Here is an 89153-nt window from a genome sequence, read left to right as displayed (position 1 = left end):
CTCTTGTGTTGGCGCGAGGCCTCAGCGAACAGGTCGAACTTCAGGGCGCTACGGGGAGTGATCATGGCAAAGGATGGAGCACGCGTTCTCGATCAACAAGGGACCGGATGGGTTTTGAGAGGTTCCCTAATAAGAGAGAAGAATGCGCTCAATGATGATGTAAAAGTTCGATGGTCATTTATGAATGACAACATCAAGGCAATTTCAGCGGACGGTATCGATCTAGATGGATTTTTGTACCATTACTGGATTTCGCACGGCAACTTCACACAGAAAAAAGATATTTTCAAAACCATCAAAGAAAATATCAAAAATAAAGTTGCCGCAAAAAAATTACTTGACGAGCTTCAAACATACTCAGAAGTCTATAAAGACCTGCACGAACCGAGCTTAAGGAAGTGGCGAAACGATGAGATGGAGATAAAAATTGCTCTTGAAGCAATTAATCGTTTTAGAGTTAAGCACCCGATCCCCCTCATGATGATCGCATTGAAAAAATATGATACCAAAACATTATCAAAATCAGAACTTCTCAATATATTTCAAACAATTGAAACATTTACCTTCATCAATACAAATCTTATGAATGCTCGCTCTTCGGGGGGCGTGGCGCAGATGTATGCATTCCATGCAAAAGCGTTAGCGAGCGCGACAGAAACAACTAGAAAAAGAAAAGCGATAGAAGAATTCGTTAAAAAACTTTCTTTGAAAATACCTTCCCAAGAAATTTTTCAAGAAAAATTCAGAGCGTTACGCTATTCAGATAAATTTCCTTTACAAAAAAAGGAAATACAATATGTAGTGACACGGCTTTTTTCAGCAATGTTTCCAGCCGTGGCCATAAACACAAATGAAATGTCTATAGAGCATATTGAACCACAAAGCTCGAAAAAACTGGAAGAAGCGACTTTAGCCTCAATAGGAAATCTTTGGTTTTTGAAAACAGAATTTAATAATGCACTTGGAAATATAGAAGCTGCCGTCAAACTTCAAAAATACAGGGATGGTCAATTACCATGCGACAAAATTTTAGCGGGAGCAAACACTTGGACCAAAAAAGAAGTTGATGCGAGGACAGAAGAATTAGGATTGAATTTTTGGGGCATGGTACAAAGACGATTTCAAATCCCTTCTTAATTCACGAAAAGCAGAATTTGTTTATTTTTAACATTTTTGAATGGTCTTTTCTATTATTAGCAGGTTGAATTTCGTAGGCATCCTGGCGCTGGCAGCCTGGCTGAGCGGCTGCTCTGCCGTCGGCACGCTCAACACAGTCACCTCCACGGGCAGCCACACCGTGCACAACGGCGTGGCCTACGGCAACCTGCCACGCCAGCGGTTGGACGTGTACCAGCCCAAGGCTGCAGCGCCCGCGGCCGGTTGGCCGGTGGCGGTGTTTTTCTACGGGGGCTCGTGGAACAGCGGCGAGCGCGCAGACTACCTGTTCGTCGGCGAGGCCCTTGCGGCGCGGGGTGTGCTCACTTTGGTGGCGGACTACCGGCTCTACCCCGACGTACGCTACCCCGAGTTCCTGAACGACAGCGCGCTCGCCGTCGCCTATGCGCTCGACCACGCGGCGCAGTGGGGAGGCAACCCGAAGCGGATATTCGCCATGGGCCACAGCGCGGGCGGCTACAACGCGGCCATGATTGCACTCGACTCGCGATGGTTAGAGCCAACGGGCCACGCGCCGAGCGAACTGGCCGGCTGGATCGGGCTGGCGGGCCCCTATGACTTCTTCCCGACCGACAACCCGGATGCGCAGCCGGTGTTCTTCCATCCCAACTACCCGCCCAAAGCAGAACCCATCGAGTTCGCACACGCCGCCGCGCCGCGCACCTTTCTCGCCGCGCCGGTCAACGACAAGCTGGTCAGCCCCGAACGCAGTACGCAGCAGCTCGCGCACAAACTGCAAGCCGCTGGCGTGCCGGTTAAGTTGAAGTCATATCCGCGGGCCAGCCACACCACGCTGATCGGTGCTTTCGCGTGGCCGCTGCGTTGGATTGCGCCGGTGCTGGACGATGTGACAGCGTTCATTCAGGCGGAATCGCCGGCCCAATAGGCTCACCTCTCCGGCTTACACCGCTCTCTTCAGCGGGACGGTTCCGCGCTCAAGGAATGATCGCTGCCCCGCTTTGCACCAGCAGCCTAGAGCGCTGCCAGAACGGTGTTTTGCGCTTGACGGGGTATTTGTGCCTCAGCCACCGAGGCGACTTCAGAACCGTCACCGACCAGCGCTTTCCATCGTCGAAGAAAGAAAAGACGATGCCCTCTTCTGTCAAAGCGGCTGTCGGGTTTTTGAAGATGCCCGGCGTATAGTCGGCGGAGATTTCCAGCCCATCCTCGACATGCAAGGCCCGGTCCAGCCAATGGATGAAGAGCGCCTCTTCCTGTGGATGGCCTTCCGTCGTGAAAATCAGATATCCGCGTTCGCCTTCGAATTGCGCTTCGAGAACGCCGCCGGGCAACTCGACCGTGCGTGCGCTCTGCGCATGTTTCAACACGAGGCGCGGCGTTTCTTGCTCATCCGACATCTGGCGATCGACCTGGAAGGCCTGGGACGTTCGAAGTGCCATCAGAAAATCCATCCGAACGAAAGATCGGCCCCCAGCGCGCCCAAGGCGCCGCCAACGAACACGCCCACCGTAACGCAGACGGGCGCACCGGGGCCGCACGCCAGCCCAGCGAGCGCACCGCCAGCGGCCCCGCCAGCAAATCCGCCGCCGATCACCACCCCTTCGCGCGCAACGGCCGTGCCTTTGTCTTCGGCCGAGGCGATGTTGTAGATGGCGGCACCGACCGAGACGAACACCAGAGCCCGCCCCAATGCGGTGTAACGCATGGCCGCAGCATTGACGGAAGGCCGTTGGCGTCCGGCGCTATCGATGATTTCCAGGTACACGAGGTTTTGTTGGTTGGGCGCCAGCGAGGTGAATGGCTTTCCGAACTTGTCTTTGGCGTACTTTTCGGTCAGGTCGGCCAGGCTCAAGCCGACCTTCTTCAAATTGATCGCTTTGGCGCGGCCGATGTCGGTAGAGCGCAACCTCTGGGCTTCCAGAATGTCGTTGCGAATCGACTGAACCTGCCGCGCCGCATCGTCAGCGGAGAGTGCGCCCGAAGCGACCCGAGCCCGGTATTCCTGCGCCAACTGGCGGGTTTTCTCGATGTAACTTTGCCGCACTTTCCCGTCTTGAATGAATCGCTGGGCAAAATTCGCCGTAGCGGATTCCAGCTGGGAAAGCGATCCCTCCAGAGCGGTTCGGTCATACACATCGTTCATCGCACACCTCCTTGATCACTTGCTTTATTGTCACGCAGTGTACTCATGTCCAAGGCGAGGTGGCATGCACCGGCGGTCCTCAGCCGTTGCACCGCAGCCTACAACTGCGTCTGTAACAGGCTCGCCGCCTTCTCCGCCAGCTTCTCCCTCATCGGCCGATCCAGCCAGTCCTGATAGGTCACCCGCCGCGACCGCTTCAGATCATCTTCGAACACCACCGTCTGCCGCTGTGCAAAAGGGGCGTCGTACACGTTCAGGTTGGCCTCGTCGTTCAGCCGGAACGAGCGGTTGTCGAAGTTGGTGGAGCCCACCGACACCATGAGCTGGTCCACGATCATGACCTTGCAGTGGTACATGGTGGGCTCGTACTCGTAGATCTCGGCGCCGGCCTGCAGCAGTTCGCCCCAGGTGGCGCGGGATGCGGCCTTGACGGTTTCGGTGTCGGTGTGCTCGCCGGGCGTGATGAGCCGGATGCGCACGCCGCGCGCCAGGGCGTCCAGCATGAGTTGCCGGGTCAGGTCGTCGGGCACGAAGTACGCCACCGACAGGTCCAGGCTGCGCTCGGACGAGGTGATGGCCAGGTGGTACATGAGCTGCATGCTCTCGCTGCCGCTGGAGGGCGAGCTGGAGAACATCTGCGCCTTCTGCGTGCCGCTCTGGGCGATGGCGGGAAAATACGCCTCGCCGTGCATCACCTTGCCCGTGACCTTGAGCCAGTTGTCCAGGAAGGTGGCCTGCATCTGCGCGACCGCCGGGCCCTTGACCTGGTAGTGCGAATCGCGCCAGTGGTCGGGGTCCTGCGCGTTGCCGGTCCATGCGGGCGCGATGCCCACGCCGCCGGTGAAGCCCACCAGTCCGTCGGTGACGAGCAGCTTGCGGTGCGTGCGGTTGTTCAGGCGGGCCAGGTTGTACCAGTGGGGTTTGTGGAATTTCTCGACCTCCACGCCGGCCGCCTTCATCTCGGTGAAGTAGCTCTCGTCCATCTTGGAGCTGCCCACCCAGTCCAGCAGCACATGCACCTTCACGCCGGCACGGGCGCGCTCACTCAGGGCATCGGCGAACTGCTTGCCGATGTCGCCGGACCAGTAGATGTAGGTTTCGAAGGTGACGCTTTTCTGCGCGGCCCGGATGGCGGCCAGCATGGGCGGAAAGATCTGGTCGCCGTTGAGCAGTTCCACCACCTCGTTGCCGCTGGTGATGCCCGGGCCCAGCAGGCTGCCCATGGCGCGTTCGTACTGCGGGTGGGCGGTGGTGTACAGGCGCGGGATCTGGTGCTGCACTTTCTTCTCGCCGGCGGTGAAGTTCAGCGCGAACAGCACGATGGCGGTGGTGGCCACGAAGGTGAGTGCTACGGTGAGCAGGGTGCGGCCTGTTTTTTTCATGTGCGCGATTGTGGGTGGGCGCCGGGTGCGCGCTTGTAAGCCCACGCCTCCAACTCGGCCAGCGCACGGGGGCCGTGGCAGCGCACTGCGCGGGGGCGTGCGTGCCGCCGGCCTGCGGCGGTCAGCCGGCTTCGAAGCGGTTGCGGCCGTTGTGCTTGGCGCGGTAGAGCGCCTTGTCGGCCCGCTCCACGGTGGCGGCGTGGGGCTCGCCAGGCACGCGCTCGGCCACGCCGGCGGAGAACGTCACCACCAGGCCCGGCGCCAGCGCCTCGAAGCCGCCGCGCTCCATCTGGCCGCGCAGCCGCTCCAGCACGCGCATCGCACCGCTTTGGCCGGTGCCGGGCATGAGCAGCAGGAACTCTTCCCCGCCCCAGCGCGAGAGCACGTCGCGCCCGCGCACGCCGGCCTGGGCGATCTCGGCGAAGCGCTGCAGCACGGCGTCGCCCACCGCATGCCCGTGCGTGTCGTTCACGTGCTTGAAGTGGTCGATATCCATCATGGCCATGGCCATCGGCGCCGTGGCGGGCTCGCCCGGCCGCCCGTCCTGCGGCTGCACCGCGGCGCCCACCGTCCAGTGCAGGGTGAGCAGGTCGCCCATGGCACGCCGGTTCAGCAGGCCGGTCAGCGCATCGTGCTCGGCGAGTTTGCGGCTCAGTTCCAGCGCCTCGGTGAGGGTGGCCTTCTGCCGGGCCAGGCGGCTGCGCAGGCGGCCGATGCGGATGGCCAGCGCGGCCACCGCCGTCACCACGATGAGCGAGAAGGCCCAGTGGATGACCTCCACCCGTGGGTCGTAGCGCGGCGAATCGCCCGACGTGCGCCACAGCATGACCCCGGTCACGAGCACCAGCCAGTACGCCATGAGCACACGCGTCTGCCCGGCCCGCAGCTGGAACATGCCGCCCAACAGGAACAGCGGTGCCAGCAGGCCCAGCAGCGCACCGCGCGCCGGCCCGGTGATGGCATAGGCCCAGCCGAGCGCTGTGGCCGCCAGCACCGACTGCAGCATGGAGAGCGACGGATCGTGCGGCGACAGCCGCCGGCCCTGGCCGCTGCGCACGAGCACGCAGCAGACGAAGCTGGTGCCCAGCGCGAAGGCAGTCAGCGGATAGGCCTGCCTGGCGTCCACCAGCCCCAGCATCACCTCGGCCTGCTGCACCAGGGCGATCAGGCACAGCAGGCCGAACGCCAGCAGGCACTGCGACATGCGGATGCGCACCTGCTTGCTCTGGCCGAACAGCGCCCGGTCGATCCGGCCCCGCAGGCCCGGGGGTGGCGGCAGGACGCCATCGGCCGCGCGGCGCGCTGGCGATCCGCCGGGCGGTGGGGAATGGGGGCGGGCGGCAGGCGGCATGGCGCAGCAATTCAGGAGCTGAAGGGGCGAAGGCCGGAGGGCAGCGCCTGCGCCGGTGACGGCGGTGCCAGCGGACCCGGCCAAGGGCCCGCGGCAACCGAATGGCAGGGCGGAAGCGGGCATGCGCGGCGCATGCAGGGCATCGTACCGGGGCCGGCGCCGCCCGGCGGCCCTGGCGTGGCCAAGGCAGGGTATCTCCCGAGCCGTCCGCACATGCCAGGGCTTCGGGCGCGCGCGGGCGCAGGCGCCGTCGCTAAACTGCCGGCATCCCCTCTTCCCTTCCTTCGCCCGCGCCATGGCAGACCACCGCACTCCCCCCTCCCTTTCTCTGCAGGCCAGCCGGCGCACCGCCCTCGTGGCCACGCTGGGCCTGCTGGCCTGGCAGGGCCCCGTCCAAGCGGCCAAGCCCCGGGCCAGCGCGCCTTCGCCAGCGCCCTCCCCATCCGTCTGGCCCCGCGCATCGCAATTGCCCGGCGGCGTGGCGCGCCTGTCGCTGGGGCCGGCGGCCACACGGCCGGTGGCGCACGTGGACGAAGGCGCGGGCGACGTGCCGGTGCTCGTGCTGGGCGATGCCATCGAGTGGACGGCCATCGTCGGCATTCCCCTGGCGGCCCAGGCGGGGGCCGCCGGGATCGTGGTGCGGGGTTCGGCCACCGAGGGCGATGCAGCGCGCAAGGTGCCCTACACCATCGCGCCCAAGAAGTACCGCGAGCAGCGCCTGAACGTCGCGCCGCGCACCGTGGACCTCTCCGCCGAGGGCAACGCCCGCTTCGAGCGCGAGCGCGAACACCAGCGGCAGGTGACGGCGGCGTTTTCCACACCGCTGCCCAAGCCGGCCGACCTGCGCATGCACGTCCCGGTGCCGGGCCCCCGGTCCAGCTCGTTCGGGCTGCGGCGGGTGTTCAACGGGCAATCGCGCAATCCGCACAGCGGCATGGACATCGCTGCAGCCAAGGGCACGGCCATCGTCGCGCCGCTGCCGGGCCGGGTGATCGACACAGGCGAATATTTCTTCAGCGGCGGCACCGTGTGGCTGGACCATGGTGGCGGACTGCTCACCGTCTATGCCCACCTGAGCGCCATCGACGCCAAGGTGGGCGACCAGTTGCAGACCGGCGACCGCCTGGGCGCGGTGGGCGCCACCGGCCGCGTGACCGGGCCGCATCTGCACTGGGGCGTGATGCTCAACCGCACGATGGTGGACCCGGCGCTGTTCCTGCCCGTCTGAGCCGGACGGGCGTTGCGCAGGGCCGACACGGGCAGGTAAAGAAGGGGCCGCTTCGCGGAGCGGGCAGCGACAATTTCCGCCTTCGATCCCCTGGCCTTTTTGGGTGGTTTCCATGCGATCTTTTCTGGGTGCCGCGCTCGCGGCGATGGCGGTGCTGTGCAGCGGCTGCGCTGTGGTGGCCGTGGGCGATGCCGCGGTGACGGTGGTGGCGACCACGGTGAAGGTCGGCGCCACCGTGGTGGGCACGGCGGTGGACGTGGGCGCGGCCGGGGTGCGCGCCGTGGCAGGCGGCAGCGACTGAAAGCCTGCGCGAGCGGCACGCCGCGCCGGTCGCCACGGCGTGGGACGCCCACCGCGCTATGCTTGCCGCCCCATGCCGACCCCGCCCCGTTCCCCGCGCGCTCCTGGCCCCTTGCGCCCATCCCGCCCGCTCCGGCCACTCCGGCCGCCGGCCGCACGCCCTTCCGCCCGATCCCCTGCCGCCGCTGCGGCAGCCACCGCCGCCCCCGGCACGCCCCGCCTCATCCGCTTTCACAAGCCCTACGGCGTGCTGAGCCAGTTCACGCCCGAGGGGCGCTGGCGCGGGCTGCAGGATTTCATCGACCTGCCCGGCGTGTACGTGGCGGGCCGGCTGGACGCCGACAGCGAAGGGCTGCTGCTGCTCACCAGCGACGGCGCGCTGCAGGCGCGCATCACCGATCCGCGCTTCAAGATGGAAAAGACGTACTGGGTGCAGGTGGAGGGCACACCCGACGAAGCCGCCCTGGCCGCGCTGCGCGACGGCGTGCAGCTGAACGACGGCCCCACCCGCCCGGCCCGGGCGCGCCGCATGGAGCCGCCGCCCGCCGTGTGGGAGCGCGATCCGCCCATCCGCGTGCGCCAGCGCATCCCCACCGCTTGGATCGAACTGGTCATCCGGGAAGGCCGCAACCGCCAGGTGCGGCGCATGACCGCGGCAGTCGGCCTGCCCACCTTGCGGCTGATCCGCGCCGCCATCGGGCCTTATTCGCTGGACGGGCTGGCGCCGGGGACCTGGCAGGCGGCGGCAGCGGTGCCCGCAGAGCCTGGGGGATAGCGCATGAATTGCTATTTAATTGATAGCAAAATGCCCTAGATTTCATTGTGCTGGCGGCCTTTTTGCCGAATATTCGAGCCGCTGGCGCTTCGGGCCGGGCAGGCGCAGCACAATCGCTCCCCAAAAGGAATGGAACCTTGAACGCCGCTGATCTTTCGCTCGAACCCGTCGAGACGCCCGAGGCCGCCCGCGCCGCTGCCGTGCGCGTGTGCCCGCGCTGCAGCCACACCCGGCAGGCCACCGATACCGCACCGGCCTGGCAATGCCCGCGGTGCGAGGTGGCCTACGACAAGGTGCTTCCCACCAGCGTGGCGGCGCGGCAAAAGCCCGAGGGCGCCCGCGCCCGGCCGGCCGCCGCCCCCGGCGACAAGCCCTGGACCCTGATCGTCCTGGCGGGCGGCGTGGTGGTGCTGATGGCGCTGATGGGCTGGAAGTGGAACCACGACAAGGCCCAGGCCGCCGAACGCATCGCCCGCGCCGAAAGCGATGCGCGCGCCCTGCAGATCGCAACGCAGCGGGAAGGCATGGAACAACTGGCCCGGCTCGGTGCGGCCGAGACCCAGTGGCGCCGCGGCCAGGGCCTGGACGTTCTGCCCACCGTGCGGGCCATGGCCCAGCAAGGGCACCTGCGGGCCATGGTGCTGCTGTCGGCCATGCTGGACGAGGGCAACGGCATCCCCAGGGACCATGCCGAGTCCATGCAGTGGCTGACCCGGGCCGCCCACCAGGGCTCCAGCCTGGCGGCGGTGCGGCTGGGCGCCATCTACCAGGAGGGCCGTGGCGGAGAACCCCGCCAGATGTCGCTGACCGAGAACTGGTACCTGCGCGCGGCGCGCCAGGGCGATGCGGCCGGGCTGTACCGGCTGGGCGATCTCTATGCCAACGGCGCGGCCACCGTGGCCCAGCGGCCCGTTGCCGCCTACATGCTGCTGGAACTGGCCGACCGCCTGGGCCGCGGCAACCCGGAAGACCCGCTCACCCTGCCCCGCTACGGGGCTGTGCACCTTCAGTTGCTGGCCCGCAGGATGGTCCCGGTCGATATCGCCGAAGCACGGCGGCGCGCCGATGCGTGGAAGCCCGGGCAGCCGCTGGACCTGTGACTGGACGCGCGCGGGACCCAAGGCCCGGCGCCGCCGCCCCACCGTCGCTGCCCCGCCGCCCGCTCAACGGCGGCGCCACCACAGCATCAGGCCCAGAAACACGGCCCCGGTGAGAAGGGGCATCCACGGCATGAGCCGTTCCACCGGGTTGGACGAGCGCATGCCCGACCACACCTCCAGCCGCACCCGGTCCATGCGCAGGTTGCTCACCCCTGCGAACTCCAGCACCGGCGGGACCGTGCGGTCTTCCTTGAAGCTCAAGGGCGCCGCGGCGCCGGCCATCTCCACGACCTGGCCGGCGCGCACGCCCCGCGCGGCGACCTGGGGCACGGCACCCACGCGCGATGCGCCATGGATGGACCAGCCCGCCATCCAGCGCGCGCCGACATCCCCGTCGGCCAGCGCCACGCCCGAGACCCGCACCACCAGCGTGTAGGGGTTGCCGCTGCGGGGCAACGCCATCTCTTCGCCCGTCCAGGCCTGGGTCTGGGGCGGTGCGGCTGCGGAGCGGGCCGAATCGGCGGTGTCTTTCCGGTCCTGGAACAACGCGAACTTCGCCAGCGCTTCGGCCGGCAGTTCCTGGGTTTCCACCAGGCGCTGGCCCCAGGGCTGCGGTCCGCTGCTGGCCTGGGCGGGCAGCGACGCCCCACCCAGCACGCCCAGGCCCGCCAGCGCGATGCCGGCCGCCAGGACCCTTCCACGGCGGCACGCCGCCCGCGCGAAATCGAATGTGGATGTGGATGTGTCGTGCATCGTTGCCATGCCCTCGTGTCCTTGGTGTCGTGTGCTGTCGGCCTTGCGCCGCCAGGTCCGGCGGCGCATGCGGACGGCAGTGTATCCAGTGGTTTCAGGCCGGCCGGCAAAACGCTACTTTTTTGATAGCGCAATGCCCTAGTACTGATTGTCCTGGGAGCATTTTTCGCCTTGAGCGCCTGCGTTGCGAGCGCCCCTCCACCGCATGCCGAAGTTATGCCCGCCCTCTGTGGGCCGTTCTGTGGACAACCCCAGGGACAACTCGCCGGATCGGCGCAGGCAGTGGCTTGCAGCCCGGTGCCTGCATTTTGGGCAGTGGCGGCCGGGCGCGGCCGGCGCCTTTCCGGGGTGCGGCTATAGTGCGCGGCCGGCGCGGCCCCTGCGCCCGCCTTCATTGCATCCCCTCCCCCGCTCCGATCCCCCGTGCCCATCGCCACCCTGCTCTGCCTGGTCGTCGCCGTCAGCGACGGCGACACCCTCACCGCCCGCTGCGGCGACCGCCGCCCGATCCAGGTGCGCCTGGCCGCCATCGATGCGCCCGAGCGCCGCCAGGCGTTCGGCCCGCCGTCCCGCCAGAACCTCGCGCGCCTGTGCCTGCGGCAGAAAGCCACGCTGCAGACCGTGGCCCGCGACGCCTACGGCCGCACCGTGGCGCACGTGCGCTGCGGCCAGGGCGATGCGGCCACGGCCCAGGTGCGCGCCGGGCTCGCCTGGGTGTACACGCCGCGCGCGGCCGCCTACCCGCAGCTGGCGGCGCTGCAGCGCCAGGCCCAGGCCAGCCACACCGGGCTGTGGTCGCAAAAGCGGCCGCGCGCGCCCTGGGACTACCGGCGACAGCACCCGCGCGGATAAACCGGTAGCATGCGGCGCTGACTTCCCACCGTTGGAGCCGCCCGCCGCGTCCGCCCGTTCGCTGGCCGGGCAGGCTCCGGCCAGCCACCCTCCAGCCTCCCCAGCGCCGTGCCCGACCTTCCCACCGCCTCCCCCGCTCCCCCCGTTCCTGCCACCGAAAGCGTCTACCGGCACCGCGGCTTCCTCGCCTTCCTGATCGCCCGCCTGGTGGCCGTGTTCGCCACCCAGGTGCAAGCCGTGGTCGTGGCCTGGCAGGTGTACGACCTCACGCGCGAGCCCATCGCCCTGGCCTACGTGGGCCTGGCGCAATTCCTGCCCATGCTGTGCCTGTTGTTGCCGGCCGGCGACCTGATCGACCGCGCCAGCCGCCGGCACATCCTGGCCGTGAGCTGGTCGGTGGGCGCGGTGTGCAGCGCGCTGCTGTGGTGGCTGTCGGGGCACGGCACGGCGGGCGTGGCGGGCATCTATGCGGCGCTGGTGCTGTTCGGCTGCTCGCGTGCGTTCTCGGGGCCGGCGCTGCAAAGCCTGCTGCCGCAGATCGTGCCGCGCGCCCAGCTGGCGCAGGCCATGGCCACCAACAGCATGCTGATGCGCCTGGCCAGCATCACGGGGCCGCTGATTGGCGGGGTGCTGTATGCCACCGGCGGCGCCTCGCTCACCTATCCCGTGTGCTGCGCGGGCTTCGCGCTGGGCGCGCTGCTGCTGTCGCGCGTGACGGTGGCATACGCCGCGCCGCCCTCGCCGACGCAGGGCCGCATGTGGGACCGCTTCGGCGCGGGCATCCACTTCATCCGCACGCGCCCCATTATCCTGGGCACGATCTCGCTGGACCTGTTCGCCGTGCTGCTGGGGGGCGTGGTGGCGCTGCTGCCCATCTACGCGCACGAGGTGCTGCACGTGGGACCGCAGGGCCTGGGCGCGCTGCGCAGCGCCATCGCCATCGGCGAGGTGGGCGCGGGGCTGTTCCTGACGCTACGGCCCTTCAACCGCCACGTGGGGCGGCGCATGTTCATCGCGGTGGCCATCTTCGGCACGGCCAACCTCGTGTTCTCGCTGTCGCACTGGTTCCTGCTGTCGTTCCTGGCGCTGATGGTGGCCGGCGCGGCCGACATGGTGAGCGTGTACATCCGCGGGGCGCTGGTGCAGTTTTCCACGCCCGATGCCATGCGCGGGCGGGTGAACGCGGTCAACATGCTGTTCATCGGCTCGTCCAACGAACTGGGCGAGTTCCGCGCCGGCACCAGCGCCGCGTGGCTGGGCGCCGTGCCGGCCGCTGTGGCGGGCGGGCTGTGCACCCTGGCGGTGGTGGGCGCCTGGACGCTCCTGTTCAAGCCCCTGCGCGATGTGGACCGCTTCGAGGAAGCGAGCGAGGAACGCCAGCGCCGCTGACGCTGAACGGCCGGCGGTTGACAGCGGTTACCAAAAAGTCCGCAGCCCGCCCATTTGCTCATATTTTAATAGCAATATGCCCTAGTGGATATTGTGCTGCGGGCGATTTTGGCTTGAAGCTTTTTTGGCCGCCGCAGATACATCTGTATCCCGGGCGTAAAACCCCTGCGGCCCCCCTTGCCGCGCCCCGCGCCGCGCTGCACCATGGGCACCGTTTTCCCCATGGAGCCCTGCCATGAACCCCTCGCCCTCCGCTTCGACCGCCCTGCCCCTCACCCGCAGGCACTGGCTGGGATGGACCGCCGTGTCGCTCGCCGCCGCCGGCGGCAGTGCCTGGGCCGCCGGCAGTCCGGGGGGCACGCCACCCGGGCTGGACGATGCTGGCAGCGTGCGCCTGCTGGACCGCCTTTCGTGGGGCGCCACGGCGGCCTCGCAGCAGGCGCTGGCCGAGTCCGGCACGGCGGGCTACCTGGCCGCCCAGCTGCGCTCCGGCCCCGCGGCCCTGCCGCCCGAGGCCCAGGCCCAGATCGACGCCATGGCCATCACCCGCACCCCCATGGAGGTGCTGGCCATCGACATGCAGGGCCGCCAGCAGGCCATCAAGGACATGCCCGACGAGGATGCGCGCAAGGCCGCGCAGGAGACCTACCAGCGCGATATGCGGGCCCTGCAGCGCGAGGCCGAGCGCCGCTTCGTGCTGCGGGCCGTGTACTCGCCCGCGCAGCTGCAGGAGAAGATGACCTGGTTCTGGATGAACCACTTCAGCGTCTTCGCCGGCAAGGCCGACATCCGCGCCATGGTGGGCGACTACGAGGACCGCGCCATCCGCCCTCACGCGCTGGGGCGCTTTCGGGACCTGCTCGGCGCCACCGTGCGCCACCCGGCCATGCTGCGCTACCTGGACAACGCGCAGAACGCCGCCAACCGCATCAACGAAAACTACGCGCGCGAGCTGATGGAGCTGCACACCCTGGGCGTGGATGGCGGCTATAGCCAGCGCGACGTGCAGGAGATGGCGCGCGTGCTCACCGGCCACGGCGTGTCGCTGCGCCCGCTGGGCGAGCCGCCGCCGAAGCTCAAAGCCGAGTGGACGCGCCAGTACGTGCGCCACGGCCTGTACGAATTCCACCCCCAGCGCCACGACTGGGGGCCCAAGGAGCTGCTGGGCCAGCCGCTGCAGGGCCAGGGCATGGCCGAGCTGGACGAGGCGCTCGACCGCCTGGCCCGCGCCCCGGCCACGGCGCGCTTCGTGTCGCGCAAGCTCGCCACCTACCTCGTGGGCGATGCGCCGCCGCCAGCGCTGCTGGAGGCCATGGCCGAGTCGTTCACCCGCAGCGACGGCCACATCGCCGCCGTGCTGCAGACGCTGTTCGCCAGCGCGCCGTTCCAGGCCTCGCTGGGCAAGCGGCTGCGCGACCCGGTGCAGTACGTGATGGCCGGCTTGCGCATGGGCTATGCCGACCGCGTGCTGGTCAACCCCGATCCGGCCCTGTCGTGGCTGCAGCGCCTGGCCGAGCCCTTGTATGGCCGCGCCACGCCCGACGGCTACCCGCTCGATTCGGCCGCGTGGACCAGTTCGGGCCAGATGGCCGTGCGCTTCGAGGTGGCGCGGGCGCTGGCCGGCGCGGGCGCCGCCGCGCTCTACCGCCCCGACGGCGCACCGCCGCCGCGCGTGGCGCCCCCGGCGCTGGCCCAGAGCGCCTACTACCGCGCGCTGGAGCCGCAGTTGGCCCCGGCCACCCGCGTGGCGCTGGCGCGCGCGGCCTCGCCGCTGGAATGGAACACCTTCCTGCTCAGCGCGCCGGAGTTCATGTACGCCTGAGCGGCCCGGCCGCACGGCGCTCTCCGCCACCCGCAGCCCATCGTCCGCCTCGCCCCCCACCCCGTTTCGCTGTTCCGCTGAAAGGCTTCGCCATGACGCACTTCTTCGCCCCCGCCGCTCCGGCCCTTCCGGGGCCGGCCCCACTCCCACCCGCCGCCAGTGCCTGCAGGCGCTGGCCGCGCTCGCCGCGCCGGGCGTGCTGCAGGCCAGCCTCGCGGCCACCCCGCAGGCGGTGGATGCACGCTTTTTGCTGGTCTTCCTGCGCGGCGGGTACGACTGCGCCAGCCTGCTCGTGCCCACCTCCAGCAGCTACTACTACGAGACGCGGCCCAACATCGCCATCGCCAAGCCAGGCGACGCCGGGGGCGCGCTGCCGCTCACCGCCGACTGGGGCCTGCACCCGGCGCTGGCGGGCTCGCTGATGCCGCTGTACGAGAAGAAGCAGGTGGCGTTCGTGCCGTTCTCGGGCACCGAAGACCTCACGCGCAGCCACTTCGACACGCAGGACAGCATCGAGCTGGGCCAGCCCGTGGGCGGGCGGCGCGACTACCGATCGGGCTTTCTCAACCGCCTGGCCACCGAACTGGGCGTGCAGCCGCGCTGGCACGACCACCTGTCGCCCATGGCCTTCACCGACACGCTGCCGCTGGTGCTGCGCGGCGGCTACGACGTGCCCAACACCGCCCTAGGCGCCGCGGGCGCGGCCAAGCCCGGCATCGACGACCGGCAGGCCGGGTTGATCGCCTCGATGTACGGGGGCACGCCGCTGGCCGCCGCCGTGGCCGAGGGATTTCAGACGCGCGACGAGGTGGCGCGCACCATGCAGGGCGAGATGGATGCCGCCAGCCGCAACGCGCTGAGCACCAAGGGCTTCGAGGGCACCGCGCGCCGCATGGCCCGGCTGATGCAGTCGCGCTACAACCTGGGGTTCGTGGACGTGGGCGGGTGGGACACGCACGTGGGCCAGGGCAACGCCACGGGCGCGCTGGCCAACCGCTTCGAGGAGCTGGGCCGGGGCCTCGCGGCCTTCGCCGACGAGATGGGGCCGGCGTGGAACCGCACCACGGTCGTCGCCATCAGCGAGTTCGGCCGCACCTTCCGCGAGAACGGCAACCGCGGCACCGACCACGGCCACGGCAGCGTGATGTGGGTGCTGGGCGGGGGCATCGCGGGCGGGCGCATCGCGGGCGAGCAGCAGGCGCTGACGGCCACCACCCTGTTCCAAAACCGCGACTACCCGGTGCTGAACGACTACCGTGCCGTGCTGGGCGGCCTGTTCGCCCGCACCTACGGGCTGTCGCCCGCGGCCCTGGCCCGCGTGTTCCCGCAGACCCGGCCGAAGGATTTGAAGCTGGTGTGAGCGCAGGCGGAAGCTGATGGTTGGGACCGGCTTCGCATTTCCAGCCCTTGCATCGCAAGGCGCATGTGCGCCGGCTCGGACAGTTCCTAGAATTTTCCATCGGCCATCCAGTGCCGCTGGCCTGCATGGCTGCGGCATGGCTCCACTTCAATGGAAAAACATGGGACTTTGTGGATCTTCATTGCGAAGCAACGCTTCGCCTCGACACAGCTACGTATCCAGCGCGCAGGCATCCCCAGCCGCAACGCCGGCGGCCTCCGACGTGGAGTCGCCGGCAATCTCGCCCCGATCCAGGGCGTCATCACCGGGCGGTGGGCTGGCGCCTCGTGCATCCCTGGCGAACCAGGCGGCCACTCCTTCCATGTTGCGCGAAGAAGCATTGCGGCTGCAACGCTCCGGCTACTGCGCTACCCCGTCCAGCGCTGCAGCCTTTCTTGACTCAATGCCCAAAGGCTCTGCCTACCAGGACCTTCAGGGGCCTGCATTGGGCCGCTACATGGGTGCGCTTGCCGAAGATGTGGACGCGCTGGCCTCCCACAGCCGGCTCGGCATGCCGATGGCCAGGGCTTGCGCCAGCGATGCCATGATGTCGGCGGTCGCTTACGGCTCCATCGGAACGCAACTCAGCCTGTCCGACCGGTCTACGCTTTTGCATACGCTTTATGGCATGCGCGAGGCGGCGCGCGCGCAAGAAGAACTCAAGCCCTGCCTGCAGGGCGTGCCTGCGTTCAGAGGCATGGCGGCCCAGGAGGCATGGCGCATGGTTCTGGACCATGCCGCCTGGACCGAAGGGCCTGCAGCTGGCCTGCGCTACGAGAACGAGCCCGGCTACATGGGCGGCATGCTGGACGGTTTGCGCAAAATGCTGGTGCACCAGCGGCAGGGCCGGGAACTCGATACCGAAATGCTGGTAGATCTGCATGATGCGTGCACGGCGGGTGTATTCCGCCGGGGTGCGCTGGACCAGAACGTCCATGACGTGGATGACATTCCTTCATTCAAACCGCTGGCAGCTTCTCCCACCCGTGTGGAAGGACAACTGCCGTCCGGACTCCGCCACTGCGAGGATGTCGAATTCCATCTGGACGCAGACGTCGGCAACGTCAGCTCGGAGGGATTGAAGGAGCTACTGAAGAACGAACGTGCCATGCCGGCAGACCAGCGCAATGGCCTGTGGCTCGTCGACAGGAATGATCGCAGTGAGCGACACCGCCTCACGGCCGCGCATCAATGGCACCCGGGCACCTATCTGGTGCGCTTGGCGACCCCTGCCCTGGACCGTAGCGACAATGCCGAGAAGGCATCGCTGATCCTGCGCGAATACCGCACGGACGTCGCCAAGGCATCTTCCGAAAAGGAAAAGTTGCGGGCCATCGCACGCTGCGCGCAGCGACTGGAGCAGGCCCACCTCTTCATGGACGGCAACGCACGGACTACGGGCTTCCTGGTCGTCAACAAGCTCCTGCTGGAAAACGGACTCGCACCCACGCTGATCGCTGATCCCAACCACTTCGACGGTCTTTCGGCCAACGAACTCGCAAAGGACATCCAGCGGGGACAAACCTTGTTCAAGCGCTACTGTGTCGCGGCTTCATGAGCGCATTGCGGCCAAGCGAGACGGCCGCATACCCTGCATTGCAAGAAGTGCCAGTGCCCGCTCGCCGCGCCACGGGGTTCCTTGAGCATGGGTTCATCCGCCTGCCGAGCCAAACATCCCTGACAGCAACTCGGGCAGGCGCTCCGCCCCCATGCGGAACCCGCAGGCCTGCGCATGGCCGCCGCCGCCCATGCTCTCGGCCAGCACCGAGCAGTCGAAGTTGCGCTGCGAGCGCAGGCCCACCTTCACCTTGCCCTCCTTGCTGACGATCCACATCAGCGCGAACGTGCCGCACTGCTTGGACAGCATCTCGCCGATCAGGCTGTGGAAGGCGCCCGGGGCATTCACCATGAGGCCCTGCTTGCCGTTGAACGTGATCGGCTGCGCGCCGCCCGCCACGTCAGCGGCGAGGTGGCGAAACTTCTCGTCCATGGCATTGCCGCGTGCCACGAAGGCGGCGGACTGCTCGGGCGTGAACGCGGCGATGGCCTCCCAGCGCGCGAAGTCGAAGGGCTCCATGTCCAGCGCGGCCAGGTAGCCGGCGCTCTCGGGGTAGGCCCAGGCCCAGATGTCGCGGTCTTCCACGTAGCGCACCAGGTCGGGCAGCGGGGTGTCGGGGTAGAAAAACTCCCACGCCAGCCGCGCGCCCGACTTGTCCATGTCGAAGTGCACCACGCCGCAGCGGCAGGCAAAGCCGGTGAGCTTTTCGGCAGCGCTCTTGTGGTGGTCCAGCATGACCAGCTTGGCGGCGCGTTCGTCGATGGCGCCCAGGATGTCCGGCGTGAAAGAGAAGTCGAGGATGTACACCGCCCGGCCTTCGAGCGCGGGCAGGTCGTCCACCGACTGCACCTGCCCGTGCGACAGGCCCACGCACTCGGCCTGGCCGCCGTAGTAGCGCCAGGCGGCCAGCGCGGCACCGAAGCCGTCGGCGCAGCGGCCGTGGTACAGGACCAGGGGGTTGGGATCGTTCTTGTCCGGGTGCACCAGCAGTTGCAGGGGCAGGAGGGTTTTCTTCGTGGGGATCGTCATGGGGCGCATTGTCGGGCACTGGGCCTGGGCACTGGCACGGAGCACTCGGGGCGGGGGCTTGGCAGCGGGAGCGTTTTGGCTGTCCAATGCCCCTGGGCCGGCGCCTGGTGCCATGCAGGCCTGCTGCCGGGTGTACGACCGATCCGCAAGGAGTTTTCGATGCGCAAGCTGTCCCTCTGCGTCCTGGCCCTGTTCCTGGCCGGCTGCGCCACGCGCGGCGCGGACAGCCTATCGCTCGGCGCGCCCGGCAGCGCGGGTCATCCCGCCGATCCCGCGCGCCAGGCGGCCGACCTGGCCGACTGCCAGCGCTACGCCAGCCAGATCGGGGTGGCCAGCGAGACCGTGGACGGCCTGGTCGCCGGCGCCGTGCTGGCCGCCACCGTGGTCTGGGCGCTGGGCGGCAGCCGCAACGCGGTGCAGGATTCGGCGCTGATCGGCGGGGCGCTCGGCGCCACGCAGGGCGTCCAGGCACTGGAGCGGCGCCAGGGCATCGTCGCCAACTGCATGGCCGGGCGCGGTTACGCCGGCAGCACCTACCCGGCCGTGGCCGCCGTGCCGGAGCCCAACCAGCCCGCCCGTTCGGCACACGCCGACTACACGCCCCTGCCCGCGCGCGCCATCGGCACCGACACGTTCAACGCCGAGCGCCTCGCACGCGACCGGTCCTGCACCGCCACGCCCATGGCCTGGCTGGCCGCCAAGGGGCCGGGTTTCGAGACCTACACCGTGCCCTGCAGCAACGGCGACGCCCTGGCGATCCGCTGCGAATTCGGCCAGTGCCGCGTGCTGCGCTGAGGCGCGTCCGGCAGCCAAGGGCCCGCTGCATGTCAGGGAAGCGCGGCGTTTCCGGCGTCCAGCGCCGGAGGGCGCAGCAGGTCTTCGTTGACGCCCATGGTCTGGCTGGCGCGCTCCACCGCCTGCCACAACGGCGCGGGCATCTGCAGGATGTCCTCCGGTGAGCGGGAGCGCGCGATCCATGCACTGATCTGGAAATGCTGCTCGTGGGTCAGCAGGTCAAGGTTCAGCATCTCGTCGATGGTCTTCATTGCAATTCGATTCCTGGGCAGGGGCCATGCCGGCACCCCCGGGGCGAAATGCCCGGGGTGGTCTTGACCACATGGTGCCATGAGCGCCCAGGTCAAGCGGCCGAGGGCGCTCGCGGCCACGCCGCGCGTCAGGGGGCGGACAGCGGGCGCATCCTCCCGGCCAGGTCGCCCTGGCCGCGCGACTGCAGCGCGTCGGCGGCGCCGGCGATGTCGCGCGCCTCGCGGTTCTGGCTGAGCTTGGACTTGCCCACCAGCGCGGTGAGCGCGATCTCGATGCCCACGATGTGCTGCAGCAGGCCGTTGATGAATTCGGGCGCCGAATCGCCCATCTTCCAGGGCCGGGGCTCGGCGGCCTCGTGCTGGCGCGTCAGCCGCGCCACGATGCGGCGCACGAAGCGTTCGTCGTCGTGCACGGTCAGCACGCCGTGCGCGTGCACCACCTCGTAGTTCCAGGTCGGCACCAGGCGGTGCGACTCGTGCTTGCTCGGGTACCAGTTGGGCGAGATATAGGACTGGGGGCCGTGGAACACCACCATGACCGGCGTGCCCGTGGGGCAGCGCTGCCACAGCGGATTGGCGCGGGCCACATGGGCCGACAGCCGGCCGAACGGGCCCACCTCCGGGTCGAACTCGAACGGCAGGTGGTCGGCGTCCAGGCCCCCTTCGCCGTGGGTGACCAGCGTGCCCAGGGGGTGCTCGCGCAGGAGGCGCTGCAGGGCTTCGGGCCGGTTTTCGGCGAAATGCGGTGGGATGTACATGGGTGGGGCTCGGTCGGAATGCGGTGCACGAGACTGTCATGCAGAACCGGCACAATCCGAAGAGCCAGTTTTTCACCATTTCAATGGACCAGTTCCACCCCCCTGCCCCGCCCTGCACCGGCCGCCGCATCTACGACCTGCTGCGCGCGCAGATCGCCGACGGCACGCTGGCCGCCGGCGCGCGGGCCCCGTCCACCCGGGCCCTGGCCACGGACCTGGGGGTGTCGCGCACCACGGTCACCGCGGCCTACGAGCAACTGGCGGCGGAGGGCTTTCTGGTCACCGCCCCGGGGCGGGCGGCCCGCGTCGCCCTGGCGCCCGCCGCCGTCGCCCGGCCCCGGGCCGCCGACCCGGGCGGCGGGGGCCCGCCCGCCCCCGCGCTGTCCGCCTTCGGACAGCGCCTGGCCGGCATGGACCTGCCCGCGCTGCCCGCTGCGGAGCCCGCGCGCATCGATTTCCTGTACGGCGCGGTGGCCTCGCGCGACTTCCCGGCGCTGGCCTGGCGCCGCGCCTACCAGGCCGAGCTGCTGCGCCACCAGCACAGCCTGTGCTACATCCCGCCCGAAGGCGATGCCGCCCTGCGCCGCGCCATCCAGGGCTATCTGCGGCGCGCGCGCGGGCTGGCCTGCGACACCGGGCAGATCCTGGTGGTGCACGGCTCCCAGCAGGGCATCGACCTGTGCGCGCGCCTGCTGCTGGACGCGGGCGACACCTTCGCCTTCGAAGAGCCCGGCTACCTCATGGCGCGCCGGTGCTTCGAGGCCACGGGCGCGGGCCTGCGGGCCGTGCCCGTGGATGCGCACGGCCTGGACACCGTGCAGCTGCCCGAGGACGGCCGCGTGCGCTTGGCCTATGTGACCCCATCGCACCAGTTCCCCCTGGGCGGCGTGCTGCCCATCGGCCGGCGCATGGCGCTGCTGCAATGGGCGCAGCGCCACCGCGCGTGGATCGTCGAGGACGACTACGACGGCGAATTCCGCTACGGCCAGCGCCCCATCGACGCGCTGCAGTCCATCGACCCCGATGGCCGTGTGATCTACATGGGCACCTTCTCCAAGGCGCTGTCGCCGCAGCTGCGCCTGGGCTACCTCGTGCTGCCGACGGCCCTGGTGGCGGTGTTCCGCCAGGCCAAGCGCATGGCCGACCGGCATGCGCCGGTGCTGGAGCAGCGCACGCTGGCCGCGCTGATCGAAACCGGCGCGTACGAGCGCCACGTGCGGCGCACCCGGCGCGAGCACGAACGCCGCCGCGCCGCGCTGGCCGATGCCGTCGCCCGCCACCTGCCGCCCACTGCGGAGCTGGCGGGCACGGCCGCGGGACTGCACGGCGTGCTGTGGCTGCCGTTCCTCCGGCCGCAGGACGAGCCCGCCCTGGCCGAGGCCGCCCGCGCGCAGGGCGTGGGCATCTACCCCGTGTCGCCGCTGTTCGCCGACGCGCAGCGCGGCGGGCCGGCGCGGCCCGGCGGGTGGGTGCTGGGGTATGCGAGCCTCACGGTGGAGCAGATCGAGCAGGGCATCCGGATCCTGGGGCGCATCGTGGCCGCCTGGGGCGCGGGGGCGCCCGCCCCGGTGCCACCGCGTTGAGGGCCGGGCCGAGAAGCGGAGGGTGCGGTTATCCTGCCCGCCGACCCCGCCCCGGCCCCATTCCCTTTTTCCGCACTGCATGTCCACCCTGCACATTCTCTGGCGCGACGAGCACCTCGTCGCCGTGTACAAGCCCGCCGGCTGGCTGGTGCACCGCACGGGGCTGGACGCGGGCGAGACCCGCTTCGTCATGCAGGCGCTGCGCGACCAGATCGGGCAGCACGTGTACCCGGTGCACCGGCTGGACAAGGGCACCTGCGGCGTGCTGGTGATGGCGCTGCACCCGGCCGCGGCGCGCGCGCTGTCGCAGGCCTTCGAGCACCACGCGGTGCGCAAGCGCTACCTCGCCCTGGTGCGCGGCTGGATGCCCGATGCGGCCGAGGTGGACCACGCCCTGCGCCCCGACGACGCCCCGCCCGACGCCCCCGTGCAGGACGCCCACACCACGCTGCGCTGCCTGGCCCGGCTGGAACTGCCCGAGGCCGCCGACCCGCGCTTTCCCGGCACGCGCGCCTCGCTGGTGGAGGCCCGGCCCACCACCGGGCGGCGCCACCAGATCCGCCGCCACCTCAAGCACCTGGCGCACCCCATCCTGGGCGATGCCACGCACGGCAAGGGCCCGCTCAACCGCTGGTGGGCCGAACGCCTGGGCCGCCAGCGGCTGTGGCTTCACGCCTGGCACCTGGGCATGGCGCACCCCGTCACGGGCGAATGGCTGGCCCTGGACAGCGGGTTGCCCGACCCGTGGGCGGCCAGCCCCCAGACCGCCGCCACGGGTGCGCACCCCGCGGACGATGCGCTCGACTGGCAGCAGCGCGTGCTCGCCCTGCCCTGGCGATCTGCTGGATGAGTGCCCTTTGCCAACGGCCGCGTCCTACCTGCGGTATCGCCCGTGGCTGCTGGCAGGGGGCCGGCGCGGCGCCGACATTGGTCGGCGGTAAAGCGCCCCGCACCCCTTCCCTTCATTTTTCATGAGGTATTTCCGGATGACCCAGACCCGCCCCCGTTCCACTCTGCCATGCGGAGCCCGTCGATGATGGGCTGGTGGGACCAGATCGCCACCACCGTGGCCGCCGAATTTTCCGACCTCACCGACCTGGGCCAGGCCACGCGCATCGTGGTGCGCCTGGGCATCGCGGGACTGCTGGGCGGCCTGCTGGGCTGGGAGCGCGAGAACAAGGGCAAGGCCGCCGGCGTGCGGACCCACATGCTGGTGTCGATGGGTGCAGCGATGTTCGTGCTGGTGGCGCAGCAGGCCGGCATCAGCGCGGGGGACAACAGCCGCGTGCTGCAGGGCATCGTGGCCGGCGTGGGCTTCCTGGGCGCAGGCACCATCCTCAAGGGCGACGGCGAGAGCCAGGTCAAGGGCCTGACGACGGCCGCCGGCATCTGGCTCACCGCCGCCATCGGCGTGGCGGCCGGCCTGGGCCTGGAGGCCACGGCAGTGCTCAGCACGCTGCTGGCGCTGGCAATCTTCAGCGCCGTGCCGCTGCTGCAGCGCCTGACGGAACGCGACAGCCACCCGGACACCAAGTAGCGGCCTTCGGCGTGTACCATCGCGCCACGGTCCCATCCGGCGACCCGCAACGGAGCACTCCATGGCCAAAGGCGAACAGCGCAGCAACAAGATGGTGAAGAAGCCCAAGAAGGACACTTCGCCCCCCAAGGAAGGAAGCGGCTCCGACCGCCCCATGGCACCCATCACCGCGGTGATGCCGCGCGGCAAACTGAAGAACAAGTAACGGCAACGGCCCACGGGCCCACCGGCGCCGGGCCCTGCCGCCCGGCCCACCCACAGCGGCCTGCCCTGTTTTCACGGCGCAGGCCGCTGTTTTTTCTTCTTGGGCGCGGGCCAGATCCACTGCGGCATGGCGGGTGCCCCGGGTGCGGCGGCCGCCGCAACGGCAGCCGCAGGGGCCGCGGCCGCCTCGAAGTGCGGCCCCGGGCCGGCCTGGGCCAGCAGGTCCTGCGCATTGCGCAGCGGGCAGTCCTTGAGCGAAAGGCACCCGCAGCCGATGCAGCCATCGAGCTGGTCCCGCAGCTGCGTCAGCATGCGGATGCGGTCTTCCAGATCGCTCTTCCACGCCGCGGACATGCGCCGCCAGTCCGCCGCCGTTGGCGTGCGCCCCTGCGGCAATGCCTGCAAGGCTTCGGCGATGCCCGACAGCGGCACGCCCATGCGCTGGGCCACCTTGATGACCGCCACGCGCCGCAGCACCGATCGCGGATACCGCCGCTGGTTGCCCGTGCTGCGCACGCTGGCGATGAGCCCCTTCGATTCGTAGAAATGCAGCGCCGACACCGCCAGCCCGCTGCGCGCGGCGACTTCGCCGACGGTCAGTTCGGGGGTGGGGCCGGGGCTGGCCGGGGATACCGGTGGGGGCGTGGCTCGGGGCGGACGGGCGGATTGGGAAGGGGGCATGGCAAGCGTCGCAAGCGAAGCGGCGACGGCGACCGTCGCACAGGGTTGACCTCAAGTCTAGTTGAGGTTCGATACTGCCCACTTTCCACTCCATTCCCACCGGTCCATGTCCATCGCCACCGCGCCTGTCCCATCCGCTCCATCCGCCGCCACCCCATCCGCCGCCACCCCATCCGCTCCATCCGCCGCCACCCCATCCGCACCCGCGCCGCAGCCCCACGGCCCGGCCGCGGCCGCGTACGTTCCGCCGCCCGGCGGCCAGCGCGCCGCGCCGCTCGCCCTGTCCTTCCTCAACCCGGACGGGCTGTACGACCCGCGCCCCAATGGCTATTCGCACCTGGCCGTGGTGCAAGGCGCAACGCGCACGGTGCACGTGGCCGGCCAGGGCGGTGAAGATGCGCAGGGCCGGCTGGCCGACGGTTTCGCGCCGCAGGTCGCCCAGGCCCTGGCCAACCTCGGCACCGCGCTCGCGGCCGCCGGCGCGCGGCCCCGGGACGTGGCCAGGCTCACGGTGCTCATCGTGGACCACAGCGAGCAGCGGCTGCACACCTTCGGCCAGGCCCTGATGGCGATGTGGGCCGGCGCCCCGGCACCCGCCTGCACCCTGATCCCCGTGCCGCGCCTGGCGCTCGACGGCATGCTGTTCGAGATCGAAGCCCTCGCCTACGTGCCTGCCGGCTGACCGGCCGCCGCTTCCACACACTCCATCCCTCCACCGTCGCGCCCGACACCGAGAATCCCGCACCGCATGCCACACCGCACCCTGCCCGCCGCCCCATCCTCCTCCCGCCCCGACACGTCGGCGGGCCTGTCCACCCCCGTGCTGCTGCTGATGGCGGTGGCCTGCGGCCTGTGCGCGGGCGCCAACTATTTCAACCAGCCCCTGCTGCACTCCATCGCCGTGCACCTGCAGGTGTCCGAAGGCACGGCCGCGCTGACCGTCACCTTCGCGCAGGTGGCCTACGCGGTCGGCTTGCTGCTGCTGGTGCCGCTGGGCGACAAGCTGGAACGGCGGCGGCTGATCGCCACGCTCATGGTGCTGGCGGCGGCGGGGCTGTTCCTGAGCGGGTTCGCCGACCGCTTCGCACTGCTGGCGCTGGGCACGCTCATGACCGGGCTGTTCTCGGTGGCGGCGCAGGTGCTGGTACCCATGGCGGCCGCGCTGGCGGCGCCCGGGCGCAGCGGGCAGGCCGTGGGCCTGGTGATGAGCGGGCTGCTCACCGGCATCCTGGCCGCGCGCAGCGTGGCCGGCCTGCTGTCGGGCCTGGGCGGCTGGAACCTGGTCTACCGCGTGGGCGGCGTGGCCCTGCTGGTGGTGGCCGCTGCGCTGTGGTTCGCCCTGCCCACGCTGCGCAACCCGCACCCGCCGAGCTATGGGCAGGTGCTGCGCTCGCTGGGCACGCTCGCGCGGCGGCACCCGCGGCTGCGCAGCCGGGCGCTGCTGGGCGGGCTGTCGTTCGCCTCGGTGAGCGTGCTGTTCTCCACCATGGCCCTGATGCTGGCAGGCCCCGCCCACCGCATGGGCGATGCGCACATCGGGCTGGTCGGCCTGGCGGGCGTGGCCGGCGCGCTGATGGCCAACGTGGCCGGCCGACTGGCGGACCAGGGGCGCGAGCAGCTCACCACCCGGGTGTCGGTGCTGCTGGTGCTGGCCAGTTGGGCAGCGCTGTGGCTGGGGGGCACGTCCATCGCGTGGTTCCTGGTGGGCATGCTGGCGATCGACCTGGCGCTGCAGGGCGTGCACATCAGCAACCAGAACGTGATCTACCAGCTGGCCCCCGAGGCCCGTTCGCGCCTGAACGCGGTCTACATGACCACCTACTTCACCGGGGCCGCGCTGGGCTCGGCGCTCGGCTCCGCCGCCTGGCAGCGCGGCGGGTGGAGCGCCGCATGTCTGGCCGGTGCGGGGGTGGCGGGGCTCAACGCCCTGGCGATGGTGCACGACGCCCGGCTGGCGCGGGGAGCGCGGGCTCCGGCCGCGCCGGCGGCCTGACGCGCTCGGGTGGCGATTCTTGCACCGCAGCAATTCGGGAACGGGTCCGACACGGCGGCGCTGGCGACTGCCATGTAATGGGTTTCAGCTGCGCGGGTTCCGTGCAGCCCCCGCAACCCCGAGGAGGACCATCCCATGAAGCAACACGCCACCATCCGCGGAGAAGTCACGTACCGCGAAGGCGACGGCATGCCGATCGCCATTCCCGAGGGCCCGGTCGAACTCGCCCACGCCCCCGACAGCGTGACACTGAGCTGGACGGCGGACAACGACGCCGCCGGCCTGGCCGCCATGCCGCGCGACCAGTACGAGCTCTACGTGCAGGACGGCAAGATCCTGCCCAAGGGCGGCCAGGCGGAGCAGGAAGGCCACGTGGCCCCGGCGAGCGCCTGATCTCCCCCGTCATCTCCTGACCCAACCACTGCAGCGTCGGCTGCCCCCGCCGCCGCTGCACGCCATTGCCAACTTCAGGCTCAGGGCACCGGGCGGGTGAGGTACACCGCCTCGCGGCCCACGATGGGGGCACGCGTGGGCATCATCACCGTGCAGCCGTCGCACAGCGCGCGGATCTCCTGCGCACCGTCGGTGGCGATCAGCTCGCCCTCGGCAAACACCTCGAATCCCACCAGCGGCCGCGTGAAGCGGAACTCCGGCGTCGTCACCATGCAGGTTTGGAGCAGCTCATAGCGGCGCTGCGGACCGGGCGCAGGGCGCTCGCGTTCGATGAGCCCGAAATACCCCAGAAAATCCAGCGCCGCCGTGGTGGCCACCTCGCCCGCCGAGCGCAAAAAGTGCTGCCCGCACTCCACCACCAGCCCCGTGCCCGCACCGCCCGCCTCGCCCAGGCGGCCATGCTGGATCAGCGGCGTGCCCGACCCCAGCCCGCTGGGCATGAGCAGGTGCACGCCCGGCAGGCCGATGGCGCAGGCCACTTCGGTATTGCGCGAATAGGCGGGGTACACCCAGAACGGCTCCACGTCCTGGCTGGTGGAGTGGATGTCCAGCACGTGGTCGGCCGCGGCCACCACGGGGCGCAGCTCGCGCGCGCGGCGCATCTCGATGCTGTCCAGGCTGCCGTCCAGCTCGGCGGCCGACCACACGCGGTTGAGGTTATGGTCGATCTGGCGGCTGTCGAACGGCCGGCTTTCGTCGAACGATTCGTAGGCCTGCACGTTGGCGAAGCTGATGGTGAGCGTGCCCTTCAACGGGCGCACGCCGCTGTCCAGCAGGTGCGTGGCGGCCACCATGCCGCAGATCTCGTTGCCATGCGTGAGCGCATTGATGAGCACGTGCGGCCCGGGCTGGCCCGAGGCGAAACGGTGTACGTAGGGGACGCCGGTGTTGCCCTCGCGGTAGGCGGACAGGTCGCGGGGCAGGACTTCGAACAGGGGCGGGGTGAGGGTCATCGCGGTGCGGCGGAGGGCGCCATCGGCTGCGGCGGCCCGTCCGGGTGAAGGTGGTGGGGAAGCCGGTCATCGTAGCCGCACCGCGCGGCCTATGCAGCGCCCGGCGCAGTCCCCGTCACGCCATGCCGGACACCGGAATGGGGCTCTTGTACGATCGCCGGCACCGGCCCCGCCCTGGGGGCCGCCCGCGCAACCCATACCCTGTCCATGACCCCGCCCTCCATCACGTGGCTCTCGCTCGCGCAAGCGCATGCGCGCTGGCCCGGCGGCTGGCGCGAGGCATTGGCCAAGGCGCACGGCGCAGCCCCGCCGCTCGCGGCCGCCAGCCTGGTGTGCTGCGTGGAAGGCCCTCTTTCGCTGCCCGAACTGGCCTGGGACGGGACAGCGCCCTGGCCGCCCGGCACGTTGGCGGATGCCTTTGCCCTGCCTGCCGGCGCCCCCGCACCCGCACCCGCACTGCTGCTGGTGCAGGGCGGCCTGCACGTGGCGGGTGCCGTTACCGCCCCCGCACCGGGCAGGTTCGCTCCGGCCCTGGTGGTGTGCGGTGACGCGCACTGGGGGCATGGGGTGCTGGAGGGCATGCCGGTGGTCATCACCGGCGACCTGCAAGTGGACGGGCTGCTGTGGGGCGGCGGTACCGATCCGGCCGAGGCGGGTGCGACCGGGCCCAGCCTGGAGGTCGGCGGCTCGCTCGGCGCGCAGGTGGCGCTGTTCACCGGCGGCTACGGCCTGCGCACGGGCCGCGAGGACCGGGTGGCCTACCCCTTCGGCGCCCCGTTCGGCGGCCAGGACCTGGCGGCATTCTCTGCGGAGCCGCTGGCCGCCGTCTTCAATCCCGCGTGCCTGCACGGCCTGGCCGTGGGCGAGGACGGCCGCCTGGGCGCCCTGCCCGACCGCGCCGCCGTGCGGGCCGCGCTGCAAGCCGGCCGGCCCGTGCTGCGCAGCCCCGACGCCACCGCCGCCGACCTGGCGAGCGACACCGCGCTGTGCCCGGGCGGCGCCATGCACGCCAGCCACCTGCGCCAGCTGCTGCGCTCCCGCCTGCTCGATGCCGCCCACAAGAAAGCCACCGGCTGGTTCGGCCAGACCGACTTCCTGCTGTGCCGCCAGCATGTGGACGACGAGGGCGACACCTATGGCGACGGCCTGTTCATGACCGTATGGAAGACCTGGGACTTTCACCTGTCCATCGACGACGGGCTCGCACGCCAGGGCTGGTGGCAGCGGCTGACCGCCCGCCTGCGCGCGCCGCCTCCACCGCCTCGCAGCGACGGCCTGGCCGTCATGCACCGGCGTTATGCCGCAGGCGTGCCCGGCCCCTGGGAACCGCTGGCCGAGGATGGGGACCCCGCCGCGCTGCAGGCCTGCCTGCGCGCATGGCACGGCGTGCTCGACCACGCCCGCCGGGCCGCGGCCCAGTCACGCGCCGGCCACCTCGTGTGGCGGCGGCTGGAGGCGGCGTTGTCCCCCGAGCGCATCGAGGCACTGGCGCGGTTGCCGGTGTTCACCGAGCAATACAACGACTGGTGGGGCACCGAGCGCAACGGCTGGTGGGAGGGCGACGTGTGGGTCGGCGTGCGCCAGCCCTGCATGTACCAGGGCGAGCCCTGGGGCCTGGCCCTCAAGCTGAGCTGGCGCAACGGCACCGAGGCGCCGGGCGACGCACCCGACGACGCGCACGCCGCCTACCAGCTGGAGATCGAGGCCGCCGCCCCCGGCGCGCCGCCGGTGGTGCGCATCACCTGCGCCCAGCGGCAGTCCGATCCGCGCCACCCGCTGCCGCGCCACGCCGTGGACCATGCGGCGCGCCTGCTGCGCTGGTTCACAGTGCTGGAGCAGCGCCTGCATGCGGCGGACGGGGGTACGGCGCAGAGCCGTGATACCGCCTGATTTGCTATCCATTTAATAGCAATACAGGCAATCGATACTAAGGCATGGGCCCGTTTTGACTCAAAACCGGCAGGCCCGGGCTTCAATCCCCGCCGCCGTCCCCGCCCCCATCGCCATCGCTCTCCGGCGCCTGCGAATCGTCCGGGCCATTGCCATCGTCGCCACCCCGGCTGCCGCGTTTGTTGCGGCTCCGGGCTTCCTTCTTGGCGGCGCGCAGAGCCTCCTGCCGGGCGCCCTCGGCCTGCCAGACCTCGAACTCCTCGGGCGTCTCCAGCGTGATGCGGCCCAGGATGGCGGTGCGGAAGTCCGTCATCACCAGCTCGGCCGCCTTTTGCAGGTTGACGCGCCCGCCCGCCATGATGGCGCCGCGCTTGCGGGCCACGGCCTCCAGGATCTCTTCGTCCTGCAGGTTGCCCACCGCGCCCGCCGGCAGGCCCAGCTTGTAGCGCGCCTCCATCAGCGGCACGTAGTGCTGCTTGAGGTAGCCGATCAACTCCAGCGCCACTTCTTCCTCGTCGTAGGCATTGCGGCCGATGGCGCCGCTGGCGGCCAGCTTGAAGCCGCTTTCGGGCACGGTGATGCGCGGCCACAGCATGCCGGGCGTGTCCCACAGGTAGAAGTCGTCGGCCAGCGTGATGCGCTGCTCCAGCTTGGTGATGCCGGCCTCGTCGCCCGTCTTGGCCTGGCTTTTCTTGCTGAGCGTGTTGATGAGCGTGGACTTGCCCACGTTGGGAATGCCGCAGATCAGCACCCGCATCGGCTTGGCCATGCCGCCGCGCTGCGGCGCCAGCTGGTGGCAGGCGTCGATGAGGCGCCGCGCCGGCGCGGGCTCGGAGGCATCGAGCGCGATGGCGCGCGTCTCCGACCGGGCGTTGTACCAGTCGAGCCACAGCGGCGTGCGCGCGGGGTCGGCCACGTCCTGCTTGTTGAGCACCTTGACCGCCGGCTTGTGCCCGGTCAGCTCGGCCAGCAACGGGTTGCTGCTGGAGCCGGGCAGGCGCGCATCCAGCAGTTCGATCACCACGTCGATGTCCTTGATGCGCTCCCCGATCGCCTTGCGCGTGAGGTGCATGTGACCGGGAAACCACTGGATGGCCATGGAGAGTCTTTCGCTTTTTTGAGGGGGTTCGAGGGCGACAAGGATAATCGGCCCTGTCTTCACCTTCCGCACTGGCCTACATGCCCCTTCCCCCACCCCCCGTTCACCGCCCCGATCAGAAGCACGACAAGGAGTTGCTGTTCAAGGGCGTGACCTGCGCGCTCATCGGCCTCATCGTGCTGCTGGCACCCTACGTGGCGCGGTCGTCCAGCGTGGCGGACATGATGCGGCAGGCCTACCTGGTGGGCTGGTTCGCCCTGGTGCTGGGCGGCGCGTTCCTCGTGCGCTACGCCATGCGCCGCTATGGGGGCCGCCGCCGCTACTGAGGGCGCGGGACGATGCGATGACCGAAGTCGCCACCGACCTGGACCGCGCACGCGCCGGGTTCGCCGCGCTGCAGGCCCGCGCGCAGGCCCATGCGGTGGCGCTGCGCCCGCCCCCGGCAGAGCCCACCACCTGCTGCGGCCGCGGCTGCAACGGCTGTGTCTGGGAGGGCTTCTACGCCGCGGCCGAATGGTGGCGGCAGGATGCGCTGGAGGCGCTGCAAGCCGCGGCCACCGAAGCCGCCCCACCGGGCTGACGGCACCCCGACCGCCTTCGACCTCAGCGCTCGATCGTCTTGTTCCAGCGCGCGTTCCATGCGGGGCAGCTGGCGTTCACGCTGTCCCAGTCCAGGGTCACCGCGTTCTTCATCCACTGGTTGATCTTGGCCACCTGCCCGGCACTCTCGCCCACGGCGGGGGCCTTGGGGTTGGTGGGGATCTGCGCGCCGAACTGCAATACGTTGGCCTGCGCCAGCGGGCTCAACAAAAACTCGGCGAGCTTCTGTGCCAGTTCGGGCTCGCTGTTCCTGGCGATCACGCACTGGGCGGTGAGCAGCACGACCGAGCCCTCCTTGGGCTGGGCGTATTCCACCGGAATGCCCTTGGTCTTGAGAGCCTCCACCGCGGTGGGCGTGAGCGGGAAGATCGCGGCCTCGCCCGTCTGCACCATCTCGGAAATCTTGGCCGAGCTGGGGATGTACTCCAGCACGTTCGGCCCGATGGTCTTGGCCCAGTTGCTGAAGCCCGGCTCCACGTTCTTGTCGTTGCCGCCCTGGATGCGGTTGAACATCAAAAAGCCGTGCAACCCGAACGACGACGACGGCATCGACTGGAACACCACCTTGCCCTTGTATTTGGGGTCGGCGAAGTCCATCCACGACGTGGGCGCCGCCCAGCCCTTCTCGGCGAACATCTTGGTGTTGTAGGCGATGCCGGTCATGCCCACGCTCACGCCGCTGGCCAGATCGTCCTTGAAGCGCGCCGCAGGGTACAGATCGGCCAGGTTGGGGTTGGGCCTTTGCTTTTCGCACAGGCCCATGCCCATGGCACGCACCATGATGCCGTCGTCCAGGAACATCACGTGCATCTGTGGCCTGTCCTTGTTGGCCTGCGCCTTGGCCAGGATGTCGGAGGACGTGCCCGGCACCACCACGACTTTCACGCCATGCAGCTTCTCGAAGGCCGGGAAGACGTATTGCGTATAGGCCTTCTCCATGGTGCCGCCGTTCATGCCGATGTAGAGCGTCTTGGTCTGCGCGGCGGCGCCGGTGGCAAGGAGTGCCAGCACGGCGGCTGCCCCCAGTGGGCGGCGCAGCGGGCGCAGGAAGCGGGTGGCGAAGGTCATGGGTCTTTCCTTTCAGTGGGGAACGGAGGGGGCGGGGGTCGGTTCAGTCGGCGCGGGGCTCCGCGGCGGGCGGTCCGATTCGGGCGCCGCTTGCATGCCGAAACGGTCGATGGCGAAGGCTTCGATGGGTGTGGTGCTGCGTCCGTCGCGCGCCAGTTCGGCCAGCACCTCGCCCACGGCCGGGCCGATCTGGAAACCCGCGCCGGCAAAGCCGAAGCCGTGAATCAACCCCGGCGTGGTGCGACTCGCCGACAGCACCGGCTGGCGATCGGGCAGGTAGCCCTCGGTGCCGCTCCAGGTGCGAATGAAGTGCGCGTTCTTCAGGGCCGGCAGCAGTTCCACCGCCTGCACGCCCAGCGCTGCGATGGCGCTGCGCTCCGAACGGGCGCGATCGGCATCCACCGCAAAGCCCGATCCACCGCCCAGCACCAGATTGCCCCGCGCCACCTGGCGGCAGTAGATGCCGCCGCCCTCCACGCCCAGGCTCCAGTGCATGAAGAACGGCAGTGGCTCGGTCACCGCCATGGCCGGGTGGCCGGAATGCAGAGGCACCGCCTCGCCGAACTGCGCGGCCAGCGGCCCGGCCCAGGCGCCCGCGCAGTTGAGCAGCACCGGCGCGCGCACCTGCAGCGCGGTGCCCGAGCGCAGCGTGAACCGCTGCCCGTCGTGCACCACTTCGGTCAGCGGGGTGCGCTCGAAAATCTGCGCGCCCGCGCGACGGGCGGCCAGCGCGAACGCTGGCGACACGAGGCGCGGATTGGCCTGCCCATCGTCGGGGCAGAGCGACCCGCCCACGGCGCGACCGCCCAGCCAGGGGCAGCGCTCGCGCAGCATGGCGCCCGACACCAGTTGAATGCCGAGGCCGAAATCGCGGCTCAGGTCGGCGTATTGCTCCAGCGCAGCCATGTCGGCCTCGCTTCGCCCGATCTTGAAATGCCCGCTGCGCAGGTACTCGCCGTCGGTGCCGACCAGCTCGGGCAGGCGTGCCCAGATCCCGTGCGCGCGCTGGGCCAGCGGCAGTTGGCTCAAGGGCCGGCCCTGCCGTCGCACGCCGCCGTAGTTGACGCCGCTGGAGCGCGAGCCGCACAGGTCGCGCTCCAGCAGCACCACGGCCACGCCCCGGCGGCGCAGCGCCAGCGCAGCCGAAGCGCCGACAATGCCGCCGCCCACGATGGCGACGTCGGTGTCCACGGTGCGGATCGCTGTCGTATGGGCGGCGGTCATGCAGCGGGCTCCACGGCGCCGCCCTGCTCTGCAGCGCGGGCTTGCAGGTGAATCGGAATGGGCTTGATCGGCGCCTGCCCGCGCAGGCGGCCCACCAGCTCCACCGGCCGGCCCGTGGCATGCGCCAGTATTTCAGCGGCGGCCACGCCGCACATGCGGCCCTGGCAACGGCCCATGCCCACGCGGGTCAGCGCCTTCAAGCGGTTCATCTCGTCGGCCCCGGCATCGCGGGCACAGGCCCGCAACTCGCCCGCGGTGACGTGCTCGCAGCGGCACACCACCACGTCGTCGGGCGCCTGCGCCGCCCAGTGGACAGGGAAAGGAAACGCCCGCTCCAGCCCTCGCCGGAACCTCACCAGGCCCGCCAGCTGGCGCTCCAGGGTGGCAGCGCGGGCCGGGTCCACCGCCATGCCCAGGTCGGCCAGCAACGCCAGCGCGGCGCGCTCGCCCGCCCACTCGGCGGCGTCCGCGCCTTGGATACCGGCGCCATCGCCCGCCAGGTAAACGCCCGGCACGCTGGAGCGGCCTGCGCTGTCGCGCTCGGGCAAGTGGGCGCGCTGCAGGGGGGCCCAGGCGAAGCGGCAGCCCAGCAGGTCGGCCAGTTGCGTTTCGGACCGCAGGGCGTAGCCGAAGCCGACCGCGTCGCAGGGCACGGTGTGTTCCTGCTGGCCGTCGCTCCACCCGTGTCCTCGCCAGTGATCAGGGCCATGCCGGCCACGACGAAGGTGGAGCAGGCGCGCAGCCGTTCGCCGCCGGCCGTCTGCACCCAGCAGTCCTGGCAGGCGCCCATGAGGCAGAACCCCGCGCGCGGCTCGTGGCTGAACTCGTTGCGGCGCAGCCGGGCGCGGTGGGTCAGGATGGCGGTCAGCACCGTGTCGCCTTGCAAGGCCGTGGCAGGCTCGCCGTCCAGAGTGAAGGACAAGGGCGCGCGGTGCGTTTCGGCCACGCGGTGCAGCAATGCGGTGGAGGTTGCAGCCATGGCGTTACTTGCGCCCCACCAGCACGCGGTCCAGGCCATAGACCCGGTCCAGCAGCACCATGGCGCAGGCGGTGAGGGCCACCATCAGCGCCGACACCGCGGCCATCAGCGGGTCGATCGATTCGGTGGCGTACATGTACATGCGCACCGGCAGCGTCACCGTGCTGGGCGAGGTCACGAAGATCGACATGGTCACCTCGTCGAAACTGTTGATGAACGCCAGCAACCAGCCCCCCGTCACGCCCGGCAGGATCATGGGCAGCGTGATGCGCGTGAACACCGTCGCCTGGCTGGCGCCCAGCGACAGCGCCGCGTGCTCGGCGCTGCGGTCGAACCCCACCAGCGCCGCCACCACCAGCCGCAGCGTGTAGGGCGTGACGATGAGCGCATGCGCCGCCACCAGCCAGCCGAAGCTGCCCGTGCCGCCCGTCAGCGCGAACAGGCGCAGCAGCGCCACGCCGAGCACCAGGTGCGGAATGATCAGCGGCGACAGAAACAGTCCGTTCAAGAACCCGCGCCCCGCGAACTCGTAGCGGGTGATGGCGATGCCCGCAGGCACCGCCAGCACGGTCGCCAGCGTGGCCGAGGCCAGCGCCAGCCACAGGCTGTTCCAGAACGACTGCATGAAGTCCGGGTGCTCGAACACCGCCCTGAACCAGCGCAGCGAGAACTCGGTGGTGGGCAGCGTGAGCGTGTTGTGCGGTGTGAACGCCACGATGCACACCACCACCAGCGGGGCGAGCATGAAGGTGATGACCAGGGCGTTGAACGCCAAGGCGATGGGGCCGTTCTTGTTCATGGTCGCCATGTTCAACCCAGCGCTTTCTTGTAGCGGCCCTCGACCAGGCGGTTGTAGCTCAGCATCACCACCAGATTGGCCACCAGCAGCGTGAGCGCGATCGCCGCGCCCAGCGGCCAGTTCAGTTCGTGCAGGTACTCGTCGTACACCACCGTGGCGACCATCTTGAGCCGCCGCCCGCCCAGCAGGCCGGGAATGGCGAACGAGCTGGCCGCCAGCCCGAACACGATCAGGCTGCCCGACAAAATGCCCGGCATCACCTGCGGCAGCACGATGCGCCGCAGCGTGGTGAACGGCGTGGCCTGCAGCGACAGCGCGGCATTCGCCACGCCCGGGTCCAGCTTTTGCAGCGATGTCCACACCGGGATCACCATGAACGGCAGCATCACATGCACCAGCGCCACCACCACGGCGACCTCGGTGTAGAGCATCTTGAGCGGGCCGATGCCGAAGAGCTGCAGCGCACCGTTCACCAGCCCCTCGGGGCCCAGCAGCATGCTCCAGCCGAAGGCCCGCACCACCACCGACACCAGCAGTGGCGCCAGCACCACCAGCAGCAAAATCGAACGCCAGGGGTTGCCCATGCGGCTCAGGATGTAGGCCTCGGGCGCGCCGATGGCCACGCAAATCAGCGTGACCACGCCCGCGATCCAGAACGTGCGCCAGAAGATCGCGTGGTAGTACGAGTCGGTGAACACGTGCGCGTAGTGCTCCAGCGTGAACTCGCTCGCCTTCACGCCGGTTGCCGGGTCGAACGCGTTGAACGACAGCACCGCCGTGAGCGCCAGCGGCACCAGCAGCAGCACGGTGAACATCACCAGCGCCGGGCCCGACAGCCACCAGGGCGCGGCCTTCCTTTGCAGCGACGTGGCAGCCACGCTCATGGCGCCACCTCGGCCGCGGCGGCCTCGGTCTCCAGCTCGGCCAGGGCCGCCTCGTCGGCGGGCAGCAGGCGCATGCAGTGGTCGGGCCAATCCACACCCGTGCGCTCGCCCTCGGCCAGCGCGGCGCGGCCGTCGTTGGGCGCGAGCACCATCAGGTCGCCCACCGGCGTGCCGACGCGGTAGAGCCACTGGCTGCCCAGAAAGAACCGCTCGCACACCTCGCCATCGAGCCGGCCCTGCACGGCGGGCACCAGCTGGGCTTTTTCAGGGCGCACGCTCAGCAGCACGGCGGCGCCGGGACGAAAGCGCGGGCCATCCACCTCCACCGCCAGCGGGCCCACCGATACATGCGTGTGCGTGCCGTTGGCATGCGTCACCTTGCCGGGCAGCAGATTGGCCTTGCCCACGAAGGTGGAGATGAAGCGCGTGCGCGGGTGCTCGTACACGCGGTGGGGGTGGTCGATCTGCGTGGCGCGGCCGGCCTCCATCACCACCACGCGGTCGCTGATCGACATCGCCTCGCTCTGGTCGTGCGTGACCATGATCGTGGTGGTGCCCACCTTGCGCTGGATCTGCCGCAACTCGAACTGCATCTCCTCGCGCAACTTGGCGTCGAGGTTGGACAAAGGCTCGTCCAGCAGCAGCACCGGCGGCTCGATCACCAAAGCACGCGCCAGGGCCACGCGCTGGCGCTGCCCGCCCGACAGCTCGCGCGGGTAGCGCGTGGCGTGCTGCTCCAGATGCACCAGCGCCAGGGCGTGGGCCACGCGCTCCGCGCGTTCGGCCTTCGGAATCTTGCGCATCTCCAGGCCGAAGGCCACGTTGGCCGCCACCGTCATGTGCGGAAACAGCGCATAGCTTTGGAACACGATGCCCAGCCCGCGCGTGTTGGCCTTGGCATGGGTGATGTCTCGGCCGTCCAGCTCGATGCGCCCGCTGGTCACCGCCTCGAACCCCGCCACCATCTGCAACGTGGTCGTCTTGCCGCAGCCCGAGGGGCCCAGCAACGAGACGAACTCCCCCTTTTGCACCGTGAGGTTCATGGCCGACACCGCACAGGTGCTGCCATAGAACTTGGTGACATCCGCGAGCTTGAGAAACGACATGGAAGAAGCCTTTCCGGGAGCTGCATCGCGCGGGCCGCCGGGCCCTGCCGATGCTTGCAAACCTGCTGTAGAGCGGCACCGGCCACCGCCTTCCTGCCCTGGTGCACCCGGGTGGTGCGCCAGCCGCGCAAAGTTGAAGCAGCCGCTGATTTCAATTCACTCTATTGCAATAAACAAACCAAGGCACTTCTGGTATTCCATTAATCAGAACTTTTCTTGAATTTATTCCATTCAATGAAATATCATGCCGATCCATTGAACCCAAAATTCCACAGGAGCGATGCATGCAAGCACCAGCCACCGCCACGGGCGGCGTCCCCCGCGTGTTCGCGGTCATCCGGGCCTTGTCGGCCGTGCAGGCCGAGGGCGGCCGGGTCACCCAATTGGCGCGCGCGGTCGGCCTCACGCAGGGCACCACGCACCGTTTGCTGCAATCGCTGGTGGCCGAAGGCATGGCCGAGCAGGACGAGCGCACCAAGCTGTACCGCCTGAGCATGGATTTCTTCGCCCTGGCCGCCAAAGCCGGCAACCCCGGCGACCTGCGCAGCCTGTGCCGGCCCGTGCTGCTGCGCCTGTGCGCCAGCCTGGGCGACAGCATCTTTCTGCTGGTGCGCAGCGGCTTCGACGCCGTGTGCCTGGACCGCAGCGAAGGCCCCTTCCCCATCCGCTCCTTCACCGGCGACATCGGCGGCCGCGTGGCCCTGGGCGTGGGCCAGGGCGCGCTGGCCATCCTGGCCTTTCTGCCCGAGGCCGAGCGGGAAGAAGTGATCCGCTTCAACCTCTCGCGCGTGCGGGAGTACGGCGTTTTCGACGAGGTGTACCTGCGCACCGAAATCGAGCGCGTGCGCCAGCTGGGCTATGCCGGACGCAACACGGGCCTGCTGGAAGGCATGGCCGGCGTGGCCGTGCCCATCTGCGACCGGGAAGGCCGGGCCGTGGCCGCCCTGAGCGTGGGCACCATCGCCGACCGGCTCAATACCGACCGCATGCCGACCGTGGTCGAGTTGCTCAAGCGCGAGGCGGCGGCCATCGGGCCGAAGATCAACCCGTTCGATGCCACGCTGCGGCGACCTGCGCAGAGTCTGGCGAGTTCGCCGGCTGAGCAGCAGTTCTTGCCCGGCGCGGACCGGTCGGCCGGCGTGGGCGCATCCGACTGACCGGCTCAGGCCCGTCGAAACGGATCAACAAGCATCGCATTCCCAAAAAAATGCGCGGTGCAGAGCGCCTGGCCCCACCTGCCCGCCTCAGGCGGCGAAATGATCGCAAAGGAAATCCACGAAGGCGGTGACCTTGGGGCTCACGAGCCGGCGTGATGCGTGCAGCACCCAGCCTTCAGGTTCCGCCCCCTGCACCACGCCCCACTCGACGATGCGCCCGGCGGCCAGGTCCGGCGCCACGGCGGTGCGTGGCACCAGGGCCGGGCCTGCGCCCGCGAGCACCGCGTTTCGAATGAGCAGCGGGGTCGAGTAGCGCAACAGGGGCTTGGGCAGGTACGTGCGCACGTTGCCGGCCTGGTCGACCACCGTCCAGGGCCTCGCCACGGTGCGACCCGTGCGCATGACCGCCGGGAGTTCGATGCCGCCGCCGGGCGCTGCGGCATTCGCTGGCGGCATTGGCCAATCCGGCGGCGCGACCAGCAGCAACTGATCGCGCAAAAAACAGCGGCCGACCAGCGTATCGTCCGGCCGCGGATTGAAGCGCACGACGATGTCATACCCGTCGCCCACCAGATCGACGAGGCGGTCTTCCGCCGTGACCTCCAGCCGCACCTCGGGGTGCGCGCGCAAAAATTCCGCGCCCAGTTGTCCCATCGCCACGTGCGCGAACAGCACCGGAGTGCTGACGCGCAGCACGCCGCGCGGCTGGCCGATGCCGGACTTCAGCTCATCGACCACCTGCGTGATCTCGCCGAAAGGATCGGCCGTGCGCGAATGCAAGATGGCGCCCTCCGGCGTCAACTGCAATTTGCGGGTGCCCCGCTCGACGAGGCGCACGCCCAGGGCATCCTCCAGCGCCCGCACGCGGCGGGACAGCGTGGCCTTCGGCACGCCGCTGGCGCGGCTGGCGCTGCCGAACCCGCCGTGGGTCGCCACCCGGTTGAAGTCCGCCAATGCCGTGATGTCCATGCTTTGTTCCATTGATGAGACGCCATGTCCATATTTCTTGGACTATGCACCATTCCTGAGCCACTGAACAATCACGGCGTGGGCTAGCACTGGCCGCCAAACGGCCCCCTTCACTGCCCGCTCCCTTCACCCCATCAGCAAGGAATGCCCCCATGAAAGCAGTACGGTTTCACCAATACGGTGGCCCAGAGGTTCTGGCCATCGAAGACATCGCGAAGCCCGCGCCCGGCCCCGGCCAGGTGCGCATCGCGGTCAAGGCGGCAGGCGTCAACCCGATCGACTGGAAACTGCGAGCCGGCTACATGCACGCGATGATGCCCATCGCCATGCCCGCCGGCAGCGGGTTCGACGCGGCAGGCATCGTCGATGCCGTGGGCGAAGGCGTGTCCGGCGTGGCCGTGGGCGACGCCGTCTTCGGCAAGGGCATCGACACGATGGCCGAATACGCCGTCCTGCAGGAATGGGCTGCGAAGCCCCAGGGGCTGTCTTTCGAAGAAGCCGCAGGCTACGCGGTCGCAGTCGAAACGGCCACGCGCATCATTGCCGAAGTGGGCGTGAAGCCGGGCGAGACGCTCCTGGTCAGCGGCGCCGCCGGGGGCGTGGGGTCGGCCGTGATCCAGCTGGCCAAAGCCGCCGGCATCCGCACCATCGGCACCGCCAGCGCTGCCAAGCACGACTACCTGCGCTCGCTGGGCGCCACCCCGACGACCTACGGGCCCGGGCTGGCCGATCGCGTGGCCGCCCTGGCGCCGCAAGGCGTGCAAGCCGCACTCGACATTGCCGGCTCCGGCGTCATTCCGGAACTGGTGGCGATCACCGGCGACGCATCGAAAGTGCTGTCGATCTCCGACCTGTCGGCCCCGCAACACGGCGCCAAAACCTCGTTCGAACCCATGGACGCGGCCCTGGCCAGCAAGGCGCTGGCGGGTGCGGCATCGCTGTTCACCGCCGGCGCGTTCACCTTGCCGGTCGAGCAGACCTTTCCGCTCAACCGCATCGCCGCCGCGCATGAACTCAGCGCGCAAGGCCATGTGACCGGACGGCTCGTCATCACCATGCACTGACGGATCGCAGGCCGGGCCCTCACGGCCTGGCCTCTTTCAACCCCATCGATTTCCCAAGCGGCGCCTGGACGGCTGCGTGCGGAATCCAACGACCGTCAACCTCCACCTTCAACCGTCAGGCAACAAGGCCACACCATGGACATCAGCAACAACACCGTCCTGATCACCGGCGGTTCGTCCGGCATCGGGCTGGAACTGGCGAAGCAGCTTCTGCACCTCGGCAACACCGTGATCGTCACCGGCCGCAACCCCACCAAGCTGGCGGCCGTGAGCCGCTCGCTACCCGGCATCCACACCCGGGTTTGCGACGTGGCCGACCCCGCGTCCATCCGCGCGATGCACCAGACGCTGCCCCAGGAGTTTCCGGCACTGAACGTCGTCATCCACTGCGCCGGCATCATGCGAAAGATCAATCTCCAGAGCCCTACGGACGATCTGCAAGCCCTGACCCAGGAAGTCGAAACGAATCTGAAAGGCACCCTCTGGGTCAACCAGATGTTCCTGCCCCATCTGAAAAAGCAGCCGCGCGCGGCGATCGTCAACGTGTCTTCGGGGTTGGCTTTCGTGCCCATGGCCATCGCGCCCATCTACTGCGCGACCAAGGCGGGCCTGCATGCCTATACACGGTCGCTGCGACTGCAGCTCAAACGCACCCGCGTGCAGGTCTTCGAACTGGCGCCACCGGGCACGGATACCTCGCTGTTCTCGGGCGATTTCACGAAGGAAGATGTGGGCGGCGTCACCCCGATGCCGGTCGAAACCCTGGTGAAACATGCCTTGGCCGGGCTGCGGACAGACAAGCTCGAGATTCGGCCGGGGTTGAGCAACGTCTTGAAGATCGCATCGCGCATCGCACCGAATTTCATGTTCGCGCAGTTGGGCAAGTCGGTGGATTTGATGCGGGACCACTGAGCCGGGCGAGCGATCTTTGCCGCCAATGTGTGCAACGGCGCGGCCAGGGGCCTTTCCCGTCCACCTGTCAGACAGCGTTCGACTTCGGTGATGGACCGCCGCCCCTCTCACGCCAATCTGGCTGCGGCCCAGGCCGCGTGTAGCCCCACACCCGAATGACTCCCGCTTCCACGGAATAGGGAATGCCGTGGCGCTTGAGGACCTCTTGCAGCCACTGTACCGAGGCCGCTTGAAGTTCGATCCACTCCCACTCCGCGACCGGATGAAGATGGTAATAGAACTCGCCGTCCCATGCAGTGCAGAACCCCGGTGGCGCGAAAACGCTGCGACCCCGGAACTGGGGATGCTGCTCGCCCGGTGCCGCGAGCATCTCGGCACGCAGCTCCGCCCATTTGGTGTGATTGAGCGCCGGATACAGCTCCCCGCGCTGGACCATGGCTGACAAGCGCTTCATGTCTTCATCGGTTGGGCGAGGCATTGCCTTGCTATCCCATTTGCACAGACGGGTCACATGGCCCTCCAAAATTTCCATCGTTCAGTCCAGTCGCAGGCAACGATGCACGCCACGATAACGACGCCTGCAGCAGGTCCGGGTTTCTATCGCTGCGCGCCAACTCAAAGGCTGCCTCACACGCTCACCGAGCCCCTGAACCCTCGGGCAGCGTAGTAAGACTCGGCCCCGTTGTGGTACACGAAGACCCTGCCATAACGCCTGTCGCAAAACAGCGCACCGCCGAGTTGTCTGATTTCCGGCGGCGTGGCAACCCAGCTGGACGTCTTGCGGTCGAACTCCCCGAACTGCTGAAGCGTCCGGTATTGGTCCTCCGTCAACAGCGAAATCCCCATGGCAGCGGCCACGTCCTCCGCGTTGCTCTCTGGCTTGTTCTGCTTGCGGGCATTCCATGCCGCTGCGTCATAGCAGAGGCTCCTGCGACCCTGGGGGCTTTCAGCGGCGCAGTCGCAGAAAACGCAGGCGCCAGTGGCATCCGCTGTTCCGATGACATCGGGTTCGCCTCCTGTGGCCTCCATGGCGTGGAGCGCCTTCAGCTTTTCGGGGTTGCTTTGCAAACGCGCATGGACGTGGGCCCAATCGACACCCGGGTGCCTGTGAGTGTTCTGCTGGAACCGCTGCTGCAATGCTTCGAGGATGAGGTCGCCCTGGTCGGTTTTCACGTCGCTCCACTCCTGTTTGAACATCATTTTTGCCAGCGGATGCGTGCATGAGGTCTGAGCGTCCGCTGACCTCGTGTTGATTCTGCTTGACCTCACAACGGCTCAGTGCACCCGCAGCACCTCAAACTGCTGCCGGCTCGGAGCGACCTGTATCGACACTTCATCCCCCTCGCATTTACCCAGCATGGCCCTGCCCAAAGGGGCTTCGCAGCTGATGACCTGAACGAGCTGACCGCCGCTGACCAACTTCATGCTGCCCCCATCCGGGCCTAGAAAGATCTGCTGCTCCTTGTCGTCGGAATCGACCAGGCAGACCAGCGCGCCGAGCTGTATGCCTTTGCTGGCGTCGTAGGGGCGCGGGCGAAATTGGCGCCAATGGGCCAGCGCCTGGCGGATGGCCTCGGCGCGCCGAGCCTGGCCGGTCGCCAGATAGGCGGCTTCAAGCCCCAAGGTGTCGTATTTGTTCTCGGCGATGTTTTCTTCGTGGGTCGCCGTTTCATGGGCCGCCCGCATTGCCTGCTCGGTTTGCAGCAGGTCTTCTGCGAGCCGTTCCAACACCTGCTGCTGCAGCAAAAATTTATCCATGATCAAAGTGAGGCATGTCGAACGAGCGGTGGGCAGGTCTTGATTGTGAAGGGCTCCGACAGACTTCGAACGCTTCCGTTGGCCACAGGCCAACTTCAGCGATGGGAGCGATGCCGCAGCTCAAGCGGCTAAGCCATTGGCAGAACTGACCAATCACCCGACACTTGGCATTGGCCTCACTCAGGCGACTCCATCAACAAAAGACGCTCGGATAGAGTGACAGATATGCGCCCTGATCCCCTTGCCTGGTGGCATTCTGAGTTCGGTGAGATTGCGCCTCGCGGGCATCTTCTGCGTCGCGCTCTCAGCGCGCAATGGGTGCGGTTTCATTCACTCCCTGAATCGAAGCGGTACGCTGAGTCGCTGGACGAATACGCCGAAATTGAACATCGACATTGTCTCGTCGCATCGGCGCTCTTCAGCGACAACGAGCCCTTGTACGTCTTTCGCGCGCTTGGCGAGGAAGCCAGGCTGCGTGGAAAGGCCAAGCATCAGCTTGCCGGGCGCCAATTCAGAGAGGCCGTTGCTGTGATGCAGCCCGAAAGTCTTGGGCAGGACGAAGAGGATCGAATGTATGTCCGGGCTTTGGTTTCCCACTGGAAACCCGATTTTTTCGAAGCTGCGATTCGCCTACTCGCAGACTGGAAAGTGGTGGGCATCACGTTTGTTTCTCCGGCGACAAAAAACATTTTCTGTCCCTACGACGGTGGGATGGACGTCTTCACGCGCTCCATCGCACCCGAAGAGCTTCGTGCCCGCTTTACGGACTGGCTATCGCCCCGTCCGGACGGTCTATGAAAGACGGCTTGTGGCCAAAGCGAACATCCGTCTCAACCGAAATTGGCCATACGTGACAGACCTTGAAACCACTAATCAGTATGCGGCGACCAGGATAGAACCCCGCGAACAGGTCGACATTTCCCCAATAACTGTCCAGCGCAGGTCCACTGGCGGCGCCACGTTGCCATGGCGGGAAGAACTGAGGCGATCCGACAAGCTGCGAAAAATAACTGTGGCTCGATCGAGAACCACGACGACTCAAGCATGCTGCAGACATTCCAAGTGCTAAGGGATTTCGGGTTGGCGAGTACGTGGGGAACGACGGTCATAGAGCCTCGTCGGCGGTCGTATGAGCCCATGCTGCAAGAAACCCGGCGATTCGTTCCTCGATACCACTCTCGATGGTGCGCAGGCGCAGGATGGGAAGGTGACTTTTCGCCAAGATGTGATTCTTCAATGCGTCCCGCGCTGCCTGCTCCGGTTTGTCATGGCGGCCACCATCGACTTCAATCACCCCCAAAGGGGTCTTGCCTACCTTGAAATAAATCACGAAATCGCAACTTGCACGCGACATGAAGGCGCGCTCGCGTTCTGTCATGTTCGGGTCGCTGGGCGATGCAACCTGATTCAGCTTTACTTGGCCGTGGTACATCAAGGCTTGACACGCCTGGACGGACAGGGCCTCGCGCAGCACCTGCGCCACGATCTGCTCGGACTTGTAACGCGAATCCTCAGGCCGCAATCGGGCGTTCAAGCGTGCCAGAGACTGGTCGTATTCACGGTAAAGCAGGTCGAAGGCCGACACCACAGGGGCACGCACGATCTGCTCGTCTTGCGCGTAATAGGTGACGTAGCGCATCAGGGCAGCGATGTGGCCGTTATTGCCGGTGAATACCTCGTCGCCTGTCACCAGAGTGAAACGGTGCTTGGCCCGCGACACCGCCACGTTGACCATACGCGGGTCGTCGATGAAATCCAGTCGTGGACGTGCCTGGTTGTAGCGTTTCTTGTCCAACACGGTGGAGAAAACGATCTCGTCGCATTCTCGACCCTGGAACTTATGCACGGTGTCCTTGACGAAATCCGCCGGCAAACGCGTGCTGGACAAGTTGACCTGTGCCCGGAACGGGGCGATGAACCCACGCCCGTCGCCGTCCAGTCCGATGGGCTCTTCTTCTTCGCTGAGCAGCTTGACCAGCGAGTCCAGCTCTCGCAGGTTGGTATTCTGACGAGCGTGGTTACCCTTGGCAGTCACCACCAAACGCAGGGGCTCCTCGCCGTCGTCCTTGGTCATCGGCACTAGCGCGTTGTCGTAGAACTGCTGGTTGCAGAACTGGATGATCTTGGGATGGCAGCGGTAATGCTCTTTCAGCAGCGTCCTCGGCAGCGCCCCCTTGAACACGCCGATGCAAGAGTCGAGCAGGCTGTAGCGCTCGCAATCGTAGGCCTCGGCAGGCGCCCGCAGGCCGAGCACCACGGGGATATGTGCCAACTGACGGCTGTCGCCAACGACGATCAGGTTCTTTGCGCAACCCAGCGGCAGGATGCCCGGCACGAGGTCCTGCAGCGAGGCTTCGTCGATGATCACGTAGTCGAGGATCGCCCCCGGCGCGATCGAATTGACGATGGAGTGCGTGCCGCTACCCAGGATCGGGAAGCGCTTCACGAAGGCATCGAACTGTCGCCGGTACGTCTTCGCATCAAAGCAGTCCAGCGGACGTTTCTGACGTTGCAGGTGCTGCTTCAGGTGGCGCATCGACGCTGTCTTCAAGGCCTCCAGCGAGACATCGAAATTGCCGCGAGCGAGTGACTCTCGGCACGCCTGAAGCTCCGCTTCCTTGTCCTGCAACGCCTTGTCGTAATAGTGCATTTGTAGGGCGTGAAACACAGCCAGACGTGCATCACCCTCGGCGAAAGGCTTGGCGCGAAAAATCCTGAAATTGAACAGCAGCTCAATGCGGTCCTTGAGGCGGATGCGCTGCTCGCCAAGATGCGACAGGTAGGCCATCAGGTCTGCAGTCTTGCGCGGGTTCAGCCCGTACTTATTCACTGAGGCGGTGGACTGCACGCCACTCTCTTCAAGCCACCGCGACAGATAACGCCGCTCAACGCGCAGCTCATCGATGTCGACCTGCAGTTGCGCCGCCCGATTGTGGTCATGCAAATGCTGTTTTACGCGAGCCAGCAACTCCTGAATCTCTTCCAAAGCCGGCGCACACTCAGGCTCATCCGAGGGCCATGCAGGCAGGTCCGCAAAGAAGTCGCTGCGATTGACCTGATTGCCAAGTTTGGCGATCAAGTGGCCCAGGCCAACTTTCTCCAGTTTTTCGTAGACGTTTTGTACCGCTGCATTGTTGTTGGACAGCACCGCCACCGTTTGCCCACGCAGCAAGATATTGGCAAGGACGTTCAAGATGGTTTGAGTCTTTCCGGTTCCTGGCGGGCCTTCTATCACGCTCACTTGTGAGCGAAAGGCTTGCTCCACAGCCGTAAGCTGACTCTCGTTCAGCCCGAACGGATAAATCAATCCCTGGCCCGGCCTCAGCGCACCGTTGCGCCCAGTGCAATAGGCTTGCAAGGCGGTGTCGGCACTGGCAGGCAGTTGCCCCAGTTGGCGCACAACATTGGCCGCAATCTCATAGTCGGTCTTCGAAGCAGCGCGCTTCATCCGGGAGTTCGCTACAGCCGCAAAATACTGAAAGACCGGAGCATCCTTTATGGTCGTCGGCGCGTCCAGGCCGATGCTGTCCATTTTGTAGATATATGGCTTGTTGGCATCGGGATACTGAACGACGGCATACCGCTCGCCATAGATCGTCGCCCTAGCGATGGGTTTGACGATCTTGCTGCCAAGCTTGGTCAACATCATCTCGCCCAGCTCACGGATAGGAGCAACGCGACACTCGCAAAGCGGGTACGTGTATTTTTTCTTGGATGTGTAGGAACAGGTCAGTTGCAAGGCTTCGTACTTGTCGCTCCAGAAAATCGCCCAGTCGCTGATCTCCGCGGTCTTCTCTTCGTCTCCCACATGAATCGAAACCATACATCCCTTAATGCAGTTGTTAAGAGAAGTATGGCTCGCGTTAAAAGAACGGGCGACCAATTTGTGCTTTGCAACTTTATGAAAGTCGCTCCGGGTCGATATGAGCCTGTCGCTGCGGGCATAAGCGCCCGGTTCAGGGTGAAGCGATCGTCCAATACCGATGGTCTTCAATGGCTGCGTTGGGAATCGCCGCCGCGGGGACTTTTTAATGGGCCTGGGCTGCGTCCCGTAAGACGAAGCCTCCCGGCTGGCCCGTTAGATCACCAACCTTCGATTTCTGTGGCGCTGATTCTTCAAAATCTTAGTTCTGGGACTGATAGTTTCTTCAGGCCAACCTAACTTCTCACATTAACTCCCCCACTCTCCCCCACCACCCAATCCCTGAACGCCTTCACCAACGGCGCCTCCGCCCGCGCCTCCGGATACACCAGGTAATACGCATCGCCGCTGGTCAGCACGGTATCCGACAGCTCCACCAGGCTCCCCGCCGCCAGCTCCGGCTCGATCAAGAACCGCGGCAGCAGCGCCGCCCCCAGCCCCGACACCGCCGCCTGCGCAATCATGGCGAACTGCTCGTGCCGTGGCCCGCGCAGCGCCAGGCTGGTCGGCTCGCCCACCAATTCGAACCATTCCGACCACTGCGTGGGCCGCGTGCTCTGCTGCAGCAGCACCACGCGCGCCAGGTCTTGCGGGGTGTGGATGCCGTGCTGGCTTTGGTAGCCAGGGCTGCACACCGGCACCACTTCTTCGTGCATGAGGTATTCGCACACCGCCCCGGCCCAGTGGGGCGTGCCGAAGTGGATGGCGGCGTCGAACGGGGTGCCGGCAAAGTCGAACGGCTCGGAACGCGCCGCAAAATTGACCGTCACCTCCGGGTGCAGCGCCATGAAGCCGCCCAGGCGCGGGATGAGCCAGCGGGTGCCCAGGGTGGGCAGCACGGCCAGGTTGAGCAGGCCGTCGGTGCTGCTGAAGGCCATGGCTTTTTGCGTGATGGCCGACAGCTGCTGCAGCACGCCCTGCAGGTCGGCGGCATAGACGCGGCCGGCGTCGGTGAGCACCACGCGCTGGCGCACGCGGTGGAACAGGGCGGTGCCCAGTTGCGCCTCCAGCTGGCGAATCTGGCGCGAGACGGCACTCTGGGTCAGGTGCAGTTCTTCGGCCGCGCGCGACACGCTGTGGTGGCGGGCGGCGGCTTCGAAGGCCAGCAGGTCGGCCATGGAGGGGAGAAAGGCGCGGCGCAGCAAGGTCATGCTCCAAGGGAATGACTCTGCGCAGGGCATTGCCAGCCAGCGCAGATTCGACTAGGGCAAGGGTTTTTACCAACCCAAGACTTGATTCCATTTTTACATCAAGTCGTTCCGTTATTTTGCTATGCAGACGGGCGCGATTGGGGGATATTGGCGCACGCTTTCTTGCTTCTTTTCTTCGTCGCGTTTTACCGTTCTTGTTTTTTGACTGCGAGCACTACCGCCATGTCTGCCAACGCCACCAACCCTTCCGCACCCGCCACGCCCGCCCCCGCCGTCTCGGCGGAGGTCGATCAATTGCTGCAACGCCTGGGCGTGCCGCGCACGGCCTACACGGGCGGCAGCTTGCCCGTGCGCTCGCCGATCACAGGCGAGACGATCGGCGCGGTGCCGCAGCACAGCGCGGCCGAAGCCACGGCGGCCATCGGGCGGGCGCACGCGGCCTTTCAATCATGGCGCAATGTGCCGGCGCCACGGCGGGGCGAGCTGGTGCGCTTACTGGGCGAAGAGCTGCGCGCGGCCAAGGCCGACCTGGGCCTGCTGGTGACCATCGAGGCGGGCAAGGTGCCGTCCGAGGGGCTGGGCGAGGTGCAGGAGATGATCGACATCTGCGACTTCGCCGTGGGCCTGTCGCGCCAGTTGTACGGCCTGACGATCGCCACCGAGCGCCCCGGCCACCGCATGATGGAAACCTGGCACCCGCTGGGCGTGTGCGGCGTGATCTCGGCGTTCAATTTTCCCGTGGCGGTGTGGTCGTGGAATGCGGCGCTGGCGCTGGTGTGCGGCGATCCGGTGGTGTGGAAGCCGTCGGAAAAAACCCCGCTCACCGCGCTGGCCACGCACGCGATCGCGCAGCGCGCCATCGCCCGCTTCGGCGCCGATGCACCCGCGGGCCTGCTGGAGCTGATCATCGGCCAGCGCGACCTGGGCGAGGTGCTGGTGGATGACGCGCGCGTGCCGGTGCTGTCGGCCACGGGCTCCACCGCCATGGGCCGGGCCGTGGGCCCGCGCCTGGCGGCCCGCTTTGCGCGCGGCATCCTGGAGCTGGGCGGCAACAACGCGGCCATCGTGGCGCCCACCGCCGACCTGGGCCTGGCGCTGCGCGGCATCGCCTTCGCGGCCATGGGCACGGCGGGCCAGCGCTGCACCACGCTGCGCCGGCTGTTCGTGCACGAGAGCATCTACGACCAGCTGGTGCCCCAGCTCGCCAAGGTGTATGCCAGCGTGCAGGTGGGAGACCCGCGCACACCCGGCACGCTGGTGGGCCCGCTGATCGACCGGCCGGCCTTCGAGGGCATGCAGAAGGCGCTGGCGCAAAGCCGCGCGCTGGGCGCCACGGTGCACGGTGGCGACCGGGTGGAGGACATCGCGGGCAGCGAGGCGTATTACGTGCGCCCGGCGCTGGTGGAGCTGCCAAAGCACGAAGGCCCGGCGCTGCACGAAACCTTCGCGCCCATTCTGTACGTGGTGCGCTACGGCACGCTGGAGGAGGCGATCGCCATGAATAACGCAGTGGGCGCGGGCCTGTCGTCGTCGATCTTCACGCTGAACGTGCGCGAGGCCGAGCAGTTCATGTCGGCCGCGGGGTCGGACTGCGGCATTGCCAACGTGAACATCGGCCCGAGCGGCGCCGAGATCGGCGGGGCCTTCGGCGGCGAGAAGGAGACCGGCGGCGGCCGCGAGGCGGGGTCGGACAGCTGGAAGGCCTACATGCGCCGCGCGACCAACACCATCAACTACTCCACCGCTCTGCCTCTGGCGCAGGGCGTGACCTTCGACATCGCCGACTGAGCGATCGGCCGCGGCGCACCGGATCCCCCGCCGCCACGGCCCCCCGGCCTGGGCCCCCACGGGCCCAGCCCATCCCCACAGGAGACAAGCACCCATGGCATTCCACCTCAAGGCCCTGGCTGGCGCGGCCACGGCCGCTGCGGCCTTTTTCTGGTGCGGCGCAGCCGCCGCGCAGGCGTCCGCACCGCCCGCCAACCCATCGGCGCAGCAGCCCACGCTGGAGAAGATCAAGGCCGCCGGCAAGGTGGTGCTGGGGGTGCGCGAGGCCTCGCCGCCCATGGCCTACGCCCTGGGCGCGAACGAGAAGTTCGTGGGCTACCACGTGGAGCTGTGCGAGCGCGTGATGAAGGAGATCGCACCGCAGGCCCGGCTCGAATACATGGCGGTGACCGCGCAGAACACGCTGGCGCTGGTGCAGAACGGCACCATCGACATCGGCTGCGGGCCCACCACCGACAACACGGCGCGCCAGCAGCAGGTGGCCTTTGCCGTGACCACCTACGTGAGCGAGGTGCGCATGGCGGTGCGCGCAGATTCGGATTTGAACTCGGTCAGCCAACTGGGCGGACGCACCGTGGCCGCGTCGGCCGGCACCACCGCCGTGCAGATGCTGCGCAAGCAGGAGCGCGCGCTGGGCGCCCCCATCAAGACACTGCTGGGCAAGGACCACCAGGAGAGCTTTTTGCTGATGGAGTCGGGCCGCGCCGATGCCTTCGTGCTGGACGACAACCTGCTGGCGGGCGCCATCGCCACCTCCAAGGACCCGGCGGCCTACCGCATCGCGGGCGAGGCGATGGGATCGGAGCCGATCGCGCTGCTGTTCCGCAAGGACGACCCCGCATTCAAGGCCGGGGTGGACGGCGTGCTGGTGCGGCTGATGCAGACGGGCGAGCTGGAAAAGATCTACGCCAAGTGGTTCACCAGCCCCATCCCGCCGCGCAACCTGAGCCTGAACCTGCCCATGAGCGGCACGCTGCGGCAACTGATCGCGGCGCCCAACGACAAGCCGCTGGAGGCCTACCTCAAATGACCGCCACCCTGCCCACCGCCCTTGCCAATGGCGCAGTCCCGCCTGGCGCGTTCACGCCCGCGCGGCGCATCGCGGCGCTGGGCGTGTCGCCCATCCTGCGCATCACGGACCATGCCAACGCGCTCAAGCGCTCGGGCCGGCCGGTGATCGTGCTGGGTGCGGGCGAGCCCGACTTCGACACGCCCGACCACATCCTGGAGGCGGCGCGCCGGGCGCTGGCGCGCGGAGAGACCCGCTACACGGTGCTGGACGGCAGCCCGGCGATGAAGGAGGCGGTGCGCGAGAAGTTCCGGCGGGACAACGGCCTGGACTTCGCCCTGGCCGAGATCACCGTGGGCACGGGGGCCAAGCAGGTGCTCTACAACGCGTTCATGGCCACGCTGGACCCGGGCGACGAGGTGATCCTGCCCGCGCCCTACTGGTCTTCGTATGCCGACGTGGTGACGATCGCGGGCGGCGTGCCGGTCACCGTGCCGTGCACCGAGGCGGACGGCTTTCGGCTGACGCCGGCCGCGCTGGAGGCCGCCATCACGCCGCGCACGCGCTGGCTGCTGCTCAACTCGCCCTCCAACCCCACCGGGACCGCCTACACCGCCGCGCAGTTGCGCCCGCTGCTGGACGTGCTGCTGCGCCACCCGCAGGTGTGGCTGCTGTCGGACGACATCTACGAGCACATCCTGTACGACGGCGCGGCCTTCGCCACGCCAGCCGCGCTGGAGCCGCGCCTGAAAAGCCGCTGCCTCACGGTGAACGGCGTGTCCAAGGCCTATGCGATGACGGGTTGGCGCATCGGCTTCGCCGGCGGCCCGCGCGAGTTGATCGCCGCCATGGCGGTGGTGCAGAGCCAATGCACCTCGTGCCCCTCCTCCATCAGCCAGGCGGCGGCCATCGAGGCGCTGACCGGGCCGCAGGCCATCGTGGCCGAGCGCTGCGCGGACTTCCAGGCCCGCCGCGACTTCGTGGTGCAGTCGCTGAACCAGGCGCCCGGCCTGCGCTGCCGCACGCCCGAGGGCGCTTTCTACACCTATGCCAGCTGCGCCGGCACGCTGGGTCGCACCACACCGGGCGGCGCGCTGCTCAAGACCGACGTGGATTTTTGCCAGTACCTGCTGGCCGAGTACGAGGTGGCCGTGGTGCCGGGCACGTATTTCGGGCTAGCGCCGTACTTTCGCATCTCGTACGCTACCTCGATGGCCCAGCTGCAGATGGCCTGCCAGCGCATCCAGGACGCCTGCGCGGCGCTGCGGTGAGCCGGCCCGCCGTGTTTCCACTCCTTCAACGCCCTTGATCGACGCCTTCATGACTTCCACCGTTTCTCCCCGCACCGGCGGCCAGGTCCTCGTGGACCAGCTCATCCTGCACGGCGTGCAACAGCTTTTCTGCGTGCCGGGCGAAAGCTACCTGGCCGTGCTGGATGCCCTGCACGACGCGCAGATCGCCGTCACCGTGTGCCGCCAGGAGGGCGGCGCGGCCATGATGGCCGAGGCGCAGGGCAAGCTCACCGGGCAGCCCGGCATCTGCTTCGTGACGCGCGGCCCAGGGGTGACCAATGCCTCGGCCGGCATCCACATCGCGCACCAGGATTCGACACCGCTCATCGTGTTCGTGGGCCAGGTGGCGCGCGGCGCGCTGGGCCGCGAGGCGTTCCAGGAGCTGGACTACGGCGCCGTGTTCGGCACCATGGCCAAGTGGGTGGTGCAGATCGACGACGCGCGCCGCGTGCCCGAACTGGTGTCGCGCGCCTTCCACGTCGCCACGTCGGGCCGCCCGGGCCCGGTGGTGGTGGCGCTGCCCGAGGACATGCTGACCGATGCCGTGCAGGTGGCCGACGCCCTGCCCTACACAGTGCCGGAAACCCACCCCGGCGCGGCCGCGCTGCAGGAACTGGCCGAGCGCCTGGCAGCCGCCGAACGTCCCATCGCCATCCTGGGCGGCAGCCGGTGGTCAGAGCAGGCGGTGCAGGACTTCGTCGCGTTCGCGCAGGCCTGGTCGCTGCCCGTGTACTGCTCGTTTCGCCGGCAGATGCTGTTCCCGGCCGACCATGCCAGCTACGGTGGCGACCTGGGCCTGGGGGTGAACCCCAAGCTGCTGGCGCGCATCCGCGCGAGCGACCTGGTGCTGGTGGTGGGTGGGCGCCTGTCGGAGATTCCGTCGCAGGGCTACGAGCTGTTCGACATTCCCGTGCCGTCGCAGCCCCTGGTGCATGTGCATGCCGATGCCAACGAACTGGGCCGCCTGTACCAGGCAACGCAGTCCATCCACGCCACGCCGCAGGCCTTTGCCAACGCACTCGCCGCGCTGCAGCCGCCCGCCGCGGTGCGCTGGGCGGCGCACACGCAGGCCGCCCGCGCCGAGTACCTGGCCTGGAGCGATCCGGACCCGATCAGCATCCCGGGCCCGCTGCAGATGGGCGAGGTCATGCGGCACCTGCGCGAGGTGCTGCCGGCCGATGCGATCTTCTGCAACGGCGCGGGCAACTTCGCCACCTGGGTGCACCGCTTCTGGCCGTTCACCGCCTATGCCAGCCAGTTGGCGCCCACCAGTGGATCGATGGGCTACGGCCTGCCGGCCGGCGTGGGGGCCAAGCGGCTGTGGCCGCAGCGCGAGGTGGTGGTGTTCGCGGGCGACGGCGACTTTCTGATGCACGGGCAGGAGTTCGCCACCGCCGTGCAGTACGGCCTGCCCATCATCGTGGTGCTGCTGGACAACGCCATGTACGGCACCATCCGCATGCACCAGGAGCGCGAATACCCCGGCCGCGTGAGCGCCACCCAGTTGAAGAACCCGGATTTCAAGGCGTATGCCGCGGCCTTCGGCGGGCATGGCGAGCGGGTGGAGACGACGGCGGAGTTTGCCCCGGCGCTGGCACGCGCCCGGGCCAGCGGCCTGCCCTGCGTGCTGCACTGCCTGCTGGACCCGGAGGCCATCACGCCCACGGGCACGCTGCAGGGCATCCGCAGTGCGGCCCAGGCCCGCAAGCCGGGCTAAGCGCGCAGCGCGGGCGGCCGTCCCGGGGATGCCCGGGCCGCGCGGGTGTCAACCGTGGACGGGCACCGCCATGTACTGCTCGCGCCAGGCCTCGAAAGGCAGGGTGTCGGCCGCTTCGATGGCCTTTTGCTCGGCCACCGATTGCGCGGCGGCGGCCTCGAACCGGGCCTGCTGCGCCTCGGTCCAGGGCATGGCCAGCAGCGTGTCGCGCGCCCATTGCGATCGCTCCAGCGCGAAGGCGCTGAAGCTCTTGCCGTGCGCCTCGGCCATGCGGTCGAGCACGCGGGCCGACGGCGTGGCCTGCGGCTGCTGCATGAGGCGCCGCGCATCGGCCAGCGCACTGCCGTAGTCGCCGGTGCCGTGCGCGGCGTCCAGCGCCGCGGCCAGTGGCTCGCATTCGGCCAGCACCTGCGCGCCCCATTCGGCCAGCGGAATCTCGCGCCCGGCGCGCTGCAGCAACAGGCCCGGCTCGCGGCCGCGCTCGGCGGTCAGGTGCTGGTTGCGCTGCAGCTCGGCGATCTCCTGCGGCGTGTCGGGCGGACTGTCGGACAGCAGGCAGTGCAGCAGGAACACGTCCAGCAGGCGCATGGTCTGGGTCTCGATGCCCAGCGGCGCGAACGGGTCCAGGTCCATCAGCCGCACCTCGACGTATTCCACGCCTCGGTCGCGCAGCGCGTTCAGGGGCCGCTCGCCCGAGCGCACGGTGCGCTTGGGGCGGATGGTGCCGTAGAACTCGTTCTCGATCTGCAGCAGGCTGGTGCCCAGCTGGTTGTATTCGCCCCCGGGGTTGCGCACACCAAGCGCCTCGTAGGCGGGGTATGGCCGGCTCAGGGCTTCGCGCAGCGAGGCGGCGTAGCCGTCCAGGCCGTTGTAGCTCACCGCCAGCGTGGCCTGTGCATCGCTCTGGTAGCCCAGGCGGCCCATGCGCAGCGAGGTGGCGTGCGGCAGGTAGAGCGCCTCGCCGCCCAGGCGCTGCAGGCCGTGCTCGCGCCCCTGCACGAAGCACGGGCACAGCGCGGGCGAAGCGCCGAACAGGTACAGCAGCACGAAGGCATGGCGGCGGAAGTTGCGGATCAGCGCGAAGTATTCGTCGCTGGTCACATCGGGCAGCGACCAGTTGTAGTGAATGCCCGAGATGGTCTGCATGCGCCGGCCGTAGCGGTGGCCCAGCCCCATGCGGTACACGCTCTTGGCGCGCCCCACGTTGGACGAGCCGTAGCGCGCCAGGGGAATGGTCTCGTCGGTGGGCAGGCCGCAGGGCATGCTGGACAGCCACAGCATCTCGCCGCCCGAAGCCTGCAGGCTGCGGTAGACGAACTGGTGGATCTCGGTGAGTTCGTCCAGGCACTCCTGCACACCCAGGCGCGCGCCCGTGATCAGCTCGATCTGCGACTCGCTGTAGTCGGTGGTGATGTGGGGATGGGTCAGCGCCGAGCCGAGCGCCGCCGGGTGCGGCGTGAGCGCCAGCCCTCCCGTGGGCAGCACCCGCAGTCCCTCTTTTTCGATGCCACGGCGCATGCCAGCCAGTCGGCTGGCGGGCTGCGCGTGGATTTTCCGCTGCAGATGGCTCATCATCATTTGGTCGTTTCTTTATAACCTGATCGTCGGTTCGGCCCGGAACTTAGCACGGCCGGCACACTCTCGCTGGCGCGCCAGATCAAGACCTTGGCTTCGCCCGGCTGCACCGCCCTTCGCAGGCAGGCCCGCGGCCCCGGGTGCCGCATTGCACCATCGCGCGTGTCGTGGCCAGCCAACGCAGGGCGTGCAATGCGCCCGGTCCAGCCACTGTTCCCAGGCAACCCCTTGCCCGTGGAACGCACACGACGCCCATGAAAGACTGGACACCATGCCCAAATTCTCAGTGCGTCCCACCACCTCGTCCGCAGGCGTGCCCGGCAACTCGACATCGAGTGCCCACGCCGGTGCGCCGGCCAGCCACAAGCAGGCCCACCACAAGCTGCACCAGCTCGACCCGCGGGCCGCGCAGAACGAACTGCTGTCGCCCCTGTACGACGCGGGCCGGGCGGCGCGCAAGTACCTCGCGCAGCCGCTGCCCGCCGCCGATGCCGCGGCCATGCCCCCGCGCAAGCCCCGATCGGTGCTGGGCCAGTTGGCGAACAAGGTGGGCAGTTGCTTCGGCATGGCGCGGGGCAATCCGAAGCCCATCGAGGAAATGCTCCGCTACCAGAACACCCCGCAGGACCCCTCGCGCATCCCGCCGCGCAGCCGCGGCCAGTGGGAAAGCGTGGCGCCGGTGCTGGCCGGCCAGATGAAGGCCGGCGAAACCGTGCGGCTGGCCCAGATCGCCGTGGACAAAGCCATCGCGATGGAACGGCTGGTGCAGCACCACGAAGCGCACCAGGCCACCGAGGCCGGCTTGCGCGGCCAGCGGGCCGCGCACATGGCCGACCAGGCGCACCAGCTCACCAGCGAAAAGAAATCCCTGGCCATCTGGCAGGCCGCGCTGCATGCGCAGCAAGCCGCCGCGCAAAAGGAACTGCAGGCCACGCAGCAGCGGCTGGACCAGGCGCTCGAGCGCTTGCGCGCAGACAGCCAAGAGGCGGGCGGCAGCCGCCGTGGCGAGCTGGACGGGCTGGCCGAGCACATCGAGGCACTGCAGGCACTGAAAAGCCGGCAAGCCGACAAGCACGCCGAACTGGTGCTGCGCAGCCAGGACAAGGACGCCGCGCTGGAACACACCCAGCGACTGGCCCAGACCGCCGCGCGAGAAATGTTCGAGTTCGAAGCCGGCGCCGCCGACCTGAAGTCGCTGCAGCCGGCCCTGGCCCAGCGCCGCAAGGAGGCCGAGGTGCAGCTGGAGCACGCCCAGCGCCGCCACCGGATCGCGACCGAAGCCCTGCAAAAGACCTATGGCGAGGTCATCGACCTGCAGCTGCGGCGCCTGCCCGGCTTCGAGGTGTACCGAAGCTCGCCCGAGATCGAGGCCCTGCGCGAGGCGCTCCGCGACTGGGTGAAGACCATCGACCCCACCCGCCACGGCGCCGAAGCCGTGGTACCCGCAGGGGTCCTCACGGCGACGATCAAGGCCCTGGCCGACACCAGCGGGGGCGATGCGTCGGTCGCGCTGCAAACCCTGAAAACCCTGCGCGTGCACACCTGGGGCACATTGCTGCCCGAACCGGCCGCTGGCCGCGGCACGCATCCGCCCCTAGACGCGGCCAGCCAGAGCATGGTGGACCTGCTGGCCCGCATACCGCGCGGCACCCAGGCGCTGGGCCACCTGATGGCACCGGCTACCGAAGGCATGCCTGACCACACCCGGCGCCATATGGCCCGCCGGGCGCTGCACGCCGAGGCGGAGCTGCGGTCTGCCACCCCCCCGGAGCTGCGTGAATGGCTGGCCGCGGCCTCCCATGCCGCCCGCACGGCCCTGCACGCGGCCGACCCGGTCAAAGCGCTGGCGGCCTGCACCGACGATCAACGCGCGGCCTACAACGCCATCCGCAACAACTACCGCAGCAACGCCAAGGGCTCGGCCTACGACCGTGCCAACCAGCATCTGCAGAAAATCGCCGACTGGCTGCACGACATCGATGACACAGCCGACACCGGTGGCCGGGCTGCAGCATCCCCCACCGCCAAAAGCAAACGGGGCCAGAAGATCAACCCGCTGCGCTCACTGCCCCAGGCCCTGGAGGTAGCGTCGGCCACCGCATTACCCACCCCCACCCGAAGGGCGGAAGAAGAACTGGAAAACGCGGCAGACCACCTCACCCAATACCTCATCGCGCTGCGCGCGCAGCAGCCGGCGACGCAGGTGCCCTCCGAATCCGAGCTGGCCTGGAAGGCCATCGCCGAAAAGATCCGCTGGGCACCCGAGGGCACGGCGCGGGCGTCCATGGTGCTGGACAGATCCATGCTGGACGGCATCCGGGCGCAATGCGATGCCGAGCGGCGCGCCGCGGCGAAAAAAACCGCACGCCGTGGCGGCGAAGTCACCACGGCCATCGAATCCCCGGCAATGCGGTCCGCATGGGACCGGTTGCGCGCCGAGCCCCACACCGGCGTGCAAGCCCTCGCCTTGCTGCAGCACGCGCTGCTGAGCGAAACCCTGGCAGAAGCAACAGAAGCAACCACGGCAGCGGCCACGTCCGCACCGCCCTCGAACACGGCCGATATGGAGCATGCGCAGGCACAGGGCAATGCATTCCATGTCGCCATGTACAAGGCCCTCAACCTGCTGCACGGCGGAGACCCGGCCAACGCCACCAACAGCCGGGCCCTGTTAAACCTGCTGCGCGATGTGGCCGAGCACCTCGAATGGCGCGACCGGGTGAAAATGCTGGGCCAAAAGACCTACGGCGCCAACGTCGGCCCGCTGTCGGCCGCCGTGGCGATTACCAGTGCCATGGGCCTGGGCGTCAAGCTCATCGGCGGGGTGCAGCACAACGAGGACCGCATCCTGGAGCTTTACCGCGGCCGCACCGGCATGTACCTGCAGATCACGTCCCAGTCCACCAACCAGGTACAGGCCGGTGCCGGGGTGAACACCGGCTACTCGGTCGCGATGGACACCGATCAGGCCAGCTTCGGCGTGACCGGCGGGGCCGACTGGCGCTGGCGCGGCGAGTGGGGTGTGGAGAACGGCGTGCAGATGCGCATGCCCCGGCTCACCAAGAACCTCGAGCCCCAGCTGGACGCGCAGTTCATCGACGCGATGGAGCATCTGTTCGACATGGCGGCCCCCACCGGGGACGGCCAGCCGGCCCGCCGGGACTGGATGCGGGAGTTGCTGGCCCACCACCCCGAGCTGAGCATGGGGCTCATCGACGACGCGCAGCGCAGCAGCATGGGCACCGAGACCAACGTGTCGCTCAGCGCGGGCGTGCGGGTGGGCGAGGTGGCGGGCAAGGGGCGGCGGGCCGGCGTGTCAGCCGGCGTGGGCGTCAAATCCCGGCAGGACAATGGCCAGACCCGCACCACCGTCGCCGGCTACATGACCACCATCTACCGCGAGGCCACGGCCCAGATGAAGGTGGAGGTGTCGGGGCGCGCCACGCTGGGAGTGCAGTTCGCGGAATCCGTGCAGGACGATCCGAAGAACGGCCCGCGTCAGAAGGCCAGCGGCAGCCTGGGGCTGCTGGATGCCAGCTACGGCCGGGAGCTGGTCTCCAAGGCCGTGACCCACTTTTGCACGCTGTTCGTGTTCGACGACGAGATCGACCCGATGCGCAGCGACCGCGCCACCGATGTCTCGGAGTTCGACGTGTTCCAGCAGCTCGTGCGCGACGAGTGGGACAGCTGGTCGGCCTACGGGGTGGGCAAGCTGGGCGCTGCGGTGGACGACGACTTGAAGCATGTCGCGTCCGAACTGCAGCTCGAACATTTCATGGAGCAGACCCAGGCGTTCGCACAGGGCAACGGCCTGGCGGCCATGTTCGCCGACAAGGCGATGAAGGCGCCCGCCGCCCCCGCGCTGGACATGTTCCGTGCACTCGCCCGCATGGATGGCGAAGCCGCCAAGGCGAAGTTCGAGGCGGCCTGCACGGAATACGAAAGCGCGGCCACGGAATTCGAGGCGGCCGGCATGGACCTGCGCTCCACCCGCGCGCACCTCAAGCAGGCCCGCACGGCGCTGGAGGCGGACCAGACGGCCGCCGCAGCGGAGCACCTGGAACAGGCCGCAGCGCGCATGCAGCGCAAGGCGATGGGCAAGACCGGCCGGTCGCCGGTGATGGCGCGCCGGCGGGACGAAGGGGTGGCGCACATGAAGCAGGCCGCGTTGTGCCGGGAGCAGGGAGCCACGCGCCTGCGGGAAGCCCAGGGGCATGCGCAGGGTTTCGACGACCTGGTGGTGAAGGACGAACTGTGGGAGCCCACCCTGCTGCTGCTGCGCGAAAAGGCCAAGATCCTGCGCGAGCGAGGCCTGGACTTCTTTCTGAAGCGCCAGAACAACCGGGGCGCCGAAGCCATGCGCACGGTAGCGCAGTGGATCTTGTACGAGCCCGTGCTGCGCGCGGACCCCGGCCACGAGGTGGAGCCGGCCGGGCAATGGAAGGCCACGGCAGCCGCGCCTGCGCAAGCGCGCCTGCCCACCGTGCCCGAAGGCGACGAGGAAGGCGAGATCCAGGCCCACCGGGACTGAGCGCGTTCCCTAGGTGTGAAGCTCCAATAGGTTGTATCCGGTGTTCATCCGGATTGGGTTTGAGAGACTGGAAGTCGCCAAACACCCAATCCACTCAGGACACCCAACCGGATGAACACCCATCAGCATGCCCGACTTACCTTTGCCCGCCGACTCGAGATGGTCAAGCAGATGACGCTGCAAGGCTTGGATGCCGTGCGAGCCGCAGCCACGCAAGGCGTCACCGCGCCAACGGCCAGGAAGTGGCTGGGCCGCTATCTGGCAGGCGGGGAAGCTGCCTTGGCCGATGCATCTTCCAGGCCCATGCGCTCGCCCAGGGCCATCGATGCAGGCAAGGCGTTGCTCATCCTCGAGCTGCGCAAACGCCGAATGCTGCAGGCTCGCATCGCACGCAGCGTGGGGGTCTCGGAGTCCACGGTCAGCCGCGTTCTGGCGCGAGCGGGCATGTCCAGGTTGAGTGACCTGGAGCCCGCCCAGGCTGTCGTGCGCTACGAGCACCAAGCGCCCGGCGATCTGCTGCACATCGACACCAAGAAGCTCGGTCGCATCGTGCGGCCCAGCCACCGCGTCACGGGCAACCGACGCGACTCTGTCGATGGTGCAGGCTGGGAGACGCTGTTCGTGGCCATCGATGACCACGCAAGACTGGCGTTCACCGCCATGCATCCCGATGAGAAGCAGGCACAGGCAGTCCTGTTCCTGCGCAATGCCGTGGCCTATTACGCCCGCCTGGGCATCACCGTGCAGCGACTGCTGACGGACAATGGTCCGGCGTTCCGTTCGCGTGAGTTCAAGGCAACCTGCATCGCGCTGGGCATCAAGCACAGCTTCACGCGGCCCTACCGACCGCAGACCAATGGCAAGGCCGAGAGGTTCATCCAGTCCGCGTTGCGTGAGTGGGCCTACGGCTGGACCTACCAGAACTCGGCCCATCGAACTGCCGCCCTGGCAAGCTGGCAGCACCACTACAACTGGCATCGTCCGCACAGCGGCATTGGAGGCTTCTCTCCTATGTCCAGACTCAGCTTTTCAAGAAAGAACCTCTTGACGCTTCACACCTAGGCCGCGCCCTCGGCCACCCTCAGGCGCTGCGTTTGGCCATAGGTTGCGCGTCCGGCGCCTTCGTATTCATGCTTTGCCGCACCTGGTCCGCATCACTGCGCAGTTCCTCGGCCAGCCCCACCGCCAAGCCCAGGCGGCGCAGCAGCCACGGGCCGAGCTGGGCATCGAACGGGTCGGGCAGCGGCTCGGGGCCGGGCGAGACGCGCGGGGGCATGGCGGCATCCGCCGCCGCACGCGGCGCGGACAGGGCGTTGCCGATGGCCTCGGCCGTGGTGGCCAGTGGCGCCTGCAACCGCTCGGGCTCCAGGTGGCCGCGGCGCAGCAGCAGCATGGTCTTCACGGCCGTGAGCTGGGCCAGCAACTGGTAGCAGTGCACCTGCAGCCGCTCCAGGGGTTCGAGCGGCGGGCGCACGGCGCGCGGCTCCGACAGCGACCGCTGCGTGGCCTGCACCAGGGCCGAGAGACTGTCGTAGGCTTCGCGCCGCGCCAATCGCCAGGCCAGCTCGGGCGCGTTGTCTACCGCCTGCAGTTGCCCCAGGGCCAGCGCCTCGCGCGCATGCAGCGCCTGCGCGGCCAGGGTGCGCGACACGAGGGCGGGGATCTGCGTGCGCTCCCAAGAGGGCAGCACATAGGAAAACGCCCAGGCCACGCCGGTGCCGATCAGGGTATCGGCCAGCCGCTCGAACAGCGCGAAGGCCGTGCTACTGCCCGCATGCAGCATGTGCGACTGCACCAGCCCGAGCACCGTGGCCGCCACCGCGGTGATGAGGTAGCGCCGCACGGCAAAGCCATGGGCTACGGCCTGCGCCAGCGTGAGCGCGACGATCAGCCCCAGTGCCGTGGGGTGCATGGACAGCAGCGCGAGCGCCAGCACGCAGCCCAGCAGCGTGCCGGCCACGCGGCTGTTGCGCCGCTCCAGGGTCTGCGCCAGGCTGCCGCGCAGCACCACCACGATGGTCAGCAGGATCCAGTAGGCGTGCGTGCCCCAGGGCAGCGCCTGCGCCACCGCATAGCCCACGCCCATGGCCAGTGCCGCGCGGATGGCGTGGCGCAGCGGCGGCGCATCCCAGCGCCACAGGCCGTTGAATGGATGCCACGACCACGCGGTGGGGCTCACGAACATCTGCCAGTTCGCGCGCACCACGGCCAGGTTGGGCTCGGCCTCGCCGCGGGCCAGGGCGATCATGCGCAGCGCCTCGTCATTGATGTGGCCGATGCGGTCCGCCAGCCCGCGCGCCAGCAGGCGGGGCGATGGGTTGGCGCCCTCGGGCCCGGGCTGGGGCTGGGGTGCCTCCTCCCAGCGAAGGGCCGCCAGGTGGGGCCGGTGGTCGGCGAAGGCGGTGGGCCTGCGGCCGATGAGCATGGCGTCGGCCAGGCGCTCCATCTCGTCGGCCACGTGGTGCAGCACGTCGCGCAGCCCGACCACCACGGGCGCATGGCCAGGGTGGGCCTTGAGCGTGTCCAGGTCCAGCTCGCAGGCCAGCAGGTGGTCGCGCATTTCCAGCACCAGCAGCAGCATGCCGGCCAGCCGCTGGCGGCGCGGCGTGCGGGGCGACTCCAGCACGATGTTGCGCGCGGCCTGCAACTGCTCGGCCAGGGCCGCCTGCCGGTGCAGCAAGGCCCCCGCCAAAGCGGGCGCGGGCGGTCCCTGCAGATCGACGGGCGTGAATTGCCGTGCCTGCACGCGCATCAGCGCAGCGAGCGCCAGCAGCGCATCCGCCACCGACTGCACGCGGTAGCGCGCATTGAGCGCATGGTTGGCCACCACCGAATACAGCACGTACAAAGCCGCCCCGAGCGCGAAATGCCCGGTGGTGGCCAGCGCCGCCGTCAGCGGGTCCACGCCCGGCGTGGGCGGCACGGCCATGGAGAACACCATGGAGAACATCACGGCCACCGCGATCGGCACGCCGCGCTTGCCCCAGGCCATGGCCAGGAACGCGACGAAACTGGCCGGCACGATCAGCAGTCCCAGGGCCAGCTCCGAAGGGTGCAGCATCTGCACCCCGAAAAAGAGCGGCACGCCCAGCAGGGGCGCCGGCAGCATCTGCCAGAACTTGCCCCGCGCCGGGCCGGGCAGGTCGGGCGGCGCGGTGACGATGACCCCGACCGACGCCGAGGCGGCCGCCGCCGCGCCCAGCCAACCGTGCACCCCGGCCGAAATGAGCAGCAGGCCGAAGGCCACCGACAGGCCGTTGAAGACATAGTGGCTCAGCGCCACGCGCAAGGCGGCCCGCAGGCGGTGTTCCGGAGAGATCCTCATAAGCCGGCAAGCGTAACGCAGCACTGCGCAACGCGGCGTCAGGCAGCGCCCCATTCGCGGGGCTGCCGGGTAACATCGGCCACCCCGTCGCCGCCCGGCCCACCCCATGTCGCCAACCACCCCGTCGCCGTTCCACCGCACCTGGTCCCCTGCCCCGCGCCGCACACCCTGGTCGGTATTGCGAGGGCTCGCCGCGCTGTGCGCCGCGGCCGTGCTGTGCGGCTGCGCGGGGGTGACGGTGTCGTCGATGTCGCCGCGCGAATACCTGTCGCAACGGCGCGGCGACGTGCTCACCAGCGGCCGGGTCAGCGAGGCCACCGAAGAGGTGCTGCGCGTGATCGGCAGCGATGCCGACACCTGTGCGGACGACCTGGCCGACTGCCGCAACCAGCTGGCCGCCTCGAACGGCATCAGCGAGGAGCAGCGCCTGTCGGCGCTGGCCGAGGTCTGGCTGCAGGTGGGCCTTGAAGGCGAACGCGACCGCAGCGCGCCACTGCCGCAGGACGAGGCGCTCGATGCCTGGATGGAGTCGGCCCGCTACGCCTGGGCCTATCTGTTCTTCACGCAGCGCTCCCCCGGCGAGCGCGCCTTCGAAGACCGGCAGACGCAGGTACGCGACTACTACAACTTCGCCACGCAGCGCGTGGTGTCCCTGCTGTTCCAGCGCTACCGCGCCGAAGGGCGCCGGTCGGACGAGGCGCGCACCCTCGGCGCCTGGCGGATTTCCAGCAACGCCTCGGACATTCGCCTGCCCAGCGACGCCCCGCTGCCCGAGGAACTGATCCCGGCCACCACGCTGCGGTTTTCCGGCGTTCGCAACACCTACCGGCGAGACGGCTTCGGCACGGAACTGGTGGCGGCGTCGGTGCCCGAGCCGGGCGAGCAAACGCCCGCACCGTTCAAGGAAATGCCCTACCCCGCGGCCACCGCGCTGTTGCGGTTTCCCGGCAAGACGCTGGGCGAAGTGCTGCGCACGCAGGAGGTGCAGGTGGCGATCTACGACCCCTACCACACAGCGCGGGTGGAACTGGGCGGGCAGCAGGTGCCGCTGGCAGGCAACTTCACCGCGGGGTACGGCCTGTGGCTGGCCCGCTCGGGCTTCGCCACGCAGGCCATGCGCACGCTGCTGGGCTGGAGCGACCGGCTGGACGCGCCGCGCATCCACCTCATGCAGCCCTATGACCCGAACCGCCGCACCATCGTCATGCTGCACGGGCTGGCCAGCAGCCCCGAGGCCTGGATCAACGTGGCCAACGAGGTCCTGGGCGATGCGCAGTTGCGGGACGCCTACCAGGTGTGGCAGGTGTACTACCCCACCAATGCACCGCTGGCCCTCAACCAGCACGACATCCGGGAGGCCCTGGTGCAGACGCTGGCGCACTTCGATCCCGCCGGCACGGCGCGCGCATCGCGCGACATCGTGCTGGTCGGCCACAGCATGGGGGGCGTGCTGGCGCGGCTGTTGGTGTCCGAATCCGGCGACACGCTGTGGGACGAGGTCATCGGCCGCCCCGTGCTGCCCCCGGAAGACCAGGCCCGGTTGCGCGAGGACCTCGGCCCCTTCCTGGTGTTCCACCCCATGCCCCAGGTGAGCCGGGCGGTCTTCATCGCCGCGCCCCACCGGGGCACGCCGTTCGCCAACAAGACCCTCTCGCGCTGGCTGGCCAACATGGTGACGCTGCCGCTGGCCGTGCTGGAGCGCTTCGGCGATGCGACCCGCACGCTGGCCAGGGCACAGGCCACGCAGCCCTCGTCCGGGGGCGTTCCGCCGCGTCTGCCCAACAGCATCGACAACCTGGCCGACACCGACCCATTCGTGCGCGCCGCCGCCGACCTGCCGATCGGCCCGCGCGTGCGCTACCACTCCATCATGGGCCGCGAAGACCCGGGCACCCCTCTGGCGCAGTCGAGCGATGGCATCGTGCCCTACGGCAGCGCCCACCTGGCGGGTGCCGAGTCGGAACTGGTGCTGACCTCGCACCACAGCGTGCAGGAGAACCCCCGGGCGATCCTGGAGATCCGTCGCATCCTGCGCGAGGCGCTCGCGGCCGAGCCGGTGCGCTGAAACGCCGGCGCGGCGCGACGCGGGCCCCGGACGCTCAGCGCTGCTGGGCCAGCCGCACCTCGTTGGTCCCTTGGGCCGCCCCGCTTTGCGGCACCTGTTCGCCGGTGCGGTCTGTCACCTCGGCCAGGCGCGCGGCGAGCTGCTCGGGAACATCGGACCCGATGCCCAGATGCACCCCCTGCGTGAGCGTGACGTGCGCCGCCTCGAAGGTGCCGGCGCCCGCGCACAGGATGGTGCGCGTGGGCGCGCTTTCGTGCGCCAGCACCAGCATGGCCGGCACCACAGCCTCGGGCTTGAGGGCGGCCAGCACCTCCTCGGGCATCAGGCCCTCGGTCATGCGGGTGGCGGCGGTGGGCGCGAGCGCGTTCACGTGGATGCCGTGCTTGGCCCCTTCGATGGCGAGCGTCTGCATCAGCCCGACCTGCGCCAGCTTGGCGGCGCCGTAGTTGGCCTGACCGAAGTTGCCGTACAGGCCGGTGGACGAGGTCGTCATCACGATGCGGCCGTATTGCTGCGCCACCATGTGCGCCCACACGGCCTTGCAGCAGTGGGCCGCGCCCATCAGGTGCACATCCACCACGAGGCGGAAATCGTCCATGTCCATCTTGCCGAAGGACTTGTCGCGCAGGATGCCGGCGTTGTTGACCAGGATGTCCACGCGGCCCCAGGCATCGACGGCCTGCTGCACCATGCCCTGCACGGCCGCGAAGTCGGTCACCGAGGCGCCGTTGGCCAGCGCCTCGCCGCCGGCCGCGCGGATCTCGTCCACCACGGCCTGCGCCGCACCCACGGCCGCGCCGCTGCCGTCCACCGCGCCGCCCAGGTCGTTGACCAGCACCTTCGCGCCCCGCGCCGCCAGCGCCAGTGCATGCTGGCGGCCCAGGCCGCCGCCCGCGCCCGTCACGATGGCCACGCGGCCCTTGAAATCGATTGCCATGGGTTTCTCTCTCCTGTGGGCCCCGCGGGCCAGTGGATGGTTTTGCAAAAGCGGCCGCGCAATGTGCTGCAATCGGCCCAGCACGAATTCTGATCGAGCCCCCACCGCATGGCCATGCCCCACCGTCCCGATGACGACATCACCCTTCGCAAGCTGCACATCCTGCGGGTCTTCCTGGAGGCCGGCAACCTCGCGCGCGCGGCGGAGAGCCTGGACATCAGCGCGGTCAGCGTGCACCGCGCCCTGCACTCGCTGGAGGACGCGCTGCGCTGCCCCCTGTTCCGCCACGAAGGCCGGCACCTGCACCCCACCGAGGCCGCACACCACCTGGCGGAGGTCGCGCGCGAGCTGCTAGGCACGCTGTCCGAGGGCATCCGCTCCACGCGGGCGGTGGCCGGGTATTCGTCCGACCGCATCCGCATCGGATCGCTCTATTCGCTGACCAGCCGCACGGTGCCCACCCTCGTGATGGGCATGAAGCGGCGCCTGCCCGAACTGCAGACCGAACTGGTGCTGGGCTCGGACGCCGACCTGCGGCAAAAACTGCGCAACGGCGCCATCGACGCCGCGCTGATGGGGTCGTCCGGCGATATGCCCGACCTCGAGTGTGAGCCCTTGTTCGAGGACGACATCCACTTCGCCGCGCCGGCCGACTCGCCCTACCCGCCCGACGAGCCCATCGACCTGGCCGCCTGCGCCAGCGAGCGCTTCGTCAGCCTCACGGAAGGCTTCGTGACCTACCAGGGATTCATGGAGACGTTCCGGGTGGCCGGCTTCACCCCCGACGTGGTGATGCAGACCGAGGACATCTTCTCGCTGATGAACCTGGTGAGCGGCGGCGTGGGCTGCACGCTCCTGCCCGGGCGGGTGCGGGGCGTGCTGCCGCCCAACGTGCGGCTCATCGCGCTGCAGCAGCGCTACCGCATGCGCCAGACCATCGCGCTGCACTTCCTGCGCACCCGCGAGCGCGACCCCAACCTGCTCGCCCTGCTGGCCGTCTGCCGCACCGCCAAGGCGGCGCTGTCCTGAGCCGCCTCAGCTGCCACCCTACGGGGTAACCCTGGATCGTTTCGATTAGCGTAAGTGTCGGCACGCCGCTGGCATTGATCCGCGCCGCCCGGCTGCGTATCGTCCCCTGCAAGAACAAAGCCCCGCATCCATGAGCACAGCCACCGGCCTGTGCCGCCGCGGGGCGCCACGGACAGGAGACAAATTCAATGACTTCCCACTGGATATCCATCTGCGCGCTCGCCAGCATGTTCGTCATCGCCACCGTGCTGCCCATCAACATGGGCGTCATCGCCTTCGTCGGGGCCTTCCTGGTCGGCACGCTCGTGGCCGGCATGAATGCCAAGGCCATCATGGCGGGCTTTCCGGCCGACCTGTTCCTGACCCTGGTGGGCATCACCTACCTGTTCGCGCTGGCGCAGAACAACGGCACGATCGACTGGCTGGTCAAGCTGGCGGTGCGCGCGGTGCGCGGGCGCATCGCGGCGATCCCGTGGATCATGTTCTTCATCGCCGCGGCGCTCACGGGCGTGGGGGCCGTCAGCCCGGCGGCGGTCGCGATCATCGCGCCCATCGCGCTGGGCTTCGCGGCCAAGTACGGCATCAACCCGCTGATGATGGGCCTGCTCGTCATCCACGGCGCGCAGGGCGGCGGCTTCTCGCCGATCAGCATCTACGGCGGCATCACCAACAAGATCGTGGCCACGGCCGGCCTGCCGCTGAACCCCATCGCCACCATGGCGGCCAGCCTCGCGGTGAACCTAGCCGTGGCCATGGCGCTGTTCGTGGCCATGGGCGGCCTGAAGCTGGCGCGCCAGCGCACCGGCGCCCGCAACACCCCGTTCGACCTGCCGCAGGTCGCCCACGGCCAGGGCGGCGCCCAGGTCTATGGCAACGCCGAGGGCGACTCCCTGGCCGAGGAACGCCGCACCGCCGCCCAGACCGACGACTCGCTCATGAACGCCGCCCCGTCCACGCCGCAAGCGGAGGGTGCGCGCTGGTACCAGGCGGTCACCGTCATCGGCCTGCTCACCCTCGCCGTGCTGACGCTGTTCTTCAAGCAGGACATCGGTTTCGTCTCCATCACCATCGGCCTGTTGCTCACGCTGATGGCGCCCAACCTGCAAAAGCGCGCGCTCGGCCAGGTGTCGTGGCCCGAGATCATGCTGATCGTGGGCGTCAGCACCTTCGTGTGCGTGATGGACAAGATGGGCACCATCGACTTCGTGGGCCACAGCGTCGCCGCGCTCACCTCGCCGCTGATGGCGGCGCTGCTGCTGTGCTTCGTCGGCGCGGTGATCTCGGCCTTCGCCTCGTCCACGGCAGTGCTGGGCTCGCTGATCCCGCTGGCCGTGCCGTTTCTGCAGGGCGGCGGCTCGGGCGATGCCGGCGTGGGCGCGGTGGGGTTCATCGCGGCCATGGCCGTGTCGTCCACCATCGTCGATGTGAGCCCCTTCTCCACCAACGGCGCGCTGGTGCTGGCCAATGCGCGCGGCGTGAACCGCGAGGTGTTCTTCCGCCAGCTCATGGTGTATGGCGCCGCTGTCACACTGATCGCACCCGTGGTGGTGTGGCTGCTGTTCGTGGTGCTCTGACCGGCCGCAGGCCCCCACCCTTCCTTCTTCCAACCCACCCCTACCTCCCATGAACCCCAGAGACTGGAACACCCGCGCGGACCGCCGCGCCGCCCGGCTCGCGCGGGCCGACCGCGCGCTGGCTGCGCACGGCATGCCGCTGGCCGGCAAACGGGTCGATGCCGCCGCCATCGGCACGCTGCTCGAAGCCGTGCTGGAGCCCGGCGACCGCGTCTGCCTCGAAGGCAACAACCAGAAGCAGGCCGACTTCCTGGCCGATGCGCTGGTGCAGGTCGATCCGGCGCGCGTGCACCACTTGCACATGGTGCAGTCGGTGCTGGCGCTGCCGCAGCACCTGGACGTGTTCGAGAACGGCATCGCCTCGCGGCTCGATTTCAGCTTCTCGGGCCCGCAGAGCGCGCGCATCGCTCGGCTGGTGTCGGCCGGGCGCATCGAGATCGGCGCCATCCACACCTACCTGGAGCTGTTCGCGCGCTACTTCATCGACCTCACGCCGCAGGTCGCGCTGATCGCCGCGCAGGCGGCCGATGCCGAGGGCAACCTCTACACCGGCCCCAACACCGAGGACACGCCCGCCATCGTGGAGGCCACGGCCTTCTCGGGCGGCATCGTGATCGCACAGGTCAACGAGATGGTGGACGGCCGCACCACCACGCTGCCGCGCGTGGACATCCCGGCCGGCTGGGTGAGCTTCGTCGTGCAGGCCCCGCGCCCGCACTTCATCGAGCCGCTGTTCACGCGCGACCCGGCGCAGATCAGCGAGATCCAGGTGCTCATGGCCATGATGGCGATCAAGGGCATCTACGGCGAGTACGGCGTGCAGCGCCTGAACCACGGCATCGGCTTCGACACCGCCGCCATCGAACTGCTGCTGCCCACCTACGGCGAGTCGCTGGGCCTCAAGGGCAAGATCGCCCGGCACTGGGCACTCAACCCGCACCCGGCGCTGATTCCGGCCATCGAGGCCGGCTGGGTGGAATCGGTGCACTCCTTCGGCTCCGAGCTGGGCATGGAGGACTACATCCGCGCGCGCTCGGACGTGTTCTTCACCGGCCCAGACGGCAGCCTGCGCAGCAACCGCGCCTTCTGCCAGGCCGCGGGCCACTATGCCTGCGACCTGTTCATCGGCTCCACCCTGCAGATCGACCTGGACGGCAACAGCTCCACCGCCACACTGGGGCGCATCGCGGGCTTCGGCGGCGCGCCCAACATGGGGGCCGATGCGCGCGGGCGGCGCCATGCCAGCCCCGCCTGGCTCAAGGCGGGCGCGCAGGCGCGGGCGGGCCGCACCGGCGCGGCCGGCACGCCGCGCGGGCAAAAGCTCGTGGTGCAGATGGTGGAGACCTTCCGCGAGCACATGCAGCCCGCGTTCGTGGAACGGCTGGACGCCTGGACGCTGCAGGAGCAGGCCGGCATGGCGCTGCCGCCCATCATGATCTACGGCGACGACGTGACCCACATCCTCACCGAGGAAGGCATCGCCAACCTGCTGCTGTGCCGCAGCGATGAAGAGCGCGAACAGGCCATCCGCGGCGTGGCGGGCTATACCGCGGTGGGCCTGGCCCGCGACCGGCGCGCGGTGGAGAACCTGCGCGACCGCGGCGTGATCCACCGCCCGCAGGACCTGGGCATCGACCCGCGCGATGCCACGCGCAACCTGCTGGCCGCGCGCAGCATGCGCGACCTGGTGCGCGCGTCGGGTGGGCTGTACCAGCCGCCCAAGAGATTCCGGAACTGGTAGGAGGCACCCCATGAGCGACATTCCCGCAGGGCTCGAAACCCTGGACTTTTCCTTCCCCGGCGGCCGCGCCGCCGGCCCCTTCGCCCCCGTGCTGGTCGGCGTGGTCGGCTCTGGCAACCTCGAGGTGCTGCTGGAGCCCGACAGCGGCACCGGCTGCTCGGTGCGCGTGGAGACATCGGCACGCGGCTTCGGCCCGATCTGGCAGGCGGTGCTGGACGACTTCCATGCGCGCCACGCCTTGGCCGGCGTGCGCATCGCCATCAACGACATGGGCGCCACGCCCGCCGTGGTGGGGCTGCGGCTCGACCAGGCCGTGGCTGAACTACCGGGAGCGCGGCCATGAGTCTGAGCTACGCGGAATGCAGCGCGCGCGAGCGCCTGGCCCACCTGCTGGATCCCGGCAGCTTCCATGAATGGCTGCCGCCGGCCGAGCGCGTGACCAGCCCGCACCTGGCGCAGTTGGGCGTGCCCTCGGCCTTCGACGACGGCGTGGCCGTCGGCCGCGCCACGCTGGGCGGGCGGCCCATCTTCGTGGCCGCGCAGGAGGGCGAATTCATGGGCGGCGGCGTGGGCGAGGTGCACGGCGCCAAGCTCGTGGGCCTGCTGCGGCGCGCGCTGCGCGACCGGCCCACGGCCGTGCTGCTGCTGGCCGAGTCCGGCGGCGTGCGGCTGCACGAGGCCAACGCCGGGCTGATCGCCGTCTCGGAGGTCATGCGCGCCGTGCTGGACGTGCGCGCTGCTGGCATCCCCGTGGTGGTGCTGATCGGCGGCGCCAACGGCTGCTTCGGCGGCATGGGCATCGTGGCGCGCTGCGCCGACCACGTGGTGATGAGCGACATGGGCCGCCTCGCCATGTCGGGCCCCGAGGTGATCGAGGCCTCGCACGGCGTGGAGGAGTACGACGCGCGCGACCGCGCCCTGGTGTGGCGCACCAGCGGCGGCAAGCACCGCTGGCTCACAGGCGACTGCGACGCGCTGGTGGAGGACGACGTGGCTGCCTTCCGGACCGCTGCCATCGCCGCGCTCGGGGCCGCGCGGCCCGTCACGCCGGCGGCGCTGGAGGCCGAGCACGCGCTGCTGGCCGCCCGCATGGCCGCGCTGGACCACCTGCCGGACGATGCCCCCGCCGACGATGCCACCGCGCTGTGGCAGGCCCTGGGCGTGGCCGATGCCGCCCGGGTGCCCGAGCTGGACGTGGCAGCGGTGCAGGGCCTGCGCCCGGCCTGAACCCGCAGCAACGAACGAGAAGGAACCGACATGCAATGGAACACCCTGGCCGAAAGGCTCTTCGGCGCGCAGCACGGCATCGTGGCCGATGGCGACCTGCTCTTGGGCACGCCCACCTTCGACGGCCAGCCCCTGGCCGTGATCGGCACCACAAACCATGCGCCCATCGGCGTGCGGCTGGCGCTGGCACAGGCCCGCGCGGTGCTGGACACCGTGGCGCAGCACCCCGGCCGCGCCATCCTGCTGCTCATTGACACGCAGGGCCAGCAACTGCGCCGGCGCGACGAGCTGCTGGGCATCAACCGCGCCATGGCGCACCTGGGGATGGCCATCGACCTCGCGCGCCGGCACGGCCACCGCGTGGTCGGGCTGGTCTACGACCAGGCGCTCTCGGGCGGCTTCATCACCTCGGGCCTGATCGCCGACGCCTGCTACGCGCTGCCCGAGGCCGAGATCCGCGTGATGCGCATTCCCGCCATGGCGCGCGTGACCAAGCTGCCCGAGGCCCGGCTCACCGAGCTGTCGCAGTCCAACCCCGTTTTCGCCCCCGGCGTGGACAACTACGTGGCCATGGGCGGCGTGCGCGCGCTGTGGGAAGGCGACCTGGCCGCCGCGCTGCGCGAGGCCCTGGCCCACACGCCCACCGACGACGTGCGGGCCCGGGACGGCGCCGCGCGCGGCGGCCGCCAGCTCGCTGCCGCCGTTGCGCAGCGCGTGCTGGACGCGGCCTGAACACGGACGCCACCCCTTCACGCACCCACGCCCATGGCCACCGCCCTGCCCCTGCAGCGCCATCAGCTCGCCTGCCTGTCCGACGCCGGCTGGCAGCGCCAGCTCGCCCTGCCCTGGGACGGCGAGGCCCGCGAATGCCTCGATCACTGGGCCGCGCGGCGCCTTCCGCTCGTGGTGACCACCCAGCCGCCCGGCCCGGACGGCAGCATCGCGCTGGGCCTTCCGGCCCCCGGCCGCTGGGCACGGCGCCGCCTGGCGCTGTGCGTGGCGCGCGAAGACATCCTTTACTTCGACGCCTTCCCCCCGGCCCTGCTGGCCCAGCCGCTGATGCCGACCGGATCGAAGGCCGCCTGGGGCCGCCTGTGCGAGGCGCTCCAAGCCTGCGGCGTGGCCGCCCGCATCTACGGCAGCCACGGCTGGCAGCTCATCACCGGGCTGGACCACCTGCGCAGCGGCTCCGACGCCGACCTGTGCATCGGCGTGGCCGGCCCCGCGCAGGCCGATGCCGTCGCCGCCTGCCTGCTCGCCTTCCCGAAGGCGCAGCCCCGGCTCGACGGGGAACTGCTGTTCGCCAACGGCGCCGCCGTGGCCTGGCGCGAGTGGAGCGCCTGGCGTGCAGGCCGCGGCAAGGCCGTGATGGTCAAGCGCCTGGCCGGCGCCGCGCTGGCGCAGGCCCCCTTCTGGCCGGCCACGGAACCGGCAGAGGAACCGGTGCAGGAACCGATGCCATGACCGCCAACGCACTGCGCCGGCCCGCCAGTGCCCCAGGCCCAGGCCCGGCCCCGCACACCATCGGCCGCGCCGCCACGCTGTCGCTCTACGACGAGCTGGCCTTGTCGCCCAAGCCCGGGCTGGTGACCCTCACCGACAACGGCAGCCACACCGACATGGATGCTCGCACCTTCATGCGCAGCCTGTTCGCGCTGCGCGGCTATTTCGTGCGCATCGCCGCGCTGGGCCATGCCGGCGAAGGGTTCCCGGCGCTGGAGCGCTGCGGCATCGAGGCCGAAGCGCGCATGGTGGCGGCCACCGGCGGCGTCAACACCCACCGGGGCGCGATCTTCACGCTGGGCCTGCTGTGCGCCGCGGCGGGGGCGCTGGCGCGCGAGGGCACGCCCCTGCAGCCCGCCGCGCTGCGCGAGGCGCTGCGCCGCCACTGGGGCGCGGCGCTGGCAGAGCGCGCCGAACGCACGCTGCGCACGCCGCGGCTGCCTGGCGGCATCGCCGCGGCGCGCCACGGCCTGCGCGGCGCGGCACAGGAGGCAGCGCTCGGCTTTCCCGTGCTGTTCGACACCGCAGTGCCCGCGCTGCGCCATGCGCTCGCCCGCGGGCTCGGCGTGCAGCAGGCGCGCGTGGACACGCTGTTTTCCGTGATGGCCGTGCTGGATGACAGCAACCTCGCCCACCGGGGCGGCCTGGCAGGCCTGCGCCACGCCCAGGCCTGTGCGCGGGACTTTCTGGCCGCGGGCGGCGCCGGGCGGCCCGGCGGCCTGGAGGCCGCCCACGCCATCGGCCGTGATTTCGTCGCGCGGCGCCTGTCGCCCGGCGGTTCGGCCGACCTGCTGGCCGCCGCCTGCTGGGTGGTGCGCATGGCGCCGCCGGCGGGCTGCGCACCATGAGCTACGCCCTGGTGTTTTCGGGCCAGGGCATGCAGCACCCCGGCATGCTGCCCTGGCTGGCCGACGGCGCCCCGGTGCGCGCGGTGAACGAACGCCTCGGCGTGCGCGACTGGCGCGCCGCGCTGCAGGACGCCGATTGGGCCGCGCGCAATGCCCACGCCCAGGTGCTGCTGACCGGCCTGGCCCTGGCCGCATGGGACGCCCTGGCCCCGCTGCTGCCCCCACCGGCCGCCGTCGCGGGCTACAGCGTGGGCGAGCTGGCCGCCTTCAGTGCAGCCGGCGTGTTCGATGCCGGCACCGCGCTGTCGCTCGCCCAGGCGCGCGCCGAAGCCATGGACCGCTGCGCCGCCGGCCACCCCGGCGGCCTGATCGGCGTGAGCCGCATGGCACCGGCCTCCATCGACGCTCTGGTGCGCGAAACCGGCCTGGCCGTGGCGATCCGCAACGGCCCGGACAGCGTGGTGCTGGGCGGCGCGCTGGCCGCGCTGGACCGCGCCGAAGCGCTGGCCACGGCCCAAGGCGGCCACTGCACGCGCCTGCGCGTGGGCGTGGCCTCGCACACGCCGGCCCTGCAACCGGCGGCCGATGCCTTTCGCCAGGTGCTGGAGGGCACGGCTTTCGCCCGCCCGCGCACGGCCCTGTTCAGCAACGCGGCCGACCGCATCGCCAGCGTGCCGCAGGCCCGCGACGCACTGGCGGCGCAGATCGCCCGCACCGTGCGCTGGGACGAGTGCATGGACAACCTGCATGCGCGCGGCGTGCGCTGCGTGGTCGAGGTGGGCCCGGGCCAGGCGCTCGCCAAGATGTGGAACGCACGCTACCCCGGCGTGCCGGCCCGCGCCTGCGACGAGTTCCGCAGCGCGCAGGCGCTGGCCGCGTGGGTCGGCAGCCACGGTCTGTCCTGATCCCCTGGACGCTGCGGACCGATGCCCCGGCACGCAGCGCCCCGATAACACATTGGCAGCTTTTGCGAACGCTTTGTCGCTGCAGCGCCCGGCACCGCCCCTAAGCTGAAGGGCCCCTCTTCATCGATGGCGGCGTGACCGCCGGGAACACGTCCATGATCACGCTCCATCACTGCCTCAGCGCACGCTCTTTCCGCCCTTTGTGGATGCTGGAGGAGCTGAATGCGCCGTATGCGCTGCAGGTGCTGCCTTTCCCGCCGCGTGTCCACGCGCGCGAATTCCTCGGCGAGAACCCGCTGGGCACCGTGCCGCTGCTAGTCGATGGCGACACGCGCATGACCGAATCCGCCGCCATGTGCCAATACCTGTGTGCGCGCCATGCGCCAACTCCCCTGCAGGTCGAGGTGGGCGAACGCGATTTCGGCCGCTATCTCAACGACCTGCATTTCGGCGAAGCCACGCTCACCTTCCCGCAGACCCTGGTGCTGCGCTACCGGTATTTCGAGCCGGCAGAACGCCGCAGCCCCCAGGTGGCCGACGACTACGCCCGCTGGTTCCTGGCGCGGCTGCGCACGCTGGAACCCCGGCTGGCCCAGCAGCCCTACTTATGTGCCGGGCGCTTCACGGTGGCGGATGTGTCGGTGGGCTATGCGCTGCTGCTGGCCGAACACCTGGCGCTGGCCGCCGCATTCCCGCCCGCCGTGGCGGCCTATTGGGCCCGCCTGCGCGAGCGGCCCGCCTTCGGCCGGGCCATGGCGGCGCAGGAGGCGGCGGCACGCGCGCAAGGGGTGCCGCTCACGCCATCGCCCGACCTGCGGCCCTGAGCCGGGCGGAACAGGGGCTGGGCACTGCTGCCGCTTGGCAGCGGCGACGACAAGGACGCAGGCAAATTCGGGTAAGGTGCTCTTTCGGCAAGACCGCGACGCGTTGCCACGGCCCATCGTCCGGCCTTCAACGCGCTGCCGCGCCCCGGCCCATGGCCTGCGATTCATGGGATGGCTGCTCGCGCGATCCCCATCCCATCAGCGCAGCCCGCATTTTTTCATTGCAAAGGAACACCCCCATGAAAGCCATCTGGAACGGCGTGACCGTCGCCGAGAGCGACGACACCGTGCTGGTCGAGGGAAACCACTACTTCCCCGAAAGCGCGCTGAAGCCGGAATACTTCACCTTCAGCAACCACAAGACCATGTGCCCCTGGAAGGGCCAGGCCACCTACCGGTCGCTGCTGGTCAACGGCGAACTGAACCCCGACGCCGTCTGGACCTATGCCGACCCCAAGCCCGAAGCCGAGTCGATCCGCGGCCGCTTCGCGTTCTGGAAAGGCGTCAAGGTCGGCGCCTGACGGGCGCCCCTCGGGTTATCCCTGCCCGCACTGGACAATCATGTGGATAACCCGGGACAACGCCTGTATGGCGACGCCAAGCCCTTGATTTTGCAAGGAAATCGATGCGCCGCCTCATTTTTAGGCACCCGGTTGCCCACAGGGCTGTGGTTATCCCTGGTGCCGCTGGACAATCATGTGGATAACTCGGGACAAGCCCTGTATGGCGACGCCAAGTCGTTGATTTTGAACGCCTACCGCTCGACTGCCTTCTTTTTGGGCAACCCAGTGTGCTCAGCTCTACGACCCATGAATGCTATTAAAAACATAGCGGCATGCCCTAGTGTTGATTGCACTGGAGGCCTTTTTCATCCCTAACCCTCTCGTTCACCGCCCTCCTGTGGCCGTTCGCCATGAGTGACCCTTCTTCCGTTCCCTTTTTCACCGCCCGCGTCGGCGACGACGGCACCCAGTGCGATGCCTGGCCCGAGCAGCCCTTGCTGCTGTCGCTGGAGCAAGGCGGCATCGACTGGCCCAGTTCGTGCCGCAACGGCACCTGCCGCACCTGCATCGGCCTGCTGGCCGAAGGCGAGGTGCGCTACGCCATCGAATGGCCCGGCCTGTCCCCGGAGGAGCGCGCCGAGGGCTGCGTGCTGCCCTGCGTGGCCTACCCGGTGAGCGACGTGCGGCTGGAAGCGCCCGGCATCTGAAGCCGGCTGAAATGATCTGAACCCGGGCCCGCTCCGCGCCCCCATGGGGCGGGCACCCTTGCTGTGGCGCGCGTTCCTCGCCCAGAATCTCCCGGACACGCATCGCCACGGGAGGGAGGACACCATGAACGCCAAAGACACGCCGGCCACACCGGCCGCCCATGCCAACGCCACGGGCCCGGACGCCGCCGACCGCGCGCCCACGCGCGAGGCCATCCTGGCCGAATGCATCGCCGCGGACGAGCAATGGGCCGCGCAGCCGGGCCGCAACCTCGTGCTGCTGTTCGACGGCACCGGCAACATCCTGGGCAACCAGCAGGACACCAACGTGGTGAAGCTGCTGCGCATGCTCGGCAAGGGCCGGGACGCATCGGGCAGCGAGCCCACGCAACTGGTCTATTACGACCCCGGCGTGGGCACCACCAATGAATTCCCGGCGGACGGAATCCTGTCCAAGGCCAGGAACCAGCTGCGGCAACTGGCCGGGCTGGCGCTGGGCAGCGGCGTGTTCCCCAACATCGCCGAGGCCTACAAGTTCCTCGTGCACACCTATCGGCCGGGCGACCGCATCTACCTGTTCGGCTTCTCGCGCGGCGCGTTCACCGCGCGGGCGGTGGCCGGCATGATCAACATGTACGGCCTCATCCACACCGAGGGCCTGCCGCTCATCGAAACCCTGGTGCGCACCTATTTCGCCCCGAGCGGCCAGAAGAACCAGGCCGGCACCAAGAGCCGCGAGGCCTTCGCGCGCGACGTGATCGACAACTTCTCGCTGGGCCGCACGCCGCTCGTGCACTTCGTGGGCGTGTGGGACACGGTGGAGGCCATCGGCAGCGGGCTGCTGGGCGGCATCAAGATCACCAACTCCACCGAGTTCGCCCGCAAGCGGTTCGCCAACGTGCGCCATGCCATGTCGCTTTATGAATCGCGCAGCAAGTACTCGCCCCGGCGCTACGCCGACCCGCACTTCACCGAGCGGGAGCGGCCCTGGCGCAGCTACGACCAGCGCTGGTTCCGCGGCGTGCACAGCGACGTGGGCGGCTCGTACGCGCGCGACGGGCTGTCCAACCTCACGCTCAAATGGATGGTGGACGAGGCCTTCGCCAAGGGCCTGCGCGTGGACCGGGGCCAGCTTCAGCCCGGTGACCCGCTCACGGCCATGCACGACCAGGCCTACGACTGCCCCTACTGGGTCTGGACCGGCCTCAATGCACGCGAGCGCTTTCCCAGCGACTTCATCGACCCCACGGCCCGCCCGGTGGACGGCGCAGTGCCCGCCAACACCGTGCCGCGCACGCAGCCCTGGCGCTGGCTGGGCGTGGCGCTGGCGGTCGTCACCGCCGTGCTGTTCGCCATCACGTTCCAGCTCGGCCAGGCCGCCTGCGACCTGCAGTCGGCGCCGGGGTGGGTGCAGGGCCTGCCCTCGGGCTTTCAGGTGACGGCGCACTGGCACGCCGGCTGGGGCGTGGTCTGCGGCGGCACCGACAGCGTGCGCCGCGCCATCGCCTGGGACTGGGCACTGCTCGCCAGCTACGCCCTGTGGCTGGCCTACCCGGTGGCCTGGGCCCTGCGGCGGCTGGTCGCGCGGGCCGTGCCGCCGGGCTGGGCCCTGGGCTGGCTCTCCCGCCATGCCCACTGGACGATGCTGGCCCTGGTGCTGTCGGACCTGGTGGAAAACTACGCCACGCTGCACATGCACCACCCGCACTGGCCCACGGTGCTGACGGTGGCCAGCGGGCTCAAACTGCTGTCCCTGCTGCTGCTGGCGTGGGTGATGGTGGCCGGTGCCCTGGCCGGGCGCGAGGGCGGCCGGACGCGGCCCGCCTCGCCCGCGCCCCAAGTCCACTAAGTGGACTAAAATCGCCGCCTTTGGGGCGCGTAGCGCTCCCGCACCGTGCGGCCAGCGCCGCACCGCCCGCTCTTTGGAGGCGGCTCCGTCCGGGCCGTGGCCGGACCAGCGTGCGGTGCACGCCACACGCGCGGCCCACCGAAAGCCCTGCCCTCCATGAACACCCCCCTGACCCCTGCGCCCATCTCGCCGGTGCAAGACATCGTGGCCGAGATGCGCGCCGGGCGCATCGTCATCCTCGTGGACGAGGAAGACCGCGAGAACGAAGGCGACCTGGTCCTGGCCGCCGACCACGTCACCCCCGAGGCCATCAACTTCATGGCGCGCTTCGGCCGCGGCCTGATCTGCCTGACCCTCACCCGCGAACGCTGCGAACTGCTGAAGCTGGCCCCCATGGTGGCCCGCAACGGCACCAAGATGGGCACGGCGTTCACCGCCTCCATCGAGGCGGCGGAGGGCGTGACCACCGGCATCTCCGCCGCCGACCGCGCCCGCACCGTGCAGGCCGCCGTGGCGCCCCACGCCGTGGCCGCCGACCTGGTGCAGCCCGGCCACATCTTCCCGCTGCAGGCGGTGGACGGCGGCGTGCTCATGCGCGCCGGCCACACCGAAGCCGGCTGCGACCTGGCCGCCATGGCCGGCTGCAGCGCCAGCGCCGTGATCTGCGAGGTGATGAAGGACGACGGCACCATGGCCCGCCTGCCTGACCTGCAGATCTTCGCGGCCGAGCACGGCCTCAAGATCGGCACCATCGCCGACCTCATCGAATACCGCAGCCGCAACGAATCGCTGGTGCAGAAAGTGGGCACGCGCCCGCTGCAGACCGCCTTCGGCGAGTTCACCGCCCACGCCTTCCGCGACGAACCCAGCCAGGCCGTGCACCTGGCGCTCGTCAAGGGCCAGTGGGGTCCGGACGACAGCGTACCCGTGCGCGTGCACGAGCCCCTGTCGGTGCTGGACGCGCTGGAGGTCAACCGCTCCATGCACTCCTGGGGCCTCGACAGCAGCCTGCAGTACATCGCCGCCCAAGGCCAGGGCGTGGCCGTGCTGCTCAACTGCGGCGAAAGCGCCGAGCAGTTGCTGGAGCAGTTCGAAGGCCGCGCCCGCTCGGCCCATGCGCCCGAACGCGGTCGCATGGACCTGCGCACCTACGGCGTGGGCGCGCAGATCCTGCGCGAATGCGGCGTTCACAAGATGCAACTGATGGGCCCGCCGCGCCGCATGCCCAGCATGGCGGGCTACGGCCTCGAGATCACCGGATACCTTCCCAAGGAATAAGACATGTTTGGCGCAGACAAAGGAACAGCGGACAAGCTCGACGGCAAGAAGCTGCACATAGGCATCGTGCAGGCCCGTTTCAACGAGAGCATCACCAACACCCTGGCCGCGGCCTGCCGTGCCGAACTCCTGGCGCTGGGCGTGCAGGAAAAGCACATCCACCACGTGCTGGTGCCCGGCGCGCTGGAAGTGCCGGTGGCCCTGCAGGCCATGGCCGAGCGCGACGAATACGACGCGCTGATCGCCCTGGGCTGCATCATCCGCGGCGAAACCTACCACTTCGAACTGGTGGCCAACGAATCGGGCGCGGGCGTGAGCCGCATCTCGCTCGACTACCACGTGCCGGTGGCCAACGCCATCATCACCACCGAGAACATGGAGCAGGCCATCGCCCGCCAGACCGAAAAAGGCCAGGACGCCGCCCGCGTGGCCGTGGAAATGGCCAACCTGCTGGAGGAGCTGTCGTGAGCGATTCCACCTCTTCGCATCCCGGCGGCGCCAAGCGCCCGCCGCGGCAGGCGCGCACCGGCGTGACCAGCACCGGCGCCCGCAAGGCCGCCTCCAAATCCAACCGCAGCCGCGCCCGCGAGTTCGCGCTGCAGGCGCTCTACCAGCACCTGGTGGGCCGCAACGACGCCACCGCCATCGACACCTTCACCCGCGACCTGGCGGGCTTTCACAAGGCCGATGCCGCCCACTACGACTCGCTGCTGCACGGCTGCATCGAATCGGCCGAGGCGCTCGACGCCCTGATCACCCCGCAGCTCGATCGCAAGATGGCCGAGATCTCGCCCATCGAGCACGCGGCCATGTGGATCGGCGTGTACGAGTTCCAGCACTGCCTGGATGTGCCGTGGCGCGTGGTCATCAACGAATGCATCGAGCTGGCCAAGGAGTTCGGCGGCACCGACGGCCACAAGTACGTGAACGGCGTGCTCAACGGCCTGGCCCCCACGCTGCGCGCCACCGAAGTCGCGGCCGACAAGGGCGCGAACCCGGCGCAGCCACCGCAGGCCCCGGCGGACGGCGCCTGAGCGCGCCCGGGGCCGGTCCGGCACCGCCCCCGCGCCGTGGCCCGGCAGGCATCCCATCCCCACGCCCGCGCCGCGCGGGCAGGAACCTTTTCCATGCAGTTTTCCTCCCGCGCCGAGCGCATCGAACCGTTCTATGTGATGGAAGTGGCCAAGGCCGCCCAGGCCCTGGCGCGCGAGGTCGCCGGCACGCGCGAGCCGATGATTTTCCTGAACATCGGCGAGCCCGACTTCACCGCGCCACCGCTGGTGCAGGAGGCGGCCGCCCGCGCCGTGCAGCGCGGCACCACGCAATACACCAACGCCCTGGGCCTGGAGCCGCTGCGCGAGCGCATCAGCGGCTGGTATGCCGACCGCTTCGGCGTGCAGGTGCCGGCCCGGCGTATCGTGGTCACGGCGGGGGCCTCGGCCGCGCTGCAGCTCGCGTGCCTGGCCCTCATCGATGCGGGCAACGAGATCCTCATGCCCGACCCGAGCTACCCGTGCAACCGCCACTTCGTGAGCGCGGCGGAAGGCAAGGCGGTGCTGATCCCCACCACGGCAGAAGAGCGCTACCAGCTGAGCGCCGCCAAGGTCGAAGCGGCCTGGGGGCCGAAGACGCGCGGCGTGCTGCTGGCCTCGCCCTCCAACCCCACCGGCACCTCGATTGCGCCCGAGGAGCTGCGGCGCATCCATGCGGCCGTGCAGTCGCGCGGCGGGGTGACGCTGATCGACGAGATCTACCTGGGCCTGTCGTACGAGGAACGCTTCGGCCACACGGCGCTGGCCATCGACGAGAACGTCATCAGCATCAACAGCTTCAGCAAGTACTTCAACATGACCGGCTGGCGCCTGGGCTGGATGGTCGTGCCCGAGGCCATGGTGCCGGTGGTCGAGCGGCTGGCGCAGAACCTGTTCATCTGCGCCAGCACCGTATCGCAGCATGCCGCCCTCGCCTGCTTCGAGCCCGAGAGCATCGCCGAATACGAGCGCCGCCGCGCCGAGTTCAAGGCCCGGCGCGACTACTTCATTCCCGCGCTGCAGGCGCTGGGCCTGCCGGTGCCCGTGGTGCCGGACGGCGCCTTCTACGCCTGGGCCGACTGCACGCAGGCCGCCGAGCGCCTGAGCGTCTCGGGCAGCTGGGACTTCGCCTACGAGGTGATGCGCCGCGCCCATGTGGCCGTCACGCCGGGCCGCGACTTCGGCGCGTTCGAGCCGCAGCGCTTCGTGCGTTTTTCCACGGCCAATTCGATGGCGCAGCTGGAAGAATCCGTGGCCCGCCTGCGCACGCTGCTCGGATGAAGGCCGGCATGGCAACGGAGAACGCCCCGCTTCGGGCCTCGGCCCCGTTCGAGTGGCCCCTGCGCATCTACTGGGAGGACACTGACGCCGGTGGCATCGTGTTCTATGCCAACTACCTCAAGTTCTTCGAGCGTGCCCGCACCGAATGGCTGCGTTCGCTGGGCCTGGGGCAGCAGAACCTGCGGGAACTCACGGGCGGCATGTTTGTCGTAACGGACGCGCGCCTGCGCTACCTGCGGCCGGCGCGCCTCGACGATGAACTGATTGTTACGGCCTCTTTGCAAGAGGGTGGCCGCGCATCCCTGACAATACGCCAGCAAGCGCTCCTGAAACCAGAGCAAATGATCGAATCCCAGCCCGTGCTACTGTGTGAAGGCACCATCCGCATCGGATGGGTCGATGCCGCCACCCTGCGTCCCGCACGCATCCCGGGCCCCCTTCTGGAACAACTCTCATCATGAACTCCCAAGACATGTCCATCCTGAATTTGGTGCTCAACGCCAGCTGGGTGGTGCAACTCGTCATGCTGCTGCTGATCGGCGTATCGGTGGCCAGCTGGGCCGCGATCTTCCGCAAGCTGTTCGCCCTGAAGCGCGTGAAGTCGCTCAACGAAGACTTCGAGCGCGAGTTCTGGTCGGGCACCAGCCTGAACGACCTGTACTCCAGCGCCGCGCAGAACGCCAAGAACGCCGGCCCCATGGAACGCATCTTCGCCAGCGGCATGCGCGAGTACCAGAAACTGCGCGAGCGCCGCATCTCGGACGCCGGCACGCTGCTCGACGGTGCCCGCCGCGCGATGCGCGCCAGCTTCCAGCGCGAGATGGACGTGGTCGAGTCCAGCCTGTCCTTCCTCGCCTCCGTAGGCTCCGTCTCGCCCTACGTGGGCCTGTTCGGCACCGTGTGGGGGATCATGCATGCCTTCACCGGCTTCGCCGGCATGGAGCAGGTCACCCTGGCCACCGTCGCCCCGGGCATCGCCGAAGCGCTGGTCGCCACGGCCATCGGCCTATTCGCCGCCATTCCCGCCGTGATCGCCTACAACCGCTTCGCGCGCGACATCGACCGCGTGGCCATCCAGCAGGAGACCTTCATCGAGGAGTTCTCCAACATCCTGCAGCGCAACCTGGGCGCGCAGCCCACGTCGTCCGCCTCGGGCCACTGAGCAGCACAGGAGACAGCAGCATGCCCGCAATGGCTTCACGCGGCGGCGGCCGGCGCCGCACCATCAACGAAATCAACATGGTGCCCTTTATCGACGTGATGCTGGTGCTGCTCATCATCTTCATGGTGACCGCGCCGATGCTCACGCCCAGCGCCATCAACGTGCCCTCCGTCGGCAAGGGCGCCAAGCCGCCCAAGTCGTTCGGCCAGGTCATCATCCAGAAGGACGGCAGCCTGCAGCTCAAGACCGGTGACTCCGAGCGCCCCGTGACCCTGCAGGCGCTAGGCGCGGCCGCCAAGGCATGGCAGGCCACGCAGCCACCGGACACGCCGGTCCTAATCAGCGCAGACAAAACGGTCACGTATGAGACCGTAGTGAACGCGATGGAGGCGTTGCGAAAGGCTGGCGTGCAGCGCGTAGGCCTGGCGGTCAAGTCAAACGGCTGACGCGGGTTCCTACCCCTTCATCACCGCTCCGTTTTCGTCTTTTTTCCGATCGCATGCACGCCTCCAACGACCGCGACCAGTTCGCCCCCACCCGTCCGCCCGGGCGCCTGCGCGCCGTGGCGCTGGCCGTGCTCGTGCACGCGGCGCTGCTGGGCGCCCTGACCTGGGGCGTGAACTGGAAGACCAGCGCGGACATGCCTGCCGTGGAAGCGGAGATCTGGGATCGGATTCCGCAGCAGGCCGCGCCCCGCGACGTGCCGCCACCGCCGACGCCGCAGCCCGAGCCCACCCCCGCTCCCCCCCCACCACCCCCGGTGCCGGCGCCGCCGCCCCCCCCGCCACCGAAGGCAGAGCCCGACACGCGCGAAGCCGACATCGCCATCGAGCGCGAGAAAAAGCGCCTGGAGCAGGAAAAGAAGGAACGCCAGCAGCAGGCCGAGCGAGAAAAGCGCGAGCGTGAGCGCAAGGAACAGGCCGAGCAGGACAAGAAGGAACGCCTGCAAAAGGAAAAAGAGAAAGAACAGCGCGAGAAGGCCGACAAGGCAGAACGCGAAAAGGCGGAGAAGGAGCGCCGCGAAAAGCAGGCCGAGCAGGACCGCCAGGAGCAGCAGAAGAAACAGGCCGAGGACAAGCGCAAGGCGGAAGAAAAGCGCAAGGCCGAAGCCGCACAGAACAAGCAGGCCGAAGCCCTGCGCCAGGAAAACCTGCGCCGCATGCAGGGCCTGGCGGGCGCCACGGGCGGCGAAACCGCCACGGGCAACGCCCAGCGCAGTGCCGGCCCGTCCGGCAGCTATGGCGGCAAGGTGGCCGCCAAGGTCAAGCCGAACATCGTCTATCCCGATGCCATTTCGGACAACCTGCGCACCGAGGTGGAAGTGCGGGCCTCGCCCGACGGCACCATCGTGGGCACCCGCATCACCAAATCGAGCGGCAACAAGGCCTGGGACGACGCCGTGATGCGCGCGCTGGACAAGACTGAGACCCTGCCGCGCGATGTGGACGGGCGGGTGCCCTCGTCCCTCGTCATCGGGTTCCGACCGCGGGATTGAGGCCGGCCGCCGGTTGCCGGTGACTTGCCCGTTGCCCGGGATGCTCTTCAGCCGCGCGGCCGGGCGGGCCACCTGCCATCCCAACCAAAGCAGCCAGGGAAGCAGCAACGAAAAAGGGTTTCAAGCCAAAATGGCCTGAAACCCATATATTTCTAGGGCATGGCGCTATTATTTAAATAGCAAACACACCAATCCAAGGTGGCGGAGGGCGCCGTGTGTCGGCACGCCTTCCGCCTGGGCCCGATCTCAGTCGCGCCGTTCGATCATGCGGTTGACGCTCAAGGCCCCCAGCGTGCAGGCCGCAGCCGACAGCAGGTACAGGCTCACCGCAAACAGGCCGAAGTGCGCGGACAGGCCCAGCACCACCAGCGGTGCGAACGCCGCACCCACCAGCCAGGCCAGGTCGGCGGTGAAGGCCGCGCCGGTATAGCGGTACTTGGACGCGAAATTGGCCGTCACCGCGCCGGCCGCCTGGCCGTACGATAGGCCCAGCAACACGAAACCGATCAGGATGAACGCATCCAGCGCCACGGCGCCGCCACCGATCAGCGCGGGCGCGAAACCGCTGTACACGGCGATCATCACCGCCAGCACGCCCAGCGTGGTGCGCCGGCCCAGGCGGTCGGCGATCACGCCGGAAGCGATCATGCTGCCGATGGCCAGCACACCGCCGATCAGTTGCACGAACAGCACGTCGTTGATCGGCTGCTCGGGGTACAGGGCCGCCCAGGACAGCGGAAACACGGTCACCAGGTGGAACAGCGCGTAGCTGGCCAGCGCCGCGAAGCCGCCGATGAAGACGTTGTAGCCCTGGGTGCGCACCATCTCGCCGATGGGCGTGGGTTCCAGTTCGCGCTCTTCCAGCAGCTTGGTGTACTCGTCCGTCACGACCAGGCGCAGGCGGGCGAACAGCGCGACCACGTTGATGGCGAAGGCCACGTAGAACGGATAGCGCCAGCCCCAAGAGATGAAGTCTTCCGTCGACAGGCTGGCATGCAGGAACAGGAACAGGGCGCTGGCGATGATGAAGCCGGTGGGCGCGCCCAGCTGGCCCAGCATGGCGTACCAGCCGCGGCGGCTGGCCGGCGCGTTCAGCGCCAGCAGCGAGGGCAATCCGTCCCACGAACCGCCCATCGCCACCCCCTGCAGGATGCGGAACAGCGCCAGCAGCACGATGGAATAGGCCCCCAGACTTTCATACCCGGGCAGGAAAGCCATGCCGGCTGTGGAAAAACCCAGCAGGAACAGCGCGGCCGTCAGCTTGGTGCCGCGGCCCCAGCGGCGCTGCATGGCCATGAACAGCGCGGTGCCGAAGGGGCGCGCGACGAAGGCCAGCGAGAAGACGGCGAAGGCATAGAGCGTGCCCTGCAGCCGGTCCACGAAGGGAAAGAACACGGTGGGAAAGACCAGCACCGAAGCGATGCCGTAGACGAAGAAGTCGAAATACTCGGAAGCGCGGCCGATCACCACGCCGATCGCTATCTCCTCAGGAGCGACGGGGGAGTGTCCGTTCTGTACGGGCCGGGAGTCTTCTTCCGTGGTGGCGCGCGATGAAGATCCGGGAAAATGCTGTGTCAATGTGGTCATCGGCGTGCTCCTTTTTGAATGCACCAGCAGTTTTTGCTTTGGCGGGCCAGTGAACTGTCTCTGGCAGCCGCAACCCACTGTAGGACAAAACGTCCCATTCACACCACAATGGTTTTCACGTAGATTCGACGCCTTCCCGCGGCCATCCGTGCCGCCTTCCACCTTTCTTGCCCGGTATGCCCTCCACCCACCGACTTCGCGGACTGCTCGCAGTGCCCGCGGCCGCGCTGCTCGCCGGCTGCAATGCCGTCGTGCTCAGCCCCTCCGGCGACATCGCCGCACAGCAGCGCGATCTGATCATCGTCTCGACCGTCCTGATGCTGCTGATCATCGTGCCGGTGATCTTCCTCACCTTCCTGTTCGCCTGGCGCTATCGCCAGGCCAACACCGAGGCCGAGTACCAGCCGGACTGGGACCACTCCACAGGGCTGGAACTCATCATCTGGTCGGCGCCGCTGGCGATCATCATCGCCCTGGGGGCCATCACCTGGGTCAGCACCCACAAACTGGACCCCTACCGCCCCCTGGACCGCATCAGCGAAGGCCGTGCCGTGCCGGAAGGCGCCAAGCCCCTGGTGATCGAGGTCGTCGCGCTGGACTGGAAGTGGCTGTTCCTGTATCCCGAGCAAGGCATCGCCACGGTGAACGAGATCGCAGCGCCGGTGGACCGCCCGATCCAGTTCAAGATCACCGCCTCGACGGTCATGAACTCGTTCTACATCCCGGCGCTGGCCGGCCAGATCTACGCCATGCCGGGCATGGAAACCAAGCTGCACGCCGTGATCAACGCGCAGGGCAACTTCGAGGGCTTCTCCGCCAACTACAGCGGCGCAGGCTTCTCGGGCATGCGTTTCCGTTTCCATGGTGTGGACCAGGCGGGCTTCGACCAGTGGGTCAAGCAGGCCAAGGACGCCGGCGGCGAACTGGGCCGCGACGGCTACCTGCAGCTGGAAAAGCCCAGCGAACGCGACCCCGTGCGCCGCTGGGCCACCGTGGCCCCCGGCCTGTATGACGCCATCCTGAACCGCTGCGTGGAAGCCAACCGCATGTGCATGAAGGACATGATGGCGATCGATGCCAATGGCGGCCTGGGCAAGCCCGGTTCGTTCAACGTGGCCTCGCTGGATGACGCCACCCGCTCGCGCCTGGGCCTGGCCGACACGCCCGCCCGCAGCTACGTGGGCGCCATGTGCACCGTCACGAACCCCGAGGGCGCCGCGACGGCCTCCCCGGCCCCTGCCACGCAGCCGATCTAAGCGGCACGCGTTCAGACCCCTCACTTTTCACGCGCCAACGGCACGCGACCTCCGATGTCCGATCCTACAGACCTCACCCGACTTATCTTTGGCCGCCTCTCCTGGGAGGCCATCCCACTGCACGAACCGATCCTGATCGCGACGTTCGCCGCCGTCGTGCTCGGCGGCATCGCCGTGCTCGGTGCGCTGACCTACTTCAAGCTATGGGGCTACCTGTGGCGCGAGTGGTTCACCAGCATCGACCACAAGAAGATCGGCATCATGTACATCATCCTCGGGCTGGTGATGCTGCTGCGCGGCTTCGCCGACGCGATCATGATGCGGATGCAACAGGCCATCGCCTTCGGCGACAACCCCGGCTTCCTGCCGCCGCACCACTACGACCAGATCTTCACCGCCCACGGCGTGATCATGATCTTCTTCGTGGCGATGCCGCTGGTCACGGGCCTGATGAACTACGTGGTGCCGCTGCAGATCGGCGCGCGCGACGTGGCCTTCCCGTTCCTCAACAACTTCAGCTTCTGGATGACCACCAGCGGCGCCGTGCTGGTGATGGCCTCGCTGTTCGTGGGCGAGTTCGCCAAGACCGGCTGGCTGGCATATCCGCCGCTCTCGGGCATCCTGCACAGTCCGGACGTGGGGGTGGATTACTACATCTGGTCGCTGCAGATCGCGGGGGTGGGCACGCTGCTGTCGGGGGTCAACCTGCTGGTGACCATCGTGAAGATGCGCGCGCCCGGCATGAGTCTCATGAAGATGCCCGTGTTCACGTGGACCTCGCTGTGCACCAACGTGCTGATCGTCGCCGCCTTCCCGGTGCTGACGGCCGTGCTGGCGCTGCTGTCGCTGGACCGCTACGCCGGTTTCAACTTCTTCACGAACGACTTCGGCGGCAACTCGATGATGTACGTGAACCTGATCTGGATCTGGGGCCACCCTGAGGTCTACATCCTGATCCTGCCGCTGTTCGGCGTGTTCTCCGAAGTCGTCTCCACGTTCAGCCGCAAGAAGCTGTTTGGCTACGCCTCCATGGTCTATGCCACGGTGGTGATCACCATCCTGTCGTACCTGGTGTGGCTGCACCACTTCTTCACGATGGGCTCGGG

82 protein-coding genes and 2 pseudogenes (1 of these 84 cut by a window edge) are annotated in these 89153 nt (G+C 68.8%); 56 read left to right on the top strand and 28 right to left on the bottom strand.

From position 1 onward, the window contains the following. Together AVMA1855_RS05710 and AVMA1855_RS05705 are read left to right on the top strand one after the other, a co-directional pair. A partial coding sequence (locus AVMA1855_RS05710; protein WP_284424936.1) for an HNH endonuclease family protein occupies positions 1-1137 on the top strand: 1137 nt, incomplete at its 5' end. Positions 1138-1177: 40 nt separating this feature from the next. Continuing rightward, a complete protein-coding gene (locus tag AVMA1855_RS05705; RefSeq protein WP_284424935.1) occupies positions 1178-2062 on the top strand; it encodes an alpha/beta hydrolase in 885 nt (294 codons plus the stop codon). Between the two features lie 49 nt (positions 2063-2111). Here AVMA1855_RS05705 and AVMA1855_RS05700 read toward each other — a convergent pair whose 3' ends face one another. The 4 genes from AVMA1855_RS05700 to AVMA1855_RS05685 form a co-directional block, all read right to left on the bottom strand. Continuing rightward, positions 2112-2576: a hypothetical protein gene (locus tag AVMA1855_RS05700; protein ID WP_284424934.1), complete on the bottom strand. Its 465-nt coding sequence runs from the start codon at positions 2574-2576 to the stop codon at positions 2112-2114. Further along, positions 2576-3280, bottom strand: a complete 705-nt coding sequence (locus AVMA1855_RS05695; protein WP_284424933.1) for a hypothetical protein — start codon at positions 3278-3280, stop codon at positions 2576-2578. Before AVMA1855_RS05695 ends, AVMA1855_RS05700 begins: the two co-directional genes overlap by 1 nt. 98 nt (positions 3281-3378) lie before the next feature. Continuing rightward, positions 3379-4662: a phospholipase D-like domain-containing protein gene (locus AVMA1855_RS05690; RefSeq protein ID WP_284424932.1), complete on the bottom strand. Its 1284-nt coding sequence runs from the start codon at positions 4660-4662 to the stop codon at positions 3379-3381. Between the two features lie 121 nt (positions 4663-4783). Then, positions 4784-6013 carry a GGDEF domain-containing protein gene (locus tag AVMA1855_RS05685; protein WP_284424931.1) on the bottom strand — a complete coding sequence of 410 codons (1230 nt, stop codon included), beginning with the start codon at positions 6011-6013 and terminating at the stop codon, positions 4784-4786. 295 nt (positions 6014-6308) lie between these two features. Between AVMA1855_RS05685 and AVMA1855_RS05680 the strand changes: the two genes are divergently transcribed. From AVMA1855_RS05680 to AVMA1855_RS05665, 4 genes are all read left to right on the top strand, one after another. Next, positions 6309-7241, top strand: coding sequence for a M23 family metallopeptidase (locus AVMA1855_RS05680; RefSeq protein ID WP_284424930.1), 933 nt, complete (start codon positions 6309-6311; stop codon positions 7239-7241). A gap of 112 nt (positions 7242-7353) precedes the next feature. Then, positions 7354-7542 (top strand): hypothetical protein, encoded by a 189-nt coding sequence (locus AVMA1855_RS05675; protein ID WP_272564016.1) that lies wholly within the window; start codon positions 7354-7356, stop codon positions 7540-7542. Between the two features lie 111 nt (positions 7543-7653). Then, entirely contained in the window at positions 7654-8316 is a 663-nt protein-coding gene (locus AVMA1855_RS05670; RefSeq protein WP_502870270.1) for a pseudouridine synthase, read from the top strand. 137 nt (positions 8317-8453) lie between these two features. After that, positions 8454-9416, top strand: a complete 963-nt coding sequence (locus AVMA1855_RS05665; protein ID WP_284424929.1) for a tetratricopeptide repeat protein — start codon at positions 8454-8456, stop codon at positions 9414-9416. A gap of 63 nt (positions 9417-9479) precedes the next feature. On the opposite strand, the gene AVMA1855_RS05660 is transcribed toward AVMA1855_RS05665, so the two are convergent. Further along, positions 9480-10178, bottom strand: coding sequence for a hypothetical protein (locus AVMA1855_RS05660; RefSeq protein WP_284424928.1), 699 nt, complete (start codon positions 10176-10178; stop codon positions 9480-9482). Positions 10179-10592: 414 nt separating this feature from the next. On the opposite strand from AVMA1855_RS05660, the gene AVMA1855_RS05655 reads away from it, so the two are divergent. The 5 genes from AVMA1855_RS05655 (at position 10593) to AVMA1855_RS05635 (ending at position 17189) form a co-directional block, all read left to right on the top strand. After that, positions 10593-11021 carry a thermonuclease family protein gene (locus tag AVMA1855_RS05655; RefSeq protein ID WP_272548092.1) on the top strand — a complete coding sequence of 143 codons (429 nt, stop codon included), beginning with the start codon at positions 10593-10595 and terminating at the stop codon, positions 11019-11021. A 108-nt stretch (positions 11022-11129) separates the two neighbouring features. Beyond that, positions 11130-12410, top strand: a complete 1281-nt coding sequence (locus AVMA1855_RS05650; protein WP_284424927.1) for an MFS transporter — start codon at positions 11130-11132, stop codon at positions 12408-12410. Between the two features lie 235 nt (positions 12411-12645). Beyond that, positions 12646-14232: a DUF1800 domain-containing protein gene (locus tag AVMA1855_RS05645; protein WP_284424926.1), complete on the top strand. Its 1587-nt coding sequence runs from the start codon at positions 12646-12648 to the stop codon at positions 14230-14232. A 163-nt stretch (positions 14233-14395) separates the two neighbouring features. Then, a complete protein-coding gene (locus AVMA1855_RS05640; protein WP_502870271.1) occupies positions 14396-15592 on the top strand; it encodes a DUF1501 domain-containing protein in 1197 nt (398 codons plus the stop codon). 361 nt (positions 15593-15953) lie between these two features. Continuing rightward, positions 15954-17189, top strand: a complete 1236-nt coding sequence (locus AVMA1855_RS05635; protein ID WP_284424924.1) for a Fic family protein — start codon at positions 15954-15956, stop codon at positions 17187-17189. Positions 17190-17282: 93 nt separating this feature from the next. On the opposite strand, the gene AVMA1855_RS05630 is transcribed toward AVMA1855_RS05635, so the two are convergent. Beyond that, a complete protein-coding gene (locus AVMA1855_RS05630) occupies positions 17283-18218 on the bottom strand; it encodes a DHH family phosphoesterase (RefSeq protein ID WP_284424923.1) in 936 nt (311 codons plus the stop codon). Positions 18219-18377: 159 nt separating this feature from the next. Between AVMA1855_RS05630 and AVMA1855_RS05625 the strand changes: the two genes are divergently transcribed. Continuing rightward, complete coding sequence (locus tag AVMA1855_RS05625) at positions 18378-19013, top strand: glycine zipper family protein (protein WP_284424922.1); 636 nt, start codon at positions 18378-18380, stop codon at positions 19011-19013. A gap of 32 nt (positions 19014-19045) precedes the next feature. On the opposite strand, the gene AVMA1855_RS05620 is transcribed toward AVMA1855_RS05625, so the two are convergent. Further along, positions 19046-19264, bottom strand: coding sequence for a hypothetical protein (locus tag AVMA1855_RS05620; RefSeq protein ID WP_284424921.1), 219 nt, complete (start codon positions 19262-19264; stop codon positions 19046-19048). Between the two features lie 128 nt (positions 19265-19392). Then, a complete protein-coding gene (locus AVMA1855_RS05615) occupies positions 19393-20022 on the bottom strand; it encodes an FMN-binding negative transcriptional regulator (RefSeq protein ID WP_284424920.1) in 630 nt (209 codons plus the stop codon). 83 nt (positions 20023-20105) lie between these two features. Between AVMA1855_RS05615 and pdxR the strand changes: the two genes are divergently transcribed. The 4 genes from pdxR to AVMA1855_RS05595 all read left to right on the top strand — a co-directional run bounded on the left by pdxR (position 20106) and on the right by AVMA1855_RS05595 (position 23347). Then, a complete protein-coding gene (gene pdxR / locus AVMA1855_RS05610; protein ID WP_284424919.1) occupies positions 20106-21605 on the top strand; it encodes a MocR-like pyridoxine biosynthesis transcription factor PdxR in 1500 nt (499 codons plus the stop codon). Positions 21606-21684: 79 nt separating this feature from the next. Then, positions 21685-22455, top strand: coding sequence for a pseudouridine synthase (locus AVMA1855_RS05605; protein ID WP_284424918.1), 771 nt, complete (start codon positions 21685-21687; stop codon positions 22453-22455). Between the two features lie 183 nt (positions 22456-22638). Next, a complete protein-coding gene (locus AVMA1855_RS05600; RefSeq protein ID WP_272569737.1) occupies positions 22639-23142 on the top strand; it encodes an MgtC/SapB family protein in 504 nt (167 codons plus the stop codon). A 61-nt stretch (positions 23143-23203) separates the two neighbouring features. After that, the gene (locus tag AVMA1855_RS05595) at positions 23204-23347 is read left to right on the top strand and encodes a hypothetical protein (protein WP_284424917.1); all 144 of its coding nucleotides are present in this window, start codon (positions 23204-23206) and stop codon (positions 23345-23347) included. Positions 23348-23418: 71 nt separating this feature from the next. Here the strand turns inward: AVMA1855_RS05595 and soxR are convergent, their stop codons facing one another. Next, on the bottom strand, positions 23419-24027 hold the full coding sequence (gene soxR / locus AVMA1855_RS05590; RefSeq protein ID WP_284424916.1) for a redox-sensitive transcriptional activator SoxR: 609 nt from the start codon (positions 24025-24027) through the stop codon (positions 23419-23421). 280 nt (positions 24028-24307) lie between these two features. Between soxR and AVMA1855_RS05585 the strand changes: the two genes are divergently transcribed. From AVMA1855_RS05585 to AVMA1855_RS05575, 3 genes are all read left to right on the top strand, one after another. Further along, the gene (locus AVMA1855_RS05585) at positions 24308-24709 is read left to right on the top strand and encodes a RidA family protein (protein WP_284424948.1); all 402 of its coding nucleotides are present in this window, start codon (positions 24308-24310) and stop codon (positions 24707-24709) included. A gap of 66 nt (positions 24710-24775) precedes the next feature. Then, the gene (locus tag AVMA1855_RS05580; protein WP_502870269.1) at positions 24776-26020 is read left to right on the top strand and encodes an MFS transporter; all 1245 of its coding nucleotides are present in this window, start codon (positions 24776-24778) and stop codon (positions 26018-26020) included. Between the two features lie 135 nt (positions 26021-26155). Further along, the gene (locus tag AVMA1855_RS05575; protein WP_284424915.1) at positions 26156-26413 is read left to right on the top strand and encodes a hypothetical protein; all 258 of its coding nucleotides are present in this window, start codon (positions 26156-26158) and stop codon (positions 26411-26413) included. Between the two features lie 80 nt (positions 26414-26493). Here AVMA1855_RS05575 and AVMA1855_RS05570 read toward each other — a convergent pair whose 3' ends face one another. Further along, positions 26494-27426, bottom strand: coding sequence for a M14 family metallopeptidase (locus AVMA1855_RS05570; RefSeq protein WP_284424914.1), 933 nt, complete (start codon positions 27424-27426; stop codon positions 26494-26496). A gap of 207 nt (positions 27427-27633) precedes the next feature. On the opposite strand from AVMA1855_RS05570, the gene AVMA1855_RS05565 reads away from it, so the two are divergent. Next, complete coding sequence (locus AVMA1855_RS05565; protein ID WP_284424913.1) at positions 27634-29316, top strand: hypothetical protein; 1683 nt, start codon at positions 27634-27636, stop codon at positions 29314-29316. A gap of 82 nt (positions 29317-29398) precedes the next feature. On the opposite strand, the gene ylqF is transcribed toward AVMA1855_RS05565, so the two are convergent. Continuing rightward, positions 29399-30415 (bottom strand): ribosome biogenesis GTPase YlqF, encoded by a 1017-nt coding sequence (gene ylqF / locus AVMA1855_RS05560; RefSeq protein WP_284424912.1) that lies wholly within the window; start codon positions 30413-30415, stop codon positions 29399-29401. Positions 30416-30495: 80 nt separating this feature from the next. On the opposite strand from ylqF, the gene AVMA1855_RS05555 reads away from it, so the two are divergent. After that, entirely contained in the window at positions 30496-30741 is a 246-nt protein-coding gene (locus AVMA1855_RS05555) for a hypothetical protein (protein WP_284402592.1), read from the top strand. A 17-nt stretch (positions 30742-30758) separates the two neighbouring features. Continuing rightward, a complete protein-coding gene (locus AVMA1855_RS05550; protein WP_284424911.1) occupies positions 30759-30995 on the top strand; it encodes an oxidoreductase-like domain-containing protein in 237 nt (78 codons plus the stop codon). A 23-nt stretch (positions 30996-31018) separates the two neighbouring features. On the opposite strand, the gene AVMA1855_RS05545 is transcribed toward AVMA1855_RS05550, so the two are convergent. From AVMA1855_RS05545 to AVMA1855_RS05515, 7 genes and pseudogenes are all read right to left on the bottom strand, one after another. Beyond that, the gene (locus AVMA1855_RS05545; protein ID WP_284424910.1) at positions 31019-32083 is read right to left on the bottom strand and encodes an ABC transporter substrate-binding protein; all 1065 of its coding nucleotides are present in this window, start codon (positions 32081-32083) and stop codon (positions 31019-31021) included. A gap of 12 nt (positions 32084-32095) precedes the next feature. Further along, positions 32096-33307, bottom strand: coding sequence for an NAD(P)/FAD-dependent oxidoreductase (locus tag AVMA1855_RS05540; RefSeq protein ID WP_284424909.1), 1212 nt, complete (start codon positions 33305-33307; stop codon positions 32096-32098). After that, a pseudogene (locus tag AVMA1855_RS05535) lies at positions 33304-33996 on the bottom strand ((2Fe-2S)-binding protein); the annotation flags it as partial. The pseudogene AVMA1855_RS05535 and the gene AVMA1855_RS05540, both read right to left, overlap by 4 nt. Then, positions 33996-34286, bottom strand: a pseudogene (locus AVMA1855_RS05530) ((2Fe-2S)-binding protein); the annotation flags it as partial. The pseudogenes AVMA1855_RS05530 and AVMA1855_RS05535, both read right to left, overlap by 1 nt. Before the next feature lie 4 nt (positions 34287-34290). Then, positions 34291-35085: an ABC transporter permease gene (locus AVMA1855_RS05525; RefSeq protein WP_284402599.1), complete on the bottom strand. Its 795-nt coding sequence runs from the start codon at positions 35083-35085 to the stop codon at positions 34291-34293. A gap of 11 nt (positions 35086-35096) precedes the next feature. Next, complete coding sequence (locus AVMA1855_RS05520) at positions 35097-35969, bottom strand: ABC transporter permease (RefSeq protein WP_284424908.1); 873 nt, start codon at positions 35967-35969, stop codon at positions 35097-35099. Then, positions 35966-37075 carry an ABC transporter ATP-binding protein gene (locus tag AVMA1855_RS05515; protein ID WP_284424907.1) on the bottom strand — a complete coding sequence of 370 codons (1110 nt, stop codon included), beginning with the start codon at positions 37073-37075 and terminating at the stop codon, positions 35966-35968. The genes AVMA1855_RS05520 and AVMA1855_RS05515 overlap by 4 nt, the downstream gene beginning before the upstream one ends. A 284-nt stretch (positions 37076-37359) precedes the next feature. On the opposite strand from AVMA1855_RS05515, the gene AVMA1855_RS05510 reads away from it, so the two are divergent. Beyond that, positions 37360-38232, top strand: a complete 873-nt coding sequence (locus AVMA1855_RS05510; protein ID WP_284424906.1) for an IclR family transcriptional regulator — start codon at positions 37360-37362, stop codon at positions 38230-38232. Between the two features lie 87 nt (positions 38233-38319). Here AVMA1855_RS05510 and AVMA1855_RS05505 read toward each other — a convergent pair whose 3' ends face one another. Further along, on the bottom strand, positions 38320-39201 hold the full coding sequence (locus AVMA1855_RS05505) for a LysR family transcriptional regulator (RefSeq protein ID WP_284424905.1): 882 nt from the start codon (positions 39199-39201) through the stop codon (positions 38320-38322). 152 nt (positions 39202-39353) lie between these two features. Between AVMA1855_RS05505 and AVMA1855_RS05500 the strand changes: the two genes are divergently transcribed. Beyond that, a complete protein-coding gene (locus AVMA1855_RS05500) occupies positions 39354-40265 on the top strand; it encodes an NADP-dependent oxidoreductase (RefSeq protein ID WP_284424904.1) in 912 nt (303 codons plus the stop codon). Positions 40266-40400: 135 nt separating this feature from the next. Next, on the top strand, positions 40401-41177 hold the full coding sequence (locus AVMA1855_RS05495; protein ID WP_284424903.1) for an SDR family oxidoreductase: 777 nt from the start codon (positions 40401-40403) through the stop codon (positions 41175-41177). A gap of 67 nt (positions 41178-41244) precedes the next feature. Here AVMA1855_RS05495 and AVMA1855_RS05490 read toward each other — a convergent pair whose 3' ends face one another. The 3 genes from AVMA1855_RS05490 to AVMA1855_RS05480 all read right to left on the bottom strand — a co-directional run bounded on the left by AVMA1855_RS05490 (position 41245) and on the right by AVMA1855_RS05480 (position 42935). Next, the gene (locus tag AVMA1855_RS05490; RefSeq protein WP_284424902.1) at positions 41245-41709 is read right to left on the bottom strand and encodes a DUF6678 family protein; all 465 of its coding nucleotides are present in this window, start codon (positions 41707-41709) and stop codon (positions 41245-41247) included. A gap of 95 nt (positions 41710-41804) precedes the next feature. Next, a complete protein-coding gene (locus AVMA1855_RS05485) occupies positions 41805-42377 on the bottom strand; it encodes a DUF4256 domain-containing protein (protein WP_284403432.1) in 573 nt (190 codons plus the stop codon). Positions 42378-42452: 75 nt separating this feature from the next. Continuing rightward, positions 42453-42935 (bottom strand): GreA/GreB family elongation factor, encoded by a 483-nt coding sequence (locus AVMA1855_RS05480; RefSeq protein ID WP_284424901.1) that lies wholly within the window; start codon positions 42933-42935, stop codon positions 42453-42455. A 225-nt stretch (positions 42936-43160) separates the two neighbouring features. Here AVMA1855_RS05480 and AVMA1855_RS05475 point away from each other — a divergent pair, with 225 nt between their 5' ends. Continuing rightward, positions 43161-43733: a DUF3885 domain-containing protein gene (locus AVMA1855_RS05475; protein WP_284424900.1), complete on the top strand. Its 573-nt coding sequence runs from the start codon at positions 43161-43163 to the stop codon at positions 43731-43733. Positions 43734-44040: 307 nt separating this feature from the next. On the opposite strand, the gene AVMA1855_RS05470 is transcribed toward AVMA1855_RS05475, so the two are convergent. Together AVMA1855_RS05470 and AVMA1855_RS05465 are read right to left on the bottom strand one after the other, a co-directional pair. Continuing rightward, on the bottom strand, positions 44041-46758 hold the full coding sequence (locus AVMA1855_RS05470; RefSeq protein ID WP_284424899.1) for a DEAD/DEAH box helicase: 2718 nt from the start codon (positions 46756-46758) through the stop codon (positions 44041-44043). Between the two features lie 335 nt (positions 46759-47093). Beyond that, positions 47094-48008, bottom strand: coding sequence for a LysR family transcriptional regulator (locus AVMA1855_RS05465; protein ID WP_284424898.1), 915 nt, complete (start codon positions 48006-48008; stop codon positions 47094-47096). A gap of 222 nt (positions 48009-48230) precedes the next feature. On the opposite strand from AVMA1855_RS05465, the gene amaB reads away from it, so the two are divergent. From amaB to AVMA1855_RS05445, 4 genes are all read left to right on the top strand, one after another. Continuing rightward, on the top strand, positions 48231-49796 hold the full coding sequence (gene amaB / locus AVMA1855_RS05460) for an L-piperidine-6-carboxylate dehydrogenase (protein WP_284424897.1): 1566 nt from the start codon (positions 48231-48233) through the stop codon (positions 49794-49796). A 94-nt stretch (positions 49797-49890) separates the two neighbouring features. Beyond that, complete coding sequence (locus AVMA1855_RS05455) at positions 49891-50826, top strand: amino acid ABC transporter substrate-binding protein (RefSeq protein WP_284424896.1); 936 nt, start codon at positions 49891-49893, stop codon at positions 50824-50826. After that, positions 50823-52076: a pyridoxal phosphate-dependent aminotransferase gene (locus AVMA1855_RS05450; protein WP_284424895.1), complete on the top strand. Its 1254-nt coding sequence runs from the start codon at positions 50823-50825 to the stop codon at positions 52074-52076. Before AVMA1855_RS05455 ends, AVMA1855_RS05450 begins: the two co-directional genes overlap by 4 nt. Before the next feature lie 49 nt (positions 52077-52125). Next, a complete protein-coding gene (locus AVMA1855_RS05445) occupies positions 52126-53814 on the top strand; it encodes a thiamine pyrophosphate-binding protein (protein ID WP_284424894.1) in 1689 nt (562 codons plus the stop codon). Positions 53815-53862: 48 nt separating this feature from the next. Here AVMA1855_RS05445 and gshA read toward each other — a convergent pair whose 3' ends face one another. Then, positions 53863-55386: a glutamate--cysteine ligase gene (gshA, locus tag AVMA1855_RS05440; RefSeq protein WP_284424946.1), complete on the bottom strand. Its 1524-nt coding sequence runs from the start codon at positions 55384-55386 to the stop codon at positions 53863-53865. Positions 55387-55660: 274 nt separating this feature from the next. On the opposite strand from gshA, the gene xopZ reads away from it, so the two are divergent. Both xopZ and AVMA1855_RS05430 read left to right on the top strand, forming a co-directional pair. After that, positions 55661-59920, top strand: a complete 4260-nt coding sequence (gene xopZ, locus AVMA1855_RS05435) for a XopZ family type III secretion system effector (protein ID WP_284424893.1) — start codon at positions 55661-55663, stop codon at positions 59918-59920. Between the two features lie 111 nt (positions 59921-60031). Next, positions 60032-60982: an IS481 family transposase gene (locus AVMA1855_RS05430; protein ID WP_284424892.1), complete on the top strand. Its 951-nt coding sequence runs from the start codon at positions 60032-60034 to the stop codon at positions 60980-60982. Positions 60983-61001: 19 nt separating this feature from the next. Here AVMA1855_RS05430 and AVMA1855_RS05425 read toward each other — a convergent pair whose 3' ends face one another. Continuing rightward, positions 61002-63245: an FUSC family protein gene (locus tag AVMA1855_RS05425; RefSeq protein ID WP_284424891.1), complete on the bottom strand. Its 2244-nt coding sequence runs from the start codon at positions 63243-63245 to the stop codon at positions 61002-61004. A gap of 106 nt (positions 63246-63351) precedes the next feature. Between AVMA1855_RS05425 and AVMA1855_RS05420 the strand changes: the two genes are divergently transcribed. After that, on the top strand, positions 63352-65310 hold the full coding sequence (locus AVMA1855_RS05420; protein ID WP_284424890.1) for an esterase/lipase family protein: 1959 nt from the start codon (positions 63352-63354) through the stop codon (positions 65308-65310). 34 nt (positions 65311-65344) lie between these two features. Here the strand turns inward: AVMA1855_RS05420 and AVMA1855_RS05415 are convergent, their stop codons facing one another. Then, positions 65345-66247 carry an SDR family NAD(P)-dependent oxidoreductase gene (locus AVMA1855_RS05415; RefSeq protein ID WP_284399521.1) on the bottom strand — a complete coding sequence of 301 codons (903 nt, stop codon included), beginning with the start codon at positions 66245-66247 and terminating at the stop codon, positions 65345-65347. A gap of 114 nt (positions 66248-66361) precedes the next feature. Between AVMA1855_RS05415 and AVMA1855_RS05410 the strand changes: the two genes are divergently transcribed. The 21 genes from AVMA1855_RS05410 to tolA all read left to right on the top strand — a co-directional run bounded on the left by AVMA1855_RS05410 (position 66362) and on the right by tolA (position 85204). Beyond that, the gene (locus tag AVMA1855_RS05410; protein ID WP_284424889.1) at positions 66362-67276 is read left to right on the top strand and encodes a LysR family transcriptional regulator; all 915 of its coding nucleotides are present in this window, start codon (positions 66362-66364) and stop codon (positions 67274-67276) included. 188 nt (positions 67277-67464) lie between these two features. After that, positions 67465-68850 (top strand): SLC13 family permease, encoded by a 1386-nt coding sequence (locus tag AVMA1855_RS05405; protein WP_284424888.1) that lies wholly within the window; start codon positions 67465-67467, stop codon positions 68848-68850. 49 nt (positions 68851-68899) lie between these two features. Beyond that, a complete protein-coding gene (mdcA, locus tag AVMA1855_RS05400; protein ID WP_272564052.1) occupies positions 68900-70591 on the top strand; it encodes a malonate decarboxylase subunit alpha in 1692 nt (563 codons plus the stop codon). Between the two features lie 10 nt (positions 70592-70601). Further along, on the top strand, positions 70602-70934 hold the full coding sequence (mdcC, locus tag AVMA1855_RS05395) for a malonate decarboxylase acyl carrier protein (protein WP_284424887.1): 333 nt from the start codon (positions 70602-70604) through the stop codon (positions 70932-70934). Continuing rightward, the gene (locus AVMA1855_RS05390) at positions 70931-71818 is read left to right on the top strand and encodes a biotin-independent malonate decarboxylase subunit beta (protein ID WP_284424886.1); all 888 of its coding nucleotides are present in this window, start codon (positions 70931-70933) and stop codon (positions 71816-71818) included. Before mdcC ends, AVMA1855_RS05390 begins: the two co-directional genes overlap by 4 nt. Before the next feature lie 30 nt (positions 71819-71848). Continuing rightward, a complete protein-coding gene (locus tag AVMA1855_RS05385) occupies positions 71849-72550 on the top strand; it encodes a biotin-independent malonate decarboxylase subunit gamma (RefSeq protein WP_284409076.1) in 702 nt (233 codons plus the stop codon). 33 nt (positions 72551-72583) lie between these two features. Beyond that, on the top strand, positions 72584-73282 hold the full coding sequence (gene mdcG / locus AVMA1855_RS05380; RefSeq protein ID WP_284424885.1) for a malonate decarboxylase holo-[acyl-carrier-protein] synthase: 699 nt from the start codon (positions 72584-72586) through the stop codon (positions 73280-73282). After that, complete coding sequence (mdcB, locus tag AVMA1855_RS05375) at positions 73279-74169, top strand: triphosphoribosyl-dephospho-CoA synthase MdcB (protein ID WP_284424884.1); 891 nt, start codon at positions 73279-73281, stop codon at positions 74167-74169. Before mdcG ends, mdcB begins: the two co-directional genes overlap by 4 nt. Beyond that, positions 74166-75074 (top strand): ACP S-malonyltransferase, encoded by a 909-nt coding sequence (locus AVMA1855_RS05370; RefSeq protein WP_284424883.1) that lies wholly within the window; start codon positions 74166-74168, stop codon positions 75072-75074. Before mdcB ends, AVMA1855_RS05370 begins: the two co-directional genes overlap by 4 nt. Positions 75075-75229: 155 nt before the next feature. Further along, on the top strand, positions 75230-75898 hold the full coding sequence (locus tag AVMA1855_RS05365) for a glutathione S-transferase family protein (RefSeq protein ID WP_284424882.1): 669 nt from the start codon (positions 75230-75232) through the stop codon (positions 75896-75898). 239 nt (positions 75899-76137) lie between these two features. Next, positions 76138-76419, top strand: a complete 282-nt coding sequence (locus tag AVMA1855_RS05360; protein ID WP_092739949.1) for a DUF427 domain-containing protein — start codon at positions 76138-76140, stop codon at positions 76417-76419. Between the two features lie 392 nt (positions 76420-76811). Then, positions 76812-77108, top strand: coding sequence for a 2Fe-2S iron-sulfur cluster-binding protein (locus AVMA1855_RS05355; RefSeq protein WP_284399480.1), 297 nt, complete (start codon positions 76812-76814; stop codon positions 77106-77108). 124 nt (positions 77109-77232) lie between these two features. Further along, positions 77233-78957, top strand: a complete 1725-nt coding sequence (locus tag AVMA1855_RS05350; RefSeq protein WP_284424881.1) for a T6SS phospholipase effector Tle1-like catalytic domain-containing protein — start codon at positions 77233-77235, stop codon at positions 78955-78957. Positions 78958-79113: 156 nt separating this feature from the next. Next, entirely contained in the window at positions 79114-80235 is a 1122-nt protein-coding gene (ribBA, locus tag AVMA1855_RS05345) for a bifunctional 3,4-dihydroxy-2-butanone-4-phosphate synthase/GTP cyclohydrolase II (RefSeq protein WP_284399476.1), read from the top strand. Between the two features lie 3 nt (positions 80236-80238). After that, positions 80239-80703, top strand: a complete 465-nt coding sequence (gene ribH / locus AVMA1855_RS05340) for a 6,7-dimethyl-8-ribityllumazine synthase (protein WP_284399473.1) — start codon at positions 80239-80241, stop codon at positions 80701-80703. Further along, positions 80700-81269, top strand: a complete 570-nt coding sequence (gene nusB / locus AVMA1855_RS05335) for a transcription antitermination factor NusB (protein WP_284424880.1) — start codon at positions 80700-80702, stop codon at positions 81267-81269. Before ribH ends, nusB begins: the two co-directional genes overlap by 4 nt. 93 nt (positions 81270-81362) lie before the next feature. Continuing rightward, on the top strand, positions 81363-82547 hold the full coding sequence (locus tag AVMA1855_RS05330; RefSeq protein ID WP_284424879.1) for a pyridoxal phosphate-dependent aminotransferase: 1185 nt from the start codon (positions 81363-81365) through the stop codon (positions 82545-82547). A gap of 8 nt (positions 82548-82555) precedes the next feature. Then, on the top strand, positions 82556-83008 hold the full coding sequence (locus AVMA1855_RS05325) for a tol-pal system-associated acyl-CoA thioesterase (protein ID WP_284424878.1): 453 nt from the start codon (positions 82556-82558) through the stop codon (positions 83006-83008). Continuing rightward, positions 83005-83709: a protein TolQ gene (tolQ, locus tag AVMA1855_RS05320; RefSeq protein WP_272564067.1), complete on the top strand. Its 705-nt coding sequence runs from the start codon at positions 83005-83007 to the stop codon at positions 83707-83709. Before AVMA1855_RS05325 ends, tolQ begins: the two co-directional genes overlap by 4 nt. Before the next feature lie 20 nt (positions 83710-83729). After that, positions 83730-84155, top strand: coding sequence for an ExbD/TolR family protein (locus AVMA1855_RS05315; protein WP_284424877.1), 426 nt, complete (start codon positions 83730-83732; stop codon positions 84153-84155). A gap of 53 nt (positions 84156-84208) precedes the next feature. Then, positions 84209-85204, top strand: coding sequence for a cell envelope integrity protein TolA (gene tolA, locus AVMA1855_RS05310; RefSeq protein ID WP_284424876.1), 996 nt, complete (start codon positions 84209-84211; stop codon positions 85202-85204). A gap of 246 nt (positions 85205-85450) precedes the next feature. Here the strand turns inward: tolA and AVMA1855_RS05305 are convergent, their stop codons facing one another. Then, positions 85451-86791 (bottom strand): MFS transporter, encoded by a 1341-nt coding sequence (locus AVMA1855_RS05305; protein WP_284399458.1) that lies wholly within the window; start codon positions 86789-86791, stop codon positions 85451-85453. Between the two features lie 176 nt (positions 86792-86967). Between AVMA1855_RS05305 and cyoA the strand changes: the two genes are divergently transcribed. Then, positions 86968-88047 (top strand): ubiquinol oxidase subunit II, encoded by a 1080-nt coding sequence (cyoA, locus tag AVMA1855_RS05300; RefSeq protein WP_272564071.1) that lies wholly within the window; start codon positions 86968-86970, stop codon positions 88045-88047. A gap of 54 nt (positions 88048-88101) precedes the next feature. After that, positions 88102-89153, top strand: the 5' portion of a protein-coding gene (gene cyoB / locus AVMA1855_RS05295) for a cytochrome o ubiquinol oxidase subunit I (protein WP_284424875.1). 952 nt of this gene lie beyond the right edge of the window; only the first 1052 of its 2004 coding nucleotides appear in the window; the start codon lies at positions 88102-88104; its stop codon lies off the right edge, out of view.

This window comes from Acidovorax sp. SUPP1855 (assembly GCF_030158955.1).
Taxonomy (GTDB): Bacteria; Pseudomonadota; Gammaproteobacteria; order Burkholderiales; family Burkholderiaceae_C; genus Paracidovorax.
This window is presented reverse-complemented; position numbering and strand designations above follow the sequence as displayed.

Bases quoted from the DNA above. Each gene is read 5' to 3' on its own strand.
- AVMA1855_RS05525 (WP_284402599.1), bottom strand. From the start codon at position 35,085: ATGAACAAGAACGGCCCCATCGCCTTGGCGTTCAACGCCCTGGTCATC.
- AVMA1855_RS05595 (WP_284424917.1), top strand. From the start codon at position 23,204: ATGGCCAAAGGCGAACAGCGCAGCAACAAGATGGTGAAGAAGCCCAAG.
- AVMA1855_RS05430 (WP_284424892.1), top strand. From the start codon at position 60,032: ATGAACACCCATCAGCATGCCCGACTTACCTTTGCCCGCCGACTCGAG.
- AVMA1855_RS05475 (WP_284424900.1), top strand. From the start codon at position 43,161: ATGCGCCCTGATCCCCTTGCCTGGTGGCATTCTGAGTTCGGTGAGATT.
- AVMA1855_RS05325 (WP_284424878.1), top strand. From the start codon at position 82,556: ATGGCAACGGAGAACGCCCCGCTTCGGGCCTCGGCCCCGTTCGAGTGG.
- mdcB (WP_284424884.1), top strand. From the start codon at position 73,279: ATGACCGCCAACGCACTGCGCCGGCCCGCCAGTGCCCCAGGCCCAGGC.
- AVMA1855_RS05695 (WP_284424933.1), bottom strand. From the start codon at position 3,280: ATGAACGATGTGTATGACCGAACCGCTCTGGAGGGATCGCTTTCCCAG.
- AVMA1855_RS05545 (WP_284424910.1), bottom strand. From the start codon at position 32,083: ATGACCTTCGCCACCCGCTTCCTGCGCCCGCTGCGCCGCCCACTGGGG.
- AVMA1855_RS05600 (WP_272569737.1), top strand. From the start codon at position 22,639: ATGATGGGCTGGTGGGACCAGATCGCCACCACCGTGGCCGCCGAATTT.
- AVMA1855_RS05565 (WP_284424913.1), top strand. From the start codon at position 27,634: ATGACCCCGCCCTCCATCACGTGGCTCTCGCTCGCGCAAGCGCATGCG.
- AVMA1855_RS05470 (WP_284424899.1), bottom strand. From the start codon at position 46,758: ATGGTTTCGATTCATGTGGGAGACGAAGAGAAGACCGCGGAGATCAGC.
- tolQ (WP_272564067.1), top strand. From the start codon at position 83,005: ATGAACTCCCAAGACATGTCCATCCTGAATTTGGTGCTCAACGCCAGC.
- AVMA1855_RS05635 (WP_284424924.1), top strand. From the start codon at position 15,954: ATGTTGCGCGAAGAAGCATTGCGGCTGCAACGCTCCGGCTACTGCGCT.
- mdcG (WP_284424885.1), top strand. From the start codon at position 72,584: ATGGCCACCGCCCTGCCCCTGCAGCGCCATCAGCTCGCCTGCCTGTCC.
- ylqF (WP_284424912.1), bottom strand. From the start codon at position 30,415: ATGGCCATCCAGTGGTTTCCCGGTCACATGCACCTCACGCGCAAGGCG.
- gshA (WP_284424946.1), bottom strand. From the start codon at position 55,386: ATGAGCCATCTGCAGCGGAAAATCCACGCGCAGCCCGCCAGCCGACTG.
- AVMA1855_RS05505 (WP_284424905.1), bottom strand. From the start codon at position 39,201: ATGGACATCACGGCATTGGCGGACTTCAACCGGGTGGCGACCCACGGC.
- AVMA1855_RS05455 (WP_284424896.1), top strand. From the start codon at position 49,891: ATGGCATTCCACCTCAAGGCCCTGGCTGGCGCGGCCACGGCCGCTGCG.
- soxR (WP_284424916.1), bottom strand. From the start codon at position 24,027: ATGCCCCCTTCCCAATCCGCCCGTCCGCCCCGAGCCACGCCCCCACCG.
- AVMA1855_RS05365 (WP_284424882.1), top strand. From the start codon at position 75,230: ATGATCACGCTCCATCACTGCCTCAGCGCACGCTCTTTCCGCCCTTTG.
- AVMA1855_RS05350 (WP_284424881.1), top strand. From the start codon at position 77,233: ATGAACGCCAAAGACACGCCGGCCACACCGGCCGCCCATGCCAACGCC.
- mdcC (WP_284424887.1), top strand. From the start codon at position 70,602: ATGAGCGACATTCCCGCAGGGCTCGAAACCCTGGACTTTTCCTTCCCC.
- AVMA1855_RS05690 (WP_284424932.1), bottom strand. From the start codon at position 4,662: ATGAAAAAAACAGGCCGCACCCTGCTCACCGTAGCACTCACCTTCGTG.
- AVMA1855_RS05330 (WP_284424879.1), top strand. From the start codon at position 81,363: ATGCAGTTTTCCTCCCGCGCCGAGCGCATCGAACCGTTCTATGTGATG.
- AVMA1855_RS05700 (WP_284424934.1), bottom strand. From the start codon at position 2,576: ATGGCACTTCGAACGTCCCAGGCCTTCCAGGTCGATCGCCAGATGTCG.
- AVMA1855_RS05615 (WP_284424920.1), bottom strand. From the start codon at position 20,022: ATGTACATCCCACCGCATTTCGCCGAAAACCGGCCCGAAGCCCTGCAG.
- AVMA1855_RS05305 (WP_284399458.1), bottom strand. From the start codon at position 86,791: ATGACCACATTGACACAGCATTTTCCCGGATCTTCATCGCGCGCCACC.
- AVMA1855_RS05520 (WP_284424908.1), bottom strand. From the start codon at position 35,969: ATGAGCGTGGCTGCCACGTCGCTGCAAAGGAAGGCCGCGCCCTGGTGG.
- AVMA1855_RS05360 (WP_092739949.1), top strand. From the start codon at position 76,138: ATGAAAGCCATCTGGAACGGCGTGACCGTCGCCGAGAGCGACGACACC.
- AVMA1855_RS05680 (WP_284424930.1), top strand. From the start codon at position 6,309: ATGGCAGACCACCGCACTCCCCCCTCCCTTTCTCTGCAGGCCAGCCGG.
- tolA (WP_284424876.1), top strand. From the start codon at position 84,209: ATGCACGCCTCCAACGACCGCGACCAGTTCGCCCCCACCCGTCCGCCC.
- AVMA1855_RS05540 (WP_284424909.1), bottom strand. From the start codon at position 33,307: ATGACCGCCGCCCATACGACAGCGATCCGCACCGTGGACACCGACGTC.
- AVMA1855_RS05620 (WP_284424921.1), bottom strand. From the start codon at position 19,264: ATGAAGACCATCGACGAGATGCTGAACCTTGACCTGCTGACCCACGAG.
- AVMA1855_RS05405 (WP_284424888.1), top strand. From the start codon at position 67,465: ATGACTTCCCACTGGATATCCATCTGCGCGCTCGCCAGCATGTTCGTC.
- AVMA1855_RS05555 (WP_284402592.1), top strand. From the start codon at position 30,496: ATGCCCCTTCCCCCACCCCCCGTTCACCGCCCCGATCAGAAGCACGAC.
- AVMA1855_RS05685 (WP_284424931.1), bottom strand. From the start codon at position 6,013: ATGCCGCCTGCCGCCCGCCCCCATTCCCCACCGCCCGGCGGATCGCCA.
- AVMA1855_RS05445 (WP_284424894.1), top strand. From the start codon at position 52,126: ATGACTTCCACCGTTTCTCCCCGCACCGGCGGCCAGGTCCTCGTGGAC.
- ribBA (WP_284399476.1), top strand. From the start codon at position 79,114: ATGAACACCCCCCTGACCCCTGCGCCCATCTCGCCGGTGCAAGACATC.
- AVMA1855_RS05570 (WP_284424914.1), bottom strand. From the start codon at position 27,426: ATGACCCTCACCCCGCCCCTGTTCGAAGTCCTGCCCCGCGACCTGTCC.
- AVMA1855_RS05645 (WP_284424926.1), top strand. From the start codon at position 12,646: ATGAACCCCTCGCCCTCCGCTTCGACCGCCCTGCCCCTCACCCGCAGG.
- AVMA1855_RS05415 (WP_284399521.1), bottom strand. From the start codon at position 66,247: ATGGCAATCGATTTCAAGGGCCGCGTGGCCATCGTGACGGGCGCGGGC.
- AVMA1855_RS05580 (WP_502870269.1), top strand. From the start codon at position 24,776: ATGCCACACCGCACCCTGCCCGCCGCCCCATCCTCCTCCCGCCCCGAC.
- AVMA1855_RS05485 (WP_284403432.1), bottom strand. From the start codon at position 42,377: ATGATGTTCAAACAGGAGTGGAGCGACGTGAAAACCGACCAGGGCGAC.
- pdxR (WP_284424919.1), top strand. From the start codon at position 20,106: ATGGACCAGTTCCACCCCCCTGCCCCGCCCTGCACCGGCCGCCGCATC.
- AVMA1855_RS05500 (WP_284424904.1), top strand. From the start codon at position 39,354: ATGAAAGCAGTACGGTTTCACCAATACGGTGGCCCAGAGGTTCTGGCC.
- AVMA1855_RS05515 (WP_284424907.1), bottom strand. From the start codon at position 37,075: ATGTCGTTTCTCAAGCTCGCGGATGTCACCAAGTTCTATGGCAGCACC.
- cyoA (WP_272564071.1), top strand. From the start codon at position 86,968: ATGCCCTCCACCCACCGACTTCGCGGACTGCTCGCAGTGCCCGCGGCC.
- AVMA1855_RS05370 (WP_284424883.1), top strand. From the start codon at position 74,166: ATGAGCTACGCCCTGGTGTTTTCGGGCCAGGGCATGCAGCACCCCGGC.
- AVMA1855_RS05465 (WP_284424898.1), bottom strand. From the start codon at position 48,008: ATGACCTTGCTGCGCCGCGCCTTTCTCCCCTCCATGGCCGACCTGCTG.
- AVMA1855_RS05490 (WP_284424902.1), bottom strand. From the start codon at position 41,709: ATGGAAATTTTGGAGGGCCATGTGACCCGTCTGTGCAAATGGGATAGC.
- AVMA1855_RS05385 (WP_284409076.1), top strand. From the start codon at position 71,849: ATGCAATGGAACACCCTGGCCGAAAGGCTCTTCGGCGCGCAGCACGGC.
- xopZ (WP_284424893.1), top strand. From the start codon at position 55,661: ATGCCCAAATTCTCAGTGCGTCCCACCACCTCGTCCGCAGGCGTGCCC.
- AVMA1855_RS05630 (WP_284424923.1), bottom strand. From the start codon at position 18,218: ATGACGATCCCCACGAAGAAAACCCTCCTGCCCCTGCAACTGCTGGTG.
- AVMA1855_RS05355 (WP_284399480.1), top strand. From the start codon at position 76,812: ATGAGTGACCCTTCTTCCGTTCCCTTTTTCACCGCCCGCGTCGGCGAC.
- ribH (WP_284399473.1), top strand. From the start codon at position 80,239: ATGTTTGGCGCAGACAAAGGAACAGCGGACAAGCTCGACGGCAAGAAG.
- mdcA (WP_272564052.1), top strand. From the start codon at position 68,900: ATGAACCCCAGAGACTGGAACACCCGCGCGGACCGCCGCGCCGCCCGG.
- AVMA1855_RS05410 (WP_284424889.1), top strand. From the start codon at position 66,362: ATGCCCCACCGTCCCGATGACGACATCACCCTTCGCAAGCTGCACATC.
- AVMA1855_RS05480 (WP_284424901.1), bottom strand. From the start codon at position 42,935: ATGGATAAATTTTTGCTGCAGCAGCAGGTGTTGGAACGGCTCGCAGAA.
- AVMA1855_RS05660 (WP_284424928.1), bottom strand. From the start codon at position 10,178: ATGGCAACGATGCACGACACATCCACATCCACATTCGATTTCGCGCGG.
- AVMA1855_RS05705 (WP_284424935.1), top strand. From the start codon at position 1,178: ATGGTCTTTTCTATTATTAGCAGGTTGAATTTCGTAGGCATCCTGGCG.
- AVMA1855_RS05575 (WP_284424915.1), top strand. From the start codon at position 26,156: ATGAAGCAACACGCCACCATCCGCGGAGAAGTCACGTACCGCGAAGGC.
- AVMA1855_RS05315 (WP_284424877.1), top strand. From the start codon at position 83,730: ATGCCCGCAATGGCTTCACGCGGCGGCGGCCGGCGCCGCACCATCAAC.
- AVMA1855_RS05450 (WP_284424895.1), top strand. From the start codon at position 50,823: ATGACCGCCACCCTGCCCACCGCCCTTGCCAATGGCGCAGTCCCGCCT.
- AVMA1855_RS05420 (WP_284424890.1), top strand. From the start codon at position 63,352: ATGTCGCCAACCACCCCGTCGCCGTTCCACCGCACCTGGTCCCCTGCC.
- AVMA1855_RS05675 (WP_272564016.1), top strand. From the start codon at position 7,354: ATGCGATCTTTTCTGGGTGCCGCGCTCGCGGCGATGGCGGTGCTGTGC.
- AVMA1855_RS05510 (WP_284424906.1), top strand. From the start codon at position 37,360: ATGCAAGCACCAGCCACCGCCACGGGCGGCGTCCCCCGCGTGTTCGCG.
- AVMA1855_RS05605 (WP_284424918.1), top strand. From the start codon at position 21,685: ATGTCCACCCTGCACATTCTCTGGCGCGACGAGCACCTCGTCGCCGTG.
- AVMA1855_RS05550 (WP_284424911.1), top strand. From the start codon at position 30,759: ATGACCGAAGTCGCCACCGACCTGGACCGCGCACGCGCCGGGTTCGCC.
- amaB (WP_284424897.1), top strand. From the start codon at position 48,231: ATGTCTGCCAACGCCACCAACCCTTCCGCACCCGCCACGCCCGCCCCC.
- AVMA1855_RS05625 (WP_284424922.1), top strand. From the start codon at position 18,378: ATGCGCAAGCTGTCCCTCTGCGTCCTGGCCCTGTTCCTGGCCGGCTGC.
- AVMA1855_RS05425 (WP_284424891.1), bottom strand. From the start codon at position 63,245: ATGAGGATCTCTCCGGAACACCGCCTGCGGGCCGCCTTGCGCGTGGCG.
- AVMA1855_RS05390 (WP_284424886.1), top strand. From the start codon at position 70,931: ATGAGTCTGAGCTACGCGGAATGCAGCGCGCGCGAGCGCCTGGCCCAC.
- AVMA1855_RS05495 (WP_284424903.1), top strand. From the start codon at position 40,401: ATGGACATCAGCAACAACACCGTCCTGATCACCGGCGGTTCGTCCGGC.